Source organism: Pseudobutyrivibrio ruminis DSM 9787 (assembly GCF_900218035.1).
GTDB classification, from domain to species: Bacteria; Bacillota; Clostridia; order Lachnospirales; family Lachnospiraceae; genus Pseudobutyrivibrio; species Pseudobutyrivibrio ruminis.
In genome coordinates, this window is sequence record NZ_OBMR01000007.1 from 115,344 (window position 1) to 230,686 (window position 115,343).

A 115,343-nucleotide genomic window follows, 5' to 3' on the forward strand; every position below is an offset into this window, starting at 1 on the left:
GTGGCGATGATTCCACAATCTCTGTAACCCCTGTGGTATTTTGTGCTGTAAGTGCAGTGATTGCTGTCATTCCATAGACTTTGTGAGCAGTCATAGTTTTTAAATCTGCCTGTATTCCAGCTCCACCGCTGCTATCACTTCCTGCAATTGATAAAACTACCTTCATCCTTTTATCTCCCTAAATTTCTTTTTCATACTTTCAGCAGCATTTCGTGGCGACTCTGCTTTCATAATGGCTGAAACAGCGCATACTCCAGCTATGTCAATTCCTTTTAATACGTCCATGTTTGACGCATTCAAGCCGCCAATAGCATTAACTGGTATAGGAACTGCCTTACATATTGCATCCAATGTCTCTGTTGATGTAATAATTGTTTTCACCTTCGTTGTAGTTGGATAAATAGCTCCAACTCCCAGATAATCCGCACCAGCCTCATAGGCTGCCTTCGCCACATCAACTTTCTTGGCAGTAGCTCCCAAAATCTTATCAGGACCGATAAGCCTTCTTGCCATCTCAAGTGGCATATCCTCTGCCCCTAAATGGACCCCCTCGCAATCCACAGCAAGCATTACATCCACACGATCATCAATAATCAGCGGAACATTGTACTTTCTGCAAATCTCATGGACAGCCTGTGCCAGTTCAATATATTCCTTTGTGGTACGATTTTTTTCTCGAAGCTGCATCAAAGTTACGCCGCCCTTTAAGGCATCCTCAACTCGCCACAGGAATTCATCTAGCTCATAAGGTGTACTGTCTGTAATAAAATAAAGCTCGCTATTAAATTCCATTATTCCTCCTTTTTTGCATAAAAAAACGGAAGCTACCTGATTTCTCAAATAGCTTCCGCATAATATCAATATCATTATTAATCGGCGTCCCTACGTTGGCATTATCCAAATCAGGTTCTCGGTCGAAGGTCACACCTTCCTCTCAGCCTGTCTACAAGCTCCCGTCTCATATTAAATTCCTTACATATAATGCTACAAGTGTGGCAAAAAATCAACACCTAATTGCATAATCCACTTGTTCCTCTATTATTAATGAGAGTAGGCATCCTACGCTTCCTTTAGGATTGCCTCCACTTGTTCCTTCTTTTCGAAGAGGACGCAACCGCCTACATGGTTATCCTTTAGGATGTCGCCTGCCTGGAGTACCTGGAAGAGACGTGACGAAATGGCTCCTCGAAGGCCCATGTCCATTACGTTTGTGTCGGAAAATGGCGAGAATGGGCATGGCTCAGCTCCACCATGGGAATTGATGTGGAAAAATCCTCTGCCTGCTGCAACACATCCGCCTGATGACTTTTCATCACCTGGGAAGGAAATGAATACCATGTCCTCATAATCCTCACGAAGAGTGGCAATTCTAGCTCTAAGCTGCTCTTCCTGCTCCTCGCTAAGGGCAAGGTGCTTGCTCTCATCTGATACAGGAACATACTCAACATAGATTACAGCCTTGCAACCATATCCCTGAAGCATAGATACAAAATCATCAGAAAGGACATCGTCAAAGTTTTCTGTAGTAACTGTAACTGAATTGCCGAATATTTGACCATTCTTTTTGAATGTTTCCATGTTTGAAATAAGCTTATCGTAAATTCCTTCGCCACGACGGCTGTCAGTTGCTTCCTTGTGGCCTTCAATACTCATGATTGGCACAAGGTTTCTGTTTTTATCAAATAATTCAAAGTACTCATCACTAATGAATACTCCATTTGTAAAGATTGGGAAAAGAATATTAGGCTTCTTTGCTGCTGCCTTGATAACACCTTTTCTAAGAAGAGGTTCTCCACCTGCCAAAAGAATAAAGCTGATTCCTAAATCCTCTGCTTCATCGAAGATGGTAAGCCACTGTTCATCACTAAGCTGATTTACAGGCTCGCAATCCTTTGTGGCGTCGTTCTGACGAGAATAACAGCCAGCACAATGTAAGTTGCAATTGCTAGTGATTGATGCAATTAGGAATGGAGGAACATGTAAGCCCTCTTCCTTGAATTTCTTTCTAACATCAGCAGCTTTCTTTGTTGCTAATGCAAACTTTGCCATAAAAATGCTTTCAGCTGGATCTTTCAGAGTAGCACGAATTGAATCCTTTACAACTCGCTCTACACCAGCTGTCATATACGCTTGAATATCAAATTCCTTTTCCATATATACACCTCTTAAATGATTTTATCATTCCGTCGCATCAATTGCGTGTGATTCGATTTTGTAAAATCATTATACTCCTGTTGATAATCATTTTCAATTATAAATACAAAGTAAAAAAAGCTGCCCGCCAGCAGCTTTTTTTGGGAGAATGATATATGAAAAAGTTTTATCGCTCTTGCGATGATTGTATATTACTCTCCCATTATGAACTTGTACTGTTACTTATCTGAAATCTATGTGAAGATTGTAAAAATCTATTTTATTCTTCACCAATTCCTTGCATAGCCTTATCCAGTAGCTTCTTTAACTGAGCCTTTTCCTCATCTGAAAGATTTAGGCACCCTTTCATTTGAGCAGGAACCTTTTTTGCTTTTTCTTTTAATGCCTGTCCCTCATCTGTAAGCTTAATAACAAGCTTTCGCTCATCCTTTTCAGATCTTCCTCTGGTAATCATGCCTTGCTTTTCTAATCGCTTTAAAAGTGGAGCCAAAGTGCCTGAATCCAAATGCACGCACTTTCCAATTTCTCCTTCAGTCAAATCGCCAGCCTGCCATAAAGCCATCATAACAATATACTGAGTGTAGGTAAGATTAAGTTCCTCAAGGGGCTTTCTATACTTACGTACAACCTCCTTAGCACATGCATACAATGGAAAACAAAGCTGATTCTCCAAACATAAAACCTTATCTGATGTTTTTGTCATTTTATACTCTCCTATAATTCGTTCACATTAGTATTGTGTACAATAATAATGTATCAACGATATTACAGAAAGTCGATATATAGCTAAACGCAAATATAAACTCATTTTGCATTGATTTAATTTTACAAAATCAAGCGCCGATAAATGGACGTATTTCACTAGGGGCGAATTCCTGTATAATGCCAGCCAGTTTATCGCATGGCATTGGATTTGGTTCCAATAACCAGCCACATACATACTGACAAATGCCACATACGTACATCTTGATCAACGCCATCATTTCATCAGATAACTCATCTTTTCCTGTTTTACTTTTCACTTCTTTCACAAGTAAATCACGGTTTGTATTGGCCATCTGAAAAACAAAAGAATCCATCCCCTTGGTATTCTTTAATGCATTGATTATAAAAGACTTGTTGTCCATAAAATACTGTAGATTACAATTAATTGTATCCTTCCATGTCCAGCCATCTTTCCCTACATCTTTAATATGCTTTTGTGCTTCCTGCAAATAAATCCAGGTAATCAAATCATATTTGTCCCTAAAATGATTGTAAAAAGTAGGCTGTGTCATTCCACAATTATCAGTGATATTTGTAATCGTAATTTTATTAATTGGTTTTTTCTCTGCCAACTCTTTGAAAGATTCCGCCAAAATTTCTTTTGTTGACATTCTGTGCATAGTCTCTCCCCCTTCCTACTATGCTTATTTTACCAATTTTTTTCTTGCAACTTCAATACCAACTTTATAAGGTGCAATTCACATAATTTAGCTATGACTTCTTGCTGACAGAAAAACAGAAATCTATACAATTCATCAATATTACGTGATATACTCTTTAATTGTATGATATGTGTTTGGGGAATAATCAAGATTTAGGAGACCCATTATGACTAAAAATAATAAACTCAAAGGAATAATATGTATCCTACTAGCCGCTGTTGGCTTTTCATTAATGACATTCTTTGTCCGTATCTCAGGCGATTTGCCAACTATGCAAAAAGCTTTCTTTAGAAACTTCGTGGCAATGTTTGTCGCCATTGCAGCTCTTCTAAAGGCCAACGTAGGAATTAAAGTTGAAAGACCAAGTATTCCACCTTTGTTTGCAAGATGCTTTTTCGGAACATCAGGACTTATTGCAAACTTCTACGCTATCGATAGATTAGGAATTGCCGACGCCAACATGCTAAACAAACTCTCACCATTCTTTGCTATTATTCTTTCTATTTTTATTTTGAAGGAATATCCAAAGCGTGTTGATATCGCAGCTACTATCATTGCTTTTATTGGCGCATTATTCATCATCAGACCAACAGGCCTTATAACAGAAACTGTTCCTGCACTCATCGGCCTATTTGGAGGCTTTGGCGCAGGAACAGCATATGTTTGTGTCCGCAAGCTTGGACAACAGGGTGTAAAAACTCCTGTTATTGTATTTTATTTTTCGTTCTTTTCATGTGTAGTGACTCTACCATTTTTAATTACAGATTTTGCACCAATGAGTCCATCGCAACTGCTATGCCTGCTTATGGCTGGCGTAAGCGCATCATTGGGACAGTTCTCAATCACCACAGCTTATAAATATGCACCTGCAAAAGAGATATCTGTATTTGACTATACACAGGTTGTATTTGCTGCAATCCTTGGAATCATCTTCCTTGGAGAGATTCCTTCAATCCTCAGTATTGCAGGATATGCCATCATTATCGGTGTTGCCGTATTCAGATGGTACATGAATCTTAAAACTGAATAAACCTAAGATTCAAGGAAAATAATCTTAGTATCATCCGGGCCCATCACAGTCAGCATTCTATGATTTGTGTATGGGTCCGTTCCACATTCACTTGTTATGTTAGCTTTATCAAGCCTTCGTTTAATACCATCGACATTGTGATGTGAAAGAACAATTGACTGAGATGGTATATCTACATTTCTATTTACACAATGAACCTCAAGAGAAGTCTTACCCATTGATAGTAATAGATTTGTCTGAGTAACATCCTTTGGGATAATAATTTTCTTAATCTGGAAGCCCAAATCCTTTACATAGAAATTCCAAATCTCATCCTCATCTGTAGCCTGGATAATAACTCGACTAATAGCAAGCCTTTTGGCAAATGGGAACAACACCCCATTCTTTGCCAGCTTTTTCCATCGGCGGTAATATTTTAGGTCCTTTTTCCACTCTGGATTTGTAAGAGTATATGCTCTATGCATGTAAAGAGCTATACCAACAAAACCTCCAAATGTATCTGCGATAACATCAGCAGTATCGTATGTACCGCGCTTTGTAATAAGCTGTAAATTCTCGATAACCAGCGATGACACAAAGCACATAAGAAGTGATCTGCTCCATGCATGATTTCTAAACCATCTGAAAATATATGGAAGTAAATATCCCATAGGAATAAATACCATAACATTAAGATAGAACTCGATAAACTCTTCTTCTGGGAGCTCAATATCCTGCCATGTCATAGTGAAAATACTAAATCCTGCATTACGAACAACATAATCAGGATTTGGTGTTCTGGCAAGGAGTACAAGATAAAATAGAAAGCAAAGATAAATTACAAAAGCGGCATTTAAGATAGTTCGTCTGATAAGAGAACTTTTTCCAGCATTTTTGCTGGAGCTGACACCGCCTTGTAAATTCAAGCCGATTTTACTACAGATTTTATTATCAAAAAAAGGCAATAAATAAGCAAGGAGCAAAGCTATGACAGTTGCTCCTACTACTATTATTGCATTTGTAATCCAATTATTCGCATAAAAGTCGTAAAAACTATTAAGTTCCAATTATTGTCTCCAATCTAAAAGCAGTACTTCTATTTTAAAAAGTATACTTAGTAATTGTCAACAATTTGTGTAGATATCTATTAATTATTTATTTAATCTATGTAAGTCTTTACGCTCAACAACTATAAGCAACAAATCGTCTGCGTTAAGCGCCTCTGCTGGATTCAAAATTTTCCAACTTGATCCGCGTTTTAAAGCAATAACGTTGGCATTATAATTTTTACGTACATTCAATTCCATCATGTTTTTGCCAACCCATTTTTGAAGAGGATTGATTTCAATCATACAAAGGTTGCCATCCACCTTGAAATAATCAAGGAATGTGTCTGAAGAAAGAATTCTAGCAGACTGCTCTCCGCCGTACTCCTCAGGAACGATTACTTTGTTGGCACCAATCTTTTTAAGAATAGATGTCATTCTGTCTGAAGAACTTTTGGCAACAATAAGTGGAACACCCTGTTCCTTGGCAACTGCAACAGCCATGATACTTGCAGCAAGATTACCTGCCATAGCTACCGCAACGATATCCATATTTTTAAGGCCTAGTGAAATAACCTCATCTTCGTTTGTAATGTCTGCACATACAGCAGCTGTACAGAAACCATTAAGCTCTTTGAGCTTATCCTGATCCTGGTCGACGATTAAAACATCAGCGCCCATTTCATACATATTTTTTGCCAAACTGGCACCATATTTTCCAAGTCCTAATACTGCAATTGATTTTTTCATAATGTCTCCTATCCTACAAAGAAGCTTCCTTCTAAATATTTACATTTATTATTTTTATGTCTTTTACCTGCAAAGAAAATTGCAAGGGATATAGGTCCTATTCTGCCTAAATACATTGCAAGAATAATGATTAACTGGCCTGCCAGATTGAGACTGCCGGTCAATCCTCTGGTAAGTCCCACTGTGGCAGATGCACTAATGATTTCATATAAACCGTCCTGCATATTAATAGGATTTGTTGAAATCAATGCAAGTGTAAGAACAACGATTGTAAAAGCAGCTACAGAAACAATAACTGTGGCCTTTCTCATGTTTTCTTCTGTCACTCGTCTGTTAAAAGTAATTGTTTGGTCATCATCTCTGATATATGAAACGATATTCAACAGCGCCAAATAAATTGTAACTGTCTTAACACCACCTGCTGTACCTATAGGCGAACCACCTATAAACATCCAAATATACGATATAACACAAGAAAAATCTGTCATGTTTTCCTGTGTAAATGAAGCAAAGCCTGCAGTTCTCAAGGTAACCGATTCAAAGAAGCTGTTGATAATCTTATCTATTAAAGAGAAATGACCAATAGTATATATATTATTGTACTCAGCTATAAAGATAAGGACAGCACCTATAATAATCAGTGAAAATGTTACGCTTAAGACTAGCTTCGTGTGCTCATTAAATCTTTTAAAAATTATAACTGGATTGTATTTCTGCTTGATTCCATATCTAATCTTTTCAGACATATCAAACCAGACTACATATCCTAAACCACCCATAACAATTAAAAACATTGTATTAATCATAATCAGCGGATTGTCATGATATTCTATTAAACTGCTATCTCCAAATATATCTATTCCCGCATTACAAAAGGCTGATATAGATGTGAATACCGAATACCAGATGCCTCTTGCCACGCCAAATCTAGGAATAAAATCTATAGCATATACAGCGGCTCCAAATGTTTCAACCTTTGCCACATCCTTAAAGATTCTGATGAGCAGCTTCAATACTCCTACGTCTGTTTCCAGGTTAAGTGATTCTTGAAGCATTTTACGGTCGGCAATTGAAAACTTCTTTTGAGTAATAAGCATAATCATGGAAACAACTGTTATGATTCCAAGACCACCTGCCTGAATAAGCAAAAGAATGATTATTTTGCCTAATAGGCTATAGTGGGTAGCCACATTTACAACTGTAAGACCGGTAACACATGCTGATGTAGTTGCGGTGAATAGCGATGGGATAAACCCAGTCCAACTACCATCTGCCGATGCAAACGGTAACATTAAAATAAGCCCTCCTATTACAATGGTAATAAGAAAGCTTAATGGTATTAAATGAATAGATGTTAACTTTAGCGGTTTCATTTAAATCATATCTCCCAAAGATTTATAGATGCTCTTTTCGCATCATTAAAAACGCTAATAATAATAACATACTTGATATTAAAATACACCTATATCCTAAAAGTATAGATAAAATTCCACCGATACCTGCTCCTATCGCAAATACGATAATAATGCCATAGTAGTGCATTGCCTTTTTTAAAGCACCTTTTTCATGATTTCTAAGGTATACAGAAAGGCTCTCTGTACCGCTTCTAAGGTTGCCAATGCACATGGTGCTGGCATAAGGATATCCGTTTACCTTTCTAAATGACTGAACCTGCATGGCACATGCTAAGGATACTAAAACATTGGCCAGTACATTTAATGATGCTGGCAAAAAAGCCACTGCCGACAAAACTATGATTTCTATTAAAAGAACTATCTGACGCCAATGAATTTTTTTAGCGTTTCGATAATGAAAACTTACTTGCTCTGCTATAAGAATTCCTACTGCAAAAGAAAGAATTGGCAGTAAGTAACGCAATCCTTTAGTCCACTCTCTTTGCATTAAATGCTGAGACATAAGGACAATATTTCCTGTTTGAGCGTTTGCAAATACCTTATCCCTAAGATTGTAGGTATAGGCATCCTGAAAGCCCCCTGAAGCAGAAACTATAGCGCTTAGTAAGAATGATTCAGATGTTTGTCGTGATTTCATAGTTTATTACTTCCGTTTTAAAGATCTAAGATACTGCTTGTGTTCATCTGTGACTCTGTAGCTTTCAATAGATTTTTGAATAGCCTTATTATGAGTCCATTTATCAAGCATATTGTTTTCTATGTATGGTAAAGCCGCCTCGTACTGCTTAGCAAGAGCTGTGGCGAAATACCAAGCTATAGCCATATTTATGTAGTATTCATCAGATTTAACTGATGCAACTATTTTCAAATATTCTTCGTCAAAATCTTCATCCAAGAACTGGGACATATAAGAGACAATAGCAAACCTGATTGTATAAACGTCATTTGTACCAATCCATTTTAACAGCTGCCCAGGCAACAAATCATGATTCTTTTTAAAGCACTTTGGTGACATCTGGTCACATGTAGCCCAGTTGTCCACATATGGCAGAAACTGATTGAGCCTAGTTATACACTCATCATAATCCTTGATTTCACTAATCAAGAATGCATGAATCTGATTCTCATCAAAATACTGATGTGGCAAATCATCAAGAAAATCTGCCACATCCGCCCGCTTACTATACCCTTTTGCAAGTTTGCGAAGGATTGGAGTGCGTACTCCGATAGCTGAACCTTCTGCAATCGTTGGTGTAAGCTTGCTTTGAAAATCCCTATATTTAATATCCTGGTTTGCAAATAAATCTGCTCTGATTTCTTCTGTTATCATATGTTTTACATTGAAATAATCCCAAACACGTTAAGTATAGCACTAATCAAAATAATAACAACAAACAATGGGCAAAGGAATTTAATCATGAAAGAGAATACAGCCTTTCTCTTAAATGGATGATTCTCCTGCTCAACTTCTGCTTCCAGTCTTTCTACTGTCATAAACTTAGTAATAAGAATACATGTAGCAAAGGCTGCTATAGGCATCATTACTGAGTTTGTAAGGAAATCAAAGAAATCCAAAAACTGCATGCCAATGATTTTAACATTCGCAAGTGGTCCATTGCCAAGTGATGATAAGCTTCCAAGAACAACCATGATAACAGCCATAACGTTTGTTCCAAACTTTCTGCTCCACTTGAATTCATCTTCAAATGTGGAAACAGCACTTTCTGTAAGTGCAATCGCGCTTGTTACTGCAGCAAACAAAACTAACGCAAAGAAAAGAATTCCGATAATTCTTCCAAATCCCATGCTGGCAAAAATCTTTGGCATTGTGATAAACATAAGTGATGGGCCAGCATTTAATGTGCTTTCATCTCCACCTGAGAAAGCAAACACAGCTGGGATAATCATAAGGCTTGCCATAATAGCAATTGCAGTATCAAAAATCTCTACCTGCTTTGTAGATTCCTCGATGCTGACTTCTTTCTTTACATAAGAACCAAATGTAATAAGAATACCCATGGCAATTGATAATGAATAAAACATCTGCCCCATAGCAGTAACAATTGTCATGATTGAAAAATGGTTAAAATTAGGGATAAATAAATATTTTACTCCACTAAATGCCCCTGGTCTTGTAACTGAATAAATACAAATAATAATGGCAAGAACTACCAGGATTGGCATCACGAATTTTGAAACTCGCTCAATACCATTTTCTACACCCTTGTATATAACAAATAAAACTAATATCGTAAATACGATAAACCAAAATTCTGCATCATAGCCATTTGTAATAAAATCTACAAAGAAACTATCTGTAGCGATTTCATTAACATCTGCTGTGATATATTCAAATAAGTACTTACATACCCAGCCACCAATAACAGAATAATAAGGAACGATAAGAATTGGAATAATTGCATTAATCCATCCTCCTAATCCCATTATTTTGTTGTGACTTAAATCCTTGAATGCCCCTACTGGGCTTTTGCTTGTAGCGCGTCCTATTGCAGTCTCTGCAACGATCATTGTGTATCCAAATGTTAAAGCAAGAACTATATAAACAATTAAAAAGATTCCTCCTCCATATTTAGCACATAAGTAAGGGAATCTCCAAATATTTCCTAATCCTACTGATGCTCCAGCTGCTGAAAGCACAAAACCAATCTTTCCCGAGAAACTACCTCGATTACCTTTCTTCAATTAATTACTCCTCCATGTTACTTTAATACTTTAAGCTGTTAAACTTGTACAGTAACATAGTATATCAAAAAAAATTGCTTCAAGGAAGAGCCTTGAAGCAATTATTTAAACTTATATTATATTTCTTATTCTAATCATTCTTTCATCCAATTCATGGTACACAGGCGTAAGTGGCCAAGGCATAAGCTCTATGTATTCTCTATCACCTGGATTTAATTTTTCTAGCTGCTTTATAAAGGCTTCATCCCGTTTATATAGCAGCCTTCCGAAATCACATTGGACGTATTTCTTATATGAATTATCAATGTTTTCAGTTACTCTCCTAAAGCTAATTCGTCCAAAACTATCCTGCTCTTTGATGAAGGACGCTTTCTCATGGGACGCCTTTGGTTCCTCTAATGAGATTTTACCAATATTAAGAAAATGCTCCCACATATAGCCTGCAATCTTTTCTTTGGAGATAGGATAATCAAGCTCATCTGCTATCTGTGATATAGAATATCCCAGGTCAGCCAGATGCCTCACTGCTCCACCTGCCGCAGCATCATTTATGAAATTCGATAAAGCCTTATTAAACTCTTTCATGACCTTTTCTGTTCTTTATAATACAAAGCTTCTCTTTACAATTTGCACACTGCAGATGTTTATTACTTCCAAACCAAAATGTCTCTGGATGTTTCGCATAGCCCACTTCCCATTTAATAAGGACGATAAGTGCCGTAAAAAAAAGACTCCATGAAAAGAAATTCTTTATAAACAGCATTGGGGTAAACATCATGAAATATCCCCAGTCATAGATTCTGCAGTTAATACAGCATTTGTTATGCATGATAAATGACTGAAACGGACAGAAAATAAGAATGCATATATAATCGCACAAATAGAAAAATACAGTCAGCATCAACATGTCCGCCGCACCTATTACCTTAAAGAGATACAATACTGCAAACACAGCATTAAATGTCAACCAGACTAGCATTACAATCCAAGCTCTTACATTCATCTGCTGGACAAATTCTAAAAGATCCAGCCTTGAGTATCCCTCAACCTCATTAAAGGTTTTAACATCACCTTTAAAATAGGCCATAGAAAGATACTTATGGGGAATGATATGCTGTAGCATCATCACCATAAATATCCCCCACAGAACATGCAATGGGCTGATACCATACTCTGAAATTCCAAAGGTAAACTCATGGGTCATAAAACCTACCAAAATCTCTTTATGAAAGATGTATGCCCCCAATATAAATAGGAATACAAAAACTCTGAACCCTAGATTGATTAAAGCTCTTTTCATCATCTTGGTCATGTAATAATACCTCTCACAAAACATAAACCAATAAATAGCTAATGATTCTTTTTACTAGCAATCTCCTGAAGCTCAAATCTATATTTCTGAGTAACCTCTGGATACTTTTCATGATCCACTTCCGATAAAAACATTTCCTTTGGTCTTACCCACAAAGAACCATCATCGTACAGCTTGCGATATACTACCATTTCTTCCTGTGTCTCAGAATCCCTAGCTATATCCTCAACCAAATAATAATCCCCTTTGAAGTGTTTGTATACTCTGTGTAAAACTAATTCTTGCATTGTGTACTCCTTGTAAATAGTATCTATATTTATTTTATTACGAGATAAATATTACTGCAAATAAAAAAGCTCCAAGGAAGCAAGCTTCCTGGAGCATTTTTGTAGTTGCACAATTTGCAACAATAATTATCTCTTTGAGAACTGAGGTGCGCGACGTGCAGCCTTTAAGCCGTACTTCTTACGCTCTTTCATTCTAGGATCTCTTGTAAGGAATCCAGCAGCCTTAAGTGTAGGTCTGTACTCAGCATCTACCTCAAGGAGTGCACGTGAGATACCGTGTCTGATAGCACCAGCCTGGCCAGTGTATCCGCCACCCTTTACGTTAACGATAACGTCGAACTTGTCAGCTGTGTTTGTAGCTACAAGTGGCTGACGAACAACTACCTTTAATGTCTCAAGACCAAGGTACTCGTCAATATCTCTCTTATTTATAGTGATCTTACCTGTGCCAGGTACAAGATATACTCTAGCAACTGAAGACTTTCTTCTACCAGTTCCATAATACTTTGTTGTATTCTTAGCCATGATCTACCTCCTATTAAAATGTAAGCACTTCTGGCTTCTGTGCCTGCTGCTTGTGCTCTGGTCCAGCGTATACGAAAAGCTTTGTGTACATCTGACGACCAAGTGGTCCCTTTGGAAGCATGCCCTTAACAGCGTGCTCGATAACTCTCTCTGGATGTGTGTTAAGCATATCGCGAAGAGAAGTCTCCTTCATACCACCAACATAATCTGAGTGATGATAGTAAATCTTCTGATCAAGCTTCTTACCTGTAACCTTAATCTTCTCTGCATTAACTACGATTACATAGTCACCACAATCTGCGTGTGGAGTGAAGACTGGCTTATTCTTACCTCTTAAAACCTTTGCAACTTCTGCTGAAAGACGTCCAAGTGTCTGGCCCTCAGCGTCAACTACATACCATTTTCTCTCAATCTGAGATGGGTTTGGCATATAAGTATTCATGAGAATTCCTCCTTAAATAAATCTAAAAAAGCTCCCAAGCCGGTGATGTCCGGGCACCTGCAAGGAATGTTATAGTAAAACCTGCCTCCGGGCTAATGGACGCAAGTCTCCTTACTACATCAACCGTTACATTGTACAATAGGAATCCGTATCCGTCAACATAATTTTTACTCGTACTCAATTCCAATCATAGTAAGTCCGTGAGCTGGAGCGGTTGGGCCAGCAAGCTCGCGGTTGCGGCCACGGAATATTTCAAGCATGTACATTGGCTCCATCTCTCCTGCACCTACTTTGATAAGGGTGCCGGCGATGATACGAACCATGTTGTATAGGAATCCATCTCCTGTAAGGCGGATATGGATGACATCGTCTTCTTTGTAGACTTTTGCGGTGTAGATGGTGCGGACACGGGATTTAACCTGTGCCTTTACTGATGAGAATGAAGTGAAATCGTGCTGACCGATAAGGTAAGCTGCTGCTTCATTCATTTTATCTACATCCAAATCGTAATAATAGTGGAATGTATCTTTGCGCTTTGTAGGGTCTGGCATCTTGCGATTTAAAATCTTATATTCGTATGTCTTGTGGCAAGCAGCATAACGTGGATGGAAATCGTCCTCCACCTGGCAAGAATACTGAACTACGATATCGTCAGGCAAACGCTGATTCAGAGCAAAGCTGATTTTGTCAGCTGGCATTCTTGAATTAGTATCAAAGACAGCTACATTTCCAAGGGAATGAACACCTGCATCTGTACGGCTTGCTCCCATAATCGAAATTGGCTCCTGAAGAAGATCCGTGAGGGCCTCGTTCAATTTCTGTTCGATTGTTACTCCGTTTGGCTGAATCTGCCAGCCACTATAGTTACTGCCATCATAGGCAACTACTATCATTACTCTCATATTATAAAATAACCTTTACTGCAAAAAATAGGATGATGTAAAGGGCTACACAAATATATGCTCGCTGATCAAGTGAATTATACTTGAGGGGATGCATCTTTGTACGTCCTTCGCCACCATTATAACATCTTGCCTCCATGGCAAGTGATAAATCGTTAGCTCTTCTGAAAGCTGAAACAAAAAGTGGCACTAAAAGTGGCACCATGTTTTTAGCCTTTGTAATAAGACCGCCTGATTCAAAATCAGCGCCTCTAGCCATTTGTGCCTTCATGATTTTGTCTGTCTCCTCAATAAGGATTGGAATGAATCTGAGGGCAATTGACATCATCATTGAAATCTCATGTACTGGCACATTGAACTTTTTCATGAAGCCAAGTGATTTCTCCAAACCATCAGTAAGCTGATTTGGTGTGGTTGTAAGTGTCATGATTGATGTGCCAACAATAAGAAGAATCATTCTGCTTGTCATAAGCACTGCATTTTTAAGTCCCACATCTGAAATAGAAAGAATCCAAAATGATACTAAAGTCTTTCCTGGTGTAAGGAACAAATTGAAAAGGCCGGCAATGATAAGCAATACAACAATTGCCTTTAGCCCCTTTACCATAAATGAAAATGGCACATGACTAAGCCTGATAATGCCTATCATTGACAACAAAACTATTGCAAACAACACTGCATTGTCTGCTGAAAATAATGTGATGATAAAAACCAGAGTAGAAAACAGCTTCACTCTTGGATCCAATGAATGAAGAACTGATTCTGCTGGATAATATTGTCCTAATGTAATTTCTCGTAGCATATTTATAATCCTTTTTTAGTCCAAGCCAATAAGGTCTCGGCTATTATTTACAAGCTTTCAAAATGGATTCTGTTGCTTCTGAAACTGTTGTTGCAGAGGCATCAACATCATAACCCATTTCTTTTAAATCATTCATAACATATGTTACCTGTGGAGCGGCAAGTCCCATCTTTTCAAGCTCCTTGTAGTGAGCAAAGACTTCCTTTGGTGTGCCATCGAAAGCTGGGCGACCTGCATCCATTACGATGATTCTATCAACGTAGTTGGCCACATCCTCCATGGAATGAGAAACCAAAATAACTGTATCTTTTCGTTTTTCATGCATATCGGAAATAAGACCAAGTATATCATCTCTTCCCTTTGGGTCAAGGCCTGCTGTTGGCTCGTCCAAAATAAGCACTGCCGGCTTCATTGCAATTACACCTGCGATAGCAGCTCTACGCTTCTGACCACCTGAAAGCTCAAATGGTGATGCAAGATATAATTCTTCTGGAAGCTTAACCAAGCCAAGCGCCTCGTATGCTCTCTTGATTTGCTCCTTTTCATCGAGCCCCTGATTCTTAGGGCCGTACTGAACATCTTTGAATACAGTTGTTTCAAAAAGCTGATGTTCAGGATACTGGAACACCATTCCTACCTGTGTACGTAAGTCTCTGATATCAAAATCCTTGTCGTAGATATCCTGACCATTGTAGTAGATTGTACCCTCGGTAGCCTTTTCCAATCCATTCAAATGCTGCACTAGAGTAGATTTACCACTACCTGTATGGCCTATGATACCGATAAACTCTCCCTCTTTTATAGAGAGATTAACATCATCAAGAGCCTTTACTTCATATGCTGTATTTGGAGAATACTTGTATGAAACATGATCAAGTATTAACACGTTCTTTTTATCGACATCTGCTTCTGCTGCTGGCTTTTCTGTAGTCTGTGCAGCCGCTGCCTTTTTCATCCCAAGCTGTGTGAGAGCATCTACAAGTTCCTTTCTTGTAAGGACGCATTCTGGTAGATCAAGACCTGCTTTTCTAAGCTCATGAGCAAGAAGTGTAACCTGAGGAACATCAAGGCTGTGCTCCTTGAGAAGCTCAACATCCTTGAAAATCTCCCTTGGCTTGCCTTCCATAAAGACCTTGCCCTTTTCCATTACGTAGACATAGTCAGAATCAACAACCTCTTCCATGTAGTGAGTAATCAGGATAACAGTGATTCCCTTTTCACGGTTGAGAGTGTGAACTGCACGAAGCACATCTGCTCGTCCATCAGGATCAAGCATGGCTGTTGGCTCATCCAAAATGATGCATTTTGGCTCCATTGCCATAACACCAGCTATTGCTACTCTTTGCTTTTGTCCACCTGATAATTTGTTTGGAGAATGAGCCTTATACTTTGTCATTCCAACCATCTTTAAAGACTTATCAACTCGTTCCACAATCTGTTCTGTAGGAACGCCGATGTTTTCTGGTCCGAAAGCCACGTCCTCTTCTACAACACTGGCTATTATTTGATTATCAGGATTTTGGAAAACCATACCTGCAGTCTGACGTACTGCAAATGTGTACTCATCATCAGATGTGTTCATCTCGTCTACCCAGATTGTACCTTCTGATGGAGTAAGAAGCGCATTAATGTGCTTTGCGAATGTAGATTTGCCTGAACCATTGTGTCCTAAAATAGATATGAACTGTCCTGGTTCAACGTTGAGATTAACGTGGTCGAGGGCAAGCTGAATGCTCTCCACGTTGCCCTCTTCGTCACGTCTAATATATTCATGTACTAATTCTTTTGACCTTATTATTGCCATGGTACCCACTATTCCTTCCAGTTGAGTCTATGCAAATTGCCCTCAGTTTCAAGTCCGAGGAAATCATTCTGTCTCAGTGCTTCGTATAAAACAACAGCAACTGAATTTGATAAATTAAGTGATCTAATATCGTGTCCCATTGGAATACGAACGCAATTCTCCTCATTTTCAACAAGGATTTCTTCAGGGATGCCCGCTGATTCCTTGCCAAACATAATGTAGCAGTCTGGTTCATAATTCACCTGGGTGTGTGTCTTTTTGGCTTTTGTAGTAGCCATATAAACCTTTGCATCAGGATTCTTTGCCTTGAAGTCCTCCCAATCATCATATCGGAATACTTCTAGCTTATCCCAATAGTCCATGCCGGCTCTTTTCACAGTCTTGTCTGTGAGCACAAATCCAAGTGGCTCAATCAGATGAAGACGTGTGCCTGTGGCACAGCATGTACGCCCTATATTTCCAGTGTTTGCTGGAATTTCGGGTTCATGTAAAACTATATTTAACATTTTAACTCCTTAATTCCTCCACGAACTCTTCGATGCGGTCCATGGCGCGTTTAAGATTTTCAAGAGAATATGCATAAGAGATACGCACATTTCCTTCGCCACTAGCTCCAAAGGCTGTGCCTGGAACTACCGCAACTTCCTTTTCGCGAAGAAGCTTTGTACAAAATTCTTCTGAACTCATTCCGAATTCTGCAATCGATGGGAAAATGTAGAATGCGCCGTATGGCTCAAAACATTTAATTCCCATTTTCTTGAAACGATTCACAAGATATCTACGTCTGTCATTGTACTCTTCGCGCATGTTTGCAACGTCCTCGTCGCAATCGCGAATAGCTGTAACAGCTGCATACTGACTTGTTGTAGGTGCACACATAATAGCAAACTGATGAATCTTTGTCATCTGCTTTACAAGGATTTCTGGTGCACATACATATCCCAATCTCCATCCAGTCATAGCATGGCTCTTTGAAAAGCCATTGATGTAAATTGTTCTTTCCTTCATTCCTGGGAAGCTAGCAATTGAAACATGTCCTTCACCAGTGTATGTAAGCTCTCCGTAGATTTCGTCTGTGAGAACAAACAAATCATATTTTTTGACAAGCTCTACGATTGGCTCCAAATCTTCTTTTTCCATAACAGCACCTGTAGGGTTGTTTGGGAAAGGCATGATAAGAAGCTTTGTCTTGTCTGTGATGGCTGCCTCAAGCTCATCAGGCTTAAGTCTGAATTCGTTTTCTTCCTTAAGGTTGATAGGCACTGGCTTGCCACCTGCCAAAATGGTACAAGGCTCATAAGAAACATAGCTAGGCTGTGGAATAAGAACCTCGTCACCTGGATCAAGCATAGCTCGAAGCGCTATGTCGATACCCTCTGACCCACCAACTGTCATAAGCATTTCAGTAAGTGGATTGTATTCTAGATTATAATGGCGCTTTAAAAAATCAGCGATTTCAATACGAAGCTCCTTTAAACCTGAGTTTGAGGTATAGAATGTACGTCCTCTCTCAAGAGAATAGATTGCTTCGTCTCTAACCTTCCATGGTGTATCAAAGTCTGGCTCGCCAACACCAAGTGAGATAGCATCTGGCATCTCAGCAACAATATCGAAAAACTTACGGATACCAGATGGTTTAATTTCTGTAATAGTTTGATTTAAAGGATTTCTCATAAGCTCACCTTCTCCCTCTCATCAACATGCTTTTCCGCCATAATTATGCCGTGGTCCTTGTATTTCTTAAGGACAAAGTTAGTCTGTGTACTAAGCACTGAATCAAGTGGAGAAAGCTTCGCAGAAACAAAATCTGCAACCTCTCTAAGTGTGTGTCCCTCAATTGAAACCATGAAATCATAGCTTCCTGAGATTAAATAAACTGCATCAACTTCAGGATAGTTGTAGATGCGCTCAGCTACCTTATCAAAACCCATACCTCTCTGAGGTGTGACACGTACCTCGATAAGAGCTGAAACCTTTTCTACGCTTGCCTTATCCCAGTTGATAAGAGTAGGATAGCCGCAAATAATGTGCTCGTTTTCCATTGCCTCAAGCTCGTTCATGATTGTAGCCTCGTCTGTGCCAAGCATCATGGCTAAATCTGCTAAATCAATCCTACTGTTATGCTCAATATAAGTTAAAATCTTTTCTCTCATTATAATCACCCCTAAACTTTCTTAGCTAATGTACGTTATACAATGCGTCTGTCTTTGGTGGCTCAAGGAATCGTTCCTCGTCACCATTTACTACACGCTTATCATTCGAAGAGTTGGACTTCCCGATAATGGCGGATGCTACCCCCGCATCACGAAGCTTTCTAACAAGCCCATTGCCATCCTCGGTTGCGATTAGCATCGCTCCTGAAGAAATTAACTCGTATGGATTAATTCCGAAAAACTCGCAGACTTCGATAGTCTCCTGTTTTACTGGAATGGCTTTTAAATCAACATCAAGGCCAACGCCTGAGGCCTCTCCCATCTCCCAAAGTGCACCAAATATGCCGCCTTCAGTAACATCGTGCATAGCTGCCACGCCATGCTCCACAGCGATGCGGCTTTCTGGAAGAACGCTAAGATACTGATCAAAGCTCTTTGCTGTGTCAATCAACGACTGTGGAAGGCGCTCTAACAGTTCCTTTTCGTGGTCCTTTGCGATGATGGATGTTCCTTCAAGGCCAATCCACTTTGTGAGAACGATATCCATGCCTGGCTTTGCCCCACCTGTAGAAATCATCTGGCCTTTCTTAACCTTGCCAACTGCTGTCACAGAAATGAGTGGCTGATTGACAGCCTCTGTAACCTCTGTATGGCCGCCGATAACCTGTACATTGTAGCGTTTGCATGCTGCATCCACCTGTTCCATGATGGCCTTTAGCTTTGCTTCTCTCATACGTGGTGTGAGAAGCACTGTAAGAAGGATGCCGATAGGCTCTGCACCTGCACTTGCCAAATCATTTACAGAAATGGTAACTGCAAGCTCACCAATATCGGATGCTGTGCCGGTGATTGGGTCAGTGGAAAGAACGATTTCTTCGTCTGGACCAACACTAAGTGTGGCGCAATCCTCACCAATTCCTGGACCATTGCCAACCTCTGGTCGTTTTACATGTAATTGTTTAATGACGGAGCGCTTAAGAACGCTCTCTGGTAATTTTCCAATTTCCATAATTATATTTCTGAGTTGTCTGTAACTGTTGTGTCTGTTGTTGTATCTGTTGTCGAATTTGTAGTGTTATCTGTTGTTGTGTCCGTTGTTGGATTTGTAACAGAATACTTTGGAGTGATTTCAAACGGTGTTGAATTAACTACTCCTGGTGCATAAATAGAAATAGCCGCTGCTATTGTAGCTGCATCTTGGGTGTTCACCGCCTGAAGCATAGCATATGAAAGATTTGGGTCTGCCGATGCTATACCTACAGTAACTGTTCTGTTGGATGGATTATAACGGCTGTTGTTATAAACATCACGGCTTACTTCCTCACCATTTTCATAAACAATCTTCCAAAGGCGAGCTGTGTATCCTGTGTGGCCACTAACTGTAGTAGTCATTTTACCGAGTGGTACATTTGGATCTGCAACCCATGTGGTAGCCTGGACATTAACACCTGTAATTTCTGTTTCGTATTCAACGCTGTGTCCAGCATCATCCTCTTCCTTACCGTAGATACTGAAGTAAGCATTGCTGCCATCGCAATATCCTTCGATATAGATAGGATAGTTTTTATTGTTTCGAATCTGGAAGTCCTTTCCACCAGACTCTGCAATAGCTGCATCCTGTGAAGGTGGTACGTATGTGACAATCATAGAGTGGCATGAACGAGTGATTACCTCTAATTCAGCCTCTCTAACTGCACCATATAAAGTAGTAGAAACCTGGCAAATACCTCCACCGTAAGTCTCTACAGTAGTTCCATTTTCGTATGAACCTGCAAGCATATAGCCATTCTCTGCTGAAAATGGGGTGATAGTATTAAGCACTGAGAATTCATCTCCTGGATAAAGGATTGTGCCATTAATAAATCCAACGCCATTTGCAACGTTATTTTTACGAGCTGCAGATGATGAACTGTAGTCTGTGCTGTAGCTTCCAAGTAAATCTGTGATTTCCGCAAGCTCTTCCTTGCTTCCTCTAGGCTCTTTGACCTCTGTCGCAAGTGCTATTGTAGCTGCGCTTCCATCCCAGCTATTTTCAATATAATCAACAATGATAGCTGCTGATTCTTCAATCTGAACGACTACACCAGATGTTCCTTCATGGAATACGAATTCTCCGTTTTCTCTGGTAAGATAGTCATCACTGGCTTCGTCATTTACCTGTGTAGATGCTGAATTAAGATAGAGGATAACTCCATCCTTATCAACTCCAAGTGATAAAGCAAAATCCTTTGTACGGCCTTCTGCTAAATCCTGTGATGCTTTGAATCTCTCACCGAAATTACCATATGAGCCGTATGTAGCAGCCTTTACTGTAACGTCGTTATTTTTAGCCCCGATGCAAAGGTCTGCACCAGTAGCAGAAATAGTTTGATCATTTGCTGATAACGTGAATTCAACGTCGTCATACTGTGAAAAATAATCAGCTACTACTGCATCTGCCTCAGTAACAGTCATTCCACCAACTGATATTCCCTCAATAGTGATTCCATCAGGAATAATTCTGTCATCAGTTTCATCTGCAACTGCTGATTCAGCCTCTTCGTTGGCAAGCTCTTCATCAGATACGGATGCTTCAGATTCTTCTATTTCATCTGCTTGAACAAAGGTAGTATTTGCAAAAAGACCACTAACCATGCTTGCTGCCAATAATATAGGTAATATGTTCTTTCTATTCATAACAAAATCCTCTTTACATTAGATTGTGCGCAAAGTAAACTTAGATTATAGCAGCAGCGAATGTGGTAAATACCATGCAAACAAGCACTACTACAAGGATTGCTCCTGCGATTATTTGATGCTTCTTAGAACGCTTCATATAAATACCTCACTTAATATGTAAAGGAGAAACCATGGGCTTCCCGATTTTACCATTTTTCTTATTATTCTTAATTTGGCTGACCTTTAGAATAAAGAGTCTTGATGCTAAACAAGAAAAAACGCAGAAAGATTTTTGGGACCGCGAAAGGGCCGCAAATATAACCCCTGCAAAAGATATATCTAATCTAAGATATATTACCATTCCAATAGAGAAATTTCCATTAAATTTTACTGATGACCCAAAAGTTCTTGAAATCGAAAATGAACTTCAAGAATTGTCTACACACAAGCTTTTAAACCTCACAGGTAAGACAAATACAGATTTAAAATTGGAGTATGGAGTACCTAATTTTGAAACAATGACCAAAATCGGCGAGGATTTCGACAGGGTATGTGTTTTACTTAATTCGTACGCAAAGATCCTGAAAGAGGCAGGCCTACATAAGGATGCTCTTGAAACACTGGAATTTGCTGTTGGTATTGGTTCAGATATAAGCGAAACATACACTCTTCTAGCAGATTATTATCGCGAGAACGGTCAAGACCAAAAGCTCGAATTCCTAAAAAGTAAAGTATCGAGCAGTGATATGCTTTTAAAAGATTCGATCCTTAAGAAAATAGATCCATACAATTCACTTGCATAGAAAAAGTGCTTACAGATTTCTGTAAGCACTCTTTTTATATAATCTCTATGACTCTGTGTAGTAATATTTCTGCGCCAACGCCCCATAAAAGCGCTGCTCCAGCTACATACGCAACTGTTTTCATTTCAAATCCGAAGTGAAGACCTGTGTAAAGGCCTGCCAATACCATCAACACTGAAATAATAAGAATGATGGTGATAATCTGCCAGATTGTTGTTCCGACCAGGCCACATGCACATCCTGCAGCTGCTGTATAGATGCATGAGACAACAACAATTTTGATGTAATCCCAAACTCTAAGAACGTCCTTGCGCTTTTCCTGAATGAATTCTCTCTTGATAGCCTTTGCAATAAGTCGAATTCCAAGAAATGCTAATACTATAACTGCTACTATCTCGCCGTAATTCATAGGATCTGACACATATCCGTTTAGAGCAAGAAGTCTGCAAATAACAAAACCAATAAAGTAAAAAATCAATTCCAACCCTGCCACAACGGTACATGCGATAACTATGGTGCGCTTTCTAATGCGAGCAATCATAGCTCCTTGTATTTCCATAGCGGCAAATACATCTAATAAAATACCTGCTATCATCAGCAGGTTTTCCAACCAGCTCATATATTTCCTAACTCCGTTCCTAATATATCTCTTAATATATTTATAATATATCTAAATTTTATTTACTAAAATATTCAACCACCAAACCATGTTTGTTAGCAAGATACAATGTAATATATTTGTATTCTACTTGTTTGAAACTATTTCAATCAGCGAATTATGGAACATTTTAACGTAAACATCTGTTAATTCTTCAACTGGTACTGTCATGCCTCGTTTAATCCACTGGATTGTAATCCAGCTAATAGAGTGGCCTAAAAACTCTGCCACAAGCTCTTTGGAGAGCCATTTATAATCGGCCATCTGTACAAGGCTTTCAACATCAATATACTTTTGGACAGCATTTGCAACACATCTGTTGTATATTTCGTTGAAAGAATTCTGCCCCTCCAACTGTGCTGCACGCTTATAGAAATCCTTTTCCTTTTCCATAGTAGTATGCACAAAAGTGATTGCCTCTTTTAACATTCCATTGGACAATAGCGGATCTATAGGTCTAAACAATTCATTGACGGTAATCCATTCAAGCAGTTCGTATTTATCCTGAAAGTGATTGTAGAATGTTGGACGAATTACTCCCGCCTTATCAGTAATCTCTTTAATTGTAATTTTCTCAATAGGTTTTGTTTTAGCAAGCTCTTTTAAACTTTCAGCAAGAACAATATCTATTGCATTCTGCGATTGATTATTCATATATCTCCTTAAGAATCCTGGTATTCAACTGTAACATAGAAGCCCTTAGGGGTCTCTTTTACATCTACCACTTTTCCCTCTTTGGCCTTAATACGCTCCAAAGTTGTGTAATTTGCCGACATAGCAAAAGACCTGCCTAACACATAATAATATGAATTAGGCAGCTCGTACTCTGTGATGGAAAGCACGTCTCCTATATTAAGGAGACCTGTGCGTTCCATTTTAAATTCCATTTGACCCATTATATATCTTCCTCTCGGGTAATTGTTCCATCTACAACAGAACCTGTCGCTTTTCTAACCTTGTGAACAATACCAAAATCTGTAAGTCCATCATAGATAAGCATGATACCGATAATCTGAACTGTCACCTCAACAACCTTAAATGCAGCTGCAATGCAAACAACACCAAGGATGATATTTAGAACAGCGATAAGAAATGCTAGCCATGTGCGAGGAGCATGGGCTTTTGTTGCTTCAATCGCCATTCCTAAATCCTGCACACCGTGCACCGCAAGGATAACACCGATAGCGATAGGAATGATAGAAACAATCGAGCCTGGCGCTCTAAAAATCCAAACACCAATTATTGCAAGAATTGCTCCAATAACTATTCCCAGTGCATTCATTCCAAATTCGTAAATTTGGCTGATTATCACTGAAACACCAGCTAAAATAATAATACATGCAATAACTCGGCTAATTGTTATTAAGCTTTTTTCTGGAAATATCAAAAGCATAATACCAATAATAACGCTGATTAATGCTGAAATTGTAATATTTAGTCTTAAGCTTTTAATTTTCTCTTTCATAATTTATCTCTCTTTTTCTTTGCCCCAGAAACCAATTGCAACTGTACCTGGGCCAGTATGTGCTCCAATAGTAGGTCCAATATCGAAAATACGGATTTTCTCTTTCATCTTAGGAAAAGCTTCCTCAAGCATATCGGCCATCTCTCTAGCATCATCGTAGCAAACAGAATGAGTAATGAAAATGTTCTGATCATAATCATCTCCATTTTCAATACGCTCTTTTACTGCTGCAAGAGCTGCCTTCTTAACCATCTTTTTACCACGACACTTCTGTCTTGGAATAAGCTTTCCTTCATCGTTGACATTTAAAAGTGGACAAATATTGAGTGCTGTACCAAACCATCCAGAAATCTTTGATACACGACCACCTCTGATAAAGAATGTAAGGTCTGTAGTGAAGAACCATGTGTTCTGATTCTGAATGTGATCAGCTGTCCACTTAACTAATTCATCAAAGCTGTATCCTTCATCACGAAGTGTAGCAAGCTTATCCATGAATAAACCATAACCAGCTGAAGCTGTAAGGCTATCAAAAACTACAAGCTTTCTATCAGGGAACTCTTCTCTAAGCTCCTCTGCAGCGATTCTAGCTGAATTGATAACACCTGAAATACCGCTAGCAAGTGTTAAATGGATAACATCCTTTCCCTGCTCTAAAAACTGTCTAAAGTATGCTGTAAATTCATCTGCATTAACCTGAGATGTCTTTGTCATTGCACCGTCAACCATAGCGCCATAAAAATCCTGTGGAGACATTGATTTGAATAAATCGTCTACATATGGCTTGTCATCTAAATAATAGTGAAAGCAGATATGCTCAATGTTCTTCTCCGTTAAAAACTCTTCTGTAACGTCCGCTGTAGAACAGCAGCTAATAATAAAATCTCCCATAAACCATCCTATTCCATAAAAAAATTTCAACCTGTTTGAGTATAACGCAACACATTATTGAATTGCAACACGCTCAATTATTTTAACTGAAGATATTCCTCCAAAATCTGAGTACCTTCTTCGTATTCCAGGTTGTCGTAGGCCTCCCGCAAAGTGCCATAAAGCGCCATTAATTCCTGATTCTTCTCACATTTTTCTAACTTATCAAGAGCTTCTTCAATGGCGTTTAAATCATATTTATCAAAAGCATCAAGCAGTTCATTTAGAATATCTGTTACATCTTCATTAGAACTGTCAATTATTTCAATTTGCTCTTCCATGCCGTTTGGTGCAAGCTGGGTCAGCTCCTTTGTAGCATCCTCAACCACTTCGCAAAGCGCATTAAGGAACTCATCCATATGTGCATCAACATAGCTCCATGTTTCTGACTTTGCTGCCATCTCCATTATCTGAGCCTGCTCGGCAAAAGTTTCTCTGCCAATTTGTTTGCTAACTCCACCTATACCGTGTACCTTTACCTTAAACATTTCCTTATCGTTTTTACGATAATTAGGCAAATTCAAAAGAAGTGGCTGCATTTCCTTTACAAATGTATCCAGTGTCTTTTGATATACACTACTGTTTTGACGATTTCTCTTAACAACCGAAACCACTGTTTCGCTGTCATTCTTTTCTGCCAAATCTTTTGGCATATACTTTTCCATGATTTCTTGAAGCTTAACACCAAGTATAGGCTTTGCCAGGAAATCGCTGAATCCATATTCAACAACCACATGTCTTGCATTTTCTTCAGAATTAGCTGTAACAAGAACTATTGGCACACTTGAAAACTCACGGATTTTCTTACATGCCTCTGAGCCGCTGACTGGCATCATCATCTGGTCTAAAAATACTAAATCATAATGATTTTCACGAACTGCCTCAATTGCTGAAGCACCATCAGGCATAGTTATGACTTCGCATTTCCAAGGCATTAGGAATTGCTGCATGATTTCAAGATTGATACGCATATCATCAGCCACAAGAACTCTGGCTCTAGGATAAACATAGTCAACCTTCTCTGGCAATCCGTGGAATCCCTGATTTGGATTAAGAAGTGTTCTTCGGTTGAGAACACGTTCCATCATATGCTCACCACCACACTGCTTCTGATAAAAATATCCTTTGAATACAGAGCCTGATATACCATCACTTTCTGCAGTGATAGAGCCACCAAGCTTTGCAATAAGCTGCCGGGTAATAGCAAGACCAAGACCTGTTCCTTCTGTTTCTTCCCCATCTGCAGATGAAACGTATTCATTGAAAACCTCTTCAAGCTGTTCAGGTGACATTCCCTGTCCTGTATCTGCAATTGAAAAATCAACTCGCACCCTGCCATCATCCAATTCATCAAACGAAAGCTCTGCATGGATAGTTCCTTTTTCCGTGAATTTAACAGCATTGGATAAAATGTTTTGGAAAATCTCTCGAACACGAATTGCATCTCCAAACAAATATCTAGGGTAAGATGATGTGATAGCCAAATTAAAATCTATAGGCTTTGATTGTATATTTAATAGAGTAGAATAAGCCATGTCTTCAATATTAGCATTCACATCATATTGTTTTTCTGTAAACTCAAACTTTCCAGCTTCAAGCTTACTGTAATCAAGAATAGCATTTACAAGCTCCAGCAAGTTCTCTGAAGCCCTCTTAATATTTGAAATAAGGCTTTTATTCTTTTCAGAAATATCCTTCTTTGTAGCCAAAATATCACTTACACCCATAATGGCATGAAGTGGACTTCTAAGCTCGTGAGACATCTGAGCCAAAAACTGACTTTTTCTGGCAGTTTCTTTTTTGGCATTTGTTGCCTCTTTGTGTTCCTGGGTAATATCCACTGCTGAAATGATATAGCCCTTTACTTCCGTTCCTTCCTGAACTGGTGCGTAATGTACCCTATACCATCTTTCGCAGGCATAATACTCACTGTCATTTCTTTCTCTTTTTACCATGTTTTCTGCAAGAACAAACTTGCTTTCTGTAGTTCCATCTTCGAAAGCAAATCCTATTCCCTGACCATCAGCAAAAAGTTCCAATGCCTTTTGATTGGCATCGATAATGTAAAACTCCGAATTCACAAGGGCTATTGGGCGATCGGTTCTGTTAAACATAGTAGATTTGAGGATTGTTGCTGTATCCTCAATTCTGTTAGACATAGCAAGCCAAAAGAATATAACACAATCAATAGCAAAGGCTACAGATCTAATCTCATCCATTCCAAGGAAGTAATCATGTAAAACATAACCTGTAATAGCAACTATAAACGCCAGCAGCATATATCTACCAACAATAATATCAATCCTGTCGAAATATGCCTTTGATGGCGTTTTCAACTCAACTATTATTGATGACATAAATACAAATATTACTGCCACCATATCTCCATCAACTTGTTTAGGGATTCCAAAATAATACTCTATAAAATCGTATACACATAGAGATATCATAATGGCTATAGCAATTGTTATTATCACGGCTACATTTTTAGGTGTTTTAATAAACAAGAAATAGAAAAACATCATAAACATGATAACCAATGCACACATGTCGCATAGCAGTTGTAAAAAGTCCACTGTATCTTGACTATGAACAAAAGGAATAATGCACAGATAGAAATCATACACAGTAATAATTCCCGCTATAGTAGGCAATATTCTGTGTCTGCTAAGATAAACATCATTTGATACTAGCTTTATAAATGTAAAAAAACCAATTGCCACACATACTACATTAAGTAAGTATGATAAAGTAAACACCCCGTTCATTATTCAGCATCTCCTCGTCCTGTAATAATTCTCTTTAACTCGGATTTGATAAATGTAGGCTGAAACGGTCTAACTATATAACCGCTAGCTCCCACTTCTCTACACCTTTTTACTGTCTCACTGTCATTTAAAGCAGTAACAAACAGAATAGGTATTTCCAAGTGTAACTGTTCCCTGATTCTTCTGGCTGTTTCTACCCCATCAAGTCCTGGCATATCCACATCCATAACAATGGCATCCACTGGCTCATTCTTTTCCAAATACTTCAAAGCCTGATTGCCGTTTTTTAAAAGAGTCAGGTCGTAGAAATACTCCAAAATTCCCCTCGCCATTTGGAGATTAGTCATCATATCATCCACTACCATGACTTTGTATCGTTCATAAGCTTGAATCATAACATTGCGCTCTTCCTCTGACTCTCTAGAGAAAGAATCCGCGCTAGCTGCCGCAACCAATGTGATATTTAAATAATCTTTGTCGGTCAGGTCTATTGTAGTGCCATCCATTAGCCTGATGATTGGTCGTAAATTGTGGAAGTCACTGTTTTCAACAATGATACAATGTCTACCGTCTGACATAATCATTTCAGTTCCCTTTGGATACAGCGGAACATGCTTAAGAAGTGCCATAACCACATCCCTGTCAAACATAATTCCACAAGCGCCCATCATATATTCAGAAACCTCATATGCAGAATAAGGATTCTTATATGGCCTTTTGGATAAAAGCGCATCAAATACATCCGCCACGTGGATGATTTTAGTGTAGTCTGTCATGTCCTCAGCTGTAATTCCTCTCGGATAACCACTACCATCCACATTTTCATGATGAAAAAGAACCGCCACCTTAACATTTGGAGTAACATCCCATCGTTCTTTTAGAATGTCGTAACTCATCTGAGCATGGCTTTTCATTATCTGATACTCTTCTTGGGTTAGGCGTCCTTCTTTATTTAGTATCTCACTAGGAATAGACATTTTACCAAGGTCGTGAAGAAGTCCTGCTAAAGCAAGTTCCTCAAGGGCCTTTTCATCATAGTGCAAAGATAGACCAATAATGGCACAATACAATGCCACATTGACTGAATGAGAATAGGTATAATCATCTGTCTCACGCAAGTCATTCATATCAATGGTGATAGATGCCTTTGAAAGTATCTCCTCAACCATTTCCTTGGCAACTATCATACATCCATCAATATCCTGCCTACGGACACAATCTATACCTTTACCTCGCAAGACTGGCGAGATGATTGGTTCTACTTCTATATCCTTTGAAAGCTCATCTGATATGTATAATCCGTCAAATCCAAGTGATGTCAACCTATCTATGTATTCTTGTGTTAGTTCTGCTTTTCCTCCCAGCAAAACTCGCCCATAAGAATCAAATACTTCCGAACCAAGCTTCATTCCTGGTTCTATTTGGGACATGTTTATATATCTCATAAGACCGCCTTAAAATATTTTATATAATATTATATTATACTATCTTTTGCGTAACAAAAAAACCTCAGATTTAAAACCTGAGGTTTCTACGTAACCTTTCCACAATCATTGCCGCTAAAACTCCGATTACTACACCGGAAATAGTTCCAATGATTACTAAAAATGGTAAATAATAAATTAATCCAGCTGTTTCAAGAACAAGCATAGCTACTATGATTTGGCCTACGTTGTGAAATACACCACCAAGCACGCTAACGCCTGTGATTGAAAGCTTTTTTGTTTTCATGCCAATAAGCATCATTAAATATGACAGAGCTGCTCCTGCTATTGAGTACATTGTCATAGCAAGATTTCCAAATGTAAGACCTACTAATAAAACTCTTATTATAGATAAGACTAAAGCGTCCTTTTTCCCAATAATAAAAAGAGCAACTACCACAGCAAGATTTGCCAGGCCAATTTTAGCACCTGGTATACCAATGCTAAATGGAAGTAAAAACTCTATATAAGAAAGAACAAAAGCGAGAGCTATAAATAAGCCAAGCAGCGCCACTTTATTTGTTTTCATAATTTGTACCTTCAAGACTATTAATGGGTAGAACCATCAATATCTCTTTCCTCACCATTAACAATTTCTGCTATCAATCCGTTTGGAAGACAAACTATCATCTCTTTTGAGTAGTGAATATGCATATGGTTTACACAGATTTGATCTGGACAGCTTGCCTCGGAAATCTGGGCCTCCCCATCCTTAATCTCAAGAACATTGTAAGAACCATCTTCGAATTCTATTCTTTCGGTAATATCCTTATTAAGAGGATACTTGCCGTACTCTACTCCATCTATAGTAACTAATACATAAGCCTGATTTGCTGTGTTGTATTTCTGATACAAGCTCATGCCAAGCCAGAATACGACAGCTACTACTAAAACAGTTACTATTAATTTTAAATCATTTTTCTTCATAATTACTCTACAATACTTTCTTCAAAATTGTCGGAATAATAGATATTCCCTTCATGGTCCACCCACATAGCCTCAACTCCATCGTGGCTATTTACAAAATCCATACCTTCCTCCAAAGTCATGTTGTATACAGCAGTAGAAAAAGCATCTGCTTTTCCTGAATCGTCTGTAAGTATAGAAACCTGACCAAATGTATCAGATGGGAAAAGTGTATCTGGATTGATAATGTGGCAATAAACCTTTCCATCAACCTCATAGAATCGTTGATAATCACCGCTCGAAACTACACACTGTCCATCTTGGATTTCTACAGTTTTCAGGTATTCCTGCTCACCATCCATATCTGGATTCTGGATGCCAAGCTTGAAATTGGTACCATCGATTCTACCACCAATGCCCTGAACATTTCCACCTAAGCTAAGAAGAACGTTGTTCATTCCCTGCTCCCTGGCATATTCCAAAGTCTTCTGAACTGCATATCCCTTGGCAGTACTTCCAACATCAAGTGACATTTCTGGATCTGAAAGATATACAGTATTGTTTTCATCATCAATTATAAGATTGTTTATATCTGTATGCTCTGCTGCTGCCTCAAGCTCTTCCATTGTAGGAAGTGTAGCACGCTCTGGATCATCCATGCCGATTTCTCTGTGGCGATGCCAAATTGAAAGAACCGAACCCATTGCAACATTAACACGACCATCAGTTTCATAGTACATTTCCTGGCTAAACTTGAGCATATCGATAATAGCCTGGTCCACCTCTACAGGCGCAACTCCTGCATTATCGTTGATTGTCTTTATATTATTTACACCATCATAATCGTTATAAATATCATATAGATTGTTGTAAATGATAAGCTGATCCTTAAGTTGCTGAGCCATCTCTGCGAATTCTTCTTCTGAATCAGCGTAACCAACAATCTCTGTTCTTGTATCAAATATATCTAAGAATGTGGCATTGTACTTGGTCTTTTCTGTGAGGGCCTCACTCTGACCATCTCCACTAAATTTCTTTATAAATACTATAAAAGCAATCAATGCGACTACTGCTAAGCATCCAAATATCTTTTTCTTATCCATAATCTACTCACTCACAAAAAAATAGAGGGAGTGTAGTAAATACACTCCCTACATTACAAATTGTAAATTAATTACTGTGCACTTGCAACAGCCTTTGTAATAGCTGTGTTGAAGTCAGTAATATGAACTGATACAGAAGCTGCTAAATCAGCATCTGTTGCACGTCCTTCTTCTACTGCTGTGCCGTTTACTTCGTCAACAGTCTTTCCAACTGTGTACTCAGCGTAAGCAGCAGCCTGCTCATTCCACTCCTTACCGATTGAAGAAGCAGCCTTCATGCCGTAAGCATCACCAAGCTCGTTCTTGCTTGGTACATCAGCTGATGTATCAGCTGTGATTGCGCCCTTAGCATCGAAAGAAACCTTAGCCTGAACAGCATCAATAAGTGAGCTTGTGATTACGCCATCACCATTTACTGTAAGAACAGAGATTGTTGTGTAAGCCTCAGCTACACCATCAGCATCTGCAGTAGCATCTGTTGACTTTGCAATGTTTGTTGTAAGACCAAGACCAAGCTTGTCACCTGCAACTGCCCCACCAGCTACAGCTGTATCCATAGCCTCAAGAACTGCAGCCTGGAAGCCTGTTACATGGATAGATACAGAAGCTGCAAGATCCTCATCACCAGCTTTTCCTTCTGTAATTGCCATGTTGCTAATATCAGATGCTGTCTTACCTACTGCCCATGCAGCAAAAGCATCTGCCTGCTCATACCACTCTTTACCGATTGCAGAAGCAACCTTCATTCCGTAATCATCGCCGAGCTCTCTCTTTGAAGGATACTCTGCGTTAAGATCAGATGTAATCTTTCCATCAGCGCTGATACCAATCTTTGTCTGAGCGATATCGATTACGCACTCAACGATTGCACCGTTTGAATCAACTGTAACAGCAGCGATTGTTGCATCAACCTGTGCTGTACCATCAGCGTCTGCAGTAGCATCTGCTGAGCTATCGATTGCTACGCTTGTACCAATACCTGTGAGAAGCTCACCTTCTGCAGCAACAGCAGCTGGAGCTGCCTCTTCTGTTGTTGATTCTGTTGTCTCAGTTGCCTGAGTTTGCTCTGTAGCAGCCTCATCTGTAGAACCACAGCCTACAAATAATGATGCTGAAAGAGCACCTGCGCACATAAGTGCTACTAAACTCTTTTTCATCGTTTCATTCCTTTCCTTAAATAACTTTTGATGAAATATATATTTGGTAGTGAAACCACCCAAATATCATTTTTTTAGGCCTACATATGCCTTTGTGATAAGCCCTTCCAAAATCTCTCTCTTTTTACCAGAGAGCTGAAGTGCTTCTATGGCGTCAACGCCTTTTTTATAGTATCTTTCAGCAGTCTTGTGAGTAAATTCTACTCCACCGTGCTTTGATACCTCTTTCAAAATTTCTTCTTTAGAAATGAGACCCTTTTCTGCTCTTTCAGCAAGAGAAGCATTCTCTTCAAACGTATGAATAAGTGGAAGTGTAACTACTCCATTTTCAAAATCAGACTGAACTGGCTTCAGCGCTGTATCTTCACTCACTTCATAATCGATGCAATCATCTGTAAGCTGAAATGCAATTCCTGTATATCGACCAAGCCTACGATAAAGCTTTATTTCTTTTTCTGTGGCATTTCCAGCCATGGCACCAGCATGGAATGATGCTTCAAAAAGTGCTGCTGTCTTGCCATCTATGATAGATAGATATCTAAAAGTTCCAAGTCTAAAATTTCTGTTATTGATATTCTGACGAAGCTCCCCTAAAGCAATTGCCTCTACATATTTTGAAAAATCAAAATCCTTGTATTTATCTGTGTCATCTACACTGGCAATTTCTCTAATAGCTGAAGCCAAAAGATAATCTCCACAAATCACAGCATTTCGCTTGCCTGATTTCTTTTGAAGAGTTATCTGACCTCTTCTGGTATCAGCATCGTCCATGATATCGTCATGAACCAGTGTAGCCAGATGGAGAGTTTCAACTGCCGCTGCAAAAATAATTGCATCCGCAGGTACCATATCGTTTTCATCCATGGCACAGGCCAAAACAGCCTTTGCTCTCATCATCTTGCCTGTAGCCTCTGTCAGATAGGATGTATATCCGCTGATAAGGCTTGGTCCTTTAGTTAAAAGCTTTGCTACTTCTTTTTTTACTTGTTCAAATGCAGTCTCAAAATCTACTACATTATTAGTCATTATATAGATACCACTTTCTTACCCACTTAACGTTCTTCCAATGCTTCTTTAAGAATGGCATTAAGTAGTAATCAATACCGATTGTGTAACCACCGCCGATAAGTACTGCAATTCCTGCAAATATCATCCAGAATGTATTTAAGTATAAGCCTGTTGTTGTAACAAACATTGCCTGAAGTACAAGTGAAACACCTGCTGATAGGAATGTGAAGCATCCACCCATAAGTCCAAGACCAATGAGAATCTGCATAATTACAATAACAATCTGCATAAACATCTGCATACCATCTGAAGCTAATACTGCATTGTTTACGAACCAGTCTACAAATGGAACCTGAATCTTAAATGCAATATCTGAAATAGTTGATGATGCTAAATCAGTTCCAGAAACAAGGATAAGCTCAAATATCTTTAGGTTGAAATCAAATAGAACTGTTCCTGTGCTAACTGCTGCATCTGCTACTGCTGTAGATGCTGAAGCTACTGTATCAACTACTTCTGTTGAAGCTGAAGCAACTGCGTCTGTTGCTGCAGGATCAATACGTCCAAGAAGTGAATCAAACCATGAGTTTGCTCCACCGAAGAAGCCTGCAAGCATTGGTGTTGTTAACCAACCCTCAACAATCTTCATTACACCTTCGAATACCCAAACACATCCAAGCCAGAATCTAAGTGGAACTAATAAAAAGCTTGGTGTCTTGTTAGAAAAATGTCCGCCGAGGAAGCTTCGATTATTTCTGATTGTAAAGAACTCATGCTTTAAGTAGCTGATAATCTTTGTCCATCCCATAACCTGGATGAAATAAATAATATTGATAAAATGCTTTGCAAACATAGCAAAGAATGAAGCAAAGTTAATCTGGTGCTTTGCTAATCCACCTCTTGCAACACCGTAACGTCCACCTACGCAAACCATTACACCGTGGAACTTAGGATTGTAAGATTCCTTCTCGCCAGACTTTGTAATCTCAGCCACAATGTTCTTTGAAACTGTAGCTGCTGAGTGTTCTGCATTCTCTACCATCTGAGGAACTGGACGCTCCTCTCCAGGAGCTGTAAAGAGCATATTATCACCGATTACATATACGTTTTCGTAATCTACTGAACGAAGGTATTCATCTACCTGAATACGTCCTCTTCCGCCGCTCTGTACTCTAGATGCGATTTCTGATGTAAGGTCCGAACTTTCGATACCTGCTGTCCAGATAACTGTTCCAGCTACGTGCTCAGTAACATTGTCGTTTTGCTTGAGCTTGATAGAGCCTTGGCCAACGCCAACAACGCTTGTATTCATAACAACTTCGACACCCATCTTCTTGAGACGTCTGTCTACTTTGTTAGAAAGCTTTTCTGGCAAGATAGGTACTGGACGAGATAATCCGTCAACATCAACGATAGTAACTTCTTCTCTATCGATACCAAATCTCTTGCAAAGGATAGGTGTATACTCAGCAAGCTCGCCTACCATTTCAACACCTGTAAATCCTGCACCTACAACATAGAAGCTAAGAAGCTCTTTTCTTTTTGCAGGATCAACTTCATCAGCTGCCATTCTGAAGCAGTTGTGAATTCTATCTCTGAGGGCTACAGCGTCGTCATATGACCAAAGTGGCCAGCTGTTTTCTTTTGCGCCTTCAACACCAAAGTATGTTGGCTTTGAACCAGCTGCAACTACTAAATAGTCGTAATCATACTCTTCTGTTCTACCCTTAACCTTCTGTTCTTTAAAGTCTACATTTGTAACTTCATCTAAAACTACATTTACCTTTCTTCCGGCAAATATCTGCTTTAGGTTCATTTTGATACTTTCTTCACCAACACGGCAAGCCGCTACCTCGTGAAGTTCGGTAAGCATTGTATGATATGGATGCTTATCGATGATAGTGATTTCTGTAAGATCAGCAAGCTTCTTCTTACGAAGCTTCTTTTCAAGTTTCTTTGTGGCAAGAACGCCTGCGTAACCTGCTCCGATTACAACAATCTTAATCATGATTCATTCCTTCCTAGTAATTTCTTTTCTTTAATATTCTCCAACGCATTGCTGCGGAACCAAATTGTACCATATTCCATTGTGCGCTACAAGATGGAACTTGTTTAAATTTTCACAAATAGCATTTTGCACTATCTTTAGCTTATTTTTTGTGTTATTATTACCAACATAAACAAATTTGAAATTCACAGTTTTTTTATAACTTTTTCACAAATTGGAGATTAATATGATTAAGAAGTTTTTAAAGTTTGTAGAGATTCAAACAAAGATTACCAGCACATTTGCTTTTGCAAATACTCTTATGTATATGCTCTTTTTGAAACAGCCTATCAATATTCCTTTGATGATTATCTTCTGCATTGCGGCATTTATATTTGATTTAGCCACCACTGCAATCAACAACTATATTGATAGTAAGGATTATCCTGAAATGCTTCCATTCCGCCGGGATGTATCATTATTTCTTATAATATGTATGCTTGCTGTTAGCACAGTGATGGGACTTTATCTTGCATTTAAAACAGGTATTGTAGTTCTTTTACTTGGTGCACTCTGCTTTGGCCTTGGGATTTTTTACACCTTTGGTCCTATGCCAATTTCGAGAATTCCTCTAGGGGAAGTATTTTCAGGTATTGCTTATGGCATGTTTATTCCATTTCTGATGGTTTATATCAATAATCCTGATGAATACATTATTTTAGACTATAAAAATGGTGTATTATCTGTACACTTCATGCTTTGGCCATTGATAAGCTTTTTATTTTTCTCATTGGTAAATACATTTACCACTTCCAATATCATGGTTGCTAACAACACTTGTGATTTAGAAAAAGATGTTGCTGTAAATAGACATACTCTGATTTTTTACATAGGACAGAAAAATGGCGTACGTGTTTTTGCTACTCTTTACTACTTATGCTACGCCGCAGTGATAGCAATGGTTGCATTAAAAATTCTTCCTATTATCGCCCTCATCTTTTTACTTTCATTTCCTCTAGTAGAAAGTAATATAAGGGTATTTCGTAAAGAACAGATAAAGTCAAAAACTTTTATTACAGCAATTAAGAACTTTATCATTGTTAATACTTCATACTTCATTGCTCTTACACTGTCATTTTTAATGTACAGATAAAATAAAAACCAGCATCAAGCCCCGCTAAGCCTGATTGCTGGTTTTTTATTTATGGAAGGATATGAAAAAGAAGATTATTATTATTTCTTTAATCTTATGCTGACTACTGAGCAAGCTGGCAGTGTAACCTTCAGTCCATCTGAAGTCTTGCTGTAGTCCTTAAACTCTAGTTCCTTTACAACCTCTGGATTATCAAAGGTGTTGTGATCAGCCATCTTACCTGTTACATAAACAGCCTCGCATACGTTGTAAGCGCCGCCATCCTTTGTGAGCTGAACATCAACATCCTCTGATGATTCAAGAGAGTTGTTTGTTAGGGTAATAGTAATAACGCCATCTGCATCCTCTGATACAGACTCGAAAATCTTTGGAAGTTCATTCTTGCCCGAGCCTACTGTTCCGCCGTTAAGTAAATCTGAGCCAAGAAGTGTTGCTCCCTGGTGATGACGATACATCTTGAATACATAGTATGTAGGAGTCTTGATCATCTTTTCACCTTCTGTGAGCATTACTGACTGAAGCACGTTAATCATTTGGGCGATACATGCCATCTTTACTCTGTCTGAATGCTTGTTAAAGATGTTCAAATTCATACCTGCAACAAGAGCGTCACGCATTGTGTTCTGCTGATATAAGAATCCTGGATTTGTACCTGGCTCAACATCTGTCCAAATACCCCACTCATCAATCATAAGACCGATTTTCTTTTCAGGGTCATATTGATCCATGATTGCACCATGATTGTTAATCAGCTCTTCCATAAAGTAGCTACGCTTCAAAGTCTGATAGAACACTTTCTCAGTGAAGTCTGTAGCGCTTCCTTTGACATTCCAATCGTCCTCTGTCTCTGGAAGAGTGTAATAATGAAGAGAAAGACCATCCATGAATCCATGGAATTGTTCTGGTGTGTGGTCAAAGCATGTATCAAGAACTCCCTTTGTCCAATGATAATCATCCACGTTAGGACCACAGCAAATCTTTGCTATTGGCTTGTTTCCATTGTAGTTTCTAACGTATGTCTGATAACGTCTATACTCATCTGCATAGTGCTGAGGTCTCATGTTTCCGCCGCAACCCCAGTTTTCATTACCAACACCAAGATAGTCAACTACCCATGGCTCCTCATGACCGTTCTCTTTTCTGAGATCAGCCATTGGAGAAACACCGTTGAATGTCATATATTCCACCCATTCGCTCATTTCGCGAACAGTTCCAGAACCTAAATTTGCATTGACGTAAGTCTTACAGCCAAGCTGTCTACAAAGCTCGAAGAACTCATGAGTACCGAAGCTGTTGTCCTCAACTACTCCACCCCAGTGAGTGTTAATCATCTTCTTACGCTTTTCCTTTGGACCAATTCCGTCCATCCAGTGATACTCATCAGCAAAGCATCCGCCTGGCCAGCGAAGTACTGGAACCTTCATTTCTTTAAGTGCTTCTACAACGTCAGTACGCATTCCGTTTACATTAGGAATGTCGCTATTTTCGCCTACGTATAAGCCTTCATAAATACAGCGTCCCAAGTGCTCAGAAAAATGTCCGTAGATTTCTGGAGCAATGGTGCTCTTCTTGTTTTCGTTATTGATAACTAGTTTTGCCATTTTGTCCCCCTTAGTTTTTGTTGGCTAGCCTTTTACCGCTCCTGCTGTCATTCCATCAATAATGTACTTCTGGAAAATAAGGAAGATTACGAATATAGGTAAGATTCCAAACATTGATCCAGCAATAAGTACATCGTAGTTGTTGCCGTATGGTGTAAGCAATGTATTAAGTCCGATTGGAAGTGTGAACTTCTCTGCTCCCTTAAGTACTAAGAGTGGCCAAAGAATTGCATTCCATGAACCCATTGCACAAAGGATACCCATTGATGCAAATGCAGGCTTTGCAAGAGGAAGGATGATTCTTACTGAAATACCATATTCTGAACATCCATCAATTCTTGCTGCATCAAGCAAATCCTTTGGCAGTCCTGATAAGTACTGCTTGAAGAAGAAGATTGTTGATGCGCCGCAGATACCTATGATGATTACACCTGTGTAAGTATCAATAAGCTTTAATGCAATAATTTCCTTGTAAAGTGGAAGCATTAAGATTTCGAATGGTACCATCATTGTTGCAAGTACGATTGTGAAAAGTAGATTTTTGAATCTGAACTCATACATTGTTAGTCCATATGCAACAAAGTAACAAACTATCAAAGTAAGTGCTACCGAAATAATGGTAATTAATAACGAATTCTTGTACCACATGAAGTATTTAATACTGTCAGCATTGCCGCTGAATAAGTATTTGTAGTTATCAAGGTTCATTGTAGAAGGGTTCAAATCAATTGAAAGGCCTCTACGAATAAGCTCTGTACCAGGTCTAAATGAAGCAAGTAAACCTGCAAATACAGGGAAAATAATGATTAAACATAGGATTACAAAAAATCCTGTTCCAAGTATTGTGCCTACCGTTCTCTTAGGAGTGCCAGACATTGTCTTTTGCTTTGACATATTAATCCTCTCCCTTCTTGAATGTTCCGTTGAATATAAGCTGAGCAAAGTTGATGATAAGAGCAACGATAAGAAGTACTACACCTACTGCACATGCATAACCCATATCATTCTTTTCAATACCACGCTTGTACAAATATCCAACTATTGTAAGTCCAATATTGTTTGGTGATGAATTTCCTGCCCATAACATGTATGACTCCAGGAACATTGCAAGACCGGCATATACTGAAATTGTAAGTACGTAAACTGTTGTTGGCTTAAGAAGAGGAAGTGTTACGAACTTGAACTTCTGCCAACCTGTAGCTCCATCAATATCAGCTGCTTCATATAAAGAGCTGTCGATTGATTTGAGACCTGACAAAAAGTAAAGCATATTTACACCTGTCCATCTCCAGCAAGCTACGATTAAGAGGGCGAGCATACCTGACCAGCCCATCTTTAACCATTTATATGTTCCAAGGCCTAAAGCCGCTGTAATCATATTCATCTGACCTGTTGTATACTCAGTAAACATCAGGCGGAAAAGTGTACCAGAAATAACAACTGATGTTAGTGCTGGCATGTATAAAATAGCCTTCCATACACCCTTTGCCTTTACCAAATGACTATCAAGCAAAACTGCAAAAAGCATAGGAAATGGAATTAATAATACTAATGTAAAGAACATGTATTTCACACTGTTCCATACAGCAATATGAAATACCTTATCCTGTAATAGCTTTGAATAGTTAGCAAACCCAACCCATTCTGATTTAATTGCCCCAATATCCTGAAAGCTCATTGTGAAAGCTGTGATAAGAGGATAAACCCAAAAGAAGAAAAAACTTAATACAAAAGGTAAAACAAAAACGTATGGTGCCACCTTCTGAGAATATAAAAAGTTCTTGATTTTCATAATGCACCTTTCTCCATCTTTTAAAAAATGGGATGCCGGCCTAAGCAGGCACCCCTAAAATTCTACGGGAAAATTTCCTATTGTTCCATATCTATAGCATCCTGTGCCTCTTGCAAAGCATCATCAATTGAGTAATCTGGATCTTCAAGTACTTCGTTAAGTGTTGTTGTGCAGAAGTACTCATTGATTGTTGGGCTGATAGAAACTACTGAAATCTTTCCAATGTTGTCCATTCCGATATCAGCTAATACATCATATGGATAGTTGATGAAGAACTGGTTGTACTGGTTGTTCTCATCATGTGCGAATGCATCATCTGTCCAAAGAGCTGCGTTACATACGTCAAATCCAAGTGTATCCCAGATGTGCTGCTCGCCTTCTTCTGACATCTTTGCCCAGCAAAGGAACTCTGCTGCAAGATCAATATTCTCAGACTGCTGTGTAACAACTGTACCTGTACCACCAATACCTACAGAACAAATCTGGCCTTCCTCGAATACAGGGCACTTAGCAATGTACCAGTTGCCTGCTTCATCTGGCATGTAGTTTGTGAAACGTGACATATACCACATTGCCTTAGGGAATGAAACGATGTTTCTATCCATAATGTTCTGGAAGCCCGCCTCAAGGTCAACATGTCCGTCTGGAGAAACCTCTGCAAGACCTGACTTTAACCAATCCTGCTGCATTGAAAGCATGTTCTTAACTGAATCAAGCTGAACGTTTGCTGGATCATCGAAACCGCCTGTCCAGTCATCACCATACTCAGCCATTGCAATCCAGAGCCAATCAACACCGCCTGTATCAACTGATGTCCAGTACTTACCTTCCTCAGAAACAGTTCCTAAGTACTCTTCACCAAGTGCTGCATAATCATCCCAAGTCTTAACTGCATCAATCTTAGCAATTACTTCATCCTGTGTAAGTCCCATAGCTTCTGACATTGCAGCTACGTTGTAGTACATTACTGTAGCACCTACATGGTAAGGAGCTCCGTAGTAGTTACCATCTTCACCCTGATATGTTTCCATACGAGCTGTAACCATTGTATCAAGGTAATCAGCAGCGTAATCATTTAAAGGTACAAGCCACTGATCAAGACCTTCAACTACGTTAGGGAACTGACCTACTTCTACGTCACAGATATCTGGAGCACCTGTGCCAGCTTCAAGAGCTGTAAGAAGCTTTGTGTGCATATCGCCATATGGATATGTTGTACATGTAATTTCGATTGTGTTGTCTGGATGCTGCTTGTTCCACTCCTCAGCCATAACACCGTAGTGCTGACCGTGAAGCTCAACGAATGTCCACATCTCTAAGTGTGTACCATTTGGATCACCAAATGTGTTTGTTACGACCTCAGATTCTGCTGTTTCCTCAGCAGCTTCTTCTGTAGCAGCATCAGGATCTACCCCACCCTCTGAAGCGCCACCGCAACCAGCAAATAAACTAGCTGCCATTGATGTGCAAAGAAGTGCACTAATCAATTTCTTCTTCATTCTTCTCCTCCTTTTGTAAAAAAGAAATGTTGTAATTGTTTCGAGCTTTTATAAATAGTACAATTAACTGAGGCTTGGTAGTTAATCAACATATTTTTCTTAAAGCTCATTAACTATTATGGTTTAATTATAACCTGCCACTTCAGCAAGTCAATAATTATTTTAGATTTTTCTAAAGTAATTTGGATGTTCTTTTAATATTCACAAAAAAGCCACGGATGATTTAGCAATTATTAACAAGTTGTTTGTCAATTCGAGCTTTAAAGTGTATATTTTCATTAATAAATTTATCTTTTGCTAAAATAATAGAATTCTAATGCTCAACTATATTGACACCCATTTTGTTAAATTTTATAATTAAGGGTAATATTTTAAGAAATCATAAAAAGGAGAAACGTTATGATACACATAACTTCCCTGGATGATGGAGTCGAGCTTTTTAAAGCTTTAGGTTCTGATGTTCGTATTCAGATTCTAAACATACTATTAGAAAACGACCGCATGAGCATGAATCAGCTTGCTACTCAGCTAAATCTTAGCAACGGCGCTCTCACTGGTCACATTAAAAAGCTTGAAGAATGCGGACTCATCTCCACTTCTAACGAATCTGCCAGTCACGGCAATTCAAAGCTATGCTCAGTAATTCAAGACAAAATAGTCATAGAAATAGAAAAACCACTTGATTTAGCAAACGTATCTACTACAGATATTAAAGTGGGACAGTTTTCAAAATACGATATTTGCCCAACTTGTGGCCTTGCCAACAGCGCATCTGTTATTGGTGAAATCGATGATGCAAGATACTTTGCTCATCCAGATCACTTCAACGCAGATATTCTGTGGTTCACAAAGGGCTACGTAGAGTATGCTTTGCCAAATCTTGTTCCTAGCAACAACAATATCACTCAGATTTCCATTTCATTTGAGATTTCATCTGAAGCTCCTGGTATTGATAACAATTGGCCAAGTGATATCTCTTTCTCTATCAACGATCAAAAGGTTGGTATGTGGACTAGCCCTGGGGATTTCGGTGGTGAAATACTTGGAATGTTTACACCTGACTGGTGGCCACCAAACTGGAATCAGTATGGTCTCTTAAAGCTTCTTGTTGTAAATAAATTTGGAACTTATATTGATGGTCTTCAGATTTCAGATATTACAATAGACGATTTGAACCTCAAACCTGGACAGCCACTTGATTTCCGCATCGCCGTTGAAGACGACGCAGAGCACATTGGTGGTGTCACACTGTTTGGTAAGACATTTGGTAACTATGGTCAGGATATTAGAGTATCCATCAACTATAGCCCAATCAATTAAATATCTACCATGATTTACGTGGACAATGGGCAGCCTTCATGGCTGCCCTTAATTCTACATAGCATCCACAAGACATGCATGTTCCTGCATTTAGCTGGACGCAATTTTTACAGAGGGCCAGGCGGCGCTCGTATTCATCTGCATCCACCTGGTCCTGTGCTTTAAGTTCATTTTTGTATTTTTCAATCATTTCAGCATCTGCTCTTGTCATATCTCTAAGCAGACATCTTGCACAAACTCTTTTTTCAATCATAATTAAACACTGGTCTTCCATCCTGCCAACCAAACTTCATAAGCATTGCATGGCGATTTGGATTGTAAAGTGGATCCCCCACAATCTCTGTTTCTGTTCTAGCGTGATAAACAAGGATATCATTGCCCTCTTCATCTACTGTAAATGAATTGTGGCCTGGGCCGTACACTACATGCTCTGGCGATGAAGCAAGAACTGGATAACGCTCCTTTTTCCAAGATAATGGATCAAGCAAATCGCTATCTGCATCTGCTGTAAGCATTCCCATGCAATAGTTAATTCCTGTATCACTTGCAGAGTAAGTAACGAAAATCTTGCCGTTGCGCTGAAGTACAGCAGGACCTTCATTTACCCAATAGCCATGACGTTCCCAGTCATAATCAGGTGTAGTGAGAAGTACCTGTTCTGTTTCTAACGTATATCCGTTTTTCATTCTGGCAATATAAAGGTTAGAGATTTGCTTGCCTACGCTAACTTTCTCTGCCCAAATATAATACCATTTTCCATCATTTTCGAACACTGTTGCATCGAGAGAAAATGCCTCAAATGAAAACTCATCACTATCAGCTCTTGTCATTTTGCCCTTTTCAATCCACTCATCATGAATAGGATCATCTCCCTGGCATTCAAGAACATATGGACGAATCTTCCAAATATCCTCTACCTCTCCACCTGCATAGTAAATGTACCATTTACCAAAAAGATAATGTAGTTCAGGAGCCCAAATGTGCTTAGACATTGGGCCACTTTCATGCTTATGCCAAATTTCCACTTCCCCAGCGGCCGCAAGGCCCTCCAATGTGTCGCTTACACGCAACACAATTTTATCGTATTCAGGCACAGAGGCAGTAAAGTAATACTTGCCATCTGTGTGTCTGTATATATATGGATCTGCGCGCTGCAAAATCCATGGTTTATTGTATTCAAAATTCTTGTCCATTTTCACTCTCCATATATATCCTTATTAATATTTTACTCCCCATACACTCTCGTTACTTCCAACAGCTGAGAATGTCATGCATTCTGTGCCGGCTTCATCCTGCATCTTGCAGAATACGCCACTATAATCTGTGCCATCAACTGTGATGTTCATATAGTATGTGCCATCAGTCATAGTCCATGTACCAGATACTTCATTTCCCTCACATGTGCCATCTGCATTCAGATATATGATTATCGGATTTGCGATATCACTTGAAATATCTGTGCCCTGATTGATGAAATAGTATCTTCCCTCTACCTCATCCATGCTATAACCGGTTTCAGAAACAGTCTCCCCCTGAGTCTGATAAGGTAAATTGCATGGCCATCCTTCGGCATTCATAAGCATCTGATGCACTCTTGGGGAATGATTCTCTCCTCCATCGTTGAAACGAGTGTGATAAACCAAATACTCTTTTCCATCGCTATCTACAAAAGCAGAGTTGTGGCCTGTGGCCATGTATGCTCTGTCCAAGCTAGGCAGCTTATAGTTACCTGAAAGCTTAAGTCCGTAGTTTTCATGCATTGCACTCTTCTGTGGATATTCGCCATTCATATCTACATATTCACCGTCCACTGTTTTAGAACGGAACACACGAATCTGATATCCACCATTGCTTGTCAAAGTACCATAAGATACAAACAGATAGTAATAATCTGTGTTAGCATCATACATAATATATGGTCCTTCAATGGAAATGTGTCCACCACCAAGAAGCTTCTTGCCATAGTATGGATCCACATTGTTTGCCTCATCAGCTTCTGGGTGAATCACAAGACCTGTCTTAGGATTAAGCTCCAGTAAGAATATACCACCAGACCATGAGCCATAAACCATCCACATTCTTCCATCAGCATCGTAAAATACTGTAGGGTCGATTGCATTTGGATAATCTTCGTAATTGTAACCACCGCTTTTAATGTAGTTTTTCTTTACATAGTCCTTATCAACATAATCAAGTACATCTGTAGAATCCACATTGCTAAGGTTAAAGCCTGAATAAATTAGTGGTGCCTGCCATTCAAATGGGCCCTCTGGCGATTCGCTGGTACCAAAGCAAAGATTTGACGCATTAAATGTACTGGTTGTGCAGTAGTACATGTAGTAAAGGTTTGTAGTTTCGTTGTAAATAACATCCGGCGCCCACACATGTGTGCCGCCATCGTCTGTTTTGATAACACTATCCTTTGATCCTGAATAAGCAAAGGCTTCATCTGCCACATCATAAATCTGGCCATAAACAGGGTTGGATTTCATATAACCATCGCCAATCATTTCCCAATTCAATAAATCGGTACTTTTTGCAGCGGTCATATGACTGCCGTAAATGTAGTATGTTCCATCAACTTCTAAAATGGATGGGTCATGGACTGAAGCGCCCGAAGAAACGTCGCCTGTGGCAATGCCATCATAGCTGACGGTATAATTTTTCTCTTTAGATTCAGAGCTTGAGCAAGCCACTAGACCTCCAACCATAGAAACTGCTAGAACACATGAAATCAATTTTTTCATGCGTTATCCTCCATTAATAAGTCGAAAATCTTCAGACATCAAGCCCCTTATAAAAATGTTTGAAGATAAAAATAACTGCCCAGAACACTAATGTTTTGGACAGTTCTAATATATCAAATCTATTTTAAGAACACAATATTTATTTTAAATATTTCTAAAGTAATTTGATAACTTCTTTAACTATAAGTGAATCATTTTCAGATTCAAACACTATATCGTACCCATGATAAGCTAATCTGAAATCACGATTCTTGCCTCTATCATAACCTGCTCGAGGATCCTGGCTGAGGACATCTATTGCAGACTGACGCAGATTTTCAGGAAGCTTGGCTAAAAGTTCTTCTGGAAACTCCACCTTAACCTGAGCTCCCTTTGAAAGGGAATCGGTAAAGCCGCCCCTGGCATCAGGATGAGCATCTGCATAAGGGATGTATGGCTTTATATCGTAAATAGGTGTGCCATCCAGCATGTCTACTCCGCTGACCACAAGCACTGTGCCCTCTTTTTCAGTTTGCTTTACCTCTATCAGCTTTACAGATGAAAGGCCGATGTTGTTTGGACGATATGGCGCACGGGTAGCAAACACTCCCATGTGCTTTTCTCCGCCTAGCCTAGGTGGGCGAACAGTGCCCCCTTCCAAAGGCTTGTTTTTAGAAAAGCCCCACAGCAGCCACAGATAATCATAGTCTGTGATACCATCGATAAAGGTAGGATTTCTAAACTCCTCCGTAAATACGATATAGCCTATTTCATCTGAAACAAGACCGCTCTGCCTTGGTATTCCAAACTTTTGCGTAAAGCCTGTATGTATAAATGCTATTTCTTTTAATTCCATCAATACCTCTTAATAATAAAAGGCAGTACAAAATGTACTGCCCAAAAATCGTATATTACTTTCCTTCGTATGTAACAACTGACTCTACGTCGTACTTTGCAAGCTTCTCACGTCCGTTAAGACCTGCGAGCTCCATAAGGAAGATGATTTTAACAACTTCGCCGCCAAGCTCCTCAACAAGCTGAGCTGCTGCTTCGATTGTACCACCTGTAGCGATAAGATCATCTACGATAACAACCTTCTGACCTGGCTTAACTGCATCCTTATGCATCTCGATTGTAGCTGTGCCGTACTCAAGATCATATGTCTTTTCGATAGTTTCACATGGAAGCTTACCCTTTTTACGAATGAGAACAAATGGCTTGCCAAGTGCGTATGCAAGTGGTGCACCAAAGATGAATCCGCGGCTCTCTGCGCCTGCGATAACATCACAATCAACATTCTCAATAAGCTTCTTCATTTCGTCTATAGCAAGTCGGAACCCTTCCGCATCCTGCAAGATGCTAGTAACATCTCTAAACATGATACCTGGCTCTGGGAAATCTGGAATAGTTCTGATGTAATCTTCTACTTTTTTCATATGACTCCTTCTATTAATGGCCGCATAATTTCCAATGGAGCGGCAAATTAAAGTCGGATAAGAATTTTATCCTAATAAATTATAAGTTTTTTAGGCACTTTTTTCAAGCATATTCCAATGCATTTAAAAAGGGGCCCCGAAGGACCCCAATTTGTGGATAGTACTCGAAAGTACCTATGCGTTTGGCCACGCTAATTATCCTAAGAGTGAAAGAACACCCTGAGTTGCCTGATTTGCCTGAGCGAGCATTGATTGGCCTGCCTGAGCAAGAATATTGTTCTTGCTGTATGTAACCATCTCGTCAGCCATATCTGTATCACGGATACGTGATTCAGCGGCTTCTGTGTTCTCTACGACGTTGTCTAAGTTAGCAATTGAGTGCTCAAGTCTGTTTTGTACGGCACCAAGTGCTGAGCGCTGTGCAGATACCTTTGCAAGGGCATCGGCAATGCAATCAATTGAGTAAGTTGCCTGCTTTCCAGTCGCATCTGATACGTTAACACCATCAAGACCAAGAGCCTTCGCTGTTAATGATTCAATTCTAACTCCAATCTTATTTGTCATATCAGCATCTGCACCGACATGTAGATTGAACATCAAATCATTCTTTGTATCAACAGCACCCTTAGTAATGACAAATACCTTTTTGCCGTTAGCTACAGCAACATCACCTGCAGCATCAATTGTTGCTGGTGTCTTTGTAGCACCGATTGAAGACGCTGCTATAAGCTCTGTCTTAACCTTGTTGTATGCACCTGTTGCTGTGATAAGAGTCTTATTATTTGGATCTGTTTCCTCAACAAGATCAGCATTTGCAACAGAGAACCTTGTTGCAGATTTTCCATTGTACTCTGCCTTTGTTCCATCGCTAATCTTGGATGCTAAGTCATCATATTTAATTGTAAATAACTCCTCATCAGTTGTACCTGTTGTATTATCTACAAATGTCCATGACTTTCCGGCAATCTGAATTGTCGTACCAACAATAGCCTTTGAAGAATCCTCCAATCCAATCGCTTCTAAAACTTCATCTGCTGTTTCTGCGCCAATCTCATACTCTGTGCCACCTATTGTGTATGTATCACCAACTCCTAGAGCAGTCATTGTAAATGTAGCCTTAATTGAGTTCTGTGAAAAAGTACCTAATAGGCCTGCATCATGAGCACTGATTTTGATTTCCTTGGTGCCATTATCCCCCTTGAGAAGATAGGTCTCGTTGAACTTTGTTGTCTCTGCGACACGATCAATCTCAGTTGTAAGCTGATTAATCTCGTCCTGAATAGATGAACGATCAGATTCTGAGTTTGTACCGTTTGCTGCTTGAACTGCCAACTCATTCATTCTCTGTAACATAGAATGTACCTCTGTAAGGGCACCCTCGGCGGTCTGTACTGCTGAGATACCATCAGATGCATTTGTTGAAGCCTGATCAAGACCTCGAATCTGCTTACGCATTTTCTCAGAAATTGAAAGACCAGCTGCATCATCTGCGGCTCTATTAATTCTAAAACCACTTGAAAGTTTCTCAGTAGACTTAGACTGAGCATTTGTTGTAATTCCTAACATTCTTGAAGCATTAGCTGCCTGCATATTGTGTTGTACTACCATAATTTCTACCTCCTTGTAGATACTCCCACGATTCCATTCATGAGAGATGCTTATTGCATAACATTAACTAAAAATCATAAGTTTCATGACATGGAAACATACATACTTTAGGCTTATTTCCAGTATCTATATAACAAGGGAGTGACCAACCTCCACATGCTATCAAGGTAAGAAATAAAGTAGTATAACAAGCTTTATTCAATTGTAAAGCTGCTATTATGGCAATCTCCTTTTCCGCGCGATAATGAAAAGATAAACTGCCCAGATGGACAACAAAAACAATTTGTTTACTGTTTCCATCTATAACAATTATCGGAAAACTTCCTTCAAACTTTAGAAAAATTACAAAAAATAATTTACGCACCAAAAAGAGGCCTCTTTCGAAGCCTCTAATTTATAACCGTAATGTAATTTATTAACCCAATTAGCTATTAGCCAAGGATTGAAAGAACACCCTGTGTTGACTGGTTAGCCTGTGCAAGCATTGACTGGCCTGCCTGAGCAAGAATGTTGTTCTTGCTGTAGTTAACCATTTCCTCAGCCATATCTGTATCACGGATACGTGACTCAGCTGCATTTGTGTTCTCAACTACGTTATCTACGTTTGCAATTGTGTGCTCAAGTCTGTTCTGAACAGCACCAAGTGATGATCTCTGTGCAGATACCTTTGATACAGCATCAGCGATTGCATCGATAGCATATGTAGCAGCCTTACCTGTTGAATCAGATACATTGATACCATCAAGACCAAGGCTCTTAGCTGACATAGACTGAACCTTAACGTTAATCTTGTTTGTCATATCAGCGTCAGCACCAACGTGAAGGCTAAAGCTAAGGTCATTCTTTGTCTCAACATAACCCTTTTCGATTGTAAATGACTTCTTACCTGCTGGTGAAGTTGTAGCTTCATCAACTGTTGGAGCCTTACCTGTTGCACCAATTGAAGAAGCTGCTGTAAGCTCTGTCTTAACCTTTGTATATGCACCTTCTGCAGTAATAAGTGTCTTATTGTTAGGGTCAGTTCCATCTGAACCTGCGTTTTCAGAGAAAATTGTAGCTGACTTACCGTTATACTTAACAGTTGTGCCTGCACTTAACTTCTTGCTTAAATCCTCATACTTAATTGTATGTAATTCTTCGTCAGTCTTATCTCCAAATGTCCATGTCTTTCCAGCGATTTCCACTGTCTGGCCCTTTACCTTTGCACCATCTGAACCTGCATTTGTTGAATCAAGCTTAACAGCTGCCATAGCTTTATCTGCATCTGCAGCACCGATTTCGTACTCTGTGCCACCGATTGTATACTTATCACCAACCTTAAGCTCATTCATTGTGAATGTAGCTTTTACAGAGTTCTGTGAGAATGTACCAACAAGACCTGCATCATGAGCTGAAATCTGAACCTTCTTTGTACCGTTATCGCCCTTAAGAAGGTATGTCTCGTTGAACTTTGTTGTCTCAGCAACACGATCGATTTCTGTTGTAAGCTGATTGATTTCGTCCTGAATTGAAGAACGGTCAGACTCAGAGTTTGTACCGTTTGAAGCCTGTACTGCAAGCTCGTTCATTCTCTGAAGCATTGAGTGAACTTCTGTAAGAGCACCTTCAGCTGTCTGAACTGCAGATACACCATCCTGTGCGTTTGTAGAAGCCTGATCAAGTCCTCTGATCTGCTTTCTCATCTTTTCTGAAATTGAAAGACCAGCTGCATCATCTGCTGCACGATTAATCTTGTAACCAGAAGAAAGCTTCTCTGTTGACTTTGCCTGATTTCCTGATGTGATGTTAAGCATTCTTGAGGCATTCATTGCCTGCATATTGTGTTGTACTACCATTTTTTCTACCTCCATGTAGTTGCTTCCTCGAATCCTTTCGAAGAAGAAGTGCGTCCTGCACTTAAAATAAAATTTAGTCTATAATCAAAACAGACGCGCGCCACCTGTTCGACTATCAAATATAAAAATGAATAAAATATGGGTATTAATTAATTGAAATTATTGTTCCGATTAATAACATCCTTGTCCCAAATCGAAAAGAAATAGAATTTAGAAATAAAACCTATTCTGTCTCGTTATTTAAGTATGCTGTGAACTCCTTTTCATCAGCTAATACTATTATCTCCATTTCAGAGAAAAAATCAAGACCTATTTCACATTTTAAACACACTTTTTTCACAAAAAAGAGGACCTCCCGAAGGAAGTCCCCTAATTTACTAGCTATTCAACTAGTCTGCGCGAAACGAATAATAGTAAGTTCAAAAAATTAACTATCTTTTGAAAAATTAACCTAAGATTGAAAGTACACCCTGTGTAGACTGGTTAGCCTGTGCAAGCATTGCCTGACCTGCCTGAGCAAGAATGTTATTCTTGCTGTAGTTAACCATCTCTTCAGCCATGTCTGTATCACGGATACGAGACTCAGCAGCGTTGGTGTTCTCAACTACGTTATCAACGTTTGCGATTGTATGCTCAAGTCTGTTCTGAACAGCACCAAGTGCAGATCTCTGTGCAGATACCTTAGAAACAGCATCAGCGATTGCATCGATTGCATATGTAGCAGCTCTACCTGTTCCATCAGATACATTGATACCATCAAGACCAAGGCTCTTAGAAGACATTGACTCAACTGTAACACCAATCTTGTTTGTCATATCAGCGTCAGCACCAACGTGAAGATTGAAGTTCAAGTCGTTCTTTGCATTTACATAACCCTTTGTGATAACAAACTTCTGATGGTCATCTCCATCTGCTGTTGCAGCTGCTACTGTAGCTGGTGAATCAGTTGCACCAATTGAAGAAGCTGCTGTAAGCTCTGTCTGAACCTTTGTATATGCTGCTGCTGCAGTAATAAGAGTTTTATTATTCTGGTCAATACCATCTGTTACAGTATCAGAAAATCTTGTTGCAGATTTACCATTGTACTCTACCTGTGTGCCCTGGCTAATCTTAGCTGCTAAATCATCATAAGCAATAGTATAGAGTTCTTCATCTGTTGTAGCCGCAAATGTCCAAGACTTTCCAGCAATCTGTACTGATGTACCTAATACAGCGTTATCTTCATCGTCGAGTTTAATTGCTGCTAATACGCCAGCTGCATCACTTGCACCGATTTCATACTCTGTACCACCAATTGTGTACTTATCGCCAACTCCAAGGTTATTCATTCTAAATGTAGCTGTAACAGAGTTCTGTGAGAATGTTCCTACAAGACCTGCATCATGTGCCTGAATCATAACCTTCTTTGTACCATTGTCGCCTTTAAGTAAGTATGTCTCGTTGAACTTTGTTGTCTCAGCAACACGGTCGATTTCTGTTGTAAGCTGATTAATTTCGTCCTGGATTGAAGAACGATCAGACTCACTGTTTGTTCCGTTTGAAGCCTGTACTGCAAGCTCGTTCATTCTCTGAAGCATTGAGTGAACTTCTGTTAAAGCACCTTCAGCTGTCTGCACTGCAGATACACCATCCTGTGCGTTTGTAGAAGCCTGATCAAGACCTCTGATCTGCTTACGCATCTTTTCTGAAATTGAAAGACCAGCTGCATCATCTGCTGCACGGTTAATCTTGTAACCAGAAGAAAGCTTCTCAGTTGACTTTGCCTGATTGCCTGATGTGATGTTAAGCATTCTTGAAGCATTGCTTGCCTGCATGTTGTGTTGTACTACCATAAAATTCTACCTCCTTGTAGATACTCCCTAGATTCCTTTCCTGGGAGAAGTGCCTTTGCACTCACTTGTTAATAAATTACATCTATAATAACTACAGCACTCGCGCGACATGCCATAAATTATTATTAAAGGTTGTACATTCCAAGTCCTTAAATCTAGTATTTAGTTTTCAATTCTCTTTGCATGAAAAAATCCTATTGCGATTACAATAGATAAATAGAAAAAGATTATTGATTATCCGATCCTTAACATCCTTGTCCTGGTCCGAAAAAATTAGTTATGTATTATGATGTGTTAACCTGGATAAACGAAATCCGTTTCATTTATCTCTTGCCTTACACAGAGTATATCGGAAGCTTATTCTGAAACTTAACCCCTTTTTGAAAATTTTTTTAAAAAATTTTTTTGTTACAAAAAATAGTGATACAGCAAGCTTTCCCGCTATCTGTATCACCATTATAACATCATTTTTCAGTTGTAACCGTTTTTCACCGAAAAGTCATAAAGAAATTATCTATCTTTTCCATATATGTATGTTGCAAAGTAAATCACACTGGCGATAATCACAATCATTGGTCCTGTGGCCATGTCTGTGAAGTATGAAACAAACAAGCCTGCCACACCAGAGAAAATACTAAATATCATTGAAAGGTATGTGTACTCTCTGAAGTTTTCAGAGATATTGCGACTGCTAGCTGCTGGAAGTATCAAAAGTGCATTAATAAGAAGAATACCTACCCACTTGATAGAAAGCATTACTAGAAGTGCTATAAGTACTGCAAAAGCATCTTCCATTACTCGCACTGAAATGCTACGGCTCTTTGCGAGGGTAGCATGAATACTGATTGCAGTAAGTCTGTTGATGCTAATACACCAAAATACCAGGATAACTACAAACAGTACAATCAGCTGGATGATTTCAGCTGAGGTAATGGATAAGATATCTCCTACCAATATTGCTGAATAATTTGCAAAGCTTCCGCCTCTGGATAAAATAGCAAGACCAAGGGCTGTGGCACAGCTTGCAAATACTGAAATCAGGGTATCCGATGAGCTAAGGCCCTTTCTACTGATGTAATTAAGAAGCAATGCAAAGCAGATTCCAAATATAATCATGGAAACTGTAGTGTTGGCTATGCCCATGATAACACCTGCAGCAATACCGGTAAGTGCTGAATGGCCAAGTGCATCACTGAAATATGCCATACGCTTTTGCACTATCATTGTGCCTACCATTCCAAACAGTGGAGAAATCAATAGGATTGCAATTGTAGCCCTTACCATGAAGGCGTATGAAAACATTTCATTAAACATTTGCATTCACCTCCACTTCTCCTACAGCACCCTTACCAAAAACATGCTTAAAAGCATCAGTCTCAAACACCTGCTTTGGCTTGCCTGCTGCTGTAACTGTCTTGTCTATAAGAATGACATTGTCCGCATATTTATATACGTAGTCCAAATCATGACTTACAAGGATGATTGCCAAATCGTGAGTCTCTTTTAAATATTTCATCTTTTCATAGAAGGCATCCATACCGTTTTTATCAATTCCTGATACAGGCTCATCCAATAATAGTAAGTTTGGAGTATCATGCACAGCCATTGCCAAAAGCACACGCTGAAGCTGTCCACCTGAAAGTGTGCCTACAGGCTGGTCGATAAGCTCTGCCACATCAAACTCTGCCAAAGCTTCCTTAACGTGATCGTGTTCCTTTTTATTTCTAAACAATATAGGTAGCTTACCAGTGAAGGACTGGAACAAATCATATACCGAAAGTGGAGTTGTTCTGTCGATATTTACACTTTGTGGTACATAGCCAATCTTCAAGCCTTGCATGGTTCCGTTCATCTTGTTTTTGAACTGAATCTCTCCAGTGTATGGAACTTCCCCAAGAATTGCTCGTACTAATGTGGACTTACCTGCTCCATTTCTTCCAATAATCGCAGTCATGTTTCCACAGTGTACATGCAAATTGATGTTGCTAAGGACCTGCTGGTCACCAAATGACACGCCCAAATTATTAAATTTTATACAGTGGAAACCACATGGAATAATTTTCTTCATATTTTTCCTTATATACTACAAACTATTCTTAATTACAGCGTAGTTTTTATTTAATACAGTGATATAATCCAAGCCACTATAATCACCATGAACTAATGTTTCAAGATAAACTACCTTGGCATCTGTCTGCTCTGTAATAAGCTCACCCATGGCATGGCCATAATCATATTCTGCAAAAACAACCTGCACATTGTTTTCATTGATTGCATTGATGAAGTCACTGACCTCACCTGCACTAACCTGACGTTCTTCATCTAGGTCCATAGTTGCCACAATATTAGCTCCAAGAGACTGAGCCGTATAAGCAAAAGCTTCGTGAAGCACTGCAACATTAGCACCAGAAAGACTCTCATCCAGTCCCTGGTTGTCAATTTGCGAATCCATAACGCTTACAAATGTATCAGCATTTGAAGCATAGACGCTGGCATTGCTTGAGTCCAAAGCTGCTAATCCATCTGCAATAGCCTGCACCTGACCAGCGTAGATTTCTTCGCTCATCCAAATGTGGCTATTAGTACCTTCATCATGATGATGTTCTTCTGAAGTTCCATGGCTATGGTCTTCTTCCTCTTCTTCGTCTTCCTCCTCGATGATAACAGGATAATCTTCCTCTACTGCCTCGAATGTATCGATAATAGGAAGATTAGGATATGCCTCAACAACATCCTCCAAATATCCTTCCATGCCACCGCCATTTACAATAAGAACATCTGCCTTTGAAAGATTCTTCATATCCTCTGTGGTGAGGGTGTAATCGTGAAGGCATCCTGTAGTAGGCTGAGAAAGATTCTGAACTGTAACTCCTTCTGCATCACCAACTACATTGATAGTGGCAAGATATACAGGATTGCAACTAGTCATTACAAGAAGCCCAGAATCATCACTTTGCTTGTTATTTAGTTTTACATAAAAAAATGTGCCACCCAGCAGCACCACACTAATAGAGATGAGCAGTAGTAGCACAAATAAATATTTGCTTTTCTTCATTAATCGAGATCCTCTACATCAGTGAGACTTGCTTCGTTTTCAATGACCTGATCCAGAAAATCCTGGATTGTATCAAGTCCTTGCTTTGTCTGTGATGAAAATGGAACAATTATTGTATCTTTGTCAGCTCCAAGCCCCTCTCTAAGAATTTTAATCTGCTTATCTAGCTGACTACGTTTGATTTTATCTACCTTTGTGGCGATGACGATTGGATCGTAGCCTACGTAGGCCATCCATTCGAACATCTGCCTATCGTTTGCCGATGGTGTATGTCTGATATCTACCAACAGGAACACAGCACGAATCATATCGGATGTGTTCAGATAGGTCTCTATCATCTCGCCCCATCTCTCACGCTCCTTTTCAGAAGCCTTAGCAAAACCATAGCCCGGCAAGTCCACTACATAAATTTCGTCATTGATATTGTAGAAATTTATGGTCTGTGTCTTTCCAGGCTGAGCTGACACTCTGGCAAGTGATTTGCGGTTCATTACCGCATTTATAAGTGACGACTTCCCTACATTTGACTTGCCAGCGAACGCTACCTCAGGTAAATCATTCTTTGGAAGTGTGGATGTAGGGCCGCACACTGTTTCAAGATTGCATGATCTGATAACCATTATGCACTCTTTTCCTTTTTATCCTCGATTGAAACAACGCTTGCTTCTGAATCTTTGTCGATAAGGAGAAGGTTATTATCAACCATTTCTTTATTTACTGTGATTTCTGTGATTGACTCATCAGATGGCACATGATACATGTAGTCCATCATAACGCTTTCAACGATAGCGCGAAGTCCTCTAGCACCAGTCTTTCTTTCGATTGACTTCTTTGCGATTTCGCGAAGTGCCTCGTCCTCGAATTCAAGCTTAACGCCGTCCATCTTGAACAATGCCTGGTACTGCTTTGTAAGAGAGTTCTTTGGCTCTCTAAGGATACGAACCATATCGTCCTCTGTAAGCTCATTTAAGGATACATTAATTGGCACACGTCCGATGAACTCAGGAATAAGACCAAACTTAATGAAATCCTGTGGAAGAGCCTGCTGAAGAAGCTCGTCTACCTTCTGATTGTTTTTATCCTTAACATCTGCACCAAAACCAATCTGGCTAACATCTGTACGCTGAGAAATAATTTTATCTAAGCCTTCAAATGCACCACCGCAGATGAAGAGGATGTTCTTTGTATCGATAGCAATTGTCTCCTGCTGAGGATGCTTACGTCCACCCTGAGGAGGAACATTTGCAACAGTACCCTCGATAATCTTAAGAAGTGCCTGCTGAACACCTTCACCAGAAACATCACGTGTGATTGAAACATTTTCTGATTTCTTTGTAATCTTATCAATCTCATCAATATAAACGATACCGATTTCTGCCTTCTTAACATCAAAATCAGCAGCCTGAATAAGCTTTAAAAGAATGTTTTCAACATCCTCACCAACATATCCAGCCTCTGTAAGTGTTGTTGCATCTGCGATTGCAAATGGAACACCAAGTACACGTGCTAATGTCTGCGCCAAAAGAGTCTTTCCTGAACCTGTTGGGCCAAGCATAAGAACGTTACTCTTCTGAAGCTCAACATCGATGTCATCTGGATTAGCCATGATGCGCTTGTAATGATTATATACCGCTACAGAAAGAACCTTCTTTGCCTCGTCCTGACCAATAACATACTGATCAAGAAAAGCCTTCATGTCCTCTGGCTTCTGAAGATTGATTTCAATTGAATCAGTCTCAGAGGCTGGACTGAAGTCGTCTAACTCTTCTACGATAATTTCCTGGCAGATATCTACGCACTCGTCACAGATAAATGCACCATTTGGTCCTGCAATAAGCTTGCGAACCTGATTTTGTGTCTTTCCGCAGAAAGAACAACGAACTCTTTCATCGTTTCTTGCCATAATTACCTCTTTAAACTCTAACTACCCCTACTAACTATATATCGGTATATTAGTTCTTCTTTGTAATAATCTCATCAATAAGACCATAATCAAGTGCTTCCTGAGCATCAAGCCAATGATCACGCTCTGTATCAGCACAAACCTGCTCGTATGGCTTTCCTGTGTTTTCAGCAAGCATACGGTTGAGCTTTTCTCTAGTCTTTAAGATGTTCTTTGCAGCGATTTCGATTTCAGTAGCCTGTCCTTTAGCTCCGCCAAGTGGCTGGTGAATCATAACCTCTGAATTTGGAAGTGCAAAACGCTTGCCCTTCTGTCCACCTGCAAGAAGGAATGCGCCCATAGAAGCTGCCATACCGATGCAGATTGTAGATACATCACACTTGATGTACTGCATTGTGTCGTAAATAGCCATACCAGCTGTAACGCTACCGCCTGGGCTATTGATGTAAAGATGAATATCCTTGCTAGGATCCTCTGACTCAAGGAAAAGAAGCTGAGCAACTGTAAGAGATGCTGTAGTTTCGTTAACCTCCTCACCTAAAAATACGATACGATCCTTTAAAAGACGTGAATAAATATCATAAGAACGCTCTCCACGAGAATTCTGTTCAATGACATAAGGAATTGTAGCCATTTTTGTCCTCCTTCGAATATAAACCTAGCCCGAGCGTATGCTCAGGCTAGTGTATTAACTTCCTAGATGTTTTTCAACACAAGGATATTATATATGTTTTTAAATCTAATGTCTTTGATTTTACAAAATTTTAATACTTTTATAAGATGTCAGACACTAATTATTCTGCGTCATCAGCCTTCTTTGTTGTCTTCTTTGTAGTAGTCTTCTTAGCTGTTGTCTTCTTTGCTGGCTTCTCCTCAGCTGCATCTGCCTCAGCATCATCAGCCTTCTTTGTAGCCTTCTTTCTAGCAGATTCCTTAACGTTGTCCATGATAAGCTCGATTGCCTTTTCGATAGCAATATCCTTCTTCATAGACTCCTTCTCAGACTCACCAACAAGATTCTTGATCTGATCAAGCTCCATGCCGTACTGCTTAGACATTTCCTCAAGCTTAGCATCAACATCAGCGTCAGCTACTTCGATCTTTTCTGCCTTTGCAATTGCCTCAAGTACAAGTGAAGACTGTGTACGTGAAAGTGCATCTGGGCGAACCTGCTCACGGAATGAATCCATTGTCATACCTGTGAACTGCATGTACTGCTGAAGTGAAAGACCCTGCTGTGCCATGTTGTTAGCGAAGTCGTTGATCATGTTTTCTACCTGATAGTCAAGCATTGCATCAGGAATTTCCATCTCTGAATCCTCAACGATCTTTGCGATAGCTTCATCTTCCTGTGCACGACGGCCTTCTGCCTTCTTATTGTTCTCAAGACGTTCCTTAACAGAAGCCTTGTACTCTTCTACTGTTTCGAACTCTGTAGTATCTGCTACATACTCGTCATCAAGCTTAGGGATATCCTTGCCCTTTACTTCGTGGATGTGGCACTTGAATACTGCTGGCTTACCTGCAAGATCCTCTGCCTGATAGTTCTCAGGGAATGTAACCTCAACGTCAACATCCTCACCAGCCTTGTGGCCGATAAGCTGATCTTCGAAACCAGGAATGAATGAACCAGAACCAAGCTCAAGGTCATAGTTCTCGCCCTTACCACCTTCGAATGCAACACCATCGATGAAGCCTTCGAAATCGATAACAGTTGTATCACCCTTAGCAGCCTTGCCTGTCTTTGTAACTGTACGAGCAGCTCTCTCAAGCTCTGCCTTAATTGTGTTGTTAACTTCTGTAGCTGTAACCTTTGAATCGATCTTTGTTACAGATACACCCTTGTACTTACCAAGCTTAACTTCTGGCTTAACAGCAACTTCTGCGGTGTAGATGAAGTCCTTGCCCTTTTCGAGCTGAGTAATATCAATCTTTGGCTGAGATACGATATCAAGCTTTGACTCGTCATAAGCCTGTGGATATGTATCCTGCATAATAATATTAGCAGCGTCCTCATAGAAAATCTCTGCACCATACATCTTTTCAACCATGTTCTGTGGTACCTTTCCCTTACGGAAACCAGGAACAGAGATGCTGTTTTTCTGCTTATTATATGCCTTTGTAATAGCCTTTTCTAACTCAGCTGCATCAACTGTGATAGTGAGCTTTGCCATGTTCTTTTCAAGATTTTCTACCTGTACGTTCATTTATTAATATTCCTCCTCTAACATATATATAGGTAGACTATAAAGTCTTTTATGTACGTTATACTACGCAGACTGACAAATTATATCAGACTTAAGCCTCATTTTCAATAGCTGTTATCATATCAATTCTTGTCTGATGTCTTCCGCCGCCTTCGAATTCTGCCTCTAAGAAGCTTTTAACGATATCCTTTGCAAGCTCGTTTCCAACGATTCTTGCACCGAAAGCAATCATGTTTGCATTGTTGTGCTGACGGATAAGGCGAGCTGTTGTGGTCTCTGAACAAACTCCACAACGAATGCCTTTGATTTTGTTTGCTGCAAGTGAAATACCAACACCTGTACCACAAATGAGAACACCTAAATCAACCTCTCCTGAAGCAACCATACGAGCAGCCTTTGCTCCGTATTCTGGATAATGACAGCTTTCGTTTGAATCTGTTCCTATATTAATAACCTCATGTCCAAGGCTTTCAATATATTCCTTTACCTCTTTTTTTAAATCTACAGCTGCATGATCATTTGCAATTACGATTTTCATTTTTATTCTCCTTTTGAACTTTTAGTAGGTACTTTATTTATGTCTGTTCCATATAATTTGTAAATTCTGTAACCAAGAAGAATGATGGCTTCCAAGAATCTTTTAAAGATAATTTGGATTTCTTCGTGCCATTTTTTAACTGGCTGAACCATTACTGAGCGAATGCCAGCTCTATTAGCGCCCCACACATCTGTGAGAATCTGATCTCCCACGAAGATTGTGCTTGTAACATCTGTGCCCATCTGCTCCATGGCCTTTTTGTAGCCAGCTGTGCCAGGCTTTCCAGCCTTATAAATGTATGTGCAGTATTCAACTGCCTCTTTAAAGGTCTTTACTCTTGGTTCTTTATTATTAGATAGAAGCAATGCCTGAAAACCAATTTCATGAAGTTCTCTAAATAAGGCTTTTGCTCTATCATCCGCTGGTGCGTTGTGTGGTACAAGTGTATTGTCCACATCAAAAATAACTCCACGATATCCTTCTTCGTATAATTTAGCAAAGTCGATATCGTATGTGCTTTTAATATAATCATTTGGATATAAATTTCTTTTACTCATAGGCTCGATTTTAGCACAATAAAAAGAGCACATCAATTGATGTGCTCATAAAATGCTATTATAATGAGAAATTTTCCGTTCCTCTGACTGGTGTAGTCTCTGTAGTAGCTGTAGCTTTATTAGCTACGAAATACTGATAACGATGAATTGCTGAGTCCTTTTCCATATCACTAACTGCTTTTTCAACATCAAGTGATTTGATATCACTATCGGATCCCTTCATATCGTATACAGTGCCTGGCTTGTACTGAGTAGCAAAGTCGTAAGAACCAAATGTCTGATTGCTTCTAGCGGCTGCAATATCCTCTTCAGTAACTGAAGCTGATGAAGACTCCTCAGGAATGTCCGTAACAGTTTCTTCAACAGACATTGAACTAAGTTCAGGCCTTATTCTTATGGAATTTTGATCATAAAACCCAATCGATGGGCGAATTCCTGAAATGTTCATTAAAAATAACTCTCCATATTTGCTTACTTATCTTATATCGACCAGATAAGCAAATACTTAACCCCTTCCACAAAACGAGTTTATTTATCCAATACCCTCTTCAACTCATCCATAAATGTATCAACATCCTTAAACTCACGGTAAACTGATGCGAAACGCACATAAGCAACAGGATCCACTGCTTCAAGATGTTCCATTACAATCTCTCCGATTTTGGTGCTAGGAATCTCTTTTTCTTCTAATGAAAAGATTTCTGTTTCGATTTCGTCTACTACTTTTGAAATCTGAGCTGCAGCAACAGGACGCTTACGGCAAGCAATAAGCACGCCTTTTTCAATCTTTGTTCTGTCGTATGGCTCGCGGTTATTATCCTTTTTAATAACGATCAAAGGAATTGTTTCTACCTTTTCGTATGTTGTAAAACGCTTGCCGCACTCCGGACATGAACGTCTACGTCTGATTGATGTGTTGTCATCTGCAGGTCTTGAGTCAATTACGCTAGTATCATTACTACCACAAAAAGGACACTTCATAAAACCCTCCCTAAAAATCCTAGTCTACGGCTCGCACAGTTACACTCACAAGCATAATTATACTCCGCTCGACAACACGTCTCGCTTGAGTATAACAATAGCTTGTTAGTTACTGTGCTACCTCTACACAATATATAGTTATATTTTATCAAACACCGTTAAAGAACGCAACAAAAAACCCCGCACATTTCTGTGCGGGGTAAAAAGTTAAATCTTATGAGTAAAGATCTACTAACTTCTTAAGGTGAGCGTAACGCTCCTTAGCTGTCTCCTCGTTGAGTGCGAAGAGCTTCTCAGCACGCTCTGGGAATGCCTTTGTAAGACGAGAGTAACGTGTCTCGTTTGCAAGGAAGTCCTGATACTTGCTGTAGTCACCTTCCTTAGAAGTAAGAGTGAATGGATTCTTTCCTTCCTTCTTAAGGTCTGGGTTGAATGAGAAGAGGTTCCAGTAACCAGCCTCTACAGCCTTCTTCATCTCATCCTGGCAGTGGTTCATACCACCCTTAACACCGTGAAGCTCACATGGAGCGTATCCGATGATAAGTGAAGGTCCGTTGTAAGCTTCTGCCTCAGCAAGAACCTTAACAGCCTGAGCCATGTTAGCACCAAGAGCGATCTGTGCTACATATACATAACCGTATGACATAGCGATCTCAGAAAGAGACTTCTTAGACATCTCCTTACCTGATGCAGCGAACTGGCAAACTTCACCGATGTTAGAAGCCTTAGAAGCCTGTCCACCTGTGTTAGAGTACATCTCTGTATCGAATACCATAACGTTAACGTTCTCACCAGAAGCAAGTACGTGATCAAGACCGCCGAATCCGATATCGTATGCCCAACCGTCACCACCGAAGATCCATACAGACTTCTTAGCGAGGTAATCCTTAAGAGCAAGTGCTGCCTTAGCGTCCTCAGAACCGTTCTTCTCGAGCTCAGCTACGAGTACGTCTGTTGCTGCACCGTTCTCACGTGTGCTGTTGATTGTCTCTTCAAACTTAGCAAATGCTGCCTTAAGCTCTGCAGAACCAGCCTCAGCTGCCTTCTTAGCAGACTCGATAGCGCGCTCGCGGAGGTACTTCTGTCCAACTTCCATACCTAAACCGTGCTGTGCGTTGTCCTCGAAGAGTGAGTTACACCATGCTGGACCCTTCTTAGAATCCTTGTTAACTGTGAATGGTGATGTAGCTGCAGGACCACCCCAAATTGAAGAACATCCTGTAGCGTTTGAAATATACATATGCTCACCAAAGAGCTGTGTGATAAGTCTTGCGTATGAAGTCTCTGCACAACCTGCACATGATCCTGAGAACTCAAGGAGTGGCTGGTTGAACTGAGAACCCTTAACTGTAAGGTCAGAACCTGCTGCTTCCTTACGTCCAACATTAGCTACTAAGTAGTTGAATACTGGCTGCTCGTCTGCTTCTTCTGCCTGTGGAACCATTGTGATAGCACCAACTGGACATACAGTTGTACACTCACCACATCCCATACAGTCAAGTGGAGATACAGACATTGTGTACTTGTACTCAGAAGCCTTTGGCTTTGTATCAGCAAGCTTAATGTTTGCTGGAGCTGCCTTAACCTCATCCTCAGAAAGAAGGAATGGGCGGATTGTAGCGTGTGAACATACGAATGCACACTGGTTACACTGGATACACTTTGTCTCATCCCATGTAGGAACTGTTACGGCTGTACCACGCTTCTCGTAAGCTGCAGCACCAAGCTCGAACTGTCCGTTTGGATTCTCAGAGAATGCAGATACTGGAAGTGAATCTCCATCCATCTTTGAAATAGGCTCGAGGAGGTTCTTAACCATCTTAACAACCTCTGGACGACCCTCAAGTGCTGGCTTAGCAGGATCTGCTGCTGGGTTCTTCCATGAATCTGGAACGTTAACCTTATGTACAGCATCTACACCAGCGTCGATAGCGTTGTAGTTCATCTGAACAACATCGTCACCCTTCTTACCGTATGACTTCTTAGCAGCTGCCTTCATGTACTCAACAGCCTCGTCGATAGGCATTACATCAGCAAGCTTGAAGAAAGCTGACTGAAGGATTGTGTTTGTACGCTTACCCATACCGATTTCGATAGCCTTGTCGATAGCGTTGATTGTGTAAAGCTGGATGTTGTTGTCAGCGATGTACTTCTTTGCCTCAGCGTTAAGGTGCTTCTCGAGCTCCTCATCTGACCACTGGCAGTTAATCATGAATACTCCGCCTGGCTTAACATCCTGTACCATCTTCATACCCTGTGTAACGTATGCTGGGTTGTGGCAAGCTACGAAGTCAGCCTGGTTAATATAGTATGGAGACTTGATTGGGTTGTCACCAAATCTCAAGTGAGAAATTGTAACACCACCAGTCTTCTTTGAATCATACTGGAAGTATGCCTGGATGTACTTATCTGTGTGGTCACCGATGATCTTTGTAGAGTTCTTGTTAGCACCTACAGTACCGTCACCACCAAGACCCCAGAACTTGCACTCCTTTGTACCAGGAGCTGATGTAATAGGAGCTGGCTTAACCTCTGGAAGTGAAAGGTTAGTAACATCATCTACGATACCGATTGTAAATCTAGCCTTTGGAGCATCCTTCTCGAGTTCCTTGTATACAGCGAATACTGATGAAGGTGGAGTATCCTTTGATCCAAGACCATATCTACCACCACAAATTGTAATGTCGTTAAGACCTGCTTCACGAAGTGTTGTAGCAACATCAAGGTAAAGTGGATCTGCAAGAGCACCTGGCTCCTTTGTTCTATCAAGGATAGCAATCTTCTTAACTGTCTTTGGAAGAGCAGCAAGGAATGCCTCTGATGACCAAGGTCTGTAAAGACGAACCTTAAGTACACCAACCTTCTCGCCGTGTGCGTTGAGGTAATCAATAACCTCTTCTGCAACGTCGTTGATAGAACCCATAGCGATGATAATTCTATCTGCATCAGCAGCACCATAGTAGTTGAAAAGCTTGTAATCTGTACCGAGCTTTGCATTTACCTTGTCCATGTACTTCTGAACAACTGCTGGGAAGTTATCATAGTATGTGTTGCATGCTTCTCTATGCTGGAAGAAAACGTCTCCGTTTTCGTGAGAACCACGCATTGTTGGGTGCTCTGGGTTAAGAGCGCGTGCTCTGAACTCGTTGATAGCATCCATGTTAACCATCTCTTTGAGATCTGCATAATCCCACTTCTCGATCTTCTGGATTTCGTGTGATGTACGGAAACCATCGAAGAAGTTAAGTACAGGTACCTTACCCTCGATAGCTGCAAGGTGAGCTACTGGAGCAAGATCCATTACTTCCTGTGGATTTGTCTCAGCGAGCATAGCGAAACCTGTCTGACGACAAGCGTAAACATCGGAATGATCACCAAAGATGTTAAGTGACTGAGTAGCAACTGTACGAGCTGATACATCAAATACACAAGGAAGCTGCTCTGCAGCGATCTTGTACATATTAGGGATCATAAGAAGAAGACCCTGTGAAGCTGTGAATGTAGTTGTGAGTGCACCTGCACCAAGTGAACCGTGAACGGCACCTGCGGCACCTGCCTCAGACTCCATCTCTACAACCTTTACTTGATTTCCAAAAATGTTTTCAAGGCCTGCTGCTGACCACTGATCAACAAAGTCGGCCATTGGGCTGGATGGTGTGATAGGGTAAATAGCAGCGACGTCTGTAAACGCATAAGCAACGTGTGCTGCAGCCTGGTTACCATCCATAGACTGTTTTGCTCTTGGCATTTTTAAATCCTCCTTATTATATAGGACATTTTATAGTTACTAGGATTGGAGAATATAACACCGGCCCCAACCCCACAATGTCGTAATTTTATGATAGAACTAATGAAAAATTTTTTCAACAGAACAAGGTATCATTTCTGTTTATTTTAGAGTACAAAATTGTAAAATCTTTTTGTTTTTATCCTCACAGGCGGACATTTGTCTTTCATAGAGTTACATGTCAAAAAAACTTTCTTCCAATAACAAAAAATCAGCATATTTATTCAAATAATTTTATTGACTAACGGAACTTTGTTAAATATAATTTTAAAAAATTTATGTTCATTAAAGAAAGAGAGGTTGTTTTATGGCATCGATTATTGGTGATGGCATTACTTTCGACGACGTCTTACTGGTTCCTCAGTATTCGGAAGTAACTCCAAATCTTATTGATCTTCACACTAACTTAACTAAAAAAATTAAACTCAACATTCCTATGATGAGTGCTGCTATGGATACTGTTACAGAATCCCGCATGGCAATCGCTATGGCACGTCAGGGTGGTATCGGTATCATCCATAAGAATATGTCTATCGAAGCTCAGGCTGAAGAAGTAGACAGAGTTAAGCGTTCTGAGAACGGCGTTATCACTGACCCATTCTTCTTAGGACCAGACAACACACTTGCTGAAGCAAACGAACTTATGGGTAAGTTCAGAATCTCAGGTGTACCTATCACAAAGGAAGACGGCACACTTATCGGTATCATCACCAATCGTGACCTTAAATTCGAAACTGACTTTTCTAAAAAAATTAGCGAATCAATGACCTCAGAAGGTCTTATCACTGCAAAGGAAGGCATCTCTTTAGAAGAGGCAAAGGAAATTCTTGCAAAGTCTCGTAAAGAAAAGCTTCCTATCGTAGACGAAAACTTCAAGCTCAAGGGACTTATCACAATTAAAGATATTGAGAAGCAGATTAAATATCCAAACGCTGCAAAGGATGACCAGGGTCGTCTTCTCTGTGGTGCTGGTGTTGGAATCACTGGAAATATGATGGAACGTGTTGAAGCCTTAGTTAACGCTCAGGTTGACGTTATCGTTATGGATTCAGCTCACGGTCACTCAAAGAACATTATCGATGCTGTAAAGAAAGTTAAGGCTGCTTACCCTGATCTTCAGGTTATCGCAGGAAATATTGCTACCGGCGATGCTACTCGTGCTCTTATCGAAGCTGGCGCAGATGCTGTTAAGGTTGGTATTGGACCTGGTTCTATCTGTACAACACGTGTCGTTGCAGGTATTGGTGTTCCACAGATTTCTGCAATCATGGAATGCTACGAAGTTGCTAAGGAATACGGTATTCCACTTATCGCTGATGGTGGTATCAAGTACTCAGGTGATATGACAAAGGCTCTTGCAGCTGGTGGTTCAGTATGTATGATGGGTTCAATGTTTGCTGGATGTGATGAAGCTCCTGGTTCATTCGAGCTCTTCCAGGGTCGTAAGTACAAGGTATACCGTGGTATGGGTTCTCTTGCAGCTATGGAAAACGGTTCAAAGGATCGTTACTTCCAGGAAGGTGCAAAGAAGCTTGTTCCTGAAGGAGTTGAAGGACGTGTTGCTTACAAGGGAAGCCTTGAGGACGTTATCTTCCAGCTCATCGGTGGTATCCGTTCAGGTATGGGTTACTGTGGTTGCCCTACTATCCCAGAGCTTCAGGAGCGTGGAAAATTCGTTAAGATTTCTGCTGCTTCACTTAAGGAATCTCACCCTCATGATATTCACATCACAAAGGAAGCTCCTAACTACTCAGTAGAAGGCTAATTAAAGTATTACGAAAGCCCCTAGTTACGGCTACAAGCCTGATGAATTCTACGCTCGGCGACATGCCTCGCTTTAGAATTATCAGAGCTTGATGCCTACTAGGGGCTTTCTTAATTTTTGTACGATTTTCTACTTCGTATTTAGTCGTGCATTACGATACGGAATTAAACTCATCCACTATTTCCTGCTCTGGAGCTGGTGTAAGTAAACTTACCACTACGCAAAGCACAAGGGCTACGATGAAACCTGGAAGCAATTCATAAATTCCAAATACACCGCCAAGTGGCTTAATAAGGAATTTCCAAACAAATATCATCACACCGCCGCCAATCATACCTGCGATGGCGCCATATCTATTTGCTCTCTTCCAAAACAGCGCTAAAAGCATTATTGGTCCAAAAGCTGCGCCAAATCCTGCCCATGCAAATGAAACAATTCCAAATACAGAGCTGTTAGGGTCTCTAGCAATTACAACGCCGATGGCTGCAATGATGATAAGTACTACTCTAGCCATTACCATCTGCATGTGCTCGGAAAGCTCGATTCCAAAAGTCTCATGCAAAATGTTTTCTGAAACTGATGAAGATGCTGCAAGCATCTGAGAATCACAGGTAGACATTGTACATGCCAGAATACCTGCAAGAATAACACCTGCTAAAAGGGATGCTAAGAATCCATGCTCTGCCAATGTCTGAGCAATGATAACAATAGCTCTCTCTGAATCTTCAAGCTCTGGAAGTGCACCTGCGTGCACCATTGTTCTTGTCATAACACCGATAAAAATTGCTACGCCCATTGCGATAAATACCCAAACGGTAGAAATGCGACGGCTAAGCTTAATCTTTTCTGGATCTTCGATTGCCATAAATCTAAGAAGGATATGTGGCATTCCAAAATATCCCAATCCCCATGCCATTGTAGAAATGATTGTAATCAATCCACCGTATGATACTCTGCTGCTCGCTTCAAAATCATGTGTAGCAAGAAGGCTAATATAACCATCAAGTGAAAGTGAATAATCCTGAACAGTAGCTACTCCTCCTACAGTTGATAAGCCAAAGCAAACAACTGCAATAAGAGCTACCGTCATAATAATTGACTGGATAAAGTCTGTAACTGATGCTGCTGTAAATCCGCCAGTAGCTGTGTATCCAATAATTACTGCTGCTGATACAAGCATTGCGATTGTGTAATCAAGCCCAAACAATGATGAGAAAAGCTTGCCGCATGCAGCAAATCCCGAACCTACATAAGGTACAAAGAATACTACAATGATAAGTGACGATGCCACCATCAAGATGTGACTTTTATCTCTGAATCTGTGTTCAAAGAAATCCGGTATTGTAACCGAATTGTTTTTCTCAGAATATTTGCGAAGTCTTTTTGCAACAATTAACCAGTTAACATATGTTCCAATTCCAAGGCCAAGCGCTGTCCAGAACACATCACAAATACCTGATGCATAAGCGATTCCAGGAAGACCCATCAAAAGCCATGAGGACATATCTGATGCTTCAGCACTCATTGCTGTAACAAATGGTCCAAGCTTTCTACCACCTAAATAATAATCGCCAATAGTTTGATTGTCCTTTGCAAAAGTGGCACCCATAATAAGCAATGCCGCAAGGTACACTACAATTGCAATAACTATTCCTAGTGTTGCCATTCTATTCTCCTCTACTTAAGATAATTTGATAAGAACTGTCTAGTTCGTTCCTCCCCTGGATTGTCGATAACCTGAGCCGGAGTTCCCTGCTCAGCTATCACTCCGCCATCCATGAAAATGATTTCATCTGATACTTCTCTGGCAAAACCGATTTCATGTGTAACGATAATCATGGTTGTGTGATTGTCTGCAAGCTCTCTGATAACCTTTAAAACCTCACCTGTAAGCTCTGGGTCAAGAGCTGATGTAGGTTCGTCAAAACAAAGGATATCCGGTTTGAGTGCAAGGGCACGTGCTATTGCCACTCTTTGCTGCTGACCGCCAGATAACTGGTGCGGATAGTTATCCATTCTATCCGAAAGTCCCATTTTATTCAAAAGAATTTTTCCCTCTTCCAAAATTTCAGCCTGACTTTTGCCATTGTTTTCAAGCTTTGGAGCCAAAATAACATTTTCTAAAGCTGTATACTGAGGGAACAGATTGAACTGCTGGAATACCATTCCGAAGTGCAATCTCTTTTCTCTTAAATTTTCATTTTTTCCTGGTTTATTGTTGCCATCAAAAAGAAGATTTCCATTAACAGTAATTGTTCCTGAATCTGGAGTTTCAAGGAAGTTTAAGCATCTAAGTAAGGTTGTCTTACCACTTCCAGAGCTTCCAAGAATAGAAAGAGTCTGCCCCTTTTCCATATCAAAGCTAATGCCCTTTAGAATTTCTTCTCTATCAAAGCTTTTTCTAATATCTTTAACTTCTAATATCGCCATAGTTCACATCCATTATTTAAAGTAATCTAATTTCTTTTCTATATAGCCAAAAAGTAATGTAAGCAATCCGCTGAATATCAAATAGAATACGCCAGTATAGAAAAGTGGCCAAATGATTCCAGCACTCTTTATAAATCTCTCGCCTTCCCAAATGATTTCGTAAAATGCTATAACTCTGGCAAGAGATGTATCCTTTACAAGGGTGATAACTTCGTTTGAGATAGGTGGAACAATTCTCTTTACAACCTGAAGAAGAATAATTCTAAAGAAAGTTTGCTGTCTTGTAAGGCCAAGCACCGCAGCAGCTTCATACTGTCCCTTTGGAATAGATTGTATTCCTCCACGGAAGATTTCACTGAAGTAGCAAGCATAATTGATTACGAAAGCTACAAGAGCTGCCGTAAATCTGCCTGAATCTCCTGAACCCCACAAATTTACGCCAAAGAATATGCCAGGGCCGTAAAAAATAATCAGCAGCTGTAACATAAGCGGAGTACCTCGAACCACCCATATGATAAATCTTATAGGCATTCTCACTACAGAGGTCCTGCTCATGGAACCAAAGCTAATTATCAGTCCTAGTGGTAAAGAGAATAATAAAGTTAGTGAAAAAAGCTTTAGGGTTCCGAAGAACCCCTCTAAAAGCGATATTGTAACCGTTGAAAACATGTTGTTAATAATCCTTTTTATAATTTTCGATTACTGCTCTACAACGGCATCCTGTACACCGTATGTTTCAGCAATTTCTGTCATTGTGCCATCTGCATAGAGAGCCTTGAACTGATCGTTAATATATGCAGCTAAATCAGAACCCTTTCTGCAGCCAACACCATACTCCTCTGTTGTAAGCTCTACAGTGTGTGTAAGGTCAGGATAGCTTGTTCCCTCTCCAACCATAGCACCTGCCATAAGAAGATCGATGATGCAGGCATCAGATGTGCCAGCAGCAACTTCCATAACTGCATCTGCCTGAGATTTTACAGCTACATAATCGAAGCCATTGTCTGTAGCAGCTGCCTCTCCAGCAGAACCTGACTCAACAGCAAAGCTAAGTTCCTTTGCTTCATCTACAGATGTTACAGCATCAGCCTTGTCAGCATTTACAACTATAACCTGAGCGTTATTGCAGTATGCATTTGTTGTCTCCATTGCGTTTGTAACCTCAGGAGTCAATGTCATACCATTCCATACAACATCAATTGATTTGTTCTCAAGCTCAAGGATTTTGTTGTCCCAATCGATTTCTACAAACTCTACATCTACACCAAGGCTATCGGCTACCGCCTTTGCCATATCAGCATCAAAGCCAATCCAATCACCATTATCGTCCTTGTAGTCCATAGGAGCAAAATCTGTGATACCAACGATAAGCTTACCCTTCTCCTGAATGTAAGCTACATCGCTTTCAGCTGACTCAGTTGATTCAGTTGCTTCTGCTGTATCAGATGTATTCTCTGTTTGGCTTGTCTGGTCCGCTCCGCATGCAACAAACCCCATAGCCATTGTTAAAGTCATAATAGTAGCTAATAATCTCTTCTTCATATAATCCGCCTCCTAAAATATGTCCAACGCACTTTAGTGTGATAAATCACTAAACTATCTTATACTTTAGTACATTACCATACTAAACTATTTTTGTAAACTATCATTTAATTTCTGGATGGCGTTATTAATATTTTCAGACTCAATTTTACTGCAGGAAATTAATATAGTTGCAGCATTCTCGGCGGTTTCCAGGACATTTACTGCGACTGGCGAATTCTCAATTTTTTCACAAACCTTCTCCCCTTTTAGTTTCACCGCCATTTCCATTCCACTTTCACCCATAATAATTTCTGCATTATCAGAGAAGTGTTTTTGAAGCGCTTCATACATTAGATTTCTTTTATCATCGTATAGACGTTTTATCTTTTTAATATGTCTATCCAGATGCCCATCTCTTAGAAACTGAGCCAATGCAATCTGCTCAGCTTTAGAAGCCGTCTGGTTATACAAGCCTCTAAGCTGCAAGTATTCTTTTCTGGCTTTTTTAGGAAGTATCAAAAAACTTATTCTTACGCTAGGCAGCAAAACTCTTGAAAAAGATCCTAAGAAAGCAACATTCTCACCACCGGTCATAGCATAAAGACTAGGTGTAGGTTTGCTGGAATAAACGAATTCATTTTGATAATCATCCTCTATAAGAAGGTGGTTGTTTTTTGTCACATGCTCTGCCAGCTCTCTACGTCGTTTCATAGGCATAACATCACCCCATTTTGTCATATAGGATGGAGTTACATAAATGACATGACTTTCCTTATCTCTAAAATTAACAGTAAAACCTGCACTCTTAAACAGAATAGCTCCGTCCATAAAATCCTTTGTAGGAAAAGATATAGTTTTTTCTCCCGGAATCAATGGAATTAGAATCTGCAAAAGATTTTGGAAGCCCGCTCCAATTACAACATCATCTGCACTACAAATAATATTTCTATTTTTCCTAACATAGGCAGCTATTTCCTGTCGCAAGTCATACTCGCCTTGATTATTAGCATAGGACAGAAGCCTGTCTTCCTGCCTTAGAGCAGATTTCATATATCTCCTCCATAAATTCAGGCATGATACAGTTTTGTCCTCTCCTATAGTAGCTAAATTGTATTCATAAGGCTTAGTGCCAGAACTTGTGATATGAGTCAGCTGCTCCTCTGACTCATTATTGTTTTCCAACATATCAGAAACAAAATAGCCCACCTTTTCAACAGAATAAATATATCCATCGGCTGCCAGCTGTAAAAACCCGGTCTCAATAGAAGTACGACTAACCCCAAGAATCTTTTCAGAAGTCCTTATAGATGGCATTTTATCACCAGGTTTTAAGGCCCCCTCTTTCATTTGATTAATGTAATATTCACATACCTTTTCGTATACTTTCATATCTGTCCCCTAAAAAATAGTTAGTTTTGCGTATTTTTGTAATGTCAGTTTGGTGATATTATAGCTCCAACATAACAAATGAGGAAGTACTTTTTCGCAGAATTTATTTAATGGGAGGACAAACATGAGTAACACAGCAACAAAATCAACTGTAAACACTTCAGATCATACACGCACCTTGATAACAGCCGCATTATTTTCCGCTCTCACCTGTGTAGGTACAATGATTATAAAAATCCCAACGCCTACCATGGGATACATTCATCCAGGCGATGGATTCGTATTGCTATCAGGTCTTCTGTTGGGACCAATATGGGGAACTCTTGCAGCCGGAATCGGCTCTGCATTATCAGATTTAATTGGAGGCTATTTTGTTTATGTACCAGCCACCTTTATTATAAAAGCTTTAACAGCCTTGACTGCCTATCTGGTTTTTAAATTGCTCAAGAAGGTGATTTCTACAAAAACAGAATTGCCCCAATTAATTGTGAGTGGAATAATCGGGGAACTTGTTATGGTATTTGGTTATTTTATATTTGAAATTTTTATGCTTGCAATAGCAAACGGAACGGATTTGCAAGCTGGTGTAATCGCCTCACTGGCTGGCATCATACCAAACCTTATCCAAGCCACATTTGGCGTGGTAATCTGCACAGTATTCTATCCAGTAATACAAAAAATAAATAAATAATTCAAAAACTAAGAAAGCCCCCAGTAGGACACAAGCTCTATCATTTCTCAAATGAGACATTCCGTCGAATTGAGAAATCGATAGGCTTGTAGCCGTAACTGGGGGCTTTTGTATTGTATAGATTAATCTTCTTTAGGCATTACGATTGCGATGTGTACATCGTCAAGCTGCTTCTGATCTACAGTAGCAGGTGCATCCATCATAATATCCTGTGCATTCTTATTCATTGGGAATGGAATGATTTCACGAATAGATTCCTCACCAGCGATAAGCATAATCATACGGTCAACACCTGGAGCAATTCCTCCGTGTGGTGGTGCACCATAAGTAAATGCGTTGTACATAGCAGGGAACTTAGCCTTAACATCTTCCTCACCAAGCCCAACAAGCTTGAATGCTTCAATCATGATTTCTGGATCATGGTTTCTGATAGCACCAGATGAAAGCTCAACACCGTTACATACTAAGTCGTACTGGTATGCAAGGATATCAAGTGGCTCCTGTGTCTGAAGAGCTTCCTTGCCGCCCTGTGGCATTGAGAATGGGTTGTGGCAGAACTCAAGCTCTCCTGACTCCTCGCCGATTTCATACATTGGAAAATCAACGATCCAGCAGAACTCGTATGTATCCTTCTTCATGTGGCCCTCAGCAGCTGCGCCGAGAAGCTTTCTGAATACACCAGCTGTCTTCTGAGCTGTAAGAAGGTTTCCTGCAGCAAGACCAACGAAATCACCAGGCTTAAGACCAAGCTTATCAATAACAGCCTGCTTTCTCTCCTGAAGGAACTTTGCGATACCACCAACAAGCTCTCCGTTTTCATCGAGCTTGAACCAGTATGTCTTCTGAGCTGTAGCAACCTCTACCTCAGCGATCATAGCATCAATCTGCTTACGTGTAGCTGAAAGGTTATCAACAACAATAGCCTTAACAACATTGCCCTCGAATGGGCCAAATCCACAATCTGCCATAACATCTGTAGCATCCTGAAGAACAAGGTCGATACGAAGATCTGGCTTATCAGAACCGTACTTGTCCATAGCCTCAAGATATGGGATACGAACGAATGGAGCTGTTGAAGCGCTCTTGTATACACCGTACTTAGCAAAGATTGGAGGAAGTACATCCTCTACTACTGCGAATACGTCTTCCTGAGAAGCAAATGCCATCTCCATATCGAGCTGGTAGAACTCTCCTGGAGAACGGTCTGCACGAGCATCCTCATCACGGAAACATGGTGCAATCTGGAAATATCTATCGAAACCAGATGCCATAAGGATCTGCTTAAACTGCTGTGGTGCCTGTGGAAGTGCATAGAACTTGCCAGGGTGATTACGTGCTGGAACAAGGTAATCACGTGCTCCCTCAGGTGATGAGCATGTAAGGATTGGAGTTGTAATCTCCATGAAATCGTGAGCAATCATTGCGCTACGAAGCTCTGCAACGATTTTGCTACGAAGAATAATCTTGCTCTTAACCTCTGGGTTACGAAGATCAAGATAACGATACTTAAGACGTGTATTTTCATCAGCTTCCTTTGAACGGTTAATCTCGAATGGAAGCTCATTGTGGTCACACTTACCAAGAATTTTTATATCTGTAGGAACAACCTCAATCTCGCCAGTAGGGAGCTCTGTGTTCTTTGAAGAACGCTCACGAACAGTACCTGTTACAGAGATTGTAGACTCCTTGTTTACAGAATCGATGATAGCCATCATGTCTTCTGTCTCTACTACTACCTGTGTAGTGCCGTAAAAATCACGAAGAATAAGGAAACCAAGATTCTTCGAAACCTTTCTAATGTTTTCAAACCAACCAACTAAAGTAACTTCTTTTCCTGCATCTGCAAGGCGAAGCTCGTTACAGTTGTGTGTACGTGACTGAGTCATTGTGTATCTCCTCTTCTAAATTTGACATAACTAAAGGCCGTCAGTACACTGACAGCCTTTTAATAATACATCAGAATAACTATAAATTCAACTATTTGAGGGTATCAACTACATGGCCAAACGAGAAATTTTCTGGCCACTGATACGGCCCTTAGCCTTGAGCCCTTCGTAGAGTAAATCCTTAAGTTCTTCTCTTCCAATAACGATTTTAGAATCATCATCCAATGTAACTACAACATTGGTTTCACATGCAGGACAACTACCACCTGGACATGAGTCATCACAATCTGCATCCTCGCAAAGATGTCCACAGTTGCTGCAATCGACCTGATACATGTTTTTACGATTGATTACGCCGATTTCCTCAAGGGTATTTACCATACGATAAACAGTGGCGCTACCGATATTTTTATCCTTTTTAACTGCTTCCCTATATATTTCCTTAACACATGATGGATCACCATTTAAAATGATGTCCAAGATTGTTAATCTCTGTTTTGTAATTCGACAACCAGATTCTCTAAGCTGCTGAATAATAAGCTCTCTCTGGCCTGCTTCCATAATATCCATACTTCAGTACCCCTTGATAAAACTAAGAAAAACCCAGCCCTGTTTTAGGGCTGGAGTATTATTTTAAAATATTTTTTTCTGCGTAATCCTTGATTGCTTTAAAGCTTTCCTTGCTGAGAACATGCTCAATTCTGCATGCGTCCTCTGATGCGATTTCTTCGTCTACACCAAGCTTTACAAGGACATCTGTAAAGAACTCGTGACGTTCAAGAATCATCTCTGCAATAGCCTTGCCCTCATCTGTAAGGTATATATAACCTGCATCTGTAACAGTGATGTGATTCTTTTCACGAAGATTCTTCATAGCAATGCTGACTGATGATTTTTTGAAGTTCAATTCATTAGCAACATCTACCGAGCGAACAACTGGTAATTTCTTGCTGAGCATAAGTATAGTCTCAAGATAATTTTCTGCTGATTCGTTAACAAAAGTTCTCAAAACAACTCCTCCTAAACTAAATGGATTTTGAAATAAAATTTCAGTTGCACACAATCCACTTCACATAAACCTTATCATAAAACTTACCTCAGTGCAACTTATTAAACTAAAGTTAGTTTACACTAACCATTATATTATTTCAAGTATTCTAAATCAAATCTTAAACTTTTATTAAATACTTTTCCAAACTGTTGACGAACCCTATTTTAACAGTTAAAGTGCAACTAAACAACAACGGATTTACGTCCGATATGAGGAGGCCACAATGAACGATTTCAGATATAAAATGGCACAATTTTTCTCAGGTAGAACAGGTGTAGATGCACTTGGCAGAACAGTCACATGGATTGCTCTCATACTTATGCTTCTCACAATGATTACAGGTTCTAATATTTTCTATCTGATTGCAATGGCCTGCCTCGTATACAGTGTTTGGCGCATGCTTTCAAAGAACTATCAAAAGCGTTATTACGAAAATCAAAAGTTCCTTGAAAAGACAGCAGGAATCCGAAGAAAGTTTTCCAGCTTTCCTTATAAAGCAAAAACATTCTTCTCTCGCACAAAGGCAAACTATGAGCAGCGTAAGGTATATGCAATTTTCAAATGCCCAAACTGCAAACAAAAGCTTCGTGCCCCAAGAGGCAGAGGCAAAATACAAGTAACATGTAGTAAATGTCACGCTCAATTTATTAAAAGGGTATAGATAAGGTATCGATTTTGTTTGGATATATAAATGCTGATATAAAGCAGCTTTCAGAGGATGACAAAAAAATATATCAACAATTCTACTGTGGATTGTGTCATCAGCTTGGCAAGGAAGCCGGTTTCAAGGGACAACTCTTGCTTAATTACGACCTTTGCTTTTTAGCTATACTTCTGCAAAGTCTGTACGAGCCTGAGCTCAGTCAGGACACACATCGTTGCCTAATACATCCATTCAAAGTCAGAGATTTCTATAATAGTGACGCCATAAGATATGCTACAGACATGGACATTATCCTCTCATATCACAGTCTTATGGATAATTATAAAGATGATAATTCTAAAATTTCAAAGCTGGCTGCTGATAGTCTAAATAAAGACTACAATCGCATAAAGGATAAATATCCAAAGCAGACTGCGGCTGTTGAAAAATATATAGCGCAGCTTTCGGCTGCTGAAAAAGCCCGCGAAACCAACATTGATAAGGTTTCCAGCTATACCGGCGAAATGCTTGGTACTCTCATGAATTGGAAGGATGACGATTGGAGTTGTACCCTTCACTGTATGGGCTTTCATATGGGCAAGTTCATTTATATCATTGATGCCTATGAAGATTTAAAGAAGGATGAAAAAAATGGTAACTACAACCCTCTTTCATTTATGAAGAAGGAGTCGCCAAAGGAATTCGAAACCTTCGTGAGAATCAATCTCACATCTCTCATGGCAGAATGTGCAAAATCCTTTGAACGATTGCCAATAGTGGAGAATGCAGATATTCTTAGAAACATTATCTACACAGGTGTATGGACCAAATACGAGTACCTGCAGATAAAGAAAAACACTCCAAAGGAGAAACCATAAATGCTCAATCCTTACAGCGTTTTAGGTGTCGAAAGAGGCGCCTCAGATGAGGAAATAAAAAAAGCATACAGAAATCTCAGTAGAAAATATCATCCTGATGCCAATATCAATAATCCTAACAAGGCTCAGGCAGAAGAAAAATTCAAAGAGATTCAGGCAGCTTACAACCAGATAATGGATGAGCGCCAAAATGGCAGCTACTCTAACAGCTACAGTGACAACTACTCTTACGGATATAACTCCTACGGTAGTCAGGGCGCTGGCTCAGTAGAGATGCAGGCAGCTGCCAACTATATCAACGCCAGACAGTTTGCCGCCGCAATGAATGTGCTTTACAGCATTCCTGACAGCGGCCGAAATGGGCAGTGGTATTTCTTCGCTTCAGTAGCATCTCAGGGACTTGGCAATTTAAATGACGCCAGGGAATTCATTTCCAGGGCTATTGCATTAGAGCCAAGCAACTTTAGATATAGACAGTTTGAGCAAAGCATCAACTTTGCCAGTGGTTGGTATGAAAACAGAAGTGCCAGCTACGGCTACTACAGACCATATTCTGGTGTAGCCAGATGGTGTATTAGCATGGCTTTCTTAAACTTAATTTGCAACCTATGTTGCTTCTTTTAATTAGTTAATTACTTGGTCATTCGGACCGTTCATATATTTTCTCCCTTCAAATGCATGTCGGTTGATGTGCAAAAGAAAAGAACCTTGGGCTTCAGCCACCCAAAGGTTCTTTTTTCGTTTTAAATATTATTTATAATTCATCAGTTACTTTCTGAATTAGACTTGTAAAATCATTTGTAGTGGTAGTGAAAATCTGATCCTTTTTACCTGCTCCAAATGCATTTTTAAAATCGTTCTTTAATCCAACTTGACCACTCTGATTTGGATGAATATCTGCTATTCCTCCTGCCTCATTATATTGGAAATAATAAATGTTGGCCAAATCTGAATTATCTACATAGTATACCTTGTCATTATAAGCAGCTGCATCCTTAAAGTAGTTTTGAACCTCATTAGCTGCCACGCCATACTGCTCAGCTAACAATGCGCTTTCGTCTGTTGTAAAAGCAAACATATCCTGGAACATTCTTGTAAATGTTTCCTGCTCAAAATATACTGTTGCTATGTAGATATCTGCATCTGCGTTGTACTCTCGGATAGTAGAAATAATCTGATCTAAATCATCTTTTACACCAGTAATGTATGTTTGATGATAGTAGTTGTCTTTGTCTGCAAGTACGTCAGTAGCCTGTGTAATACATGTAGGGATATCTGTTTCTGGTGGGAAATAATAATAAAATGGAAGTGAAATCAATCCACTATCTGCCAAACTATAAATCATGGCATATGTAATATTATTTGCACCAACCTGTAATGTAATTACATTTGAATTCTTGATGTCGTTAATGACAGTCTCATCTGTCTTAATCTGCTCAAGCACATCCCCTGTCTTGTAACCTCCAATACCGTGATTACAAAGTGTCATATACACATCATACTGAAGCATATCTGTACACAAGTATTCTGGATATGTGGTCCAATCCTTTCCAGCGTATGTGTTTGGGTCTGTCAAACTATCCCCCAATGCTGTATAAACAAGACTAAGCGTAGTGGCATTTGCCTGAGTGGATAAAACAAAAACACTAAGCACCACTGATGCTAATGATATTAGTTTTTTCTTCATAATAAGTCGCCTACTTTTCTGTTTTCTCTTTAATGTTTTAACTGTATTATATTCTTTCATACAGTTTAAATATTGTCAAGCAAGGCTTATTTGAAGAACTGCATCTCTTTTAGTCAGCTATAACCTCTTTGAGGATAACCTCGTTTCCTGTAACAAGATAAGTGTTGCCACTGCCACAATGTGGACATGTTTTGCCGTAAGCAACTGTCTCGTACTCCTGTTTACAATCCTCGCAGAAAGTCACTGCCTTAATAGTTTCGCAAGTAAGCTTGCTGCCATCAAGTCTTGGATACTTTTTAGCATTCCAAGCCCAGCAATCAATAAGATAGTCCGGAATAACTGTAGATACCTCACCAATCGAAAGAACTACTTCACTGATGTGATCTGCATTATTCTCCTGAGCTACCTCTTCTACCTGTTTCGCCACATGAAACACAATACCTAATTCATGCATATTACTTATTACCCTTCTTATACTCCTTGTGGGCCTTTTCTGCAGCCTTCTCCGCGTCAGTCTTACGCGAGAATGCAATCTTAGCCGCACGTTTTACTGCATAAGCACCGATATACTTGAATTTATCCTCAGACTTAACCATGTGTGTGCACTCTGGATGAGTTCTGTGGAGGGTGATAGCGTCGAAGGCACACTTAGTTGTGCAGACACCACATCCGATACACTTATTCTCATCAACAACTGATGCGCCACACTTTAAGCAACGGCTAGCCTCAGCCTTTACCTGCTCTTCTGTAAGTGTAAGGTGAGCATCACGGAATGAATGCTTCATATCAATGCTTGTATCTATAGCTGGCTCATTTCTGCCCGCTGTGTCATATTCTTCCACAAGAATGTTGTCTTTGTCAAGCTCAATAAAGTCACGACGATTCTTACCGATTGTCATAGAGCAGCCTGGCTGTACGAATCTGTGAAGAGAATCTGCTGCACACTTACCAGCTTCGATAGCGTCGATAGCAAACTTAGGACCAGAATATACATCACCACCAACAAAAATGTCTGGCTGTGCTGTCTGGTATGTAAGTTTGTCCGCTACTGGATAATTACCGTGCCAGAATTCTACCTTTTCTTTTCCATCACCAAGGAGTCCGCCCCACTCGATGCCCTGACCGATAGCAAAGATGATGTGCTTGCACTCTACTGTCATTGTGTCATTCTCATCGTACTGAGGATTGAACTTGTGGTCAGCATCAAATACAGATGTACACTTCTTGAATACGATACCAGATACATTGCCATCAGCATCCTTGAGAACTTCCTTTGGACCCCAACCATTGTTGATTGCGATGTCTTCTTCAAGAGTCTCTGTAATTTCTGAGTTATTAGCTGGCATCTCGTCTCTAGACTCAAGACAGAACATCTGTGGGTTGCCAGCACCAAATCTAGCAGCTGTACGTACGCAGTCGATAGCTACGTTACCACCACCGACAACAACTACGTTGCCTTCCATCTTCTGGCTCTGGTCTTCAAGTGCCTTGTGAAGGAATGTAACAGCGATATCAATACCATCCTTTGCGTCTGTTCCAGGGATTGGTGGAATCTTACCACCCTGACATCCGATTGCTATATAGAATGCCTTGTAGCCCTGAGCACGAAGCTCATCAAGTGTGATATCCTTACCAACTTCAACGTTGCACTTAATCGTGGCGCCAAGCTGACGGATAACATCGATTTCAGCTTCAACAACATCCTTCTCAAGCTTCCATGTTGGAATACCCCATGTGAGCATACCACCTGGACGGCTGTTCTTTTCGAATACTGTTGGCTTGTAACCCTTTGTTGCAAGATAGTAAGCACATGAAAGACCTGCAGGGCCTGAACCGATGATTGCAATCTTGTCATCCCACTGTGTTAAACGGTTTGAAGGGATGTCGATTGGTGGAATATATCTTGTCTCAGCATGAAGATCACGCTCAGCAATAAACTTCTTGATATCATCGATAGCAACTGGTGCATCGATAGTGCCACGTGTACAAGCAGCCTCACATCTCTTGTTACATACACGACCGCAGATAGCTGGGAATGGGTTATCCTTCTTGATGAGTGCAAGAGCATCATCATAGCGGCCATTCTTTGCCATGTTTACATAACCCTGAACAGATACGTGTGCAGGACATGCTACCTTACATGGAGCTGTACCTGTGTCATAGCAGTTCTTTCTATTGTCATCACGATAATTCTCGTTGTATTTATCCTTGCCCCAGTGAACTCTGTCTGGAAGAACTACCTTTGGATATTCAACCTCGCTACCATCCTTCTTGCAAAGCTTCTGACCAAGCTTAACAGCGCCTGCTGGGCAGTACTCAACACACTTACCACAAGCCACACACTTCTCAGCTTCAACGTGAGCTGTGTATGCTGAACGTGACATATTAGGTGTGTTGAAAAGCTGTGATGTACGAAGGGCATTACAAATGTTTACGTTACAGTTGCAAAGACCGAAGATTTTGTTTTCACCATCGATGTTTGTAATCTGGTGAACGAAGCCAAGTGTCTCAGCACGCTCAACGATGCGCATAGCCTCTTCGTATGTGATATCGTGGCCCTTGCCTGTCTCACGACAGTAGTCAGCGAAATCACCAAGACCGATACACCAGTTCATCTCGTCATCACCGCAACCTTCTTCTAGGCAGGCACGTGATACACGGCATGAACATTGGCCTACACCGATATGGCCTTCGTATTTCTTGAGCCAATATGAAATCTGCTCAAGGTCTACCTTTTCGTTTTCGAACTCGATAGCCTTCTCAACAGGAATTACGTGCATACCTACACCAGCGCCGCCTGGTGGGATGAGGTGTGTCAAACCATCAAGTGGAATGTATGTCATTCTCTCGAAGAATGATGCTACAGCTGGATGCTGCTTAATTCTATTGTTTGAACGCTCACCTGGAACTGACTCTTCCATGTTGAAAAGCTCAGCAGAACCTGGAACAAAGATAGGAAGCACATATCTTCTCTCAGACTGTGGTGCTGTACGTCCATTGTGGTCATAGTGGTTACCATAATCGTACTCTAAAAGTCCGATGTATGACATATCATCAAGTAACTTCTGGAAAGCCTCTTTATCCTTTGCTTTCTCAGGATTCATTTTGCAGAGATCCTCAAATGTGTAGTGATGACGAACCTTCATTGTAAGGCCAACCTCAGCCATCTCCTCTGTTACGATTTCTGCAAGACCCCAGTACTCTGGGTCCTCTACCTTAACGCCAAACATCTTGTGTGGCATTACATCTGTTATTTTTCTTCCAAGCTCAATAATCTTCTTGCTTGGCTCTTTATCGTTCATATGTGGTGGAACGATTACTTTGCTCATTTCTGGCATATCCTATACTCCCTTTCTTAACTATAATCCGGCAGTTACGCCTACTGCCTCATTTAAATATTTAATGAACTGAGAAATGGAGTTCACGCAAGCCCTCCACTTCATCACAAACCTTCTGCAATGAGCAGCTTCCGCAGTCCATCATTACATTCTTGAAGATATGATCTATTGCGCCAGTGATATCTTCAAGATGCTTTGCCTGCTCAGCTAATGACCTGTAGTCAAAAGCTGGGTCAGTTATAAATATGAGCTTTACAGCTTCAATATTTTTGTTTTCATGGTAGGTATCAAGGAACAGCTTTCCGACCTTGGCAAAATCTAATCCCTCATTGAGAGCTTCCTTGCCAACTCGTACCGGCTCTCTGTTGTTTGATGCAGAGATGCGTGTCATGTACCCCTTAGGATTAATGTGATACCTAACGTATTCTATTTTTCTAATTGCATTATAAAGTGCATTGCCATCCCCAAGGCTTTCCTCAGCCACCTTCACAATGGCTATTCTTGCGTATGGCGTGTCGTTTTTGATTTCATTTAAATCTGGACCAATCAAAATAACTTCATCCGCATTTACGAATTCGTCATTACAGGTAACAGCCATAGCTGATACTGCAGGATTAGTACCTCCTCCCAATTCATAAGCCATATCAGCTCTAAGAATTAGATTATGGTCTCCCACATCAGTCCAATTCGCATTTACGATATCAAGACTCTTGGCCTTAGAAATATCTAATCCAGCAAGCAACTCTTTAATGCTTTCATCATATAGCTTCATTAAATCTTTCTATCTTTCTTAATCTTATCGTAATGCTTTGCAAGCAGTGGCTGTAATGCGCTTGTGAGCTTCATATCCAGGTTGAAAAAGTAAACTATCATGGATAAAATCCAAAGGCATATCAACACTATTGCGATAATTCCTAAAACTTTCAACATTATCTATTTCCTTTCTTGCGAGCAAACTCAGCTGCACCAAGTGCACCCATGAGCTGTGGGTCAATTGGAAGGTCTATAACCTTCAGCTTAAGAACCTGCTCGATGGCAGCCTTGAGTCCTGCATTCTTTGCGCATCCACCTGTAAGTGTAATCTTATCTGTGGCACCAGCCTTCTTAGACATTACAAAGCATCTCTTTGCAACTGAAAGCTCAATACCTGCTGCAATTTCATCCATTGGCTTTCCCTCTCCAACAAGAGAGATTACCTCTGACTCCGCAAATACGGTACACTGAGCTGTAATTGGAATGACATTCTTGGCCTTGAGAGAAAGATTTGAGAACTCATCCAAATCCATCTCAAATGCTCTAGCCATGGCCTCAAAGAAACGACCTGTTCCTGCTGCACACTTATCATTCATGGCAAAATTAAGAACTGTTCCATCAGTATCAACTGCTATTCCCTTTACATCCTGACCACCGATATCAATGATAGCCTTTACTGTTGGGTCAGCCACATGGACACCCATAGCATGGCAGCTAATCTCTGAGATATTTTCATCTGCAAAAGGAACCTTGTTACGGCCATATCCTGTACCTACAAGATAAGTCAAATCCTCTGCACTATTTAAATCTGGCACCTGTGCCACTGCCTGATCAAGGGCATCCTGACAAGATAGCACAGCATTTATCCTACTCTTTAAGGTGACGTCCGCCACCATTTTTCCATTCTCATCTATAATGACACATTTAGTATATGTACTACCTGAGTCACATCCACCAAAATATTTCATATATTTATTCTCCTTTCGGGAAGACGCAGCCATTATAATTGCTTCGCAAGGCTGCGTCGTGGGAAACGATTTTACAAATCAAGTTTGTAAAATCATTTCCGTTTACCATAAATTAGTATCGTCGTAGTCCTCCAACGTTGGGTCCAGTGGCTCTTCGCGAAGGACTGAGCGCATGTAGCGGTTTACGTCCTGTCGAAGATTCTTTCTTGGAATGACACGTGGATCATAAAGGTCATGGTTTACCCAAACTAATTTGATACCGTGTTCTCTTGCCTGCTCTTCGAACATACCATGCATACCATCAAGTGCCTTGCAGGCGATGTGCTCCCAAAGAATAACCATGTCTGCACGGAATTCCTCACAGTATCTCCAAAGGTCATCAAGAAGCACCTCATAGCCACCATGAGTACGATTTCTCATAATCATGTTTTCATACTGATGTGCCATGTCGTAGATGGCCTGTTCCTTGTCGTCCTCTGAAATAGGATCCAGAGATACCATTGTGAGCATGTCGAACATTGGAAGAATTCCCCAGCAGTTCAAAAGCCATGCAACAAAGTCTGTGTAGAATTGTGACTGAACGCCCCAAATAACTGCACGATGACGATACTCTTTTGCAAGCATTGTCTTTTTCTGGTATGCCTCTGTTGCCATCTTGGTAATCTTTTTATCAAGCTTGGCAAATGCAGGAACCTTTCCAGCGATGGCCATATATTCTGTCTCGCGATAAAGCAGGATGTTGTTTCCGATAACCTGTGGATAATCTGTCTTTGTGATTTCAAGCCACTCAGTACATTCGCGGGCACCTATGTTGATTCGCTTAGCGCATTCAAAGTAATAATCCCAATCGAACTTTTCACCTGTCTGCTCTTCGATGAAGGCTATGGCATTTCTAACCTCCTGGGCTGCATACTCCTGAACACCAGGCTCTGTGTGACGAAGTGGTGTGGCAAGCTGATGAACTGGAATGCCATTTCGCTCCAGTGCTCTTGAAATAACACCATTTCCCATAAGCGAACCATCGCAAGTAGTGTTACATTGAACTGCACACTTACCAAAAACAGGCATATCCCCATCAATACATATGCCAGCCTCAGATGCAGGCATAGGACAAACATCACCTGGCATACCACATTCCTGAACAACATCCAAATAATGTGTCATGGCATCTCCCTGAAGAAGAACGCATACATAACAGCTTGCTGTCTCCCAGCTAAGTCCCTCAAGATTTGGGAAACCACACATGATGTTGGTCATTTCGTTTTCATCCATAAGAACTACATGCTTTGACTTTTCTGGGCTTGCGCCAAGGTTTCTATCCATTGAAAAAATCTTTGTCAAAAGCTTTGCAACGTCCGATGCAACTAAATCGTATTCCTCTCGACAAATACGAAGCTGCGCTCCGCGAAGTCCCATGGAATGTTTATCAATCATCATTGGAACTGCCAAATAGTTGAGCATCCAACGATATCTGAAAAATCCCTTTACATTCTTTGGGTGGAGCATAAACTTTCCAAGCATAGCTATGATTCCAAGCCATCTGGTGTAGTCGTACCAGGTATCCCTGATTCCTCTCCACTCGCGGTGTTTAAAAACCTTTTTATCACCGCTATAAAGCTCTCCTAATTTTGAGCTGCCTACTGCTTTTCCCATTAGTGTCTACCTCCTTGTATCTTTTTGATTTCGATACTTTCCACGAAGGCCTGGACACGGGTACGAATCTGTCCCGATGAACCCACCGCATATGGTCTATCGATTGTAAGCACTGGATAACCATATTCATCGCGAAGAACATGGCTTCCTACCATTCTTTCATAAGCCCATGGATCACAGAATTTCATCTGCTCATAGATGATTCCGTCTGCCTTGTACTCCCTTGCAATTTCATCAACGTATTCACGGCGTCGATTCATCTTTGGAGTATCCATGTGACGTGGGCACATGCAGCTCATCATGTAATGACGGCAAATCTGAGTAAGCACATCCTCCTCATCATTGAGAATGATTTCCTCACGGCCAGGCAACGAGCCAAAGCAGAATCTATCTGCGCATACATATGCCCCTGATTCCTCGATGAGCTTAATCATATCGATATCGTCTACCTCTGAACCGACAACCGCTACTCTGGCGCGATATGGCCATTTTTCATCTGGCACACGATTCTTTACTTCTTCAAGTGTTTCCTCAAGCTTTTCAAGGAGCAAATCCTGTGGACACACATAGGTGCACATTGTGATGATATGGAATTCGTATCCAGTGATACGAGGTTTTTCTTCTTTTCTGAAATTGCCCAGCTCGGTAATGATTCGGCAAATCTTGTTGTAATTTTCTACGGATTTACGAAGTGCCTCATCGGAAATATCCACTCCGAACTTTTCATGCAGCGGCTCCAAAATCTTTGAACGGCACTGACCTACATAGAGGTTTAATCCATTATCATCAGCCTTCATTGGAACCTCTAGATACTTGTAGAAAAAGTGCTCCTTGTCGTTCATTTTAAGAAGCTCCATATTCTCAACACATCTGTTGATCATGGTGCAACCATCTGGCGCGATGAGGCAATCCAAAAACTGATATCCCCCTTCAATTGCACGCTCAAGCAATGCTCTTGAATACTCGCACAAAAAACTGGTCAAATAGTAAGTTCCCATCTCCATAGAACCAGTTCTTGGCGCGCGAAGTCTCACGGTAAAGCAATTACCTAGATTCATGAGAACCTCTGGTATCTGATAACACACACTACCTACGCATACACGGCCCTCAGCCTGAGCCGCTCTCACCAGGTCATTATCAGCATCCATTAAAAGATTCTCAAAATATATAAGATGCTTTAAATCCTTCATATATTTTCTCCCTTTAGTCTAAGAGCTTGATAGTTACCTGCTCACTTAATAATTCCAATATTTGCTAATGCTTTTCTTAATTCAACCACAATAGGTGATTCCCCTGGAATTCCTAGCACCGATTTCCCCTTAAGATCACATTCGGTAAGGTTGGCATCTGCAGGTATCCATCCGAGAAGTGGAATATTTCCTAAATCCATATATTCCAAAACTTCCTCTGATGGGACACGATTAACAACTACTCCGATTTGGTCGTACATAACAAGATTGTCAGCCACATTCTTGATTGTCTTAACTACATCGCAGCCCTTCTTACTAGAATCTGTAATAAGGATAAGGTGTGTCACCTTCTCCATAACGCGACGGTTAATCTGCTCGATCCCGGCTTCTCCGTCTATTACTATGTAATCAAAATTGTCTGAAACTGAAGAGATTACTTCCTTGAGATAAGTATTGATCTTGCAATAGCAACCAGCAGCCTCCGGTCTTCCTATTGCAATAAAAGAAAAGCCCTCCATTTCCACCATAGCATCGAAAATACGATATCTTGCTTCCCCAAGCACTTCTACAGTTGCCTTGGTATCACCATTTTCCGCAGCTTCCACTGCCTCTTTCCTGATATCATCAAGAGTAAGAGTTGGTTCTACTCCAAGCGCTGTCGAAAGCCCCACCGCTGGATCAGCGTCGATTGCTAAAATGCGTTTGTCTGGATAAGCTTCCACTAACAACTTGACCATCACCGAAGCTAACGAAGTTTTGCCTACTCCGCCCTTACCGGCAACAGCCAACACTATTGGTTTGTTTCCCATTATTAATTATTTCTCCCTTATAAATACTCCATAATTGATAATTTTTTATCAATTACTATTCAATTTTAGCATAGGGATATTCCAAATTAAAGAAATTAAAAGTGCCACAGCGATTTTCGTCCTTATCAACAAAAACCACTGTGGCACAAGTCGCACATTGCATAAATGTCTATTTAGTTTTCTTCCTCATGAAGCTTTTTGTTCATGTATGTGATGAGCATATCAAGACCTGCAGCGTTCTCTCCTCCACGTGGAATGATGATGTCTGCATGCTTCTTTGAAGGCTCAACAAACTCTTCGTGCATTGGCTTTACAGTTTCGCTGTACTGACCAATGATTGATTCGATGCTACGTCCACGCTCAATCATATCGCGCTGGATACGACGCATTAAACGCTCATCAGCATCTGTATCAACAAAGATTTTTATGTCCATCAAATCTCTAAGCTCTTTGTTCTCAAGAATAAGGATACCCTCCATGACAATAACTGTCTTTGGCTCAATTCGGATTGTCTCCTCTGAACGATTATGATTTACGTAATCGTAAACTGGCATATCGATAGCATATCCTTTGATAAGCTTTCTAACATCCTCTGCCATTCTATCTGATTCAAATGAATCTGGATGATCGTAGTTTAATTTGCTACGCTCCTCAAATGACATATCAGGATGTGCCTTGTAGTATGCATCATGGCTGATAACCGCAATGTCCTCTCCAAAATAATCCTGAAGCTTTTTGATAATTGTAGTCTTGCCTGAAGCAGATCCTCCTGCTACACCAAGAACGCAAATCTTTTCTGACATTTCTATACTCCTTAAGGTTTAAATCTCTTGAACCCCTCACCATATACTGCCTTTGATTCCATTATGACAATAAATGCGTCCACGTCAATCTTTTTTGCAACACGATTGACCTGATACATCTGCTTGTCTGAGCAGGCGCACATCAATACCTGGCGCTCATCGCCTTTGTATCCGCCCTTTGCAGTGAAGATTGTAGTACCTCTCTCAACTGCTTTATCAATAGCATCTGCAATTGCTTCTGCTTTGTTGGTAACAATCATACACATCATACCTGAATCGGCATTAATCATTACCTTATCCACAACAAGTGAACCTACATAGCTGATCACAAAACCATAGCACAGCGCTTCAAATGAATGAGCATATGCGATTGTGTCGATTACAATGATAACCACATCAACTATGAAAAAGATTCGACCAAGTGACATGTGTGGATTCTTTGCCTTGATAAGCATCATGATAAAATCAGCACCACCTGTAGATGAGTTGCGCATATAAACAAGAGCGTAACCCAATCCAGTAAACACACCTACCACCAGAGCATTCAAAAGAATATTTGAAATCTCTATTTTAGGTATAAGGGGTGCCACAAAATCCATCATGACAGTGCCTATGGCCATAGTCTTGAAAGTTTTAAGAAGAAACTTTCGCCCCAAAACTTTATATGAAACCACTATCAGTGGAATGTTCATTATGATTGTCATAAGACCGATTTTCCATCCCCAGTACTGATAGAAAATCATTGCAATACCAGTAAGCCCGGTCAATGGAAACTTGGCATCTGCAGCAAAGTTATAAATTGCGATACCAATACACAAGCCTGATAGTGCATCCATCAGAATATCCACAAATAGTTCTTTTCTCTTCTCTGAAGACATGTTTTATTCCCCCGCGAATTTGCTTGTAATACCATGTAGTACCTTGACTACGGTATCCATGCCCTCCGCTGTAATGTGCTCCATTGGGCCATGGAAGTTGTAGCCACCTGTTCCAAGGTTTGGACAAGGTAATCCCATAAATGAAAGACGTGCGCCATCTGTACCGCCTCGGATAGCAACAGCCTTTGGATTCTCTCCAGCATCCTTTAATGCCTCGAAAGCGTAATCGATAAGGAACATGTGAGGCTTGATCATCTCGAGCATGTTCTGATACTGGTCTCTGATGTTAAGCTCGCATGTGCCCTCACCATATTTCTGATTGATGATATTAGCAGCATGCTCCATAACCTTTTTCTTCTCTTCGAATTTATCTGCATCGTGGTCACGAATAATGTACCAAAGCTTTGCCTCTGCAACATCTCCAGACATATCAAGAAGATGGAAGAATCCTTCGTATCCCTCTGTCTGGCTAGGTGTCTGTGTTGGTGGAAGCATAGAATTAAACTCCATAGCAACAAGTGCTGCATTTACCATGATGTCCTTTGCATCACCTGGGTGAATGTTTACACCGTTGAATTTAATCTTTGCTTCAGCTGCATTAAAGTTCTCGTACTCTACTGCGTTTTCTTCGCCACCGTCTACCGTATATGCGAAGTCAGCGCCAAAATACTCAACATCAAAATGATCTGCACCAGCACCAATCTCCTCATCAGGAGTGAAAGCAATGCAAATCTTACCATGTGGCTCATCACTTGCAAGAAGCTCCTCTGCAAATGTCATGATTTCGGCAATACCTGATTTATCATCAGCGCCTAAAAGTGTTGTTCCATCTGTGTGGATCAAAGTACGTCCCTTTAATTCCTTAAGATGTGGGAAATCTGATACTTTGATTGTTCTACCAGATGTGCCAAGAACGATATCCTCACCGTTGTAGTTTTCCTCGATTATCGGATTTACGTTTTCACCGCAGAAATCTGGTGCAGTATCCATATGTGCAATAAATCCAATTGCCTTTTTGTCTTCGTATCCCTTTGTAGCTGGGATGCTTGCATAAACGTAGCACTTGTCGTCTACCTTTGCCTCCTCGATGCCAAGGCCTTTAAGCTCCTCTACTAGCTTGTGTGCCAAATCGAACTGTCTGGCAGTTGAAGGAACAGTAGTGCTCTCTTCATCACTGGTTGTGTAAACCTTTACATAATTTAGTAGTCTTTCATAAGCTCGCATAACTAATCTCCAATATTATTTATAAACTTTAAGAAAGGTTCTCAGCGTACACTGAGAACCTTTTTCTTTCTAATTCGGAATGTTCATTCCTCTTTTCAATGTGATTATTGGTTAATCATAAACTCCAATAATTTCTTTGCATCGTCTGGCTCGTATGCAATAAGCTCAAGCTCAGGAATGCTCTCATCAGCCTGGAAGATATTTGCAAGTGAAACAAACTGAGAAAGCTTTGACTTAAGATTAAGTCTGTCACCTTCACCTGTAACAAGCTCTACCTTTCCCTGGCAGCTATCGATAACCTTAAAAAATGCTTCTGTGTCCTTAATATTAGTAAGTTTCATAAATACCTCCTTATGGGTAAAAACAAACTGTTAACTATCTTTATCAATATAATATCAAACAAAATCTATTTATCAACAGCTATGCTGATAAATCAAGGATTTTTCCCACATAATTCACAATTTGTTATACATTAAATCTAAATGTGATTACATCACCATCGGCAACTACGTATTCCTTACCTTCCATACGTACAAGGCCTTTTTCCTTTGCAGCTGTCATAGATCCGTTTGCCATAAGGTCGTCATAGCTAACAACCTCTGCCTTGATGAATCCACGCTCGAAATCTGTGTGAATCTTTCCAGCAGCCTGTGGAGCCTTTGTGCCCTTCTTGATTGTCCAAGCACGTGTCTCATCCTCTCCTGATGTAAGATAAGAGATAAGACCAAGAAGTCTGTAAGAAGCAGTGATAAGCTTATCAAGACCTGACTCTTCAAGTCCCATAGCCTCAAGGAACTCCTGCTTTTCTTCCTCTGACTCAAGCTCAGAAATCTCCTGCTCAATCTGAGCTGAGATAACGAATACCTCTGAACCTTCCTTAGCAGCGTACTCGCGAACAGCCTGAACGTTTTTATTGTTTGCGCCGTCATCTGCAAGATCCTCATCCTCTACGTTAGCAGCGTAAATAACTGGCTTTGCAGTAAGAAGGTTGTACTCTTTGAAGTATGCTTCTTCATCCTCATCGTTAAGCTCGAATGTCTTTGCCATGTTGCCAGCTTCCATATGATCAAGAAGACGCTTCTGCATAGCAGCTTCCTTCTGAAGTGTCTTGTCCATACGAGCGCTGCGCTCAGTCTTTGAGTAACGACGCTCCATAACTTCCATATCTGAGAAAAGAAGCTCAAGGTTGATTGTCTCGATATCACGAAGAGAATCGATGCTGCCATCAACGTGAACAACATTTGCATCCTCGAAGCAACGAACAACGTGAACAATTGCATCTACCTCACGGATGTTTGCAAGGAACTGGTTTCCAAGTCCCTCACCCTTTGATGCACCCTTTACAAGACCAGCGATATCAACGAATTCGATTGTAGCTGGAACTGTCTTCTTAGAGTTGTACATCTTTGTAAGCTCATCAAGGCGCTTATCTGGAACTGATACGACACCAACATTAGGGTCGATTGTAGCGAATGGATAGTTTGCTGCAAGTGCTCCTGCCTTTGTAAGTGAATTAAATAAAGTTGATTTGCCAACATTTGGTAAACCTACGATTCCCAATTTCATGGTAATTTATCTCCTTCTATATATAAATATTCTTGCGTATTTAAAATTTAGTCTAAATCCTATGTATCTTACCACATTTCTATTTATTTCTCTACCCTTTGTACTACTACCTCATCTCCTTGATTTTGCTATTAATCAAGTTCGCTGTTTTCATATCATATAAGAATTCAACGAAATGATTTCCGAAGGCGATGACAAGTATTATCAACATCACCACAAGCATTCCCACCAGGCTTTTCCACAAGCCTGCGTAGAAAGTCAACGGCAATGTAATGGCCATATTTATCAGTATGCAGATAATCTCTCTGCACCACCAAGCTGCCCCGTGCAACTCCTGCTTTGATATAAACACCAAACTAGAAAATGCCGCTGCAGCTGCACAGATTATCAACACTGCAAACTGCACATTATTTATACCATCCACAATTCCAAGCACTGGCCCTAAAATCACCATAATAAACAGCATGCCAGCGCACACATTTATAAATCTTCTAAGAACATTTAATATCTCTTGTTTCATCTGTCATACTCCTATAATCCCATCTTTTCCTTTAAATCAGCTACGTATTTTCGGGAAACAATCAGCTTCTCCTTATTTATCATGGTAATCTCAAATCGCCCTGAAAGAGATGGCTTCATGTTTTCAATCTTTTTAATGTTGATTAGCATAGACTTTGATGCCTTGAAAAAATCAGCGCCGCTGCACAGCTGCTCTGCTTCATAAAGACGCATCCTGTTTTCATAAACATCATCCTCACAATAAATGAACAATCTCTCATCAACTGTCTCTATATAAAAGACCTCATCCAGACGAATCTGATATGTCTTATCATCTTTCTTACAAGTGATTTTCTGATTGCCCTCCACTAGCTCCTTTGCAATCTCCTGCAGCCTCTCCTTATTGGCCTCATGACAGAAGATATCCAGTATCTCCTCCATGGAGTCTTCAATGATGTGGATATTGATGTTCATCAACCTTTTATTCCCCCGCTTGTTATGCCGCTGATTATCAGACGCGACAAAAATAGATAGATTATGATAGATGGCAGGATTGAAAAGGCAATTACCATGTAAATCAGACCGTTATCGTAATTTGCAAAGTTTGCACTTCGTAAAAGCGATATTACAATTGGCATTGTTTTCTTATTATCCTCATGTAAAATCAGTGCCGGAATAAAATAATTATTCCAAGATTCCACAAATTTGAAAATCATCTGCACCGCAAATGCCGGTCTCATCAATGGCAACACGATTTTATTGAAAACAAAAATCTCTGAAGCACCATCAATCCTTGCCGCTTCCACTAGTGACATTGGAAGCGTACTCTCCATGTATTTTATCATATAGTAGAAAACGATTGGAGATGCTATTTCCGGTATAATCAGCGGAATAAATGTATCCATCAGATGCATATCATCCACCAAGCTTATAAATCCAAGGGCCGTCACCTGTCTTGGAATCATCATAAAACCAATCATAATGGTATAAAAAAGCTTCCTGCCCTTGAAGCAATATGCATGAATTCCATAGGCTGTCATAATGGAAAAGTAGCTGCAGAGTAGTGACGAAGAAAGCGCTATCACCATGCTGTTTTTCATGCTATTCATTACAGGCAAGGCGCAGTGTCTCATGCTATTCCAGTTTTTCACAAGGGCCGTTCCAGGTATCAGTGAAAATCCACTTGATAGCTCGCTGTTAGATCTGGTGGCGTTTATAAATAAGGCATAAAACCAAAACAGGCACAGGAAAGATACGATGATCAATATCGTATATGCGAAGATTCTTTGCACACGTCTACTCATCTTACGCCCCTCCCTTCTTCTGTCTTAGAGTTAAGGCTAAAGACGATGATAGAAAGCACCGCTGTCACCATAAACAATATAAAGGACAACGCTCCTGACACACCATAATTCTTGCTAAACATGTGCTTGTTCATATACATCAGCACAGTCATGGTGGAACGATTTGGATCTCCCGTTCCCTTGGTGAGAATCTGTGGAACATCAAACATCTGGATTCCACCTATAAGAGATGTAATTATCACATACAAAAGGATTGGTCGAATAAGTGGCAGCGTGATCCTTGTAAATACCTGCCAGGTGCTGGCTCCATCCACTTCAGCTGCTTCCTTTAGAGACTTATCAATCCCCAACATTCCCGCCAACAAAAGCAAAGTGGTATTACCAAACCACATGGTGCAATTCATGAATGCCACCAAGGCTCTTGTGGACCAGGTATTTGAGAAAAATTGAAATGGCTCATCAATGATTCCCAGCTCCATCAGCAGTGCATTTACAGGACCGCAGTCTGCAAAAAAAGAGAAAAACAAAGATGCGAATGACGCGGCGATAATCAGATTTGGAAAATATATAACTGTCTTGAAAAACTGGATTCCCATTAGACCCAATCTATGATCCGAAAACCATGCCGCCAGCGTAATCGATAAAACTAACTGTGGCACAAATCCAAGAATCCACATGATGGCCGTATTACCAAGGTAAGTGTATATGCTCTTGTCAGTAAGCAACGTCACATAATTTTCGAGACCACAAAAGAACGGGCCCACTTCCACTAGTCCCTTCCAATAATTTACAAATAAAGATTTATACAAGGAAATAACGATCGGCAAAGCCGTGAATAATAGATAAACGATGATATATGGAGATATAAAAAGAATCCCCCATTTGCTCTTTTTCATTTAAAGTTCCCCCTACACATATCAGTGTAGGGAAGAACTAATTCCTCTTCAACAAATGGACGGTGAAATGCATATTATGTGGGGTGAAATGCAGTGTAATGTTCATCCTCTTCTATATTTCTGAATCCAGTCAACAGCAAAATCCACAAGTATTTTTTGATCCATTAAGCGTAGTTCAGCATTTCCAATCATGGCTTTGTTAACAGCATTGCTCTGTTCAAAGGCTTCTCCTATCCGGTCAAAATCCTCACCATCAACAAAAAGCGTCTCGTACTCTTTCCAGACGCGCTTACCGCTTTCCACGATTGCACTATGCTCTATGCAATTATGCTTGCCGGGATAATCAGCGCGGACATCTGCAAGATGCAAAGACGTGTTCTTATCATAATCAACACCGATAAGCAAAACTTTCCCATCCAGTTCATACAGTTTTCCTATTGGTGAGCCTTCTCCAAAAATATTGGAAAGGTCATGATCATTAACAAGATATTCTGCGTGTTTGCCCCATGCCGCAACGGATCTTGCCGGATGATTGCTTCGCAGGGTTCCCGGCCATTGACGGAACGCTTCAGCTACAGCTCCCATGGTATTTGTTGGCGTAATTCTCTTATCATAAGCCGGCCAGTTATCGCGGATAATCTGCCAGTATTCTTCCGGAACGGTCCAATGGACTCCATCCTCAGGATCAAGATTCTTCCAGGATTGTGCAGGCATCATGATCGTACCGTCTTCTCCAACCACTTCAATCAATGCCTCAATAACGGCCTGCGCCCCACCACAGACATAACCCATTTTAGACAATGCTGTATGAACCATCACAGTATGGCCTTTCGCCAAACCAACAGAATACAGTGCATTTACAATTTCTTCCTTTGTAATTGGTTTCCCCATCATGTCCCCCCTTGCCGTTTATATAATATTCTTACGTATTAAAAAATTAGTCTAAATCTAAAGCACATTGCCATATTTCATAGAATATCTCTACTATAGAATGATATAGTTTATGCCATCGGATACTTCTGTTCATCCTTCTCTTCACTCTGAATTCGCTGAATTTCCTGCCATGCTTCTTCGTCTATCTCCCTGCCAGCAAAATATTTGTTGCGGTCATCTTCTGTTATCTTTCTTATCACACGGCATGGGTTGCCTGCTGCAATGGACCAAGCAGGAACGTCTTTAGTAACTACAGAACCAGCACCAATCACAGTGTTATCCCCTATTGTTACTCCAGGACATATCACCACATTGCCTCCTATCCACACATTGTTACCTATGGTTACATCTATTCCATATTCATACAAAGTGTTTCTTGTAGCAGGATGAACTGGATGCCCCGCAGTATATATAGATACATTTGGAGCTATCTGCACATTATCGCCTATTCTGATTCTTCCAACATCCAACATGGTGCAATTGTAGTTTGCGAAGAAATTCTTACCAACTTCTATATGACTTCCGTAATCGCAATAAAACGGCGGATTAATAAACGTATCATTATCAGATTTTCCTAGAAGCTTATTAACTATCTTCTTGATAGCATCAAATTCAGCCCTATCTACAGTGTTAAGTTCCTGTGTAAGGCGTCTTGCTATCTTTTGCTCTTCAAATACTTCATCATCTGATATATATACTAGTTCCTTGTCTCTTCTTTCTATGTTGTTCATTGTAACCCCCTATATGCTTAAATATTAGACTTTTACCACTAGCATTGGCTGTATTCCTGCCTGCTAGAGGTACATTTTTTGAGTTTTACCTCTAGCATCCCCCGGATTTACATTTGCTAGTGGTAATCTTTCATTTCCTTACCACTAGCATTCCTTGAAATCTCTATCGCTAGTGGTAAAGCTATCTTTTTTTACCTCTAGCGCAGGCTTGCTTTGTAATCGCTAGTGGTAATAATATCTTTTTCTTACCACTAGCAGTGGTCTAGTTTACAGTCGCTAGTGGTAAACCTCTCCCCACATCATTAATTATTGCCATTTTTATCTTCTTCAATTAATTTTTTAAGCCAATTTCTTCTAAATTCATTCTGCTCAGGTGTATGAAACCAATGCTCCCCATTAAGCATGACTGTCACTTTTGCACCTACCGATTCAGCAAACCTATTAATTGTATCTATTGTTTGGAAGTTATCATTTTCACCATATAAAATAAAAGTAGGTACTCTCCAAACAATTGGATGTTGTTTTACCCAAGTATAATATTCCCATGATAAAGTTTCATATGTAGATAATTGAATTATCTTTTTATTCTCCAACTCCTCATTGGACACATGTCCACGTTTCATCATGTCTTGAATTAATCTTTCCATGTTTACAATTGGAGAAACAAAATATGCTCTATGAATATGTGCTTGAACACCTGATATCATTAAAAAGTAAGCACCTAGACTTGTAGCAATAACGGTAATAATTGAATATTTCTTGGCTAAGTCAGTAAAATACTGTTTAAACTCTATCTCCGCTTCCCATGGATTTTCCGATTTATAGTCAAAACCATATATATCATATTCCGGAAATAATGATTTAAACTCCTTAGCAGAGTCAGCTGTTCCCCCTTTTCCATGTATATATACTAAAGCTTTATCATACATCATATATCCCCCACCTACTTAACATTACGTTGAATATAGCATATCCCACTCACTTCAACAACATGACAATTGTCATGTGCCTTTATGACGCAGTTCACTACAGATGTGACAAAAGTTTCGGTATTATAATCTCAGAACAACAAAAGAAACACACGGCCGACGGCTGTAACACAAATAAAAAAGGAGAAATGAAATGGGTAACACAGTAGTGTCAATCGACAATTTAGTAAAGCGATATGGTGAGAATGTAGCTGTAGATCACTTCTCACTAAACATTGAAGAAGGGGAAATCCTTGGACTACTTGGTCCAAACGGTTCAGGAAAGACAACCACAATCAACTGTCTCCTTTCTCTTCTTACTTTTGATAAAGGGGATATCAAAATCTGGGGCAAGGAAATGAGTCCAGATGCATACGATATCAAATCACAGATTGGTGTGGTAATGCAGAATGTGGCAGTTATCGATACCTTGAACGTATATGAAAACGTAGATTTCTTCTGCGGGCTATATATAAAGGATAAGGCAACAAGAAAACAGTATGTTGAAGAAGCACTTGAGTTTACAGGCCTTACAGAATTCAAAAAGCAAAAACCTAAAAAGCTTTCAGGCGGACTTCTTCGAAGACTTAACATCGCCTGCGGAATTGCTCACAAGCCAAAGCTAGTCATCTTTGATGAGCCAACAGTTGCTGTTGATCCACAAAGTAGAAATGCAATTCTCGAGGGAATCAAAAAGATGAACAAGGCCGGTGCAACAATCATCTACACCTCACATTATATGGAAGAGGTTGAGGAACTTTGTTCAAGAGTTGTCATCATGGATCACGGTAAAAACATTGCCAATGGAACTACAAACGAGCTTAAGTCTTCTCTTATCAGCCGTGAAAAAATCCGCATTGGATTGCCTGACAAATCACCTGAGATTCTTGCAGGGCTCATGGAAATCAACCACGTGTACAAGGTTAAGGAAGATGGTGATGACGTGGTAATCAAATGCGACGGCGGTGAGCACAATCTCGTTCACGTGCTCAGCTACCTTACAGACAACAATGTTCCATTTGGCCGCGTAACTACCGAACTTCCTACTCTTAACGATGTGTTCTTGGAGATTACAGGAAAGGAGCTTAGAGACTAATGTTTATTAGAATCTTTATTTATAAAATCAAGGAGCTTTCCAGAAAATACTGGTTGGTAGGTTGGAACTTTATTTTCCCTCTGGTCCTTGCCACAGCATTCTTTTTAGGATTTGGAAATCTTATAAAGGAAGATCCTGATACCTTCCAGACTTTGGAGGTTGGATATGTAAATGAACTTGATGAGTCAGCTGGCTTTGATCAGGTTCTCGAGGAACTATCTGAAGAAAATGATGAAGGCACCACAGTGCTTAATCTTCACACATACTCTTCAAAGAAAGATGCTATAAAAGCAATGAATAATGGAGATATCAAGGGCTTCTACTTAGAGTCAGAAGATGGTATTGAAACAATCATTGTTTCAAATGGCTATGATTCCACAATCATGAACGAGATAGTTCGTGAATACGATAATTACACTGATGTTATAACTCAAATTGCCAAGGATCATCCTGAAAAGGTGGCTGATGCCATTGATGCAATCACTTCCGAAAACAGCTTCATCAGCGAACACAACTTTGGAAATAACACTAGTCAATATATCCAGTACTTCTACGCATTACTTGCCATGACTTCTCTTTTTAGCTCTTGGATAAGTACTAACATGTTAGAAGGAATATGTGCAAATATGTCTGAACAAGGCAAGCGTGTTGAATGCGCACCAACACCAAAATTTATGAGCATTACAGCAGGCCTACTTGCAGGAGTTCTTTTACAGATTGTTTCGAATATTATAGTTGTGATTTATATTCAATATATTTTAGGCATCAACCTAGGCGTGCCAATGGGAACTATGATTCTTCTTTGCACTATCGGCAGTGCTCTTGGTATTTCAACAGGAACTCTAATGGGCTCTGTTATTAGAAATCCACGATTACTTGTAACAGTACCACTGTTTTTCACAATGACATGTTCATTTTTCAGTGGATTGATGTGGGGACAAATCAAACAAATCATTCAGTATAACTGCCCTATCATCAACAAAATCAATCCTGCTGCACTACTTACAAACGCTATGTACGTTCGCTCAACCTACGGTGCCACAGCTGAATTCCATCAGGATATCACAATCATGTGCCTTATGATTGCAGGTTGTATCATCGTTGCATCCATATTCCTAAGGAGGAGAAAATATGTCAGTCTTTAATGCAATACTAAAATCAACCAAGGCTTGCCTTGTTACTATAATCGTATATTTCTCAGTCTTCGCATTATTTGGAAACATTTCTGCAAAGGCCACTGCCACCACAAAAGACACTATGTTTGAAGACTCTGTAGTAAAGGTTGCCATTACAGATAATGATAATTCTGCATTAAGCCAGGGATTGGTAGATTACCTTAAGGAAACTCAGAATGTAGTTGACCCACAGACCACATCTTTGGTTGAAATGAATGATAATGTTCGATTCCTTATCTACGACTACGCACTGATTATTCCAGAGGATTTCTCAGAGCGCGCAAAGGCTGGAGAGACGGAAGATTTACTTGAATTCGTTGCGCCTGGCGCTACAGCTCCACAGTTTTTATTAACCGAGAAAATACGTACCTATATGCAGGATGTTATGGTATATTTAAATAGTGGTTATTCAGAGGAAGAGGCAATTGCCCTGACCAAAGAAAACATGATCAAGCTTTCTGATACAAAGGCCACTGTCATGGATACCTCTGATGAAAATCACCGCTCATTCTATACTGGAATGTTTACATTTAACGGATATACGTTACTTATGATTCTTTGTATTTCAATTAGCTCAGTACTGGGCTTTACAAAGGATAAAGACGTAAAAAATCGTATAAGCGTTAGTGGAATGCATTTTAAAACACGAAACGCTGCAACAATTGGCGCTGTGTTCTGCTTAGGCTTCGTTATCACAGCTGCAGTAGTATTGTTTGTTGCCATTATGGGTATTTCATACACAAATGAAAAGCTTCCATTCTACTGCATAGACGTATTTGCATTAATGCTAGTTGGAATAGGCATGGCATACATGATTAGCGCCATCACAACCAATGAAAACATTATCAACATGGTTACCAACATGTTTGTACTTTCAATGAGTTTCTTCTGTGGTGTGTTTATCGACCTACAGTTTTTATCACCAGCCATTGTAAAGTTTGCGCACTTCCTGCCACTTTATTGGTACACTGCTACAATAAGACTCATTAATGACACTCCTATAGATAAAATTTTAGGAAAAACATTCTTTGAATACTTGCTTATAGAGTTGCTTTTCGCTGGACTCTTCTTTGCAGCCGGCCTAATCATCTCTAAGAAAAAGGAGCAATATGCTGTATGATATAATCATTAGGCTTCTAGGAGCCATTGGTTTAACATTGATAATAAACACAAATGGCATTACCACTATTTCGGTGGTAATGTCTGTTTGTGTTTTTTTATTAATGGAGATTAGCGTTATCGTAAATACGAAGATCATATATTCAATCCTTACAGCTATTCCATTTCTTTTAACTGCTGGCTATCTAGTGGGCATCGGTGCTGACAGTCTTTTAATACAGCTTGCACTGATTCTAATTCTGGCAGGCTTCACCATCATGTCTCTCCTGCTTTTCAACAAAATGACTTTCTATCAGCATGATTTGCACCGCACTAGGGATGACAGTATCGAGCTTGAAGAAATGCTAAAAAGCAAAAACAAAGCCCTGCTAATGGAGCAAGATCAACAGGTACATCTTGCTACTCTCGCAGAGAGAAACCGCATTGCCAGAGAAATCCACGATAATGTAGGACATCTGCTTTCCCGTGGAATCCTACTGCTTGGAGCCATTGTCACAGTAAATAAAGATGAAAATATCGCTCCTCAGTTAAAGATGCTTTCGGACACCCTGGATGAGTCTATGGAAAAGATGCGAAGCTCCGTACATGATTTACATGACGATTCAATCGACTTAAAGAAAAATATAGATGAAATTCTTGGAGAACTAAAAAGCTTTACCGTAAATACAGAATTAGATTTAGACGAAGCACTTCCAACAGAAGTTAAGCTGTCAATCATTGGTATTCTCAAGGAATCTGTTACAAACATCCTTAAGCATTCCAATGGCGATTCAGTAGCTGTCATACTTCATCAAAACAACAGCTTCTGCACTATTTCCATTACCGACAATGGAACCCTGACTCCAGAGCAGAAAACCCGAATTTCCACCGAAGGCTACGATGGAATCGGACTTACCAACATAAAAAACAGAGCAAGCTCCCTAGGCGGAGAAGCTTATTTCTATTTAAACGATGGCTTTACAGTATTTGCCAGATTACCTTTTGACAACAAGCGAGGATAGATTATGGAAAAGAAAAGAATTTTACTTGTAGACGATGATGAACTTATCACAATGTCGCTAGAGATGATTATCTCTGCTGAGGCTGATTTTGAAATAGTTGGAAAAGGCGGTAGCGGTCGCGAGGCTGTAGCTCTCTATGATGAGCTCAATCCTGATTTACTTCTTATGGACATCCGTATGGCCGATATGAATGGATTGGAAGCTGCCGAAGAGATTCTTACAAATCATCGTGATGCCACTATACTCTTCCTAACTACATTCTCAGATGATGAATATATCGTAAAAGCGTTGAAACTTGGGGTAAAAGGCTACTTACTTAAACAGGACTACAAATCTCTTCCTGCTGCACTTCACGCTGCAATCAACGGTCAAAGCGTATTTGGAGGCGCTGTTATCGACAAACTTCCTACTCTCATGAATCAGACCAACACTGATGATGAAAGCTTCGATTATCGCAAATACGATATTTCTGAAAAAGAATTCGAAGTAATTCAGCTTGTAGCTGAAGGCTTTTCAAACAAAGAAATCTCCCAGAAGCTTTTCCTTTCAGAAGGCACAGTCAGAAACTACCTATCCACCATCCTAGAAAAGCTAAATCTGAGAGATCGTACTCAACTTGCAATATTCTATTTGAAGCATGAATAAAAAAGCTGGCAGCAATGCCAGCTTTTTCTTATTCCACAACCTTTATATAACTGCTTACGCAGTAAAGTACTTGTCCATTGTATTCCACCCTAGACCAACCGTATTCGTTGTTGATACCTGTTCGAATGGCTGTCTGGCCTGCGCTAAGTGTAGCTACTACCTGAGAATCAGCATCTGTAACGCTTGGCTTTGAGCGAAGGTTTACAACTTCCTTTGCAGTAACTGTTTCATTGACATCTGTAAATTTAGTTTTAAAACCAGGTGCCTGAGCTGGTGCTTCCTCTGCTGCCGGAGCTTGCTCAGCTGGCGCTGCAGATTGTGCAGGTGCACTTAAATCTGTGGTCAAATAACTTGATACAGCGTAGTATGTGGCGCCGTTATAAACAACTCTAGACCAACCGCTTGTGCTTGTGCCAGTTCTTGTGGCTGTCTGGCCATTTTCAAGGGTAACCATTACCTTGCTATCCGCGCCCTGGCTAGGCTTATCACGAAGGTTTGTCTTGCTCTTTGCGGTAACAGTCTCATTGACTTCTGTAAACTTCATCAATGCCTCAACATCTGCTGATGCTGTTGCTCTTTCTGAAGTATCCTTGGCAGTTTCTGTGCCGTTGTACCCAAAGTATGCTACATCCACATCCACCTTTTTAGTAATACCAGGGATTGTTCCCTGATTGGTGTACTGCCACATATCATATTTGAATCCTGCCGATGGACCTGCGGCCAAATTTGAAGAATCCTGATTGTACCAAGCCATCCAGATTTTGTACTTGGCACCAATTGTGGATGTGTTCCATTTTGCATCTGATGCCATTTCATTCTTAGAAGCATAAAAGATTGGAGTATATCCTTTGTTATAAACTTCTCCAAGAAACGCTATAGCAATATTGCTTCTGTCATCCTTTGTAAGATTGTACTGGCGGCTAGTGCTATTTTCAAAGCCCTCACAGTTGTATCCTACTGGATATGTGATAGGATACTGAGCTACATAGCTTGCAACCCAATCGGCCTCTTCTATGGCTTCATCCTTTGTAACTGCAGTTGAGAAGAAATAGGCTCCGATTTTTATACCATTTTTCTCTGCTTCCTGCATGTTGTATTTTGCATTTGTATCTGGCTTAATCTCTCCTGTTGTAGAGTCTCTATAGCCCACACGAATCATTGCAAAATTAATCCCTGAGCTGGCAACCTGTGCCCAATCGATAGTGCCCTGGAATTTTGATACGTCGATTCCGTATGTGGTGGTGCTGTTTTCTTCAACATTGCTGGCATTAACAATATCCTCCACATTTACCGAAGCTCCCTGCTCTGACTGAGTTGAAGCCCCTGGGTCTTCTGCATCAGTCTCATCTGTTGTCTCTTCTGTCTCCTCAGGCTCTACCACTTCAACCGTAGTTCCATCCTCAGGCTCCTCATTTGCAACATCTACTTCTGCCGCAACCTCAACAGGCTCATCGTCCGTACCTTTTACCTTTTTGACGATGAGAACTGTACCCAATACCAATACTACAAGTCCTAGACAGCAAGCAGCCATCATCAACTGTCTTCTACGTCTCAATCTTCTGCGACGTCTGCTACTTCCACGATGTCCGTTATTCATTTTTATTCTCCCAATTATTTAATAGCCGCTAAAAACTTCTTGGCTAAATCTTTGTCCGCAGAGTCTTCTCTATAGATTCCATACACATTCCAGGTGTATGAGTCCTTAATGACTAGTGGTTTAATTTCATCTGTTTCTGGGAAGAACTTTGGAGAGATTCCAAGGCCAGCTCTATTCTTTGATAATAGATACAGCGACTCTCCTTCATCTACCTTGGCAACAATATTTGGTGCAAAACCATTGAGATGGCATGCATTCACAATATCATGATATACACGATATTTTTCATTCATTGAAATGATTTTCTCATCCCTCAGATCTTTTAGCTCAATTTGACTTTCATTCCAAAATCTATGTCCTTTATAGACATAGACCACCAAATCAATTGCTTTTACGTGTTCGCAGACTACGCCCGGTAAAGATTGCTTTCCTACTACAAATCCAAAGCTTATTTCATCATTTACCACCTGCTGAATTACATTTTCATTTTCATACTCATACCAGCTAGCGAGAATCTCAGGATTATCCGTCATAAAAGATGCAACACTAGGAACGTCGATTGCTCTAATTGTTCCTGCTGCAAAGCCCACCTTGAAGCGTTTTTCCTTTTCATTTAACGCCTCGATTGATGAAAACAAATCGTTTAATTCTCGGCTAATTGTTTTGGATTTTTCGTAGAATAATCTTCCACTTTCGGTTGGAATGAAACCTTCCTTTGATCTAATGAACAAACTAGTTCCAAATTCATCCTCAATGCCCTTGATAATTTTACTAAGGCCCTGTGGTGACAGAAACAGTTTGTTGGCTGCCGCCTGTAGATTTCTTTCCTCATATACAGCTTGAAAACATTTAAAATTTCTTGTATTCATAAAATTAATTATAGAATAAATGACCTTGATAGACAATATGTCCATCAAGGCCATTCACGGGGGAGTAAAAAATTATACGAAAAAAGTGGTTATTAAACTAATTTATATTAAATGTGGTTTGCTACTTCAAAGGCATCCCAAATACCATACATGATATTTGAAACCTGTCTAGCATCACCAAGGAGATAAACTTCGTCAAGCTCGTTCTTGTACTGGTTGTAAAGAGTGTTCTCGCTAGCATAACCAACACAAAGAACTACGCTATCAGCATTAAGTTCCTTTGTCTCTTCTCCAACAGTAGCTGTAAGTACGCCATTGTTGAATCCAGTAACACGAGCTCCTGTAACAACATCGATGCCATTGAAAGGAATAAGCTTTTCAAGCATTTCTTTGTTTGCTGAACAAAGTGGTCCGTTCACTGCCATAAGCTTATCAAGCGCCTCAACGATTGTTACCTTCTTGCCCTTCTGAGCAAGATCAAGTGCAAGCTCGCAACCTACAAGTCCACCACCAACAACGATAACATTGTTGCCAGCTTCCTTCTGTCCAAGAAGTACCTGCTCTGCTGAGTAAACCTTCTCATCATCACCAAGTGAGAACATCTTTGGACGAGAACCTGTAGCCATGATAACTGCATCAAAGCTCTTATCGAGAATTTCCTTCTCTGTAGCCTTTGTGTTAAGGTGAACCTCCACACCAAGACGTGTCATTTCATCCTCATACCACTTAGCAAGGGCGATATCGTCCTCCTTGAATGCTGGAGCACCACCTGGGATAAGGTTTCCACCAAGGCGTCCTGCTGCCTCGTAAAGAACTGGCTCATGTCCTCTTTCTGCAAGTACACGTGCAGCCTCGCAACCTGCTACACCACCACCTACAACAAGAACTCTCTTCTTCTTTACGATTGGGTTGTATGTGTTAAGTCTTTCCTTACCAGCCTGTGGGTTAACAGCACAGTTGATAAGTGAGTATGTCTGGATACGTCCCATACAGCCTTCCTGACAGCTTATACATGGACGAATCTGGCTAAGCTTGTTTGTACGAATCTTGTTTACGATATCTGGATCTGCAAGTGTTGGACGACCAAGTGAAATCATGTCGCAGATATCATTGTTTAAGCAATCAAGTGCTGTATCTGGATTGTCAACACGGCCTGCCATAATAACAGGGATGTTTACATGCTCCTTTGTAATCTTTGCAAATTCCTTGTAAGGAGCCTTCTCCATATACATTGGTGGGTGATTCCACCACCATGCATCGTATGTTCCTGCATCTACATCAAGGGCATCATAACCATACTTCTCAAGAAGCTTTGCAGCCTCTATACCTTCCTCGATGTCACGTCCCTTCTCTTCGAATTTCTCGCCTGGAAGAGCACCTTCTCTGAAGTCTTTAATCATAGACTTAAGTGAGAATCTCATTGCAACTGGGAAATCCCATCCACAAGTCTTTGCGATTTCCTCACGGATTTCCTTAGCAAAACGAAGTCTGTTCTCTAAGCTTCCGCCGTACTCATCATTTCTCTGGTTGAAGAATGAAATAGCAAACTGATCAATAAGGTATCCTTCGTGAACAGCATGGATTTCAACACCATCGAAACCTGCACGTTTTGCATTGTATGCACCTTTACCAAAGCTTTCTACAATACCATGAATCTCCTCTACAGTAAGTGGACGACATGTTTTGTCTAACCATCTGTGAGGTACTGCTGATGCAGAAACAGGTGGGAACTCACCTAAGTTTGTAGGGATAGTAACACGTCCGAATCCACCTGACATCTGTAAGAAAATCTTTGAGCCATAAGCATGTACACGCTCTGTCATCTCACGGCTAGTTCTTACAAACTGAACTGGGTTGTATGTTGAGTTTGGTGTGTTAGGGAATGAAGGCTTCTCTACCTCTGTATCAGAGAAAGTTACACCTGTAATGATAAGACCGATGCCACCCTGTGCACGTCTTGTGTAGTAATCAATACCTCTGTCATTCCATCCACCTTCGCAATCTCCAAGACCAAGTGGTCCCATTGGAGCCATTGCGTAACGGTTCTTAATTTCGAGCTTGCCAATTTTAATAGGCTCGAAAAGTCCTTGATACTTCAATTTATTTCCTCCTTTTACATTTAACAATTAATTCGCCGGCACATTGTTAAATTTTTATCATCTATGTCTATATTTTAACCATTAAATGTAACAAAGGCCATCAACATACAGTTGATGGCCTTTATCAAAAAGGATACTATTAATTTTCGTCTTCAATTTCCTCAAGGAAATCTTCTACATTGTAGAGCTCTCCCTCTACCTTATCTACGTAGATATTACCGTCTAAGTGATCTATTTCATGAAGAAGTGCTCTTGCCATAAGCTCCTCACCTTCCACGATAATCTCTTCCATATCTTCGTTTAATGCCTTTACTTTTGCATAATTTGGACGAGTTACGATACCAGTCTTTCCTGGTACTGAAAGGCATCCCTCGCTGCCAGTCTGCTCGCCAGATGTTTCAAGAACCTCTGGGTTGATAAGAACAACTGGGCCCTCACCTATATCGATAACGCAAATGCGACGAAGAACGCCAACCTGTGGTGCAGCAAGACCTACACCGTCTGCATCATACATTGTATCAAGCATGTCCTCGATAAGTGTCTTAAGACGTGGTGTAAGCTCCTTTACTGGCTTACATTTCTTAAGTAAAACATCGTCTTTACCATATTCTCTAATCTCTAAAAGTGCCATAATAATTCCTTTCTAAAATCCTGTTATATTGTAGATATCGGATCAAAATCAAACCATGTAGAGGTATTTCTGTATTGCTTTTGCTGCAATAAGAATGCCTCGATAGTATCTTTTACATTAACAAGCCTATCATATTCGTCGGCCTTTACGTAGATTACCCTACGGTAAACGTCCTTTAGCTTGCCTATATAGGCATCCTCCGGACCCATGATAATGATGTTTGAATCCGCCTGTCTGATGATATCTGCTATAATATCTGCTTGTTTAATAGCATCCTGCTGCTTGTCGCAGCTAATTTGTATGCCCAAAATATGTGAGCATGGTGGGTATGAAAGCAAGCGTCTGTATGCATACTCCTGACTATAGAAGCTGTCATAATCCTGGTTTGCAGAGGCAACTACTGAATAGTTATCCGGCTGATATGTCTGTATAACAGCTATGCCTGGCTCCGAGCCTCTGCCAGCTCGTCCTACTGCCTGAGTCAGCAGCTGGAATGTACGCTCCCCACTATGATAATCGCTTTCGTTTAGTGATATATCTGCTGCTATTATACCAACTAAAGTGACGTTTGCAAAATCGTGACCTTTGACAATCATCTGTGTACCAATCAAAACATCTGCCTCATGTGCTGCAAATGCTGAAAGGATTTCCTCGTGACCATCCTTGCCTTTTGTGGTGTCGGCATCCATTCGAAGTACCCTGGCTGTTGGAAATAGTTCCTTTACTATTTCTTCCAGGCGCTGAGTACCAGCCTTGAAACTGCCGATATATTTGCTGCCGCAGCTTGGACAAGTCTTTGCTGCCACTGTTGTGTAACCGCAATAGTGACATTTCATCTTGCCACCAGCATGTAAATGAAGGGCAACATCGCAATGTGGACATTTTAACACATGGCCGCAGGCCCTACAAGAAACAAAGCCCATAAGCCCACGTCTATTTAGAAACAGCATAATCTGCTGATGCTTGTTCAATCTATCTGCCATCAGCTCCTGCAATCTGCGACTAAGCATAGAACGATTGCCAGACTGAAGCTCCGCCCTAAGGTCCACTATCTCGCAAGAGGCCATATCCTGCCCCATCGCTCTGGAATGAAGAGTAATAAGCTGATATTCTCCAGTCTGTGTGCGACTGTATGCCTCAAGACTAGGGGTAGCCGAGCCAAGGATTACAGTAGCGCCAGCAAGCTTTGCACGGTACACTGCGGTTTCTCTAGCGTGATATCTAGGGATAACTTCGGATTTGTAGCTTGGCTCATGCTCCTCGTCAATTATAATCAATCCAAGATTAGCAAATGGTGTGAATAGCGCAGAACGAGGTCCTACCATAATGCTGATTTCCCCTGATTTAGCTCTCTCGAACTGATCGAAACGCTCTCCAGGAGACATCCTACTATTCAAAATACTTACTTTATCACCAAACCTGGTGTAGAAACGCATAACAGTCTGGTATGTAAGGGCTATTTCCGGAATAAGGACAATTACCTGCTGTCCCATGGAAATCACATGCTCCATAACATCCATGTATACTTCTGTTTTGCCTGAGCCTGTAACACCATGGATAAGGTATGTCTTTCTGCGGCCTGTATCTATATCTGCCTTGATTGTTTCTGCAGCGGCTTCCTGCTCCTCATTTAAAACGATGTGCTTTTGATTTGCGTCCTTGTTGATATGAGGGTTTCTGAATGTTCTAACGGACTCAACCTTAACAATTCCCTTAGATTCTAAATCCCTGATATTTGACGATGGAATCTGAAGCTTTTTTGTAGCAAGCTCCCAGTCAAGAACATCCACCTCAAGAAGCTCTCTCAAAAGGCGTTCTTTTCCCACTGCATGATTCTTTTTAGTAAGAATCTGTGTCAACTCAATCTGGGCCTGTTCAAGTGAAATATTCAGGCTGATTTCTTTCTTTAGCTTTTCGTTTTCCTTTTTCTTAATAGGAATAACTGTCTTTAACGCCTGATTCATAGTAGAACCATAATTCTTTTTAAGAAATGCAGCCAAAGAAATAAGCTGAGACTCTATGGCAATGCTATCTTTTAGCACTCTTGCAATAGGCTTCAGCTTTGTAACATCAAACCCCGGCTTGTTGTGCAATCCCACCACATATCCTGTGATGGCGCGATTGCCCTGTCCAAATGGAATTACTACCTGAACACCCTCAGTTACTTGATTTTCAAGCTCTGTAGGCACTATATATTCAAATGTCTTATCCAATCTCTCGTGAGAGATATCAATAATTATATCCGCATATTTCATGAAAACAATTTTAGCATAACTAGTTTATTTTTGAAACGAGTGTGATATAATTAGACGATTTAGTTATCAGGAAATTAATTTAAATAGGGAGGATTTCCAATGCGTCATCTAATGAGCCCTCTAGATTTTTCTAGAGAGGAACTAGAGCAGCTAATGGACCTGGCGGAGGATATTAAAAATCATCCAGACTCGTATTCCGAGAAATGCCACGGCAAAAAGCTTGCTACATGTTTCTACGAACCAAGCACACGTACACGACTATCTTTTGAGGCTGCCATGCTTAATCTTGGTGGTTCAGTCCTTGGTTTCTCTTCAGCTGATTCTTCTTCAGCAGCCAAAGGCGAAAGTGTTTCCGACACCATTCGCGTCATTTCTTCTTACGCAGATATCTGCGCTATGCGTCATCCTAAAGAAGGCGCTCCACTCGTTGCTTCTCAGCGATCACTTATTCCAGTTATTAACGCAGGAGACGGCGGTCATCAGCATCCCACACAAACACTTACAGATTTATTTACTATCCGCTCTTTACGTGGAGAAATCAAAGATCTTACTATCGGACTTTGCGGTGATTTAAAATTTGGCCGTACTGTTCATTCTCTTATCAATGCGTTAGTACGTTATCCTGGAATCAAATTCGTACTAATTTCACCTGAAGAACTCAAAGTTCCTGAGTATATTCGCGAAGATGTTTTAGAAAAAAATGGATATGAGTACAAAGAAGTTGATTCTTTAGACGATGTTATGGGAGAGCTGGATATTCTCTACATGACACGTGTACAGAAGGAACGTTTCTTCAACGAAGAAGACTACATCCGCTTGAAGGATTTCTTCATCCTTACTCCAGAGAAGATGAAACTTGCAAAAGAAAATATGATGGTTCTTCATCCACTTCCACGAGTTAATGAAATCTCTGTAGACGTTGACGATGATCCACGAGCTATGTATTTCACTCAAGCTAAATACGGAGTATTCATCCGAATGGCTTTAATACTTACTCTTTTGGAATTAGTATAGGAGGATAATATGCTAAATATAAGTGGAATTCACCAGGGATTCGTGCTTGATCATATCAAGGCCGGCGAATCCATGACAATTTACCGCGACCTTCATTTGGATAACCTTGGCAGCGATTGCACTATCGCCATGATTATGAATGCTAAGTCCAACAAAATGGGCCGCAAGGACATTATAAAAATAGAATGTCCAATCGAACGTGTCGATTTAGACATTCTTGGATTCATTGATCACAATATCACCTGCAACATTATTAAAGATGACGTTATTGTAGAAAAGAGACAGCTAACGCTACCTCACGAAATAAAAAATGTAATCTCTTGCAAGAACCCACGTTGCATCAGCACCGTAGAGCAAGAGCTAGACCAAATCTTCATCCTCACTGATGAGGAACGTGAAATCTATCGCTGCAAATACTGCGAAGAGAAATACGTAGGTCTTAAATAACCAAAATAATATAAATAATACGAAGACCCCTAGTTACAACTACAAGCCTGATAAGTTCTACGCTCAACAACATGTTTCGCTTTAGAACTATCAGAGCTTGATGTCTACTAGGGGTCTTCTTACTCTTTTTCTAACCTATATTAATTATTTAGTAGGTGCGGCAGCTGCAGCTGGAGCTGAAGCTACTACTACACCACTTGCATCTGTCTGATACAAAGTTGTTCCAATCTGGATTGTCTGATTGATTACAAGCTTTCCATCAAGTCCGAAGAGGTAATCACTTCCACCGATCTTTACTGTCTGACCAGCGATAAGCTTTCCATCTGAACCTGCATAGTAAACACTACCATCAGCTGCATTTACAAGACCTGTTGCCATCTTTCCGTCAGCTCCAAAGTAGTAAGCTGATGTTCCGATTGTCTGTAATCCTGTAAGCATCTTTCCGTCTGCACCGAAGTAGTATGTTGCACCACCGATAGTGATGAGACCTACCTGCATCTGTCCTGCTTCGTTGAAGTAGTACATAGAACCATCAACTGCTACAAGACCTGATACTCTGTGAGCATCTGAAGGATCGCAGTAGTATGTGCCTGTTGCATCTGTCCACCATCCCTTGTACATCTTTCCGTTGTCGTTAGGATTGAACATGTATGTAAGACCATTAACTGTTACCCAGCCTACCTGCTGTAAGCCCTGCTCGTTAAAGTAGTACATATCCTTACCGATTACAGCAAGACCAACAAGCATGTGTCCGTCTGTTGTGTCTAAGTAACGTGTACCAACTGTAGGATCTGTCCACCATCCTGTGTAGAGCGCACCGTTTGCAAGTGGATCAAAGAAGAATGTGCTTCCACCAAGCTCTAACCAACCTGTCTGAAGCTGTGAAGCCTCGTTGAAGTAATAAATTGCTTTGTCAATTGTTGTAAGACCAATAGCAGCATTAGCTGTTCCTGGTGTGAAATAATATGTACCTGTGCCTGCTGGATCAACATACCATCCTGTTGTAACAATACCTGTTGCCTCGTCTGTGTGATACTTGATACCTGCAACATCTACCCAACCAAACTGCTTACGGTAGTTGTTGAAGAAGTAAACATTTCCTGCACCTAAATCAAGAAGACCTACTGCTGGGATGAAAGCTGTGTAGTCCTTCTGTGCTACGTTCATATCTACACGACCGCTGATACCTGCAACTGCTCCACTTGAAGAATACTGCCAGATAGCCCATCCAGCGATATCATTGTGATCTGAGTACTGAGCAATCCACTTGTCATAAGCAAGTGCTGATGTAAAGTGTGCTTTGTAGAAGTTTGTGTATGTGTAAAGCATTGGTGTGTAACCAGCCTGAGCGATTACACTACAAAATGCATTTGCCATTGCTGTACATGTATTAGCATCGATACCCTTCTGGATTCCATCCTCGAAATCGAATGCTACTGGGAAGTTAATGTTGTATGGCTCAATCCACTGAAGAACAAGATTTGCTTCCTGGATAGCAGCCTCAACTGTTGTTGCATATGAATAAATATATACACCTGTACGAATACCTACAGCCTGTGCTCCTGCTACATTAGCTGCGAAATAAGGATCAACACCACTCTTTGTGCTTCCTACCTTAATGAATGTATATGTAACTCCTGACTGAGCAACTGCAGCCCAGTTAATTGCCCCCTGATACTTTGAAACATCGATACCCTGTGCACCAGCTGCATTTGCAGTGATTGGTGTGGATACAGTCATCACTACAGCAAGCATCAATGCTGCAAGTGACTTAAATACTTTTGAAGCTTTAAATTTTCTCACTTCACTGACCTCCTAAATATAACTAGAACTATAATATCATATTAATTTGTATTATTTAACTGATAAATACAAATATTTTACATCTGATGACGTACTACCTTGTACTCATCTCCGTTAACAAAATATGGACATTCACTGTAATGACCAGTTACCAGCCTAACATAGTCATCCTCGTCCATATCCATTTCGCAATAATATTGCTCGTCTTCCTCGTCCCAGACGAAGTTATTACAATATTCGCAGGCAGTACTACCAGATTTTTTTACCTTACTATTACTAGCCATCTAATAAAACCTCCTACTAGAACAGCTACAAGTATTGTTCCTAGCATTATTGCATACATATATTCCTGATGTTTCTTGCCCCAGGCAGAATTCATCACAGCCATATAAAGCCCAAGGCCAACAAGAATAGCTACAACATTTATCAACATATTAACTGTTTCCATTAAGCTGTCACTCCTATAAATGCACCAAGACCAAGTGTACATAAAACACCGATGATGATTCCTGCTAAAGCTACACCGCAAATTACTGCAAGGATTGAAGACTTAAAGTCCATATCAAGAATTGATGCTGCAAGTGTACCTGTCCATGCACCTGTTCCTGGAAGTGGAATACCAACAAACAGTAACAATGCTACAAAAAGTCCTCTACCGGCTTTTTCCTGAAGCTTCTTACCACCCTTTTCGCCTTTTTCAAGGCAGAATGTAAAGAAACCACCGATAACTGGTTTATCCTTGCCCCACTCAAGTACCTTTCTTGCGAAGAAGTAAATGATTGGTACCGGAATCATGTTTCCAATTGCAATAAGAATATAAGCTAAAAGTAAATTGAAGCTTGGATCTGCTGCCTTAAATCCATAAGCAAATGGAATAGCCCCTCTAAGCTCAATAAGTGGAACCATTGATACAAAAAATACTGTTAAATACTTAATCATTAAATCTAAACTCCTTTTAATATCTTTTCTAATTCATCTATAAATACTTGCATCTCCTCATCTGTTCCAATAGAAATACGCAAGTAATTTGATATACGCTGTGGTTTTGAGAAATAGCGCACATAAATGCCACGCTTTTTAAGCTCTTCAAAAATGAATGAAGCCTCCATAGATTCATGCTTCGCAAAAATAAAATTGCTTTTTGAATCTGGGAATGTAAATCCAAGCTTCTTTAACTGAACCTTTGTCCATTCTCTTGTGGATATAACAGCATCAAGCTTTTCCTTGAAATAACTGTCATCCTCGATTGAAGCAACACCTGCTTGTAGCGTGATTGTATCCATGGTGTATGAGTTAAACGAAAACTTGCAATCAGATAGATACTTAATAAGCTCCTTGGAACCAATAGCATAGCCAATACGGTTTCCTGCCATAGCTCTTGATTTAGAGAATGTACGAACTACCAAAACATTATCGTATTTACGAACCAAGTCTATAGCAGACTTCGAACCAAAATCCACATAAGCCTCATCTATAATCACTACACACTCAGGATGAGCCTTAACAATGTCCTCGAAAAATGAAACAGGCTCTGCTATTCCTGTAGGTGCATTAGGATTAGGAATAACTATTCCTCCGCATGGCGTGTCATAATCGCTTTTTATAATTTTAAAATCCTCATCAAGTGCTTTAGTCTCAAATGGAATTC

Annotated in this window: 116 protein-coding genes, 1 pseudogene and 1 riboswitch (2 of these 118 cut by a window edge); of the genes and pseudogenes, 16 read left to right on the forward strand and 101 right to left on the reverse strand. The window is 40.1% G+C overall.

The features are described from left to right. From thiD to CRN97_RS08075, 5 genes are all read right to left on the reverse strand, one after another. Positions 1-166, reverse strand: partial view of a bifunctional hydroxymethylpyrimidine kinase/phosphomethylpyrimidine kinase gene (thiD, locus tag CRN97_RS08055; protein WP_097076521.1) — the 5' end (the start) only. It extends 614 nt beyond the left edge of the window; the window shows 166 of its 780 coding nt (coding positions 1-166); the start codon lies at positions 164-166; its stop codon lies beyond the left edge, outside the window. Further along, positions 163-792 (reverse strand): thiamine phosphate synthase, encoded by a 630-nt coding sequence (gene thiE / locus CRN97_RS08060; RefSeq protein ID WP_097076522.1) that lies wholly within the window; start codon positions 790-792, stop codon positions 163-165. The genes thiD and thiE overlap by 4 nt, the downstream gene beginning before the upstream one ends. 70 nt (positions 793-862) lie before the next feature. Next, positions 863-967: riboswitch (TPP riboswitch) on the reverse strand. Between the two features lie 92 nt (positions 968-1,059). Further along, positions 1,060-2,154 carry a radical SAM/SPASM domain-containing protein gene (locus CRN97_RS08065; protein ID WP_097076523.1) on the reverse strand — a complete coding sequence of 365 codons (1,095 nt, stop codon included), beginning with the start codon at positions 2,152-2,154 and terminating at the stop codon, positions 1,060-1,062. 259 nt (positions 2,155-2,413) lie between these two features. Beyond that, positions 2,414-2,857: a MarR family winged helix-turn-helix transcriptional regulator gene (locus CRN97_RS08070; protein ID WP_033154480.1), complete on the reverse strand. Its 444-nt coding sequence runs from the start codon at positions 2,855-2,857 to the stop codon at positions 2,414-2,416. A 130-nt stretch (positions 2,858-2,987) separates the two neighbouring features. Then, positions 2,988-3,530 carry a TetR/AcrR family transcriptional regulator C-terminal domain-containing protein gene (locus CRN97_RS08075; protein WP_179670712.1) on the reverse strand — a complete coding sequence of 181 codons (543 nt, stop codon included), beginning with the start codon at positions 3,528-3,530 and terminating at the stop codon, positions 2,988-2,990. Positions 3,531-3,747: 217 nt separating this feature from the next. Here CRN97_RS08075 and CRN97_RS08080 point away from each other — a divergent pair, with 217 nt between their 5' ends. Further along, positions 3,748-4,611 carry a DMT family transporter gene (locus tag CRN97_RS08080; protein ID WP_097076525.1) on the forward strand — a complete coding sequence of 288 codons (864 nt, stop codon included), beginning with the start codon at positions 3,748-3,750 and terminating at the stop codon, positions 4,609-4,611. 2 nt (positions 4,612-4,613) lie between these two features. On the opposite strand, the gene CRN97_RS08085 is transcribed toward CRN97_RS08080, so the two are convergent. The 19 genes from CRN97_RS08085 to CRN97_RS08170 form a co-directional block, all read right to left on the reverse strand. After that, complete coding sequence (locus CRN97_RS08085; protein ID WP_097076526.1) at positions 4,614-5,657, reverse strand: VanZ family protein; 1,044 nt, start codon at positions 5,655-5,657, stop codon at positions 4,614-4,616. An 84-nt stretch (positions 5,658-5,741) separates the two neighbouring features. Next, a complete protein-coding gene (locus CRN97_RS08090) occupies positions 5,742-6,386 on the reverse strand; it encodes a potassium channel family protein (RefSeq protein WP_242962036.1) in 645 nt (214 codons plus the stop codon). Positions 6,387-6,394: 8 nt separating this feature from the next. Beyond that, positions 6,395-7,678: a TrkH family potassium uptake protein gene (locus CRN97_RS08095; protein WP_242962038.1), complete on the reverse strand. Its 1,284-nt coding sequence runs from the start codon at positions 7,676-7,678 to the stop codon at positions 6,395-6,397. 103 nt (positions 7,679-7,781) lie between these two features. Beyond that, a complete protein-coding gene (locus CRN97_RS14140; RefSeq protein WP_179670713.1) occupies positions 7,782-8,438 on the reverse strand; it encodes a YoaK family protein in 657 nt (218 codons plus the stop codon). A 6-nt stretch (positions 8,439-8,444) separates the two neighbouring features. After that, a complete protein-coding gene (locus CRN97_RS14145; RefSeq protein ID WP_179670714.1) occupies positions 8,445-9,131 on the reverse strand; it encodes a DNA alkylation repair protein in 687 nt (228 codons plus the stop codon). Between the two features lie 5 nt (positions 9,132-9,136). Next, a complete protein-coding gene (locus CRN97_RS08105; RefSeq protein ID WP_097076529.1) occupies positions 9,137-10,504 on the reverse strand; it encodes a sodium-dependent transporter in 1,368 nt (455 codons plus the stop codon). A 111-nt stretch (positions 10,505-10,615) separates the two neighbouring features. Next, complete coding sequence (locus tag CRN97_RS08110; protein ID WP_097076530.1) at positions 10,616-11,089, reverse strand: hypothetical protein; 474 nt, start codon at positions 11,087-11,089, stop codon at positions 10,616-10,618. Further along, positions 11,076-11,816 (reverse strand): hypothetical protein, encoded by a 741-nt coding sequence (locus CRN97_RS08115; protein ID WP_097076531.1) that lies wholly within the window; start codon positions 11,814-11,816, stop codon positions 11,076-11,078. The genes CRN97_RS08110 and CRN97_RS08115 overlap by 14 nt, the downstream gene beginning before the upstream one ends. Positions 11,817-11,854: 38 nt before the next feature. Next, positions 11,855-12,103 (reverse strand): DUF1653 domain-containing protein, encoded by a 249-nt coding sequence (locus tag CRN97_RS08120; RefSeq protein ID WP_033154488.1) that lies wholly within the window; start codon positions 12,101-12,103, stop codon positions 11,855-11,857. 126 nt (positions 12,104-12,229) lie between these two features. After that, positions 12,230-12,628, reverse strand: coding sequence for a 30S ribosomal protein S9 (gene rpsI / locus CRN97_RS08125; protein WP_033154489.1), 399 nt, complete (start codon positions 12,626-12,628; stop codon positions 12,230-12,232). A gap of 13 nt (positions 12,629-12,641) precedes the next feature. Then, on the reverse strand, positions 12,642-13,070 hold the full coding sequence (gene rplM / locus CRN97_RS08130; protein WP_033154490.1) for a 50S ribosomal protein L13: 429 nt from the start codon (positions 13,068-13,070) through the stop codon (positions 12,642-12,644). Between the two features lie 167 nt (positions 13,071-13,237). Then, positions 13,238-13,972 carry a tRNA pseudouridine(38-40) synthase TruA gene (gene truA / locus CRN97_RS08135; protein ID WP_097076532.1) on the reverse strand — a complete coding sequence of 245 codons (735 nt, stop codon included), beginning with the start codon at positions 13,970-13,972 and terminating at the stop codon, positions 13,238-13,240. A 1-nt stretch (position 13,973) separates the two neighbouring features. Then, positions 13,974-14,774, reverse strand: a complete 801-nt coding sequence (locus tag CRN97_RS08140; protein ID WP_044938165.1) for an energy-coupling factor transporter transmembrane component T family protein — start codon at positions 14,772-14,774, stop codon at positions 13,974-13,976. A 43-nt stretch (positions 14,775-14,817) separates the two neighbouring features. Continuing rightward, positions 14,818-16,578 (reverse strand): energy-coupling factor transporter ATPase, encoded by a 1,761-nt coding sequence (locus CRN97_RS08145; RefSeq protein ID WP_097076597.1) that lies wholly within the window; start codon positions 16,576-16,578, stop codon positions 14,818-14,820. Between the two features lie 8 nt (positions 16,579-16,586). Then, positions 16,587-17,084 carry a tRNA (uridine(34)/cytosine(34)/5-carboxymethylaminomethyluridine(34)-2'-O)-methyltransferase TrmL gene (gene trmL / locus CRN97_RS08150; protein ID WP_044938167.1) on the reverse strand — a complete coding sequence of 166 codons (498 nt, stop codon included), beginning with the start codon at positions 17,082-17,084 and terminating at the stop codon, positions 16,587-16,589. 1 nt (position 17,085) lies between these two features. Then, entirely contained in the window at positions 17,086-18,252 is a 1,167-nt protein-coding gene (locus CRN97_RS08155; RefSeq protein WP_044938169.1) for a pyridoxal phosphate-dependent aminotransferase, read from the reverse strand. Further along, positions 18,249-18,731, reverse strand: coding sequence for an Lrp/AsnC family transcriptional regulator (locus CRN97_RS08160; protein ID WP_033154496.1), 483 nt, complete (start codon positions 18,729-18,731; stop codon positions 18,249-18,251). Before CRN97_RS08160 ends, CRN97_RS08155 begins: the two co-directional genes overlap by 4 nt. A gap of 25 nt (positions 18,732-18,756) precedes the next feature. Further along, positions 18,757-19,740, reverse strand: a complete 984-nt coding sequence (locus CRN97_RS08165; RefSeq protein WP_074791833.1) for an AIR synthase family protein — start codon at positions 19,738-19,740, stop codon at positions 18,757-18,759. Between the two features lie 2 nt (positions 19,741-19,742). Then, on the reverse strand, positions 19,743-21,407 hold the full coding sequence (locus CRN97_RS08170) for a VanW family protein (RefSeq protein WP_097076533.1): 1,665 nt from the start codon (positions 21,405-21,407) through the stop codon (positions 19,743-19,745). 173 nt (positions 21,408-21,580) lie between these two features. On the opposite strand from CRN97_RS08170, the gene CRN97_RS08175 reads away from it, so the two are divergent. After that, complete coding sequence (locus CRN97_RS08175; RefSeq protein WP_074791837.1) at positions 21,581-22,192, forward strand: hypothetical protein; 612 nt, start codon at positions 21,581-21,583, stop codon at positions 22,190-22,192. A gap of 34 nt (positions 22,193-22,226) precedes the next feature. Here CRN97_RS08175 and CRN97_RS08180 read toward each other — a convergent pair whose 3' ends face one another. The 13 genes from CRN97_RS08180 to CRN97_RS08240 form a co-directional block, all read right to left on the reverse strand. After that, positions 22,227-22,811, reverse strand: a complete 585-nt coding sequence (locus tag CRN97_RS08180) for a manganese efflux pump (RefSeq protein ID WP_097076534.1) — start codon at positions 22,809-22,811, stop codon at positions 22,227-22,229. Positions 22,812-22,937: 126 nt separating this feature from the next. Next, positions 22,938-23,504 carry a TetR/AcrR family transcriptional regulator C-terminal domain-containing protein gene (locus CRN97_RS08185; RefSeq protein ID WP_074791841.1) on the reverse strand — a complete coding sequence of 189 codons (567 nt, stop codon included), beginning with the start codon at positions 23,502-23,504 and terminating at the stop codon, positions 22,938-22,940. Positions 23,505-23,512: 8 nt separating this feature from the next. Beyond that, on the reverse strand, positions 23,513-23,746 hold the full coding sequence (locus CRN97_RS08190) for a hypothetical protein (protein WP_044938181.1): 234 nt from the start codon (positions 23,744-23,746) through the stop codon (positions 23,513-23,515). Continuing rightward, the gene (locus CRN97_RS08195; protein ID WP_074791843.1) at positions 23,746-24,315 is read right to left on the reverse strand and encodes an HdeD family acid-resistance protein; all 570 of its coding nucleotides are present in this window, start codon (positions 24,313-24,315) and stop codon (positions 23,746-23,748) included. Before CRN97_RS08195 ends, CRN97_RS08190 begins: the two co-directional genes overlap by 1 nt. 3 nt (positions 24,316-24,318) lie before the next feature. Beyond that, on the reverse strand, positions 24,319-25,206 hold the full coding sequence (locus CRN97_RS08200; protein ID WP_097076535.1) for a DegV family protein: 888 nt from the start codon (positions 25,204-25,206) through the stop codon (positions 24,319-24,321). A gap of 77 nt (positions 25,207-25,283) precedes the next feature. Then, on the reverse strand, positions 25,284-28,013 hold the full coding sequence (locus CRN97_RS08205; protein ID WP_097076536.1) for a response regulator: 2,730 nt from the start codon (positions 28,011-28,013) through the stop codon (positions 25,284-25,286). Continuing rightward, positions 28,013-29,458, reverse strand: a complete 1,446-nt coding sequence (locus tag CRN97_RS08210) for an HD domain-containing phosphohydrolase (protein WP_074791849.1) — start codon at positions 29,456-29,458, stop codon at positions 28,013-28,015. The genes CRN97_RS08205 and CRN97_RS08210 overlap by 1 nt, the downstream gene beginning before the upstream one ends. Positions 29,459-29,528: 70 nt before the next feature. Further along, positions 29,529-30,026 carry a Gx transporter family protein gene (locus tag CRN97_RS08215; protein WP_044938203.1) on the reverse strand — a complete coding sequence of 166 codons (498 nt, stop codon included), beginning with the start codon at positions 30,024-30,026 and terminating at the stop codon, positions 29,529-29,531. A gap of 20 nt (positions 30,027-30,046) precedes the next feature. Then, complete coding sequence (locus tag CRN97_RS08220) at positions 30,047-30,424, reverse strand: NusG domain II-containing protein (RefSeq protein WP_097076537.1); 378 nt, start codon at positions 30,422-30,424, stop codon at positions 30,047-30,049. 2 nt (positions 30,425-30,426) lie between these two features. Continuing rightward, entirely contained in the window at positions 30,427-31,506 is a 1,080-nt protein-coding gene (locus tag CRN97_RS08225; RefSeq protein WP_097076538.1) for an FAD:protein FMN transferase, read from the reverse strand. A 71-nt stretch (positions 31,507-31,577) separates the two neighbouring features. Continuing rightward, the gene (locus CRN97_RS08230) at positions 31,578-32,663 is read right to left on the reverse strand and encodes a hypothetical protein (protein ID WP_097076539.1); all 1,086 of its coding nucleotides are present in this window, start codon (positions 32,661-32,663) and stop codon (positions 31,578-31,580) included. Between the two features lie 66 nt (positions 32,664-32,729). Further along, positions 32,730-33,689 (reverse strand): polyprenyl synthetase family protein, encoded by a 960-nt coding sequence (locus tag CRN97_RS08235; protein WP_097076540.1) that lies wholly within the window; start codon positions 33,687-33,689, stop codon positions 32,730-32,732. Continuing rightward, on the reverse strand, positions 33,682-35,679 hold the full coding sequence (locus CRN97_RS08240; RefSeq protein ID WP_177194928.1) for an NAD(P)/FAD-dependent oxidoreductase: 1,998 nt from the start codon (positions 35,677-35,679) through the stop codon (positions 33,682-33,684). The genes CRN97_RS08235 and CRN97_RS08240 overlap by 8 nt, the downstream gene beginning before the upstream one ends. A 226-nt stretch (positions 35,680-35,905) precedes the next feature. Here CRN97_RS08240 and CRN97_RS08245 point away from each other — a divergent pair, with 226 nt between their 5' ends. Continuing rightward, positions 35,906-36,811, forward strand: coding sequence for a UbiA family prenyltransferase (locus tag CRN97_RS08245; protein WP_097076541.1), 906 nt, complete (start codon positions 35,906-35,908; stop codon positions 36,809-36,811). 80 nt (positions 36,812-36,891) lie between these two features. Here CRN97_RS08245 and CRN97_RS08250 read toward each other — a convergent pair whose 3' ends face one another. The 4 genes from CRN97_RS08250 to CRN97_RS08265 form a co-directional block, all read right to left on the reverse strand. Beyond that, positions 36,892-38,412, reverse strand: coding sequence for an alpha-N-arabinofuranosidase (locus CRN97_RS08250; protein WP_097076542.1), 1,521 nt, complete (start codon positions 38,410-38,412; stop codon positions 36,892-36,894). 24 nt (positions 38,413-38,436) lie between these two features. After that, a complete protein-coding gene (locus CRN97_RS08255; RefSeq protein WP_083380764.1) occupies positions 38,437-39,306 on the reverse strand; it encodes a carbohydrate ABC transporter permease in 870 nt (289 codons plus the stop codon). A gap of 1 nt (position 39,307) precedes the next feature. Beyond that, positions 39,308-40,204: a carbohydrate ABC transporter permease gene (locus tag CRN97_RS08260; protein ID WP_033154510.1), complete on the reverse strand. Its 897-nt coding sequence runs from the start codon at positions 40,202-40,204 to the stop codon at positions 39,308-39,310. Between the two features lie 77 nt (positions 40,205-40,281). Further along, positions 40,282-41,703 (reverse strand): ABC transporter substrate-binding protein, encoded by a 1,422-nt coding sequence (locus CRN97_RS08265; RefSeq protein ID WP_097076543.1) that lies wholly within the window; start codon positions 41,701-41,703, stop codon positions 40,282-40,284. Positions 41,704-42,102: 399 nt separating this feature from the next. On the opposite strand from CRN97_RS08265, the gene CRN97_RS08270 reads away from it, so the two are divergent. Beyond that, on the forward strand, positions 42,103-43,023 hold the full coding sequence (locus tag CRN97_RS08270; RefSeq protein ID WP_097076544.1) for an ArsR/SmtB family transcription factor: 921 nt from the start codon (positions 42,103-42,105) through the stop codon (positions 43,021-43,023). Between the two features lie 4 nt (positions 43,024-43,027). On the opposite strand, the gene CRN97_RS08275 is transcribed toward CRN97_RS08270, so the two are convergent. The 21 genes and pseudogenes from CRN97_RS08275 to nifJ form a co-directional block, all read right to left on the reverse strand. After that, the gene (locus CRN97_RS08275; RefSeq protein WP_097076545.1) at positions 43,028-43,276 is read right to left on the reverse strand and encodes a DUF6171 family protein; all 249 of its coding nucleotides are present in this window, start codon (positions 43,274-43,276) and stop codon (positions 43,028-43,030) included. Then, positions 43,269-44,216, reverse strand: coding sequence for a glycoside hydrolase family 43 protein (locus CRN97_RS08280; RefSeq protein ID WP_179670715.1), 948 nt, complete (start codon positions 44,214-44,216; stop codon positions 43,269-43,271). The genes CRN97_RS08275 and CRN97_RS08280 overlap by 8 nt, the downstream gene beginning before the upstream one ends. A 24-nt stretch (positions 44,217-44,240) precedes the next feature. Beyond that, entirely contained in the window at positions 44,241-45,770 is a 1,530-nt protein-coding gene (locus CRN97_RS08285; RefSeq protein ID WP_097076547.1) for a glycoside hydrolase family 43 protein, read from the reverse strand. 154 nt (positions 45,771-45,924) lie between these two features. Further along, positions 45,925-46,605, reverse strand: coding sequence for a tRNA (N6-threonylcarbamoyladenosine(37)-N6)-methyltransferase TrmO (gene tsaA / locus CRN97_RS08290; protein WP_097076548.1), 681 nt, complete (start codon positions 46,603-46,605; stop codon positions 45,925-45,927). 55 nt (positions 46,606-46,660) lie between these two features. Further along, positions 46,661-47,185 (reverse strand): adenine phosphoribosyltransferase, encoded by a 525-nt coding sequence (locus CRN97_RS08295; RefSeq protein WP_044938243.1) that lies wholly within the window; start codon positions 47,183-47,185, stop codon positions 46,661-46,663. A 195-nt stretch (positions 47,186-47,380) separates the two neighbouring features. Further along, on the reverse strand, positions 47,381-48,793 hold the full coding sequence (locus tag CRN97_RS08300; protein WP_097076549.1) for a flagellin N-terminal helical domain-containing protein: 1,413 nt from the start codon (positions 48,791-48,793) through the stop codon (positions 47,381-47,383). A 67-nt stretch (positions 48,794-48,860) separates the two neighbouring features. After that, complete coding sequence (locus CRN97_RS08305) at positions 48,861-49,160, reverse strand: hypothetical protein (RefSeq protein ID WP_097076550.1); 300 nt, start codon at positions 49,158-49,160, stop codon at positions 48,861-48,863. Positions 49,161-49,224: 64 nt separating this feature from the next. Then, the gene (locus CRN97_RS08310; protein WP_097076598.1) at positions 49,225-50,628 is read right to left on the reverse strand and encodes a flagellin N-terminal helical domain-containing protein; all 1,404 of its coding nucleotides are present in this window, start codon (positions 50,626-50,628) and stop codon (positions 49,225-49,227) included. Positions 50,629-51,074: 446 nt separating this feature from the next. After that, positions 51,075-52,460, reverse strand: a complete 1,386-nt coding sequence (locus CRN97_RS08315) for a flagellin N-terminal helical domain-containing protein (protein ID WP_097076551.1) — start codon at positions 52,458-52,460, stop codon at positions 51,075-51,077. A gap of 510 nt (positions 52,461-52,970) precedes the next feature. Continuing rightward, positions 52,971-53,774, reverse strand: coding sequence for a metal ABC transporter permease (locus CRN97_RS08320; protein WP_049960413.1), 804 nt, complete (start codon positions 53,772-53,774; stop codon positions 52,971-52,973). Continuing rightward, on the reverse strand, positions 53,767-54,528 hold the full coding sequence (locus tag CRN97_RS08325) for a metal ABC transporter ATP-binding protein (protein WP_033154525.1): 762 nt from the start codon (positions 54,526-54,528) through the stop codon (positions 53,767-53,769). The genes CRN97_RS08320 and CRN97_RS08325 overlap by 8 nt, the downstream gene beginning before the upstream one ends. A gap of 15 nt (positions 54,529-54,543) precedes the next feature. After that, entirely contained in the window at positions 54,544-55,515 is a 972-nt protein-coding gene (locus CRN97_RS08330) for a metal ABC transporter substrate-binding protein (protein ID WP_097076552.1), read from the reverse strand. Then, positions 55,515-56,135 (reverse strand): ribosome biogenesis GTP-binding protein YihA/YsxC, encoded by a 621-nt coding sequence (yihA, locus tag CRN97_RS08335; RefSeq protein WP_097076553.1) that lies wholly within the window; start codon positions 56,133-56,135, stop codon positions 55,515-55,517. Before yihA ends, CRN97_RS08330 begins: the two co-directional genes overlap by 1 nt. Next, on the reverse strand, positions 56,135-57,421 hold the full coding sequence (gene clpX, locus CRN97_RS08340; protein ID WP_097076554.1) for an ATP-dependent Clp protease ATP-binding subunit ClpX: 1,287 nt from the start codon (positions 57,419-57,421) through the stop codon (positions 56,135-56,137). Before clpX ends, yihA begins: the two co-directional genes overlap by 1 nt. 46 nt (positions 57,422-57,467) lie before the next feature. Further along, positions 57,468-58,052 (reverse strand): ATP-dependent Clp endopeptidase proteolytic subunit ClpP, encoded by a 585-nt coding sequence (gene clpP / locus CRN97_RS08345; RefSeq protein ID WP_044938266.1) that lies wholly within the window; start codon positions 58,050-58,052, stop codon positions 57,468-57,470. Positions 58,053-58,302: 250 nt separating this feature from the next. Continuing rightward, positions 58,303-59,625, reverse strand: a pseudogene (gene tig, locus CRN97_RS08350) (trigger factor); the annotation flags it as partial. A gap of 91 nt (positions 59,626-59,716) precedes the next feature. Beyond that, positions 59,717-60,163, reverse strand: coding sequence for a ribose 5-phosphate isomerase B (rpiB, locus tag CRN97_RS08355; RefSeq protein WP_074791886.1), 447 nt, complete (start codon positions 60,161-60,163; stop codon positions 59,717-59,719). A gap of 2 nt (positions 60,164-60,165) precedes the next feature. Then, positions 60,166-60,720 carry a YqeG family HAD IIIA-type phosphatase gene (locus CRN97_RS08360; protein WP_097076599.1) on the reverse strand — a complete coding sequence of 185 codons (555 nt, stop codon included), beginning with the start codon at positions 60,718-60,720 and terminating at the stop codon, positions 60,166-60,168. Positions 60,721-60,778: 58 nt separating this feature from the next. Further along, positions 60,779-61,168 (reverse strand): hypothetical protein, encoded by a 390-nt coding sequence (locus tag CRN97_RS08365; protein ID WP_097076556.1) that lies wholly within the window; start codon positions 61,166-61,168, stop codon positions 60,779-60,781. Between the two features lie 80 nt (positions 61,169-61,248). After that, positions 61,249-61,701 (reverse strand): transcriptional regulator NrdR, encoded by a 453-nt coding sequence (gene nrdR, locus CRN97_RS08370; protein WP_074791890.1) that lies wholly within the window; start codon positions 61,699-61,701, stop codon positions 61,249-61,251. A 214-nt stretch (positions 61,702-61,915) separates the two neighbouring features. Further along, positions 61,916-65,449: a pyruvate:ferredoxin (flavodoxin) oxidoreductase gene (gene nifJ, locus CRN97_RS08375; protein WP_090394636.1), complete on the reverse strand. Its 3,534-nt coding sequence runs from the start codon at positions 65,447-65,449 to the stop codon at positions 61,916-61,918. Positions 65,450-65,795: 346 nt separating this feature from the next. Here nifJ and guaB point away from each other — a divergent pair, with 346 nt between their 5' ends. Beyond that, the gene (gene guaB / locus CRN97_RS08380) at positions 65,796-67,253 is read left to right on the forward strand and encodes an IMP dehydrogenase (protein WP_090480289.1); all 1,458 of its coding nucleotides are present in this window, start codon (positions 65,796-65,798) and stop codon (positions 67,251-67,253) included. A 151-nt stretch (positions 67,254-67,404) separates the two neighbouring features. On the opposite strand, the gene CRN97_RS08385 is transcribed toward guaB, so the two are convergent. The 5 genes from CRN97_RS08385 to pdxR form a co-directional block, all read right to left on the reverse strand. Next, complete coding sequence (locus CRN97_RS08385; protein WP_074791894.1) at positions 67,405-68,919, reverse strand: sodium/proline symporter; 1,515 nt, start codon at positions 68,917-68,919, stop codon at positions 67,405-67,407. 11 nt (positions 68,920-68,930) lie between these two features. Further along, the gene (locus tag CRN97_RS08390; RefSeq protein ID WP_044938284.1) at positions 68,931-69,683 is read right to left on the reverse strand and encodes an amino acid ABC transporter ATP-binding protein; all 753 of its coding nucleotides are present in this window, start codon (positions 69,681-69,683) and stop codon (positions 68,931-68,933) included. Between the two features lie 12 nt (positions 69,684-69,695). Further along, positions 69,696-70,352 carry an amino acid ABC transporter permease gene (locus CRN97_RS08395; RefSeq protein WP_044938287.1) on the reverse strand — a complete coding sequence of 219 codons (657 nt, stop codon included), beginning with the start codon at positions 70,350-70,352 and terminating at the stop codon, positions 69,696-69,698. 30 nt (positions 70,353-70,382) lie between these two features. Beyond that, positions 70,383-71,225 carry a transporter substrate-binding domain-containing protein gene (locus CRN97_RS08400; protein ID WP_090394634.1) on the reverse strand — a complete coding sequence of 281 codons (843 nt, stop codon included), beginning with the start codon at positions 71,223-71,225 and terminating at the stop codon, positions 70,383-70,385. Positions 71,226-71,312: 87 nt separating this feature from the next. Then, on the reverse strand, positions 71,313-72,596 hold the full coding sequence (pdxR, locus tag CRN97_RS08405; protein ID WP_097076557.1) for a MocR-like pyridoxine biosynthesis transcription factor PdxR: 1,284 nt from the start codon (positions 72,594-72,596) through the stop codon (positions 71,313-71,315). A 124-nt stretch (positions 72,597-72,720) separates the two neighbouring features. Here pdxR and CRN97_RS08410 point away from each other — a divergent pair, with 124 nt between their 5' ends. Beyond that, positions 72,721-73,287, forward strand: coding sequence for an ECF transporter S component (locus CRN97_RS08410; protein WP_097076558.1), 567 nt, complete (start codon positions 72,721-72,723; stop codon positions 73,285-73,287). A gap of 122 nt (positions 73,288-73,409) precedes the next feature. On the opposite strand, the gene aspS is transcribed toward CRN97_RS08410, so the two are convergent. The 3 genes from aspS to CRN97_RS08425 form a co-directional block, all read right to left on the reverse strand. Then, positions 73,410-75,173, reverse strand: a complete 1,764-nt coding sequence (gene aspS, locus CRN97_RS08415; RefSeq protein WP_090394631.1) for an aspartate--tRNA ligase — start codon at positions 75,171-75,173, stop codon at positions 73,410-73,412. 108 nt (positions 75,174-75,281) lie between these two features. Further along, positions 75,282-75,743: a Fur family transcriptional regulator gene (locus CRN97_RS08420; RefSeq protein WP_074791904.1), complete on the reverse strand. Its 462-nt coding sequence runs from the start codon at positions 75,741-75,743 to the stop codon at positions 75,282-75,284. A 58-nt stretch (positions 75,744-75,801) separates the two neighbouring features. Further along, positions 75,802-76,182, reverse strand: a complete 381-nt coding sequence (locus CRN97_RS08425) for a metal-dependent transcriptional regulator (RefSeq protein ID WP_033154541.1) — start codon at positions 76,180-76,182, stop codon at positions 75,802-75,804. A gap of 265 nt (positions 76,183-76,447) precedes the next feature. On the opposite strand from CRN97_RS08425, the gene CRN97_RS08430 reads away from it, so the two are divergent. Genes CRN97_RS08430 through CRN97_RS08440 form a run of 3 tightly spaced genes read left to right on the forward strand, consistent with a single transcriptional unit; the run spans position 76,448 to position 78,369 of the window. Beyond that, positions 76,448-76,885 carry a zf-TFIIB domain-containing protein gene (locus tag CRN97_RS08430; RefSeq protein ID WP_242962040.1) on the forward strand — a complete coding sequence of 146 codons (438 nt, stop codon included), beginning with the start codon at positions 76,448-76,450 and terminating at the stop codon, positions 76,883-76,885. Positions 76,886-76,899: 14 nt separating this feature from the next. Beyond that, positions 76,900-77,745 carry a DUF5685 family protein gene (locus CRN97_RS08435; RefSeq protein ID WP_097076559.1) on the forward strand — a complete coding sequence of 282 codons (846 nt, stop codon included), beginning with the start codon at positions 76,900-76,902 and terminating at the stop codon, positions 77,743-77,745. Then, positions 77,746-78,369, forward strand: coding sequence for a J domain-containing protein (locus CRN97_RS08440; RefSeq protein WP_097076560.1), 624 nt, complete (start codon positions 77,746-77,748; stop codon positions 78,367-78,369). A 130-nt stretch (positions 78,370-78,499) separates the two neighbouring features. Here the strand turns inward: CRN97_RS08440 and CRN97_RS08445 are convergent, their stop codons facing one another. From CRN97_RS08445 to CRN97_RS08540, 21 genes are all read right to left on the reverse strand, one after another. Then, on the reverse strand, positions 78,500-79,432 hold the full coding sequence (locus CRN97_RS08445) for an SGNH/GDSL hydrolase family protein (protein ID WP_179670716.1): 933 nt from the start codon (positions 79,430-79,432) through the stop codon (positions 78,500-78,502). A gap of 109 nt (positions 79,433-79,541) precedes the next feature. Further along, positions 79,542-79,886 carry a hydrogenase maturation nickel metallochaperone HypA gene (locus CRN97_RS08450; protein ID WP_033154545.1) on the reverse strand — a complete coding sequence of 115 codons (345 nt, stop codon included), beginning with the start codon at positions 79,884-79,886 and terminating at the stop codon, positions 79,542-79,544. Position 79,887: 1 nt separating this feature from the next. Continuing rightward, positions 79,888-82,770 (reverse strand): FAD-dependent oxidoreductase, encoded by a 2,883-nt coding sequence (locus CRN97_RS08455; protein WP_097076562.1) that lies wholly within the window; start codon positions 82,768-82,770, stop codon positions 79,888-79,890. A 61-nt stretch (positions 82,771-82,831) separates the two neighbouring features. Further along, positions 82,832-83,542: a carbon monoxide dehydrogenase gene (locus CRN97_RS08460; protein WP_097076563.1), complete on the reverse strand. Its 711-nt coding sequence runs from the start codon at positions 83,540-83,542 to the stop codon at positions 82,832-82,834. Then, positions 83,542-83,700: a hypothetical protein gene (locus tag CRN97_RS14150; protein WP_177175605.1), complete on the reverse strand. Its 159-nt coding sequence runs from the start codon at positions 83,698-83,700 to the stop codon at positions 83,542-83,544. Before CRN97_RS14150 ends, CRN97_RS08460 begins: the two co-directional genes overlap by 1 nt. Continuing rightward, positions 83,700-84,491, reverse strand: coding sequence for an acyl-CoA dehydratase activase (locus CRN97_RS08465; RefSeq protein WP_044938319.1), 792 nt, complete (start codon positions 84,489-84,491; stop codon positions 83,700-83,702). The genes CRN97_RS14150 and CRN97_RS08465 overlap by 1 nt, the downstream gene beginning before the upstream one ends. Before the next feature lie 102 nt (positions 84,492-84,593). Next, positions 84,594-86,144 (reverse strand): 2-hydroxyacyl-CoA dehydratase family protein, encoded by a 1,551-nt coding sequence (locus CRN97_RS08470; protein WP_097076564.1) that lies wholly within the window; start codon positions 86,142-86,144, stop codon positions 84,594-84,596. Then, positions 86,144-87,334 (reverse strand): 2-hydroxyacyl-CoA dehydratase family protein, encoded by a 1,191-nt coding sequence (locus CRN97_RS08475; RefSeq protein ID WP_097076565.1) that lies wholly within the window; start codon positions 87,332-87,334, stop codon positions 86,144-86,146. Before CRN97_RS08475 ends, CRN97_RS08470 begins: the two co-directional genes overlap by 1 nt. Positions 87,335-87,375: 41 nt before the next feature. Then, a complete protein-coding gene (locus CRN97_RS08480) occupies positions 87,376-88,143 on the reverse strand; it encodes an ATP-binding protein (RefSeq protein WP_097076566.1) in 768 nt (255 codons plus the stop codon). 173 nt (positions 88,144-88,316) lie between these two features. Then, the gene (gene udk, locus CRN97_RS08485; RefSeq protein WP_074791927.1) at positions 88,317-88,946 is read right to left on the reverse strand and encodes a uridine kinase; all 630 of its coding nucleotides are present in this window, start codon (positions 88,944-88,946) and stop codon (positions 88,317-88,319) included. A gap of 11 nt (positions 88,947-88,957) precedes the next feature. Next, complete coding sequence (locus CRN97_RS08490; RefSeq protein WP_097076567.1) at positions 88,958-89,824, reverse strand: YitT family protein; 867 nt, start codon at positions 89,822-89,824, stop codon at positions 88,958-88,960. Positions 89,825-89,827: 3 nt separating this feature from the next. After that, the gene (gene pepT, locus CRN97_RS08495; RefSeq protein WP_097076568.1) at positions 89,828-91,048 is read right to left on the reverse strand and encodes a peptidase T; all 1,221 of its coding nucleotides are present in this window, start codon (positions 91,046-91,048) and stop codon (positions 89,828-89,830) included. A 104-nt stretch (positions 91,049-91,152) separates the two neighbouring features. Beyond that, on the reverse strand, positions 91,153-91,389 hold the full coding sequence (locus tag CRN97_RS08500) for a hypothetical protein (protein WP_033154554.1): 237 nt from the start codon (positions 91,387-91,389) through the stop codon (positions 91,153-91,155). Positions 91,390-91,513: 124 nt separating this feature from the next. Beyond that, complete coding sequence (gene ychF / locus CRN97_RS08505; RefSeq protein ID WP_044938340.1) at positions 91,514-92,614, reverse strand: redox-regulated ATPase YchF; 1,101 nt, start codon at positions 92,612-92,614, stop codon at positions 91,514-91,516. 106 nt (positions 92,615-92,720) lie between these two features. Continuing rightward, complete coding sequence (locus CRN97_RS08510; protein ID WP_074791933.1) at positions 92,721-93,134, reverse strand: hypothetical protein; 414 nt, start codon at positions 93,132-93,134, stop codon at positions 92,721-92,723. 11 nt (positions 93,135-93,145) lie between these two features. Continuing rightward, a complete protein-coding gene (locus CRN97_RS08515) occupies positions 93,146-93,586 on the reverse strand; it encodes a LytTR family DNA-binding domain-containing protein (protein ID WP_090394622.1) in 441 nt (146 codons plus the stop codon). Next, positions 93,586-94,416, reverse strand: a complete 831-nt coding sequence (locus tag CRN97_RS08520; protein WP_097076569.1) for a carbohydrate ABC transporter permease — start codon at positions 94,414-94,416, stop codon at positions 93,586-93,588. Before CRN97_RS08520 ends, CRN97_RS08515 begins: the two co-directional genes overlap by 1 nt. Continuing rightward, a complete protein-coding gene (locus CRN97_RS08525; protein WP_097076570.1) occupies positions 94,413-95,312 on the reverse strand; it encodes a carbohydrate ABC transporter permease in 900 nt (299 codons plus the stop codon). Before CRN97_RS08525 ends, CRN97_RS08520 begins: the two co-directional genes overlap by 4 nt. A gap of 102 nt (positions 95,313-95,414) precedes the next feature. Then, complete coding sequence (locus tag CRN97_RS08530) at positions 95,415-96,206, reverse strand: aminoglycoside N(3)-acetyltransferase (protein WP_242962042.1); 792 nt, start codon at positions 96,204-96,206, stop codon at positions 95,415-95,417. Positions 96,207-96,313: 107 nt separating this feature from the next. Next, positions 96,314-96,976, reverse strand: coding sequence for a sugar O-acetyltransferase (locus CRN97_RS08535; RefSeq protein WP_097076572.1), 663 nt, complete (start codon positions 96,974-96,976; stop codon positions 96,314-96,316). A 302-nt stretch (positions 96,977-97,278) separates the two neighbouring features. Then, positions 97,279-97,908 carry an alpha/beta hydrolase gene (locus CRN97_RS08540; protein WP_097076573.1) on the reverse strand — a complete coding sequence of 210 codons (630 nt, stop codon included), beginning with the start codon at positions 97,906-97,908 and terminating at the stop codon, positions 97,279-97,281. A 190-nt stretch (positions 97,909-98,098) separates the two neighbouring features. Between CRN97_RS08540 and CRN97_RS08545 the strand changes: the two genes are divergently transcribed. The 5 genes from CRN97_RS08545 (at position 98,099) to CRN97_RS08565 (ending at position 102,980) form a co-directional block, all read left to right on the forward strand. Next, positions 98,099-99,040: an ABC transporter ATP-binding protein gene (locus CRN97_RS08545; RefSeq protein WP_097076574.1), complete on the forward strand. Its 942-nt coding sequence runs from the start codon at positions 98,099-98,101 to the stop codon at positions 99,038-99,040. Then, positions 99,040-100,185 (forward strand): ABC transporter permease, encoded by a 1,146-nt coding sequence (locus CRN97_RS08550; protein WP_097076575.1) that lies wholly within the window; start codon positions 99,040-99,042, stop codon positions 100,183-100,185. Before CRN97_RS08545 ends, CRN97_RS08550 begins: the two co-directional genes overlap by 1 nt. Further along, on the forward strand, positions 100,172-101,335 hold the full coding sequence (locus CRN97_RS08555) for an ABC transporter permease (RefSeq protein ID WP_074792173.1): 1,164 nt from the start codon (positions 100,172-100,174) through the stop codon (positions 101,333-101,335). Before CRN97_RS08550 ends, CRN97_RS08555 begins: the two co-directional genes overlap by 14 nt. Positions 101,336-101,438: 103 nt before the next feature. Further along, positions 101,439-102,335 carry a sensor histidine kinase gene (locus CRN97_RS08560; protein WP_179670717.1) on the forward strand — a complete coding sequence of 299 codons (897 nt, stop codon included), beginning with the start codon at positions 101,439-101,441 and terminating at the stop codon, positions 102,333-102,335. 3 nt (positions 102,336-102,338) lie between these two features. Continuing rightward, positions 102,339-102,980, forward strand: coding sequence for a response regulator (locus CRN97_RS08565; protein ID WP_097076577.1), 642 nt, complete (start codon positions 102,339-102,341; stop codon positions 102,978-102,980). 28 nt (positions 102,981-103,008) lie between these two features. On the opposite strand, the gene CRN97_RS08570 is transcribed toward CRN97_RS08565, so the two are convergent. The 5 genes from CRN97_RS08570 to priA all read right to left on the reverse strand — a co-directional run bounded on the left by CRN97_RS08570 (position 103,009) and on the right by priA (position 110,431). Beyond that, positions 103,009-104,577, reverse strand: a complete 1,569-nt coding sequence (locus tag CRN97_RS08570; protein ID WP_097076578.1) for a GH25 family lysozyme — start codon at positions 104,575-104,577, stop codon at positions 103,009-103,011. Between the two features lie 14 nt (positions 104,578-104,591). Further along, positions 104,592-105,446, reverse strand: coding sequence for a LysR family transcriptional regulator (locus tag CRN97_RS08575; protein WP_179670718.1), 855 nt, complete (start codon positions 105,444-105,446; stop codon positions 104,592-104,594). Between the two features lie 107 nt (positions 105,447-105,553). Beyond that, on the reverse strand, positions 105,554-107,545 hold the full coding sequence (locus tag CRN97_RS08580) for an oxidoreductase (RefSeq protein WP_097076580.1): 1,992 nt from the start codon (positions 107,543-107,545) through the stop codon (positions 105,554-105,556). Positions 107,546-107,684: 139 nt separating this feature from the next. Beyond that, positions 107,685-108,176, reverse strand: coding sequence for a peptide deformylase (def, locus tag CRN97_RS08585; protein WP_044938381.1), 492 nt, complete (start codon positions 108,174-108,176; stop codon positions 107,685-107,687). A gap of 23 nt (positions 108,177-108,199) precedes the next feature. Then, a complete protein-coding gene (priA, locus tag CRN97_RS08590; RefSeq protein WP_097076581.1) occupies positions 108,200-110,431 on the reverse strand; it encodes a replication restart helicase PriA in 2,232 nt (743 codons plus the stop codon). Positions 110,432-110,530: 99 nt separating this feature from the next. Here priA and pyrB point away from each other — a divergent pair, with 99 nt between their 5' ends. Then, a complete protein-coding gene (gene pyrB / locus CRN97_RS08595; protein ID WP_044938387.1) occupies positions 110,531-111,445 on the forward strand; it encodes an aspartate carbamoyltransferase in 915 nt (304 codons plus the stop codon). Positions 111,446-111,454: 9 nt separating this feature from the next. Continuing rightward, positions 111,455-111,892, forward strand: a complete 438-nt coding sequence (locus CRN97_RS08600; protein WP_044938390.1) for an aspartate carbamoyltransferase regulatory subunit — start codon at positions 111,455-111,457, stop codon at positions 111,890-111,892. A 144-nt stretch (positions 111,893-112,036) separates the two neighbouring features. Here the strand turns inward: CRN97_RS08600 and CRN97_RS08605 are convergent, their stop codons facing one another. From CRN97_RS08605 to hisC, 5 genes are all read right to left on the reverse strand, one after another. Further along, on the reverse strand, positions 112,037-113,695 hold the full coding sequence (locus CRN97_RS08605; protein ID WP_097076582.1) for a glycoside hydrolase family 25 protein: 1,659 nt from the start codon (positions 113,693-113,695) through the stop codon (positions 112,037-112,039). A 77-nt stretch (positions 113,696-113,772) separates the two neighbouring features. Continuing rightward, a complete protein-coding gene (locus tag CRN97_RS08610; protein ID WP_044938395.1) occupies positions 113,773-113,979 on the reverse strand; it encodes a DUF6472 family protein in 207 nt (68 codons plus the stop codon). Then, positions 113,958-114,143, reverse strand: coding sequence for a hypothetical protein (locus CRN97_RS08615; RefSeq protein WP_033151491.1), 186 nt, complete (start codon positions 114,141-114,143; stop codon positions 113,958-113,960). Before CRN97_RS08615 ends, CRN97_RS08610 begins: the two co-directional genes overlap by 22 nt. Continuing rightward, entirely contained in the window at positions 114,143-114,634 is a 492-nt protein-coding gene (locus tag CRN97_RS08620) for a COG2426 family protein (protein WP_033151492.1), read from the reverse strand. Before CRN97_RS08620 ends, CRN97_RS08615 begins: the two co-directional genes overlap by 1 nt. Before the next feature lie 5 nt (positions 114,635-114,639). Further along, positions 114,640-115,343, reverse strand: the 3' portion of a protein-coding gene (gene hisC, locus CRN97_RS08625; protein ID WP_097076583.1) for a histidinol-phosphate transaminase. It continues 358 nt past the right edge of the window; 704 of the gene's 1,062 nt are visible here — the last part of the coding sequence; its start codon lies off the right edge, out of view — the gene reads right to left on this strand; its stop codon occupies positions 114,640-114,642.

Bases quoted from the DNA above. Each gene is read 5' to 3' on its own strand.
- thiE (WP_097076522.1), bottom strand. From the start codon at position 792: ATGGAATTTAATAGCGAGCTTTATTTTATTACAGACAGTACACCTTAT.
- CRN97_RS08065 (WP_097076523.1), bottom strand. From the start codon at position 2,154: ATGGAAAAGGAATTTGATATTCAAGCGTATATGACAGCTGGTGTAGAG.
- CRN97_RS08070 (WP_033154480.1), bottom strand. From the start codon at position 2,857: ATGACAAAAACATCAGATAAGGTTTTATGTTTGGAGAATCAGCTTTGT.
- CRN97_RS08075 (WP_179670712.1), bottom strand. From the start codon at position 3,530: ATGTCAACAAAAGAAATTTTGGCGGAATCTTTCAAAGAGTTGGCAGAG.
- CRN97_RS08080 (WP_097076525.1), top strand. From the start codon at position 3,748: ATGACTAAAAATAATAAACTCAAAGGAATAATATGTATCCTACTAGCC.
- CRN97_RS08090 (WP_242962036.1), bottom strand. From the start codon at position 6,386: ATGAAAAAATCAATTGCAGTATTAGGACTTGGAAAATATGGTGCCAGT.
- CRN97_RS08095 (WP_242962038.1), bottom strand. From the start codon at position 7,678: ATGTTACCGTTTGCATCGGCAGATGGTAGTTGGACTGGGTTTATCCCA.
- CRN97_RS14140 (WP_179670713.1), bottom strand. From the start codon at position 8,438: ATGAAATCACGACAAACATCTGAATCATTCTTACTAAGCGCTATAGTT.
- CRN97_RS14145 (WP_179670714.1), bottom strand. From the start codon at position 9,131: ATGATAACAGAAGAAATCAGAGCAGATTTATTTGCAAACCAGGATATT.
- CRN97_RS08110 (WP_097076530.1), bottom strand. From the start codon at position 11,089: ATGAAAGAGTTTAATAAGGCTTTATCGAATTTCATAAATGATGCTGCG.
- CRN97_RS08115 (WP_097076531.1), bottom strand. From the start codon at position 11,816: ATGACCAAGATGATGAAAAGAGCTTTAATCAATCTAGGGTTCAGAGTT.
- CRN97_RS08120 (WP_033154488.1), bottom strand. From the start codon at position 12,103: ATGCAAGAATTAGTTTTACACAGAGTATACAAACACTTCAAAGGGGAT.
- rpsI (WP_033154489.1), bottom strand. From the start codon at position 12,628: ATGGCTAAGAATACAACAAAGTATTATGGAACTGGTAGAAGAAAGTCT.
- rplM (WP_033154490.1), bottom strand. From the start codon at position 13,070: ATGAATACTTATATGCCAAACCCATCTCAGATTGAGAGAAAATGGTAT.
- truA (WP_097076532.1), bottom strand. From the start codon at position 13,972: ATGAGAGTAATGATAGTAGTTGCCTATGATGGCAGTAACTATAGTGGC.
- CRN97_RS08140 (WP_044938165.1), bottom strand. From the start codon at position 14,774: ATGCTACGAGAAATTACATTAGGACAATATTATCCAGCAGAATCAGTT.
- CRN97_RS08145 (WP_097076597.1), bottom strand. From the start codon at position 16,578: ATGGCAATAATAAGGTCAAAAGAATTAGTACATGAATATATTAGACGT.
- trmL (WP_044938167.1), bottom strand. From the start codon at position 17,084: ATGTTAAATATAGTTTTACATGAACCCGAAATTCCAGCAAACACTGGA.
- CRN97_RS08155 (WP_044938169.1), bottom strand. From the start codon at position 18,252: ATGAGAAATCCTTTAAATCAAACTATTACAGAAATTAAACCATCTGGT.
- CRN97_RS08160 (WP_033154496.1), bottom strand. From the start codon at position 18,731: ATGAGAGAAAAGATTTTAACTTATATTGAGCATAACAGTAGGATTGAT.
- CRN97_RS08165 (WP_074791833.1), bottom strand. From the start codon at position 19,740: ATGGAAATTGGAAAATTACCAGAGAGCGTTCTTAAGCGCTCCGTCATT.
- CRN97_RS08170 (WP_097076533.1), bottom strand. From the start codon at position 21,407: ATGAATAGAAAGAACATATTACCTATATTATTGGCAGCAAGCATGGTT.
- CRN97_RS08175 (WP_074791837.1), top strand. From the start codon at position 21,581: ATGGGCTTCCCGATTTTACCATTTTTCTTATTATTCTTAATTTGGCTG.
- CRN97_RS08180 (WP_097076534.1), bottom strand. From the start codon at position 22,811: ATGAGCTGGTTGGAAAACCTGCTGATGATAGCAGGTATTTTATTAGAT.
- CRN97_RS08185 (WP_074791841.1), bottom strand. From the start codon at position 23,504: ATGAATAATCAATCGCAGAATGCAATAGATATTGTTCTTGCTGAAAGT.
- CRN97_RS08190 (WP_044938181.1), bottom strand. From the start codon at position 23,746: ATGGGTCAAATGGAATTTAAAATGGAACGCACAGGTCTCCTTAATATA.
- CRN97_RS08195 (WP_074791843.1), bottom strand. From the start codon at position 24,315: ATGAAAGAGAAAATTAAAAGCTTAAGACTAAATATTACAATTTCAGCA.
- CRN97_RS08200 (WP_097076535.1), bottom strand. From the start codon at position 25,206: ATGGGAGATTTTATTATTAGCTGCTGTTCTACAGCGGACGTTACAGAA.
- CRN97_RS08205 (WP_097076536.1), bottom strand. From the start codon at position 28,013: ATGAACGGGGTGTTTACTTTATCATACTTACTTAATGTAGTATGTGTG.
- CRN97_RS08210 (WP_074791849.1), bottom strand. From the start codon at position 29,458: ATGAGATATATAAACATGTCCCAAATAGAACCAGGAATGAAGCTTGGT.
- CRN97_RS08215 (WP_044938203.1), bottom strand. From the start codon at position 30,026: ATGAAAACAAATAAAGTGGCGCTGCTTGGCTTATTTATAGCTCTCGCT.
- CRN97_RS08220 (WP_097076537.1), bottom strand. From the start codon at position 30,424: ATGAAGAAAAATGATTTAAAATTAATAGTAACTGTTTTAGTAGTAGCT.
- CRN97_RS08225 (WP_097076538.1), bottom strand. From the start codon at position 31,506: ATGGATAAGAAAAAGATATTTGGATGCTTAGCAGTAGTCGCATTGATT.
- CRN97_RS08230 (WP_097076539.1), bottom strand. From the start codon at position 32,663: ATGAAAAAGAGTTTAGTAGCACTTATGTGCGCAGGTGCTCTTTCAGCA.
- CRN97_RS08235 (WP_097076540.1), bottom strand. From the start codon at position 33,689: ATGACTAATAATGTAGTAGATTTTGAGACTGCATTTGAACAAGTAAAA.
- CRN97_RS08240 (WP_177194928.1), bottom strand. From the start codon at position 35,679: ATGATTAAGATTGTTGTAATCGGAGCAGGTTACGCAGGCGTTCTTGCC.
- CRN97_RS08245 (WP_097076541.1), top strand. From the start codon at position 35,906: ATGATTAAGAAGTTTTTAAAGTTTGTAGAGATTCAAACAAAGATTACC.
- CRN97_RS08250 (WP_097076542.1), bottom strand. From the start codon at position 38,412: ATGGCAAAACTAGTTATCAATAACGAAAACAAGAAGAGCACCATTGCT.
- CRN97_RS08255 (WP_083380764.1), bottom strand. From the start codon at position 39,306: ATGTCAAAGCAAAAGACAATGTCTGGCACTCCTAAGAGAACGGTAGGC.
- CRN97_RS08260 (WP_033154510.1), bottom strand. From the start codon at position 40,204: ATGAAAATCAAGAACTTTTTATATTCTCAGAAGGTGGCACCATACGTT.
- CRN97_RS08265 (WP_097076543.1), bottom strand. From the start codon at position 41,703: ATGAAGAAGAAATTGATTAGTGCACTTCTTTGCACATCAATGGCAGCT.
- CRN97_RS08270 (WP_097076544.1), top strand. From the start codon at position 42,103: ATGATACACATAACTTCCCTGGATGATGGAGTCGAGCTTTTTAAAGCT.
- CRN97_RS08275 (WP_097076545.1), bottom strand. From the start codon at position 43,276: ATGATTGAAAAAAGAGTTTGTGCAAGATGTCTGCTTAGAGATATGACA.
- CRN97_RS08280 (WP_179670715.1), bottom strand. From the start codon at position 44,216: ATGGACAAGAATTTTGAATACAATAAACCATGGATTTTGCAGCGCGCA.
- CRN97_RS08285 (WP_097076547.1), bottom strand. From the start codon at position 45,770: ATGAAAAAATTGATTTCATGTGTTCTAGCAGTTTCTATGGTTGGAGGT.
- tsaA (WP_097076548.1), bottom strand. From the start codon at position 46,605: ATGGAATTAAAAGAAATAGCATTTATACATACAGGCTTTACGCAAAAG.
- CRN97_RS08295 (WP_044938243.1), bottom strand. From the start codon at position 47,185: ATGAAAAAAGTAGAAGATTACATCAGAACTATTCCAGATTTCCCAGAG.
- CRN97_RS08300 (WP_097076549.1), bottom strand. From the start codon at position 48,793: ATGGTAGTACAACACAATATGCAGGCAGCTAATGCTTCAAGAATGTTA.
- CRN97_RS08310 (WP_097076598.1), bottom strand. From the start codon at position 50,628: ATGGTAGTACAACACAATATGCAGGCAATGAATGCCTCAAGAATGCTT.
- CRN97_RS08315 (WP_097076551.1), bottom strand. From the start codon at position 52,460: ATGGTAGTACAACACAACATGCAGGCAAGCAATGCTTCAAGAATGCTT.
- CRN97_RS08320 (WP_049960413.1), bottom strand. From the start codon at position 53,774: ATGTTTAATGAAATGTTTTCATACGCCTTCATGGTAAGGGCTACAATT.
- CRN97_RS08325 (WP_033154525.1), bottom strand. From the start codon at position 54,528: ATGAAGAAAATTATTCCATGTGGTTTCCACTGTATAAAATTTAATAAT.
- CRN97_RS08330 (WP_097076552.1), bottom strand. From the start codon at position 55,515: ATGAAGAAAAGCAAATATTTATTTGTGCTACTACTGCTCATCTCTATT.
- yihA (WP_097076553.1), bottom strand. From the start codon at position 56,135: ATGGTTATCAGATCATGCAATCTTGAAACAGTGTGCGGCCCTACATCC.
- clpP (WP_044938266.1), bottom strand. From the start codon at position 58,052: ATGGCTACAATTCCTTATGTCATTGAACAGAATTCTCGTGGAGAGCGT.
- rpiB (WP_074791886.1), bottom strand. From the start codon at position 60,163: ATGAAAATCGTAATTGCAAATGATCATGCAGCTGTAGATTTAAAAAAA.
- CRN97_RS08360 (WP_097076599.1), bottom strand. From the start codon at position 60,720: ATGAGTAAAAGAAATTTATATCCAAATGATTATATTAAAAGCACATAC.
- CRN97_RS08365 (WP_097076556.1), bottom strand. From the start codon at position 61,168: ATGAACATTTCAGGAATTCGCCCATCGATTGGGTTTTATGATCAAAAT.
- nrdR (WP_074791890.1), bottom strand. From the start codon at position 61,701: ATGAAGTGTCCTTTTTGTGGTAGTAATGATACTAGCGTAATTGACTCA.
- nifJ (WP_090394636.1), bottom strand. From the start codon at position 65,449: ATGCCAAGAGCAAAACAGTCTATGGATGGTAACCAGGCTGCAGCACAC.
- guaB (WP_090480289.1), top strand. From the start codon at position 65,796: ATGGCATCGATTATTGGTGATGGCATTACTTTCGACGACGTCTTACTG.
- CRN97_RS08385 (WP_074791894.1), bottom strand. From the start codon at position 68,919: ATGGCAACACTAGGAATAGTTATTGCAATTGTAGTGTACCTTGCGGCA.
- CRN97_RS08390 (WP_044938284.1), bottom strand. From the start codon at position 69,683: ATGGCGATATTAGAAGTTAAAGATATTAGAAAAAGCTTTGATAGAGAA.
- CRN97_RS08395 (WP_044938287.1), bottom strand. From the start codon at position 70,352: ATGTTTTCAACGGTTACAATATCGCTTTTAGAGGGGTTCTTCGGAACC.
- CRN97_RS08400 (WP_090394634.1), bottom strand. From the start codon at position 71,225: ATGAAGAAGAGATTATTAGCTACTATTATGACTTTAACAATGGCTATG.
- pdxR (WP_097076557.1), bottom strand. From the start codon at position 72,596: ATGAAAGTATACGAAAAGGTATGTGAATATTACATTAATCAAATGAAA.
- CRN97_RS08410 (WP_097076558.1), top strand. From the start codon at position 72,721: ATGAGTAACACAGCAACAAAATCAACTGTAAACACTTCAGATCATACA.
- aspS (WP_090394631.1), bottom strand. From the start codon at position 75,173: ATGACTCAGTCACGTACACACAACTGTAACGAGCTTCGCCTTGCAGAT.
- CRN97_RS08420 (WP_074791904.1), bottom strand. From the start codon at position 75,743: ATGGATATTATGGAAGCAGGCCAGAGAGAGCTTATTATTCAGCAGCTT.
- CRN97_RS08430 (WP_242962040.1), top strand. From the start codon at position 76,448: ATGAACGATTTCAGATATAAAATGGCACAATTTTTCTCAGGTAGAACA.
- CRN97_RS08440 (WP_097076560.1), top strand. From the start codon at position 77,746: ATGCTCAATCCTTACAGCGTTTTAGGTGTCGAAAGAGGCGCCTCAGAT.
- CRN97_RS08445 (WP_179670716.1), bottom strand. From the start codon at position 79,432: ATGAAGAAAAAACTAATATCATTAGCATCAGTGGTGCTTAGTGTTTTT.
- CRN97_RS08450 (WP_033154545.1), bottom strand. From the start codon at position 79,886: ATGCATGAATTAGGTATTGTGTTTCATGTGGCGAAACAGGTAGAAGAG.
- CRN97_RS08455 (WP_097076562.1), bottom strand. From the start codon at position 82,770: ATGCCAGAAATGAGCAAAGTAATCGTTCCACCACATATGAACGATAAA.
- CRN97_RS08460 (WP_097076563.1), bottom strand. From the start codon at position 83,542: ATGAAGCTATATGATGAAAGCATTAAAGAGTTGCTTGCTGGATTAGAT.
- CRN97_RS14150 (WP_177175605.1), bottom strand. From the start codon at position 83,700: ATGTTGAAAGTTTTAGGAATTATCGCAATAGTGTTGATATGCCTTTGG.
- CRN97_RS08465 (WP_044938319.1), bottom strand. From the start codon at position 84,491: ATGAAATATTTTGGTGGATGTGACTCAGGTAGTACATATACTAAATGT.
- CRN97_RS08470 (WP_097076564.1), bottom strand. From the start codon at position 86,144: ATGGGAAAAGCAGTAGGCAGCTCAAAATTAGGAGAGCTTTATAGCGGT.
- CRN97_RS08475 (WP_097076565.1), bottom strand. From the start codon at position 87,334: ATGAAGGATTTAAAGCATCTTATATATTTTGAGAATCTTTTAATGGAT.
- CRN97_RS08480 (WP_097076566.1), bottom strand. From the start codon at position 88,143: ATGGGAAACAAACCAATAGTGTTGGCTGTTGCCGGTAAGGGCGGAGTA.
- udk (WP_074791927.1), bottom strand. From the start codon at position 88,946: ATGTCAGAAAAGATTTGCGTTCTTGGTGTAGCAGGAGGATCTGCTTCA.
- CRN97_RS08490 (WP_097076567.1), bottom strand. From the start codon at position 89,824: ATGTCTTCAGAGAAGAGAAAAGAACTATTTGTGGATATTCTGATGGAT.
- pepT (WP_097076568.1), bottom strand. From the start codon at position 91,048: ATGCGAGCTTATGAAAGACTACTAAATTATGTAAAGGTTTACACAACC.
- CRN97_RS08500 (WP_033154554.1), bottom strand. From the start codon at position 91,389: ATGAAACTTACTAATATTAAGGACACAGAAGCATTTTTTAAGGTTATC.
- ychF (WP_044938340.1), bottom strand. From the start codon at position 92,614: ATGAAATTGGGAATCGTAGGTTTACCAAATGTTGGCAAATCAACTTTA.
- CRN97_RS08510 (WP_074791933.1), bottom strand. From the start codon at position 93,134: ATGAAACAAGAGATATTAAATGTTCTTAGAAGATTTATAAATGTGTGC.
- CRN97_RS08515 (WP_090394622.1), bottom strand. From the start codon at position 93,586: ATGAACATCAATATCCACATCATTGAAGACTCCATGGAGGAGATACTG.
- CRN97_RS08520 (WP_097076569.1), bottom strand. From the start codon at position 94,416: ATGAGTAGACGTGTGCAAAGAATCTTCGCATATACGATATTGATCATC.
- CRN97_RS08525 (WP_097076570.1), bottom strand. From the start codon at position 95,312: ATGAAAAAGAGCAAATGGGGGATTCTTTTTATATCTCCATATATCATC.
- CRN97_RS08530 (WP_242962042.1), bottom strand. From the start codon at position 96,206: ATGATGGGGAAACCAATTACAAAGGAAGAAATTGTAAATGCACTGTAT.
- CRN97_RS08535 (WP_097076572.1), bottom strand. From the start codon at position 96,976: ATGAACAACATAGAAAGAAGAGACAAGGAACTAGTATATATATCAGAT.
- CRN97_RS08540 (WP_097076573.1), bottom strand. From the start codon at position 97,908: ATGATGTATGATAAAGCTTTAGTATATATACATGGAAAAGGGGGAACA.
- CRN97_RS08545 (WP_097076574.1), top strand. From the start codon at position 98,099: ATGGGTAACACAGTAGTGTCAATCGACAATTTAGTAAAGCGATATGGT.
- CRN97_RS08550 (WP_097076575.1), top strand. From the start codon at position 99,040: ATGTTTATTAGAATCTTTATTTATAAAATCAAGGAGCTTTCCAGAAAA.
- CRN97_RS08555 (WP_074792173.1), top strand. From the start codon at position 100,172: ATGTCAGTCTTTAATGCAATACTAAAATCAACCAAGGCTTGCCTTGTT.
- CRN97_RS08560 (WP_179670717.1), top strand. From the start codon at position 101,439: ATGGAGATTAGCGTTATCGTAAATACGAAGATCATATATTCAATCCTT.
- CRN97_RS08565 (WP_097076577.1), top strand. From the start codon at position 102,339: ATGGAAAAGAAAAGAATTTTACTTGTAGACGATGATGAACTTATCACA.
- CRN97_RS08570 (WP_097076578.1), bottom strand. From the start codon at position 104,577: ATGAATAACGGACATCGTGGAAGTAGCAGACGTCGCAGAAGATTGAGA.
- CRN97_RS08575 (WP_179670718.1), bottom strand. From the start codon at position 105,446: ATGAATACAAGAAATTTTAAATGTTTTCAAGCTGTATATGAGGAAAGA.
- def (WP_044938381.1), bottom strand. From the start codon at position 108,176: ATGGCACTTTTAGAGATTAGAGAATATGGTAAAGACGATGTTTTACTT.
- priA (WP_097076581.1), bottom strand. From the start codon at position 110,431: ATGAAATATGCGGATATAATTATTGATATCTCTCACGAGAGATTGGAT.
- pyrB (WP_044938387.1), top strand. From the start codon at position 110,531: ATGCGTCATCTAATGAGCCCTCTAGATTTTTCTAGAGAGGAACTAGAG.
- CRN97_RS08600 (WP_044938390.1), top strand. From the start codon at position 111,455: ATGCTAAATATAAGTGGAATTCACCAGGGATTCGTGCTTGATCATATC.
- CRN97_RS08610 (WP_044938395.1), bottom strand. From the start codon at position 113,979: ATGGCTAGTAATAGTAAGGTAAAAAAATCTGGTAGTACTGCCTGCGAA.
- CRN97_RS08615 (WP_033151491.1), bottom strand. From the start codon at position 114,143: ATGGAAACAGTTAATATGTTGATAAATGTTGTAGCTATTCTTGTTGGC.
- CRN97_RS08620 (WP_033151492.1), bottom strand. From the start codon at position 114,634: ATGATTAAGTATTTAACAGTATTTTTTGTATCAATGGTTCCACTTATT.